74 protein-coding genes and 2 tRNA genes are annotated in these 85,296 nt (G+C 65.8%); 39 read left to right on the plus strand and 37 right to left on the minus strand.

The window, feature by feature from the left end; all coding sequences use genetic code 11:
* Positions 1-26: 26 nt before the first annotated feature.
* The 4 genes from ACSBQT_RS12660 to ACSBQT_RS12675 form a co-directional block, all read right to left on the minus strand.
* Positions 27-1,526 (minus strand): amino acid permease, encoded by a 1,500-nt coding sequence (locus ACSBQT_RS12660; RefSeq protein ID WP_435001874.1) that lies wholly within the window; start codon positions 1,524-1,526, stop codon positions 27-29.
* A gap of 169 nt (positions 1,527-1,695) precedes the next feature.
* Positions 1,696-2,583, minus strand: a complete 888-nt coding sequence (locus ACSBQT_RS12665; protein WP_435001875.1) for an SDR family NAD(P)-dependent oxidoreductase — start codon at positions 2,581-2,583, stop codon at positions 1,696-1,698.
* 214 nt (positions 2,584-2,797) lie between these two features.
* Entirely contained in the window at positions 2,798-4,126 is a 1,329-nt protein-coding gene (locus tag ACSBQT_RS12670; RefSeq protein ID WP_435001876.1) for a DUF4032 domain-containing protein, read from the minus strand.
* Positions 4,127-4,129: 3 nt separating this feature from the next.
* Complete coding sequence (locus ACSBQT_RS12675) at positions 4,130-4,837, minus strand: ABC transporter ATP-binding protein (RefSeq protein ID WP_376907192.1); 708 nt, start codon at positions 4,835-4,837, stop codon at positions 4,130-4,132.
* A gap of 227 nt (positions 4,838-5,064) precedes the next feature.
* On the opposite strand from ACSBQT_RS12675, the gene ACSBQT_RS12680 reads away from it, so the two are divergent.
* Together ACSBQT_RS12680 and ACSBQT_RS12685 are read left to right on the plus strand one after the other, a co-directional pair.
* Positions 5,065-6,117 (plus strand): LacI family DNA-binding transcriptional regulator, encoded by a 1,053-nt coding sequence (locus ACSBQT_RS12680; RefSeq protein ID WP_410708755.1) that lies wholly within the window; start codon positions 5,065-5,067, stop codon positions 6,115-6,117.
* Positions 6,114-7,205, plus strand: a complete 1,092-nt coding sequence (locus tag ACSBQT_RS12685; protein ID WP_435001877.1) for a substrate-binding domain-containing protein — start codon at positions 6,114-6,116, stop codon at positions 7,203-7,205. The genes ACSBQT_RS12680 and ACSBQT_RS12685 overlap by 4 nt, the downstream gene beginning before the upstream one ends.
* Before the next feature lie 143 nt (positions 7,206-7,348).
* Here ACSBQT_RS12685 and ACSBQT_RS12690 read toward each other — a convergent pair whose 3' ends face one another.
* Positions 7,349-8,305, minus strand: coding sequence for a trehalose-phosphatase (locus ACSBQT_RS12690; RefSeq protein ID WP_435001878.1), 957 nt, complete (start codon positions 8,303-8,305; stop codon positions 7,349-7,351).
* Positions 8,306-8,315: 10 nt separating this feature from the next.
* Positions 8,316-9,905, minus strand: coding sequence for an alpha,alpha-trehalose-phosphate synthase (UDP-forming) (locus ACSBQT_RS12695; RefSeq protein ID WP_435001879.1), 1,590 nt, complete (start codon positions 9,903-9,905; stop codon positions 8,316-8,318).
* A 66-nt stretch (positions 9,906-9,971) separates the two neighbouring features.
* Here ACSBQT_RS12695 and ACSBQT_RS12700 point away from each other — a divergent pair, with 66 nt between their 5' ends.
* The 3 genes from ACSBQT_RS12700 (at position 9,972) to ACSBQT_RS12710 (ending at position 13,421) form a co-directional block, all read left to right on the plus strand.
* A complete protein-coding gene (locus tag ACSBQT_RS12700; protein ID WP_435001880.1) occupies positions 9,972-11,978 on the plus strand; it encodes a serine/threonine-protein kinase in 2,007 nt (668 codons plus the stop codon).
* 361 nt (positions 11,979-12,339) lie between these two features.
* Positions 12,340-13,200, plus strand: coding sequence for a DsbA family protein (locus ACSBQT_RS12705; protein WP_435001881.1), 861 nt, complete (start codon positions 12,340-12,342; stop codon positions 13,198-13,200).
* A gap of 145 nt (positions 13,201-13,345) precedes the next feature.
* Positions 13,346-13,421, plus strand: a tRNA-Thr gene (locus ACSBQT_RS12710).
* A gap of 365 nt (positions 13,422-13,786) precedes the next feature.
* On the opposite strand, the gene ACSBQT_RS12715 is transcribed toward ACSBQT_RS12710, so the two are convergent.
* Positions 13,787-15,799, minus strand: a complete 2,013-nt coding sequence (locus ACSBQT_RS12715) for an ABC1 kinase family protein (protein WP_410708749.1) — start codon at positions 15,797-15,799, stop codon at positions 13,787-13,789.
* A 131-nt stretch (positions 15,800-15,930) separates the two neighbouring features.
* On the minus strand, positions 15,931-17,280 hold the full coding sequence (locus ACSBQT_RS12720) for an MFS transporter (RefSeq protein ID WP_410708747.1): 1,350 nt from the start codon (positions 17,278-17,280) through the stop codon (positions 15,931-15,933).
* 161 nt (positions 17,281-17,441) lie between these two features.
* Between ACSBQT_RS12720 and ACSBQT_RS12725 the strand changes: the two genes are divergently transcribed.
* Positions 17,442-18,644, plus strand: coding sequence for a low temperature requirement protein A (locus ACSBQT_RS12725; RefSeq protein ID WP_435001882.1), 1,203 nt, complete (start codon positions 17,442-17,444; stop codon positions 18,642-18,644).
* Positions 18,645-18,649: 5 nt separating this feature from the next.
* Here the strand turns inward: ACSBQT_RS12725 and ACSBQT_RS12730 are convergent, their stop codons facing one another.
* Together ACSBQT_RS12730 and ACSBQT_RS12735 are read right to left on the minus strand one after the other, a co-directional pair.
* Entirely contained in the window at positions 18,650-18,949 is a 300-nt protein-coding gene (locus ACSBQT_RS12730) for a hypothetical protein (RefSeq protein WP_410708746.1), read from the minus strand.
* On the minus strand, positions 18,946-19,581 hold the full coding sequence (locus tag ACSBQT_RS12735) for an ArsR/SmtB family transcription factor (RefSeq protein ID WP_435001883.1): 636 nt from the start codon (positions 19,579-19,581) through the stop codon (positions 18,946-18,948). Before ACSBQT_RS12735 ends, ACSBQT_RS12730 begins: the two co-directional genes overlap by 4 nt.
* Positions 19,582-19,772: 191 nt before the next feature.
* On the opposite strand from ACSBQT_RS12735, the gene ACSBQT_RS12740 reads away from it, so the two are divergent.
* The 3 genes from ACSBQT_RS12740 to ACSBQT_RS12750 are packed head-to-tail and all read left to right on the plus strand — an operon-like array spanning position 19,773 to position 22,158.
* Complete coding sequence (locus ACSBQT_RS12740) at positions 19,773-20,897, plus strand: M4 family metallopeptidase (protein ID WP_435001884.1); 1,125 nt, start codon at positions 19,773-19,775, stop codon at positions 20,895-20,897.
* Entirely contained in the window at positions 20,894-21,220 is a 327-nt protein-coding gene (locus ACSBQT_RS12745; RefSeq protein ID WP_435001885.1) for a protealysin inhibitor emfourin, read from the plus strand. The genes ACSBQT_RS12740 and ACSBQT_RS12745 overlap by 4 nt, the downstream gene beginning before the upstream one ends.
* Positions 21,221-21,237: 17 nt before the next feature.
* The gene (locus ACSBQT_RS12750; protein ID WP_435001886.1) at positions 21,238-22,158 is read left to right on the plus strand and encodes a tryptophan 2,3-dioxygenase; all 921 of its coding nucleotides are present in this window, start codon (positions 21,238-21,240) and stop codon (positions 22,156-22,158) included.
* 9 nt (positions 22,159-22,167) lie between these two features.
* Here ACSBQT_RS12750 and ACSBQT_RS12755 read toward each other — a convergent pair whose 3' ends face one another.
* Positions 22,168-22,932: an alpha/beta hydrolase gene (locus ACSBQT_RS12755; protein ID WP_435001887.1), complete on the minus strand. Its 765-nt coding sequence runs from the start codon at positions 22,930-22,932 to the stop codon at positions 22,168-22,170.
* On the minus strand, positions 22,929-23,873 hold the full coding sequence (locus tag ACSBQT_RS12760; protein WP_410708739.1) for an SGNH/GDSL hydrolase family protein: 945 nt from the start codon (positions 23,871-23,873) through the stop codon (positions 22,929-22,931). The genes ACSBQT_RS12755 and ACSBQT_RS12760 overlap by 4 nt, the downstream gene beginning before the upstream one ends.
* Before the next feature lie 289 nt (positions 23,874-24,162).
* Here ACSBQT_RS12760 and ACSBQT_RS12765 point away from each other — a divergent pair, with 289 nt between their 5' ends.
* Positions 24,163-25,443, plus strand: a complete 1,281-nt coding sequence (locus tag ACSBQT_RS12765) for an amidohydrolase (protein WP_435001888.1) — start codon at positions 24,163-24,165, stop codon at positions 25,441-25,443.
* A complete protein-coding gene (locus tag ACSBQT_RS12770) occupies positions 25,440-27,347 on the plus strand; it encodes a threonine/serine ThrE exporter family protein (protein WP_410708737.1) in 1,908 nt (635 codons plus the stop codon). The genes ACSBQT_RS12765 and ACSBQT_RS12770 overlap by 4 nt, the downstream gene beginning before the upstream one ends.
* Before the next feature lie 24 nt (positions 27,348-27,371).
* Here ACSBQT_RS12770 and ACSBQT_RS12775 read toward each other — a convergent pair whose 3' ends face one another.
* On the minus strand, positions 27,372-28,073 hold the full coding sequence (locus tag ACSBQT_RS12775) for a uracil-DNA glycosylase (RefSeq protein ID WP_410708735.1): 702 nt from the start codon (positions 28,071-28,073) through the stop codon (positions 27,372-27,374).
* Positions 28,074-28,256: 183 nt separating this feature from the next.
* On the opposite strand from ACSBQT_RS12775, the gene ACSBQT_RS12780 reads away from it, so the two are divergent.
* From ACSBQT_RS12780 to ACSBQT_RS12805, 6 genes are all read left to right on the plus strand, one after another.
* Positions 28,257-29,723 carry an aldehyde dehydrogenase family protein gene (locus ACSBQT_RS12780; protein WP_173151393.1) on the plus strand — a complete coding sequence of 489 codons (1,467 nt, stop codon included), beginning with the start codon at positions 28,257-28,259 and terminating at the stop codon, positions 29,721-29,723.
* Between the two features lie 298 nt (positions 29,724-30,021).
* Complete coding sequence (locus ACSBQT_RS12785; protein ID WP_025780444.1) at positions 30,022-30,288, plus strand: DUF3263 domain-containing protein; 267 nt, start codon at positions 30,022-30,024, stop codon at positions 30,286-30,288.
* A 2-nt stretch (positions 30,289-30,290) separates the two neighbouring features.
* Positions 30,291-30,854 (plus strand): LytR C-terminal domain-containing protein, encoded by a 564-nt coding sequence (locus ACSBQT_RS12790; RefSeq protein ID WP_181270737.1) that lies wholly within the window; start codon positions 30,291-30,293, stop codon positions 30,852-30,854.
* Between the two features lie 449 nt (positions 30,855-31,303).
* Positions 31,304-31,507 (plus strand): cold-shock protein, encoded by a 204-nt coding sequence (locus ACSBQT_RS12795; protein WP_025780447.1) that lies wholly within the window; start codon positions 31,304-31,306, stop codon positions 31,505-31,507.
* Positions 31,508-32,290: 783 nt separating this feature from the next.
* Positions 32,291-33,934 (plus strand): chaperonin GroEL, encoded by a 1,644-nt coding sequence (gene groL / locus ACSBQT_RS12800; protein ID WP_039208485.1) that lies wholly within the window; start codon positions 32,291-32,293, stop codon positions 33,932-33,934.
* Between the two features lie 202 nt (positions 33,935-34,136).
* The gene (locus ACSBQT_RS12805; protein ID WP_410708733.1) at positions 34,137-34,520 is read left to right on the plus strand and encodes a hypothetical protein; all 384 of its coding nucleotides are present in this window, start codon (positions 34,137-34,139) and stop codon (positions 34,518-34,520) included.
* A gap of 76 nt (positions 34,521-34,596) precedes the next feature.
* Here the strand turns inward: ACSBQT_RS12805 and ACSBQT_RS12810 are convergent, their stop codons facing one another.
* Positions 34,597-35,364, minus strand: a complete 768-nt coding sequence (locus ACSBQT_RS12810) for a DUF1707 SHOCT-like domain-containing protein (protein ID WP_410708731.1) — start codon at positions 35,362-35,364, stop codon at positions 34,597-34,599.
* Between the two features lie 76 nt (positions 35,365-35,440).
* Here ACSBQT_RS12810 and ACSBQT_RS12815 point away from each other — a divergent pair, with 76 nt between their 5' ends.
* The 3 genes from ACSBQT_RS12815 (at position 35,441) to ACSBQT_RS12825 (ending at position 37,487) form a co-directional block, all read left to right on the plus strand.
* Complete coding sequence (locus ACSBQT_RS12815; protein WP_410708730.1) at positions 35,441-36,190, plus strand: sulfite exporter TauE/SafE family protein; 750 nt, start codon at positions 35,441-35,443, stop codon at positions 36,188-36,190.
* Between the two features lie 248 nt (positions 36,191-36,438).
* Positions 36,439-37,269, plus strand: a complete 831-nt coding sequence (locus ACSBQT_RS12820; RefSeq protein WP_410708729.1) for a hypothetical protein — start codon at positions 36,439-36,441, stop codon at positions 37,267-37,269.
* Entirely contained in the window at positions 37,269-37,487 is a 219-nt protein-coding gene (locus ACSBQT_RS12825) for an RNA-binding S4 domain-containing protein (RefSeq protein WP_264799629.1), read from the plus strand. Before ACSBQT_RS12820 ends, ACSBQT_RS12825 begins: the two co-directional genes overlap by 1 nt.
* A 112-nt stretch (positions 37,488-37,599) precedes the next feature.
* Here ACSBQT_RS12825 and pspAB read toward each other — a convergent pair whose 3' ends face one another.
* From pspAB to ACSBQT_RS12875, 10 genes are all read right to left on the minus strand, one after another.
* Positions 37,600-38,199: a PspA-associated protein PspAB gene (gene pspAB, locus ACSBQT_RS12830; protein ID WP_410708728.1), complete on the minus strand. Its 600-nt coding sequence runs from the start codon at positions 38,197-38,199 to the stop codon at positions 37,600-37,602.
* Positions 38,200-38,246: 47 nt separating this feature from the next.
* Positions 38,247-39,158: a zinc metalloprotease HtpX gene (gene htpX / locus ACSBQT_RS12835; RefSeq protein WP_410708727.1), complete on the minus strand. Its 912-nt coding sequence runs from the start codon at positions 39,156-39,158 to the stop codon at positions 38,247-38,249.
* A gap of 79 nt (positions 39,159-39,237) precedes the next feature.
* Complete coding sequence (gene pspAA / locus ACSBQT_RS12840; RefSeq protein WP_139468159.1) at positions 39,238-39,522, minus strand: PspA-associated protein PspAA; 285 nt, start codon at positions 39,520-39,522, stop codon at positions 39,238-39,240.
* Positions 39,519-40,268 (minus strand): PspA/IM30 family protein, encoded by a 750-nt coding sequence (locus tag ACSBQT_RS12845; RefSeq protein WP_039208503.1) that lies wholly within the window; start codon positions 40,266-40,268, stop codon positions 39,519-39,521. The genes pspAA and ACSBQT_RS12845 overlap by 4 nt, the downstream gene beginning before the upstream one ends.
* A 214-nt stretch (positions 40,269-40,482) precedes the next feature.
* Positions 40,483-40,770 carry a WXG100 family type VII secretion target gene (locus ACSBQT_RS12850; RefSeq protein WP_035321190.1) on the minus strand — a complete coding sequence of 96 codons (288 nt, stop codon included), beginning with the start codon at positions 40,768-40,770 and terminating at the stop codon, positions 40,483-40,485.
* Between the two features lie 228 nt (positions 40,771-40,998).
* Complete coding sequence (locus tag ACSBQT_RS12855; protein ID WP_435001889.1) at positions 40,999-43,029, minus strand: trypsin-like peptidase domain-containing protein; 2,031 nt, start codon at positions 43,027-43,029, stop codon at positions 40,999-41,001.
* Positions 43,026-45,104, minus strand: coding sequence for a sensor histidine kinase (locus ACSBQT_RS12860; RefSeq protein ID WP_410708725.1), 2,079 nt, complete (start codon positions 45,102-45,104; stop codon positions 43,026-43,028). Before ACSBQT_RS12860 ends, ACSBQT_RS12855 begins: the two co-directional genes overlap by 4 nt.
* A gap of 30 nt (positions 45,105-45,134) precedes the next feature.
* On the minus strand, positions 45,135-45,893 hold the full coding sequence (locus ACSBQT_RS12865) for a response regulator transcription factor (RefSeq protein WP_101543636.1): 759 nt from the start codon (positions 45,891-45,893) through the stop codon (positions 45,135-45,137).
* A gap of 234 nt (positions 45,894-46,127) precedes the next feature.
* Positions 46,128-46,913: a hypothetical protein gene (locus ACSBQT_RS12870; RefSeq protein ID WP_410708724.1), complete on the minus strand. Its 786-nt coding sequence runs from the start codon at positions 46,911-46,913 to the stop codon at positions 46,128-46,130.
* Positions 46,914-46,928: 15 nt separating this feature from the next.
* Positions 46,929-47,528: a CGNR zinc finger domain-containing protein gene (locus ACSBQT_RS12875; RefSeq protein WP_410708723.1), complete on the minus strand. Its 600-nt coding sequence runs from the start codon at positions 47,526-47,528 to the stop codon at positions 46,929-46,931.
* Positions 47,529-47,788: 260 nt separating this feature from the next.
* Between ACSBQT_RS12875 and ACSBQT_RS12880 the strand changes: the two genes are divergently transcribed.
* Complete coding sequence (locus ACSBQT_RS12880) at positions 47,789-48,751, plus strand: EamA family transporter (RefSeq protein WP_262778116.1); 963 nt, start codon at positions 47,789-47,791, stop codon at positions 48,749-48,751.
* A 74-nt stretch (positions 48,752-48,825) separates the two neighbouring features.
* Here ACSBQT_RS12880 and ACSBQT_RS12885 read toward each other — a convergent pair whose 3' ends face one another.
* Together ACSBQT_RS12885 and ACSBQT_RS12890 are read right to left on the minus strand one after the other, a co-directional pair.
* Complete coding sequence (locus ACSBQT_RS12885; protein WP_137211323.1) at positions 48,826-50,460, minus strand: DNA repair helicase XPB; 1,635 nt, start codon at positions 50,458-50,460, stop codon at positions 48,826-48,828.
* Between the two features lie 136 nt (positions 50,461-50,596).
* Complete coding sequence (locus ACSBQT_RS12890) at positions 50,597-52,678, minus strand: helicase-associated domain-containing protein (protein ID WP_435001890.1); 2,082 nt, start codon at positions 52,676-52,678, stop codon at positions 50,597-50,599.
* 73 nt (positions 52,679-52,751) lie between these two features.
* On the opposite strand from ACSBQT_RS12890, the gene ACSBQT_RS12895 reads away from it, so the two are divergent.
* From ACSBQT_RS12895 to ACSBQT_RS12915, 5 genes are all read left to right on the plus strand, one after another.
* The gene (locus tag ACSBQT_RS12895) at positions 52,752-52,982 is read left to right on the plus strand and encodes a hypothetical protein (RefSeq protein ID WP_410708721.1); all 231 of its coding nucleotides are present in this window, start codon (positions 52,752-52,754) and stop codon (positions 52,980-52,982) included.
* Positions 52,983-53,375: 393 nt separating this feature from the next.
* On the plus strand, positions 53,376-53,756 hold the full coding sequence (locus ACSBQT_RS12900) for a cold-shock protein (RefSeq protein ID WP_167199047.1): 381 nt from the start codon (positions 53,376-53,378) through the stop codon (positions 53,754-53,756).
* A complete protein-coding gene (locus tag ACSBQT_RS12905; RefSeq protein ID WP_410708720.1) occupies positions 53,756-54,715 on the plus strand; it encodes a DUF3027 domain-containing protein in 960 nt (319 codons plus the stop codon). The genes ACSBQT_RS12900 and ACSBQT_RS12905 overlap by 1 nt, the downstream gene beginning before the upstream one ends.
* Before the next feature lie 8 nt (positions 54,716-54,723).
* Complete coding sequence (locus tag ACSBQT_RS12910; RefSeq protein ID WP_410708718.1) at positions 54,724-56,001, plus strand: MFS transporter; 1,278 nt, start codon at positions 54,724-54,726, stop codon at positions 55,999-56,001.
* A 111-nt stretch (positions 56,002-56,112) separates the two neighbouring features.
* Positions 56,113-56,610, plus strand: coding sequence for a DUF456 domain-containing protein (locus ACSBQT_RS12915; protein WP_410708716.1), 498 nt, complete (start codon positions 56,113-56,115; stop codon positions 56,608-56,610).
* A 215-nt stretch (positions 56,611-56,825) separates the two neighbouring features.
* Here the strand turns inward: ACSBQT_RS12915 and ACSBQT_RS12920 are convergent, their stop codons facing one another.
* The 3 genes from ACSBQT_RS12920 to serC form a co-directional block, all read right to left on the minus strand.
* The gene (locus ACSBQT_RS12920) at positions 56,826-58,091 is read right to left on the minus strand and encodes an MFS transporter (protein WP_410708715.1); all 1,266 of its coding nucleotides are present in this window, start codon (positions 58,089-58,091) and stop codon (positions 56,826-56,828) included.
* Positions 58,092-58,218: 127 nt separating this feature from the next.
* Positions 58,219-59,385, minus strand: a complete 1,167-nt coding sequence (locus tag ACSBQT_RS12925; protein ID WP_410708714.1) for an NAD(P)/FAD-dependent oxidoreductase — start codon at positions 59,383-59,385, stop codon at positions 58,219-58,221.
* 219 nt (positions 59,386-59,604) lie between these two features.
* On the minus strand, positions 59,605-60,786 hold the full coding sequence (serC, locus tag ACSBQT_RS12930; protein ID WP_410708713.1) for a phosphoserine transaminase: 1,182 nt from the start codon (positions 60,784-60,786) through the stop codon (positions 59,605-59,607).
* A 146-nt stretch (positions 60,787-60,932) separates the two neighbouring features.
* On the opposite strand from serC, the gene pdxH reads away from it, so the two are divergent.
* From pdxH to ACSBQT_RS12960, 6 genes are all read left to right on the plus strand, one after another.
* Positions 60,933-61,604 carry a pyridoxamine 5'-phosphate oxidase gene (gene pdxH / locus ACSBQT_RS12935; RefSeq protein ID WP_410708712.1) on the plus strand — a complete coding sequence of 224 codons (672 nt, stop codon included), beginning with the start codon at positions 60,933-60,935 and terminating at the stop codon, positions 61,602-61,604.
* Between the two features lie 124 nt (positions 61,605-61,728).
* Positions 61,729-63,201 (plus strand): aldehyde dehydrogenase family protein, encoded by a 1,473-nt coding sequence (locus tag ACSBQT_RS12940; RefSeq protein WP_410708711.1) that lies wholly within the window; start codon positions 61,729-61,731, stop codon positions 63,199-63,201.
* Between the two features lie 263 nt (positions 63,202-63,464).
* Positions 63,465-64,151, plus strand: a complete 687-nt coding sequence (locus tag ACSBQT_RS12945; RefSeq protein ID WP_139908932.1) for a metal-dependent transcriptional regulator — start codon at positions 63,465-63,467, stop codon at positions 64,149-64,151.
* Positions 64,152-64,610: 459 nt separating this feature from the next.
* Complete coding sequence (locus ACSBQT_RS12950; RefSeq protein WP_410708710.1) at positions 64,611-65,438, plus strand: C40 family peptidase; 828 nt, start codon at positions 64,611-64,613, stop codon at positions 65,436-65,438.
* Positions 65,439-65,917: 479 nt separating this feature from the next.
* Positions 65,918-66,418 carry an HNH endonuclease gene (locus tag ACSBQT_RS12955; RefSeq protein WP_139468172.1) on the plus strand — a complete coding sequence of 167 codons (501 nt, stop codon included), beginning with the start codon at positions 65,918-65,920 and terminating at the stop codon, positions 66,416-66,418.
* 167 nt (positions 66,419-66,585) lie between these two features.
* Positions 66,586-67,650, plus strand: a complete 1,065-nt coding sequence (locus ACSBQT_RS12960) for a universal stress protein (protein ID WP_410708709.1) — start codon at positions 66,586-66,588, stop codon at positions 67,648-67,650.
* Between the two features lie 158 nt (positions 67,651-67,808).
* On the opposite strand, the gene ACSBQT_RS12965 is transcribed toward ACSBQT_RS12960, so the two are convergent.
* A tRNA-Arg gene (locus ACSBQT_RS12965) sits at positions 67,809-67,884 on the minus strand.
* A 107-nt stretch (positions 67,885-67,991) separates the two neighbouring features.
* Between ACSBQT_RS12965 and ACSBQT_RS12970 the strand changes: the two genes are divergently transcribed.
* Entirely contained in the window at positions 67,992-73,004 is a 5,013-nt protein-coding gene (locus ACSBQT_RS12970; RefSeq protein ID WP_435001891.1) for a DUF4011 domain-containing protein, read from the plus strand.
* Positions 72,997-73,275 carry a hypothetical protein gene (locus ACSBQT_RS12975; RefSeq protein ID WP_410708707.1) on the plus strand — a complete coding sequence of 93 codons (279 nt, stop codon included), beginning with the start codon at positions 72,997-72,999 and terminating at the stop codon, positions 73,273-73,275. The genes ACSBQT_RS12970 and ACSBQT_RS12975 overlap by 8 nt, the downstream gene beginning before the upstream one ends.
* A 74-nt stretch (positions 73,276-73,349) precedes the next feature.
* Here ACSBQT_RS12975 and mscL read toward each other — a convergent pair whose 3' ends face one another.
* The 4 genes from mscL to ACSBQT_RS12995 form a co-directional block, all read right to left on the minus strand.
* A complete protein-coding gene (gene mscL / locus ACSBQT_RS12980) occupies positions 73,350-73,811 on the minus strand; it encodes a large conductance mechanosensitive channel protein MscL (protein ID WP_062862383.1) in 462 nt (153 codons plus the stop codon).
* Between the two features lie 228 nt (positions 73,812-74,039).
* The gene (locus tag ACSBQT_RS12985) at positions 74,040-74,669 is read right to left on the minus strand and encodes an SAF domain-containing protein (RefSeq protein WP_410708706.1); all 630 of its coding nucleotides are present in this window, start codon (positions 74,667-74,669) and stop codon (positions 74,040-74,042) included.
* 198 nt (positions 74,670-74,867) lie between these two features.
* Positions 74,868-75,185 (minus strand): FmdB family zinc ribbon protein, encoded by a 318-nt coding sequence (locus ACSBQT_RS12990; RefSeq protein ID WP_410709912.1) that lies wholly within the window; start codon positions 75,183-75,185, stop codon positions 74,868-74,870.
* Between the two features lie 123 nt (positions 75,186-75,308).
* Positions 75,309-76,148, minus strand: a complete 840-nt coding sequence (locus ACSBQT_RS12995) for a 5-formyltetrahydrofolate cyclo-ligase (protein ID WP_410708705.1) — start codon at positions 76,146-76,148, stop codon at positions 75,309-75,311.
* A gap of 45 nt (positions 76,149-76,193) precedes the next feature.
* On the opposite strand from ACSBQT_RS12995, the gene galU reads away from it, so the two are divergent.
* The 3 genes from galU (at position 76,194) to ACSBQT_RS13010 (ending at position 80,076) form a co-directional block, all read left to right on the plus strand.
* Positions 76,194-77,096 carry a UTP--glucose-1-phosphate uridylyltransferase GalU gene (gene galU, locus ACSBQT_RS13000; protein ID WP_410708704.1) on the plus strand — a complete coding sequence of 301 codons (903 nt, stop codon included), beginning with the start codon at positions 76,194-76,196 and terminating at the stop codon, positions 77,094-77,096.
* 83 nt (positions 77,097-77,179) lie between these two features.
* Complete coding sequence (locus ACSBQT_RS13005) at positions 77,180-77,776, plus strand: GNAT family N-acetyltransferase (RefSeq protein WP_139468299.1); 597 nt, start codon at positions 77,180-77,182, stop codon at positions 77,774-77,776.
* 116 nt (positions 77,777-77,892) lie between these two features.
* Positions 77,893-80,076 carry a hypothetical protein gene (locus tag ACSBQT_RS13010; protein ID WP_410708703.1) on the plus strand — a complete coding sequence of 728 codons (2,184 nt, stop codon included), beginning with the start codon at positions 77,893-77,895 and terminating at the stop codon, positions 80,074-80,076.
* Between the two features lie 188 nt (positions 80,077-80,264).
* Here ACSBQT_RS13010 and ACSBQT_RS13015 read toward each other — a convergent pair whose 3' ends face one another.
* Complete coding sequence (locus ACSBQT_RS13015) at positions 80,265-80,744, minus strand: putative immunity protein (protein ID WP_410708702.1); 480 nt, start codon at positions 80,742-80,744, stop codon at positions 80,265-80,267.
* Positions 80,745-81,029: 285 nt separating this feature from the next.
* On the opposite strand from ACSBQT_RS13015, the gene shiA reads away from it, so the two are divergent.
* A complete protein-coding gene (gene shiA, locus ACSBQT_RS13020; protein WP_435001892.1) occupies positions 81,030-82,355 on the plus strand; it encodes a shikimate transporter in 1,326 nt (441 codons plus the stop codon).
* A 135-nt stretch (positions 82,356-82,490) separates the two neighbouring features.
* Here shiA and ACSBQT_RS13025 read toward each other — a convergent pair whose 3' ends face one another.
* Positions 82,491-82,817 carry a GNAT family N-acetyltransferase gene (locus ACSBQT_RS13025; protein WP_410708700.1) on the minus strand — a complete coding sequence of 109 codons (327 nt, stop codon included), beginning with the start codon at positions 82,815-82,817 and terminating at the stop codon, positions 82,491-82,493.
* A 165-nt stretch (positions 82,818-82,982) separates the two neighbouring features.
* Here ACSBQT_RS13025 and ACSBQT_RS13030 point away from each other — a divergent pair, with 165 nt between their 5' ends.
* The gene (locus ACSBQT_RS13030; RefSeq protein ID WP_435001893.1) at positions 82,983-83,570 is read left to right on the plus strand and encodes a GNAT family N-acetyltransferase; all 588 of its coding nucleotides are present in this window, start codon (positions 82,983-82,985) and stop codon (positions 83,568-83,570) included.
* 165 nt (positions 83,571-83,735) lie between these two features.
* Here ACSBQT_RS13030 and ACSBQT_RS13035 read toward each other — a convergent pair whose 3' ends face one another.
* Positions 83,736-85,109 (minus strand): SLC13 family permease, encoded by a 1,374-nt coding sequence (locus ACSBQT_RS13035; protein WP_410708698.1) that lies wholly within the window; start codon positions 85,107-85,109, stop codon positions 83,736-83,738.
* Positions 85,110-85,296: the final 187 nt, after the last annotated feature.

The raw sequence follows: 85,296 nt of genomic DNA on the forward strand, positions 1-85,296 counted from the left end.
GTTGCTGGGCCGCCGTCAGGTAGTAATTAGAGGGTGGTGCGGTACGTTGCCTCGTCCATGGCCCCGACCGTCGAGTGGCGGCGGCTGTAGGTGAAGTAGACGATCGCGCCGACGGCCATCCACGCTCCGAAGACGATCCATGTCCGCCCGCCGAGGTTGACCATGAGGAACGCACACGCCACGGCACCCAGCGCGGGCACGACCGGCCCGAACGGAACCTTGAATGAGCGCTCGAGGTCCGGGCGTTTGAACCGCAGGTAGATGACGGCGATGTTGACGAGGCAGAACGCGAACAGGGTGCCGATGCTCGTGGCGTCGGCGAGTTCGCCGAGCGGAATGAACGCCGCCGTGATGGCCACGAGGCCGCCGACGATGAGAGTGCCGACCAACGGAGTGCCGGTGCGCTGGGAGACGCGGCCGAAGATCTTCGGCACCATTCCGTCCCTGGCCATCGTCAGCAGGATCCGCGACTGACCGTAGAGCACGGTGATGACGACGGAGAAGATCGCGAGCACCGCGGCCACCGCGAAAAGCAGCACCGCGATATTCGACCCGGTGATCTCCTCGACGATCTGGACCAGCGGGGCGTGAGCGCCGTCGAACCACTGCCACTGCCGTGCACCGATCGCTGCGACGGCGACGAGGACATACATCGAGGTGACGATGAGCATCGAGAAGATGATCGCCCGCGGCAGATCCCGGCGCGGATTCTTCGCTTCCTCACCGGCCGTGGACGCGGCATCGAAGCCGATATAGGAGAAGAACACGCTGGATGCGGCCGCAGTGACACCGGCGGCACCCATCGGCAGCATCGGCGCGAAGTTGCCGGCCTTGAACGCGGTGAACGCGACGATGGCGAAGAAGACGAGGATGCCGATCTTGACGAACACGAGAATCGTGTTGACGACACCGGATTCGCGGGCGCCGCGCATGAGCAGCACGGTCGCCAAGGCCACGACGATGAGGGCAGAGACATTAATGACGCCGCCGGGATAGTCCGCCACTCCGGGCCCCGCGGTCAGCGATGCGGGCAGCTCGAGGCCGAAGACGCGCAGGGTCTCGTTGACGTAGTCGGCGGCGCCGACGGCGACCGCCGCGACCGAGACCGCGTATTCGAGAACGAGACACCAGCCGCAGACCCACGCGACGCCCTCACCCAGGGTGGCGTAGGAATACGAGTAGCTCGACCCGGACACCGGCACCATTCCGGCCATCTCGGCGTAGCTGACCGCCGACAGCAGCGCGGTGATTCCGGCGAGAACGAAGGCAAGCCACACGGCGGGGCCGGCCACCGGCACCGCCTCGCCGAGGATGACGAGGATTCCCGTGCCCAAGGTGGCACCGACGCTGATCATCGTCAGCTGGAAGACACCGAAGGTCCGCCGCAGTCCACCCTGCTGCGCGGACTGCGCATCGGTGTGGGCCTCGGCGGTCATGGCGCTGATCGACTTGCGTCGCCCCAGCTGCCGCAGCACTCCTGTGGGAGTGTGCGCCGGAGGGGTGGGCGGAGTGTGCGAAACGGTCATCTGAATATTCTTGCATACTCATGAATATTGTCTCGCCGGGCCTCCGCGTGATCACTGGCAAGACAAACCCGCAGCGTCGCCTATCTCACACGTCTTCGGCGGCGATCCGTCGCCACGGTCGCGATGTCAGGGATGACGAGCCGCTCCAGCCGCCAGGAAGCCGCCGCGCTCACACGTCGGGGGTGAACCGGCCGTCCTGGGCCATCCAGCCGCCGTCGACGAGCTGCGAGTGCCCGGTGACATAGCTCGAGGCGTCCGAGGCGAGGAACAGAACGGGACCGGCGATCTCGTGCAGGCGACCCCAGCGGCCCAGGGCGGTCTTGTCCGCATACGCGTCCCACCATTTCCCGTCGGCCTTGATCTGCTGGGTCAGGGGAGTGTCGAAGGGGCCGGGCAGGATCGCATTGACCCGCACGCCCCTGCCCCCGAGCTCGCTGGCCATCGTCTTCGTCAGCTGTACGACACCGGCTTTCGCGGCCGCATAGATTCCCTGGCCGGGTTCGATGGCCAGCGCCCGGAACGACGCGTAGGTGACGATCGATCCGCGACCGCGCTCACCCATCTCACGGCCGAAGCCGCGCATCAACCGGTACGTGCCCTTGAGGTTGATATCGATGACCCGATCGAATTCGTCATCGGTGGTGTCGACGAGGCGTTTGCGTACGTTCGCTCCCGGTGTGATGACGAGGATCTCGGCGTCGGCCCAGGCGTCCACGAGGGCATCGACGGAGGCCGTGTCCGTGATGTCGACGGCGACGGCCGTGGCATTTCCGTCCGTTCCCGACGCGGCCGATCCGTCCGCAGCCGTTCCCTGTGCCGATGAGTGGGCGGCCGACCCGCTGCCGCGAGCGGAGATGAGGGCGGCGGTCTCCTCGGCGCCGGTGAGGTTGAGGTCGGCGACGACGACGTGCGCCCCCGCATCGGCGAGCCCGATCGCGCTGGCCTGCCCCAGCCCGGAGCCGGCCCCGACGACGACGGCCGTGCGCCCGCTGAGGTCGAACAGGGACGGGATCGACGGGTTGTTCTCGTTCGTGGGCATCGGCTCGTTCGTCGACATCGGGAATCCTTCCGGGCGGGGTTCGGTTCCGGAGCGACACCGGTGTCGCTCCGTGGACTTCAAAGGTATGCCCGCCGAGGCGGCCCCGCCGTCCCCGTTTCACCTTGTGGAACATCGGCTGAGGTCAGGGCTCCCGCCGGAGGCGGCTGCCCGATGCGCCAACCCGATGCGAACAGGGGATATCTGTGAGGTCAGGGCCGCCTCGGGGAGGGTGTCAGAATTTTTTGCTGTCGACGTAGCGGATCTCGTCGGGGAGGTTCGCCAGGTAGTCGACGATGAAGTAGGCGATGGCCTCCATCGTGGGGATGTCGCGCTGGCGGGCGCGCGCCATGGTGCGGCGGTGCTCGGCGAATTCGTAGAAGATCTGCCCGGGTTCGAGCTTGCGGGTGAGGTTCTCCGGGATCGCCTGGATGAGGGGTTTGTACACCTCGTCGAGCCAGCGGCGGGCGGCTTGGGATTCGTCGAGTTCGTCGAATTCGGCGATCTCGGGAGCCGAGCGGAACGAATCGAGGTCGTTGAGCATCGCTCGGGCCTGGTTCTCGTTCGCGCCGATCCCGGTCAGGCGCAGCAGACGCCGTGAGTGGTGGTTGGGCTCGACGACCTTCGGGGACACAAGGAGGCTGATGCCGTCGATATCGGTCGTCACGGTCAGTTCGCCGAGATCGAAGCCCAGGTCGTTGAGGCGACGGATGCGTTCGTCGATGCGCCAGCGTTCGTTGACGCTGAATTCCTCGACCCGGGTCAGCTCCGCCCACAGCGCGTTGTACGACTCGCAGAGCCGCTCACCGGCCGCCAGCGGATCAGTCTCGGGGGCGACGAGGCCCGCGGCCTGCAGATCGAGGAAGTCTCCGGCGATGTTCATCCGCGCGATCCGCAGGTCCATATTCCGCTGCCCGTCGGAGAGCTGGTCGTGCAGCTCGCCGGTCTCGGCGTCGACGACGTAGGCGGCGTAGGCATCGGCATCGCGGCGGAAGAGCGTGTTCGACAGGGACACGTCTCCCCAGTAGAAGCCGACGAGGTGGAGGCGGACGAGCAGAACGGCCAGAGCGTCGACGAGGCGGCCGCCGGTGTCCTCGGCCAGGTCCCGGGAGAACAGTGCGCGGTAGGGCAGAGAGAACTCGAGATAGGCGGTGATGAGAGCGCCCTTGAGTGGCTGACCCGATGCGGTCCTGCGACCTCCGACGACGGCGCGGGCCTCGACGAGGGGGACGTCGAGGTTGCCGAGCGCGCCGAGGATGTCGAACTCACGCGTGGCCTGCGCGTCGTCGGTTTCCTTGATCGCGAGCACTTCGTCTCCGATCTCGACATAGCGCACGACGTGGCGGGAGATTCCGCGGGGCAGACCGCCGAGGAGCGTCTCCGGCCACTCGGCCAGGGGCAGGTGCCAGGGGAGTTTGGCCAGGGCCGCATGATCGGCGTTGCGGACAGTGTGGATCTCCGGTGTGGGAACGGCCGCGCCGACCGGCGTGGCAGCGCCATTCGGCTTCGTCGCCGACGGTGAAGCCTGTGCTGACGGGTCCGGCGGAGGCAGGGTTCCCGACACGGCTCAGGAGTCCGTGTCGGAGACCGAGGCCACGAGCGCCTCGGCGAGGTCGGGTGTCTCCACGCCGATGAGCCGTCCGTGATCGAGGAAGGCGATCCGGTCGCCGAGGACCTTCGCATCCTCGAGGTCGGAGGTGGCGTAGATCGTCGTCAGTCCGAATTCCTGCTGCAGCTGCTTGATGAGCGCAAGTGTCTCAGCCTGCTGCTCGGGGACGAGATTGACCACGGGCTCGTCCATGATGAGCACCTTGGGCCGGCGCACCACGGCACGCGCCAGGGCCACGGTCTGGCGCTGCAGCTGGGTGAGGTCGCCGGGAACCGAATCGAGGATGTCGCTCAGCCCGATCTTGTCCATCACGGATTCGACGCGTTCGGTGATCTCGTCGGCGGGCAGGCCGTCGACGCGCAGCGCGAAGCCGAGATTGTCGCGCACACTCATATGCGGGTAGAGCGCGTAGCTCTCCAGCGCCAGGGTGACATCGCGGTCGTTGACGGCGGCGTGGGTGATGTCCGCGCCGTCGATGAGGATCGTTCCGGACTTCGGGGTCTCCAGTCCGTGGAGCATCCGCAGGATCGTCGACTTGCCCGAGGCAGTGGGGCCGTAGAGGACGAGGAACTCACCGTCATCGACGAAGAGATTGAAAGGGTGAACGGATTCGGACGTCGTGTTCTCGTAGACATGACTGAGGCCATTCAACGACACCGTTGACATAAGTCCTCCTAAAACTTCTGAATAACTCCGTGAGCAGCTGGTCGTCGGTGACCCGGCAGGGATGCTCAGTCACTCTCATCCTAAGGGGTGGATGGTTGGGGTGCTCTGTGAATTCGACAAAGCGTAGAGTGATTCTCAGCACGATGGCTGTGCGCCGACGCATACCGCGGCGTCCACCCCGCCGGATGCGCCGACGCAGACCACGGCGCGAAAGTAGACTGACTCGTATGAAGGTCACGTTGGACGAGGTCGCCGCCCGGGCCGGAGTCTCCCTGGCCACGGTCTCCCGGGTGCTCGGTCGCCGCGGTGCCGTCGCCGAATCGACACGGGCGAAGGTGCTGGAGGCGATGAGCGAGCTCGGCTATTCGCGCTCGACCCTGCTCCATGATGCGCCGAGGCGGCTCGTGGCCGTCAGCGCTCCCGGCAATCCCGAACATTGGCAGGTCCAGGTCTGCACCCGCGTGGCCAAGGCCCTGCAGGATCATGATCTCCTCGTCACCCGCCCGCTCGTCGAGACCGACCCGGAACCGCTGCAGACCGCGATCGACGCGGGCGCCGTGGCCCTGGTGACCACGACGATGACGAGTCTGAATACGGAGATCCCCTGCATCCGCGTCGCCGAACAGTCCGCCACCGAGGAGGCCGACAGGCCCGGGATGGACGTTTCGGTGGCGGGGTCGACCGGGACAGGATCGGTTGGGCCGGGATCGGCCGGGCCCGGCAACGCCGATGTCATCGCCGCGCGCCTCGACCTCGGCGGTGGGATGACCACGGCCTTCGAGCATCTGCGGGCGATCGGCCACCGGAGGATCGGGCTGATCTGCAATGACAGCGGTGAGCTGGCCGTCCAGCTGATCCGCCGCTTCCTCGCCGAGCATCCGGCCCGGAACTTGGGTCTCGACATCGAGGACTGGATCTCACGGGTGCCGAAGTCGTTCTCCGGTGGGTCGCGTGCGGTGCTCGAGCTCAAGGACGCGACCTGCACGGCGGTGATCGTGCAGTCCGCGCTGCAGCTGCACGGTGCTCTCCACGGTCTGCGGAATCGGCATCTGCAGGTGCCGCGGGACATGTCGGTCGTCGGGTTCGGCGATTCCCCGACGATGAAGTTCACGGGCCCGCCGGCCACGGTGCTCGGCCTCGACGTCGAAGGGCTGTCGAATGCCCTCATCGATGCGACGTTGCAGACCCTGCGGATCTCGACGACGGGTCTGCCGTCGGTTCCTCCGGTGTTCCGTCCTCGACTCGTCGCCCGGACCTCGACGACGGCGGCTCGCCGATGAGCGAACACCTGCCCGAGCACCGGCACGTCCGTCTCGCCGAGATCGCCGGCACCGCAGGAGTCTCGAAAGCCACCGCCTCACGAGCCCTGCGTGATCCCGAATCGGTGTCGGCCGCCTCGTTGGCGAAGGTGCGGCAGGCGCTGGCGATCCTCGGCGCTGCCGGGCAGGCCCCATACGTCGAATCCGGGGCACGGGAAAGATCAGGTGCCGGGGGAGGACCCGGTGCAGGCGCCGCCTCGTCGCTCATCGCGCTCATCAAACCCGCGGTGTCAGCGGGCAACGTCGACCCGTATTCGCGGCTGGTGGAGATCCTGACGAACCGGATGTACGGACTCGGCATCGCCGTCGTCCACATCGAGGCCATCGCCGAACGCAATGAGGCCCTCCTCGAGACGATCCTCGGCAGCGAACACGGCGGGCCCACGATCTCTGGAGCCATCGTCGTCGGCGGCGGTGCCGCCGGTGTGCTTGCGGGGATGCTCGCCGAACGCGGGCTGCCGCTCATCCGCATTTCGAATGCCCGCCACGACGACGGGATCTCGCGCATCTACCTCGACGCGACCGGCGGAATCGAGACCGCCGTGGCCCACCTCGTCCACCTCGGCCACAAGCGCATCGGACTCGCCGTGCTGCGCGATTCGGCTGCCCCGGCCCGCATCGCCGGCTTCCGCAGATCGATGGCAGGAATCCTCCACATTCCCGCCACCCGTGATCAGGCCCCCGTCGTCGAGGCTGCCGGCGGAGCCATGGCCGGAGTCGCTGCCGCCGAGGAGCTGCTCGATCTGCGCTGCACCGCCGTCATCGCCTGCGCCCCGTCCCTGTCCTTCGGCATGCTCGAGGCCGCCCAGCGGCTGCGACTCGACGTGCCCAGGGACCTGTCCCTGCTCACGGTCGGCGACGTCCCCGACGCCGATGTCGTCCAACCGCCCCTGTCGCAGGTCGTCTACGATTGGGCGACCGTGGCGCAGTCGGCGATCGACGAGATCCGCGCGATGATCGCCGCCGGTGACGTGCGCGTACATGTCGACTACACGGTTGACCCTGACCTCGTCCTCCGGGCCAGCGCTGTGCCCCCGCAGCGCCGCTGATCTCGGGTTTCGATCACATTCATTCTCGCCGAGGCGGTCCTGCCGTGACGTGGATCCGACCGGTGAGTCGGATCGACCGGAGTGCGCAGAGGCGGTCCGATGCCGGTCGCGAACCGGATCATCTTCGGCGAGGCGGCTCGACCTCAGCCGTGGACTGTGCGGAGGAATTCCGCGCGTTCGGCAACGAGGCGGCCGAGCAGTTCGGCCACGGCCGCAGGATCGGCGATCCGCCATGAAGCGCGAGTCGGGGCGGACCCGACCTTGACGGTGAGACCAGCGTTCAGAGCGCGGGAGTCCGTGAGTTCGTCAATGGCCGCGAAGGCGTCCTCATCGGTGACATCGTCGCCGAGGTAGCCCATTGCCGTCGGTTCGCCGGCACGGGCGAGCAGCCGGATGCCATCGCCTTTCGTCGCCTGTTTCACCGCGAGTTCGGTGATGTCGTGGCCTTCGATGACACGGATGTCCGGGAACTCCGCGACCACCTCGGTGGCGTGTTCATGCAGGGCAGCGGCGGCCTCGGGAGCGATTCCGCGAGTGTGGACCGTCCGCGAATAGGGCTTGCGCTCGATGAGGAAATCCGAGGGGCCGTCGGCATCGCCCGAGTCGACCGCGCCCATCGCCGCGGCCGAACCCATCGTCGCGGCCGAACCGGGGTGTTCATCAGCGCCCGGAAGAGTGTGCTCGAACGCGTCGAGGTGAGTGTCGATGGCGGCGAGCATCTCCGCCTCGGCCGGAGTGAGTTCGGGGGACCGGAGCAGGCTGGAGGTGCCCTTACGAGCAGCGTCGCTGCCGAGCTCGGCCTCAGCTCCGTGCGAACCGATCAGCCACGCCGAGTCCGGCGCCTCGGACAGGCGTCGCAGGGTGGCGATATCGCGTCCGGACACCAGCGCCACCCGAGTGCGCGGCAGACCGGCAAGCCCCGCGATGGCCGAGGCCGATTCGGGGACCATCTGGGACGTGGACGGATCGTCCTGAAGAGGTGCGAGCACCCCATCGAAATCCAGGGCCAGCAGCAACGAATCGGCGGTGGCGAGATCGCGCAGGGCCACCTCGGCGGGGGCGGAGGGGGCAGGACTGAGCACGGTCGGCTTCGATGTCACTGTTCTTCTCCTAGCGGGCGGTGGAGATATCGTCTGTCCACTCGGCATCATCGGGTCTGTCGGCGCGATCTGATGGGGCCGCCGGCACATCCGGCGGCGGTGCGGTCCGGTTCTTCTGCACCACGGGCCGTTCGGGGACGATGACCTCGGGATTGTCCTTGATGTGCTCGAGTTCGGCAAGGAAGTTCTTCGACCACCGGCTCACGGTGTCCGTGGCGACCCTCTTGCGCATCTGCTTCATCCGGCGGGTGCGAGTCCTCTCGTCCATCTGCACGGCTTCGAGGATGCCCGCCTTGAGGTCGGCGATGTCGTGGGGATTGACCATCACCGCGCCCTTGAGCTGTTCGGCGGCCCCGGTGAATTCGGAGAGCACGAGGGCTCCGTCGTCTCGCCTTCGGCACGCCACATATTCCTTGGCGACGAGGTTCATCCCATCACGCAGAGCGGTCACAAGCATGACATCGGCGGCGAGGAAGAACGCCGTCATCTCATCGCGCGGATAGGAATGGTGGAGGTACCGGACGGGAATCGATCCGACATCGACCTGCTCACCGTTGATCCGCCCGACGGCCAGCTCGACGTCGTGACGGATGATCTTGTACTGCTCGAGCCGCTCCCGCGACGGGGTCGCGATCTGAATGAGCACGACATCCTCGACACCGAGTCGGCCCTCGGCGAGCAGCTCCCCGAACGCCTTGAGCCGGTGGCGGATGCCCTTCGTATAGTCCATCCGATCGACGCCGAGCATGACCACCCGAGGATTGCCGACCTCCTCGCGGATCTGCTTCGCCCGCTCGATGATCTTCGGATCGCGAGCGAGCTCCTCGAGATAAGGGGTGTCGATCGAGATCGGGAACGATTCGGCGCGGACGAGGTGGGCCGGGAGGAAGTCACCCGGCGGGACCGAGACGGTCGACCCCTTCGTCGCATATCCCAGACGCCCGCGGACGGCACGGCGGAAGTTCGCTGCGTCCGCTGGCCGTTGGAACCCGATGAGATCGGCGCCGAGGAGCCCGCGGAGGATCTCGTCGCGCCACGGCAGCTGAGCGAAGAGCTCGTAAGGCGGGAAAGGAATGTGGTTGAAGAACCCGATCGCGAGGTCAGGACGCAGACGTCGGACCATCTGCGGAACCAACTGGAGCTGATAATCGTGAACCCACACGGTCGCGGACTGCGCAGCCACCTCGGCGACCTTGGCCGCGAAGCGCTCATTGACCCGAACATACGCATCCCACCAGGTGCGGTGGTACTCGGGAGGGACGATGACATCGTGATAGAGCGGCCACAGTGTGGCGTTGGAAAACCCTTCGTAGTACCTGAGGACATCCTCACTTGTCAGAGTCACCGGAGTCAGGTGCATGCCGTCGATGGTGAAGGGTTCGAAATCCTCGTCGGCGACGCCCGTCCACCCGATCCAGGCACCCTCCTGGGCCTTCATCACGGGAGCCACCGCAGTGACCAAACCCCCAGGTGAGGTGCGCCATCCGCGATTCGCGTCGTCGGGATCGCGGTCGACGGGCAGGCGGTTTGCCACGACGACGAAATCGCTGTCGCCGTAGGGGATCTCGGTGCTGGGCTCGGCAGAGTCGACGGTGCTCATCTGCGCCTCCTTCCTGTGTCGGTCCTTGGAATGAACTGTACTCGCTCGACTAGGCTTGGCCAGGTGATGGATCAGGAACTGGGAGGCTACCGCCTCATCGAGGAGCTCGGCTCGGGCGGCATGGGTGTCGTCTACCTCGGTGTCGACGGCGGAAACAACCCGGTCGCGGTCAAGGTCCTCCATCCGCATATCGCCAATGACGAGACCGCCAGGAAGCGTCTCGCCCGCGAAACCCGCACCCTGCGCCGGATCCGCCATCCCCGCATCGCCGAGGTGCTCGACGCCGAACTCGATTCCGCGCAGCCGTTCATCATCACCGAATTCGTCGACGGGCAGACCCTGTCCGATGACGTCCGCGACAACGGCCCCTTCGCCGAGGATGAGCTCGTCCACTTCGGCCACGCCCTCCTCGATGCTCTCAACGCCGTCCACGACGCCGGAGTCATCCACCGCGACCTCAAACCCGCCAACGTGATGATCATGGACGGCGAGCCGATGGTCATCGACTTCGGCATCGCCCAGGTCGCCGACGAAGTGCGCGTGACCGCCACCGGGCTGGTCATGGGCACCCCCGGCTATCTCTCCCCGGAGATCGCCGACGGCAAGACCTCGAGTGAGAAGACCGACTGGTGGGGATGGGCCGCGACCATGGCGTTCGCCGCCACCGGCCGCAACCCCTATGGCTCCGGACCCTTGGAAGCCGTGCTCGGTCGTGTGGCCATGGGCAAATTCGACCTCGACGGGGCGCCGAAGAACTTCGCTCCGCTCATCTCCGCCTGCCTCAATCCGAAACCAGAACGTCGTCCGTCGGGGCAGATGATCCTCGACGCCCTCGTCGACATCGAGTCCGGGCGGATGCCGCAGCTCGGTTCCGGTCCCAGCGGCGGGGCCGGCTCGGGTGGTCCGCAGCGGACATCGAGCGGAACCGCAGTCATGCCCGCCGTCGACGACGGCGGCAGCGGTCACGGCGGTGGCGGTTCAGGTCACGGTGGTGCCGGAGCCGCTGGGGCAGCGCTCGGGGGTGCGGCTTTGGGCGCGGGCACGGGGTACCCGGGAGCCGGCCCTTCCGGCAGCGGGCAGCCGCAGTACCCCGGGTCCAGCCGACCGACCAATCATGCCGGGTCCGGTCATGGTGTCGGGCCCAGCCAGGGATCGGGCTACGGTCCCGGGCAGATGCACGGACAGCCCCCGCAACAGGCGACCGCACCACCGATCAACAACCCCAACGGCGGCATCCATGCGGGCCCGGGATCGCCGATGGCCGGTGCCGACCTCGGGCGTTCTGGCTTCGTCCAACCCGGTCACGGACAGAACCTCGTCGGACCGGGTGGTCCCGGCGGACAACATGGCCAGGTTGCCCAGGGACAGTGGGGCGACCAGTCCGGTCCCGGCGGCCAGCACATGGGCCCCGGCGGCCAGCCGCTGCAGCAGGGCGGCCAGCAGATGCAGCCCGGCGGTCAGCCGTGGACGCCGATGGGATACCGACGAGTGCAGTCGGGCGGCTGGGTCGTCTTCGGACTCGTCGCCTTGGCCGTCGCCGTCATGCCGCTCGGCCCGCTGGTCATCAGCGTCGTCGCGCTGATCTGGTCCGTGCTTGCCCGCACCGGCACACGTCTGGATCGGAAGGTCCAGCGGTACCGGTTCGACCGCGGAACCGATTCAGGCGGATTCTTCCGGGCGCTCGCCTCGGCGCCGGGGGCCGTGCTGGCCTCGATCCTGACATCGGTGGCCTCGCTCATCCTGCCGGCGATCGCGGCCGCCGCCGCGCTCGTGCTCACCCGGCTCGACATCGCCGGGATCGTGCCCAGCGGGTCGTCCGAACAATGGTCTGTGTGGGCGGCCGGCGCCGCAGGTTCGCTCGTGCTGTGGATCGGGCCGGGAGCCTCGAGCCTGCGATTCGGCTCACGTCTGCTCGTCTCGGGAGCCACTCGCAATCAGCTCGGGCGCCTCATCGCCTTGGCGGTGATCGCGCTGCTCGTCATCCTCGCCGTCATGGTCATCCAGTCGGGGGCGGCCATGTCCTGGTGGCCGCTGACGATCAACCCCTTCGACTACCTGCCCGGACCGGTGTGAGCAGGTCGGACTGACTGTTCGGTGTGGTGCGGGTCGGTTGGCCGGGCGTGGGCGGGTTGGTCCGGCGCGGGCGGGAAAGTGGGAGTTCGCCTGGGCGATCGTGCGCCTGGGCACATGGGCACATGGGCACATGGGCACATGGGCACCTGTTCAACTGCGCGACCGTGCGACCGTGCGATTCGATCCGTACTGATAGCCGGAAGAGCCCGAGGTAGTTGAACGTTGTAGTTGAACCTTGAATGTTTCTGGGAGTCGGCGAAGCACCTGTTTCGGTACAGTGGTGCCGTCGGGTCGCGGAAGCCGTCCCGCACCGTTCGGGCCACAGGCCGCACTGATGTCAGACGATCCAACGTGAGGAACAATGGCGAAGAACAACTCCGCGGACGACAAGCGGAACCGCGCACGCGAGAACGCCCGCCAGATCGCGGCGAATCAGGCGAAGAAGGAGAAGACGGCGAAGACGATCCTGTACACCGGGATCGCAGTGGTCGTCGTCGCCGTGCTCGCCGTGGTCGGTGTGCTCGTATTCCAGCAGAGCAAACCCGCTGTCAGTCCCGCGAACTATGTCTCCGACGGAATCACCGTGGGCAAGGACAACACGCTCGTGCAGCCGCTGAAAATGCCGGAAGGTGAGGAATCGGATCTGCCGGCTCCGACCGAGGAGGGTGCGAAGAAGGGCGCCGCCACGGTCACCGTCTACCTCGACTTCCAGTGCCCCGGCTGCAAGGCCTTCGAGGAAGGCAATGCAGACATGCTGCGCAAGCTCGCCAACGAGGGGTCGATCGTCGTCAACTACAAGCCGGTGTCGTTCCTCGACCGCATGTCCAGCGGCAATGAGTACTCCACCCGCGCCGCCAACCTCGCCGCCTGTGTCGTCGACAGCCAGCCCGAGGTCGCCATGGACCTGTTCGACGCACTCTACGCTCAGCAGCCGGAGGAAGGCACCGAGGGCCGCACCGATGAGGAGCTGCTCAAGGTGGCCGAGGACGCCGGCGTCGACACCTCGAAGAAGCTCAAGGCCGATCCCGAGCAGACCGTGAAGTCCTGCGTCACGGACCGCACCTTCGACAAGTTCGTCGAACAGTCGAGCCAGACCGCTCTGGACGACGGTGTCGAAGCCACCCCGTGGGTGCTCATCAACGGCAAGCACACCGACAAGACCAGCGACTCGCAGGCCCTGGCCACCGAGATCCTCAAGGCCACCGGAGAGTTCAAGGGCTGATCGCCTGATTCCTCCCGGCCATCGCCGTGTGAGTAGGCCGGATCCCGCCGAGGTGGGGTCCGGCTTTCTCCATGCACCGCAGTTTTGTGGCCGGGGCCGGCCATGGACTACTATCGTGTAGGCGCGCACGCTCGGTGCGCACCACGCCTCCTTAGCTCAGTTGGTAGAGCACCGCTCTTGTAAAGCGAAGGTCGTCAGTTCGAGTCTGACAGGGGGCTCCACTCGGGAAAGCCCTGCGCATCGCTGGAAACAGTGAGCGCGGGGCTTTTTCTGTGCGCGGATAGCCGATGGCGACGGGCCCAGGGGTTATTGGCCGTGCTCGTTCAAGCACAAGCTACTCGTTCAAGCGCAGGCATCTCTCGTTCAAGGCGAGGCGCGGCTATCGATGCGTACACGGCGCGAAAAGTGCGCTCAGCCTTGAACGAGGCAGCGGAGCCGAAATGGCCGAGCGCTGCGGGCAAGCGGCGGAAGCGAGTGCTGCGGACTAACGGCGGACGAGTGGCCGAAGCGAGCGGTGCGGACGAGTGGCGGAAGCGAGCCGCCGGGCGACTGGCTGGCTTCGGCCATTGCGCCGTCGGGCGACCGGCTAGGCCTGGCCGTCGCGTCGGAACACGAGCATGAGGGAGCGCATGCTCAGCACGAAACCGCCGAAGAGCAGCACGAAGCCGAAGAACGAGTACAGGTGGATGTCCTTCGTCAGCAGCGGACCCTCATCGCTGGTGATGAGCATGATCGCTCCCACCACGGCGGCCCCGGCGAGGACGGCCACGATGAGCTGTTGGAACAGACTGGTGAGGAAGCTGCGGTCGGACGGGTTCTCGAGCACGCGCATGTTCATCGAGAACCGACCGTGCTCGAGATCCTCGGTGATCTTGTTGATCCGGCGCGGCATGCGGTCGATCATCGGCATCAGCTGCAGGGCCCGACGCTGCAGCTCATCGGTGATCTTCGTGCCCTTGAGCTTCGACCTCACGAGCCTGTTGCCCTCCCGCCGGGACACGGCGACGACATCGAAGTTCGGATCGATCGTCAACAGCGCACCCTCCACGGAGGCCATCGCCCGGAATGCGGCGCTGATCGGCGCCGGCACGGAGAATCGGTGCGCGAGCACGAGATTGAACAGATCATCGAAGAGCTTCTGCCCCTGTGCCGCGCGGGTGCCGCCGCCGTAGCGCAGCAGGAGTTCGCCGACGGCCCGTTCGACCTCCCGATCGTCGAGTCCGTCGGGACGCCCGAGGAGTTCGATGAGGGCGTCGGTGGCCCCGGCGCTGTCGTTCTGGTCGATCGAGTAGAGCATGAGTCCCAGCGAAGTCTGTGTGCCCGGATCGAGTCGGCCGACCGCACCGAAGTCGAGCAGCCCCAGCTTCCCCTCGGGAGTGATGAAGATGTTGCCGGCATGCAGATCGGCGTGGAAGATCCCGTCCCCGATGATCTGCTCGAGCGTGGCACCCAACAGTGTGGTGGCCAGCCGGGACCGTTCGGCGTCGCTGAGCCCGGTCAGCAGTGCCCCCGCTCGTGAGACCGGCTGTCCGGGCAGCCGATCCATGACCAGCAGGCGTTCGCCGCTGAGGCCCGGGTAGCCGTGCGGAACGGTGACGTCGAACTTCCCCGACCGTTTGAGAGAGGCCTCGATGCTGGCCATATTGTCCAGCTCGATCCGATAGTCGAGCTCCTCCTCGAGTGTGTTCGCGAATCCCGCGGCCAGCGACTGCACACCCAGATCCCTGCCCCAGGTCGTGGTCTTGTTCAGCCAACCCGCCAACCGCAGGATGATGTCGAGATCCTGAGTGACCTGATTGAGCGCCTTCGGCCGCTGCACCTTGACGATGACTTCCGTGCCGTCGAGCAGGGTCGCCTCATGGACCTGCGCCACCGAGGCGGCCGCCAGAGGCGTGGAGCCGATCCGTGCGAACACCTCTCCGATCGGTCGACCGAGCCGCTCGGCGATGGCCGGTTCGATGACCGACCAGGGCTCGGGTGTGACCTGGGTCTGGAGGGTTTCGAGCTCACGGACGAACACCGGCGGGAGGATGTCTCTGCGGGTCGAGAGCATCTGTCCGAGCTTGACGAAGGTCACCCCCGCCTCGGCGAGGGATTCCTTGAGCGCTCGTGCGGTCTTGACGTCGCGACCCGGCGAATCCCCTCCGAAGCCGCGCAGCTGGGAGCCGAGCCCGTGCCGCACGGCGATGGACACGACCTGGGCATAGCGGCGGCCGCGGCGACGGCGGGACTTCCACCCGAAGAACAGCGACTGCGGGCTCGGCAGGGATCCGGTCGGAAAGGCCGCTTCGAGCATGACGAGGGCACCGACGCCCAGGGCGAAGATCCACCCGAGGGCGAGCACCATGAACAGCACCGCCACTCCGGGGGAGACGTCGAGACCGTCGACGTTCTGCCCGGTACCGGCGCGGTAGAGATACTGGACGGTCACGGCCACGACGGCGCTCATGACGAGACCGACGGCGAGCGTGCGCGGCCAGCCGGTGGGAACGCCGACGACGCGACGGACCACGGTGGCGGCGAACCACGACTGGAGGAAGAGGAAGACGAGCGCAGCCAGGCTCACCAGCACATATCCGCCGACGTCCAGTGCTTCCATCGATGACTCTCCTGATCCTGTTCGGACTCCCAGCCGTGGGCCGGCCGCTTCTGGCCTTCAGCGTCGGGCTCGAGCGTCGGGCCGTCAGCCGAACATCGTCGAATCGGTCATCTCCAACCTAGTCCGTCGAGTCAGTCCGTGCGCGGCGGATCGAGGAGCCTCCGCCTTCCGGGCAGACCGACCTCACGGGCCCAGATGAGGATCCACACCGCACCGAGGAAGGCGAGCAGTCCCGGGAAGAGCACGCCGAACCGCAGGGTGGTCACGGTGATGATGAGCGACAGCAGCGTCGGCCCGCCGAGTTTGCCGCCGTTGTTGAAGATCGCCCAGATGCCGAGGAACCGCGGCCGCCCGACCGCGGGGGAGAGGTCCGCGCCGATCGTCATGTTCACTCCCGCGCCGAGGCCGTTGCCGAAGGCCATGACCGCGGCGGCGATGACCATCCCGGCAAGATCCGGTTTCGCGACCATGATGACGAACCCGGTGCCGAAGATGGACAGGCACGCGACGAGGGTCGCGACCCGACCGAGGTGATCCTTGATGTACGCGCCGAGGAACATGACGATGAGTTCGAGTCCGGCGCCGAAGGCGATGATGAGCGAGATCGAGGACTTGTGCAGACCGATCTCGACGCCCCACAGCTGGACGACGACCGGTTGGGCGGCGCGAGCCGCCGCCAGTGCGATGATCGTGACGCCGGTGAGGATGACCGATTTCCACCGCACGTCCAGCGGCGGCCGGCGATCCTTCTTCTTCCCCCGCCGAGGAGGGACGACGTCACCATGTGCCGGATCGTTCGCCGCGGCGGGGTCGGTCGCCTCGGTGGGATTCGGAATATCGGTGGGGGAGGGAACGTCATCGTCCGCGCGTGAGGTCGGGGCCGCCTCGGCGCGGTGGGGATGGTCGTCGAAACCGGGGATCTGCGCGATCGGCAGGGTCATGATCGCGATCGCGGCGACGGCGGTGAGGCCTGAGAAGACGAACACGGACCAGATCGGGAAGACGAGCATGAGGCCGGCGCCGATCATCGGTCCGACGAGGTTGCCGACCCGCTGCGTGCCGCCGAGCGCGGTCATCGCCTTGGCGAGGTCGGCCGGTGGCATCACCTCGGCGACGACGGCCTGCCGGGCCAGGCTCCACACATCGGAGACCGGGCCGAAGACCATGAGCGCGAGCGTGTAGATGAGCAGCGAGTACGGCGAATCCCAGATGAAGGCGGCGACGATGGAGCCGAGAACGATGATCGCCGCAATCGTGGCCACGAACATCGCACGAAAATCGCCGAGGCGGTCGATGAGGATCCCCGCCGGCACCGTGGCCGTAAGCGACACGGCCCCCATGATGCCGACGATGGCGGCGGCGAACGCCTGTGTCGACCCCAGCGAGAGCGCCCCGAGCACGAGGATCGGCATGATCGCACCCAGGCCGACGGCGAAGAGGGCGAACGGCACGAGGACCGGCCACAGGATGGGTTTGAGCACATGGCAAGTCTAGTTGGGGTGTGCGTGAGGTGGTCGCGGAGTCCGAGGTGAGAGCGGCCGTGGGTATGCGGATCACCGGGCGGGCCAGCGCGGCGGAATAGCGGAGACGGTTGGGCGGCCATAGAATGTCCGAGCACTCAGTCCGACCGTTGAGGATCCGCATGACCGCACAGAACTCAGCCGAACCTCGACTCCGCCTCAGCCCGATGCGTCCGCGCGACCCGGGCGAAGAGGGTCGGGCCGCTAGCACACTCGAACTCTTCTTCGACCTCGTCTTCGTCATCGCCGTTTCGATCGCGTCCTCACATCTGCATGACACGATCACGGCCGGCCGCCTCGGTGACGGGGTGGTGAGCTATCTGCTCGTGTTCTTCGGGATCTGGTGGGCGTGGATGAACTTCACGTGGTTCGCGACCTCGTTCGACACCGATGACTGGCTCTACCGCGTGCTCACGATCGTGCAGATGGGCGGGGTGCTCATCCTCGCCGCCGGCATCGGGCCGGTCTTCGAGGACCGCGACTTCCGGCTGCTCATCGCCGGCTACGTCCTCATGCGCATCATCATGATCTCGCAATGGCTGCGCGCCTCCCGCGGCGCCGGTCGGGCGCGATGGACGACGATCGTGTATGCGGCAGGGATCGGCATCGTCCAGGTTCTCTGGGTGGCATGGCTGGGCATCGATGATCCCGTGTCCAGTGCTGTGGGCGTCGGTGTGCTCATCCTCGCCGAGGTGGCGGTGCCCGTCATCGCGGAAACGCGCGGCACGACGCCGTGGCACCCCGACCACATCACCGAACGCTACGGCTGCTTCACGATCATCGTCCTCGGTGAGAGCCTTCTGGCCTCGGCGAACACGATCTTCGAGGCCCTCGGCGAAGTCGAGGACATCGTTCCGCTCGTCTCCCTCGGCGTCCTGTGCCTGACCGTCACCGCCTCGATGTGGTGGATCTACTTCTGGCCGCCGCATCACCGCGCGATCGGCAGCCTCGGTGGATCGCTCAAGTACGGCTACGGGCACTATTTCATCTTCGCTGCGGCAGGGGCGTTCTCTGCCGGAGTCGGAGTCGAAGCCGATTCGCAGCTCGGCGCCAGCGCCCTCGACCGAGGGCTGGCGACATTCACGGTCTCGGTGCCGATCGCCGTGTTCGTCCTCGGGGTGTGGGTGCTCGCGATCCGCGCCAACGCCAACGGAGTCGTCAACACCGTCGTTCCGGCCTGCGCTCTGCTCGTCCTTCTCGACCCGATCATCCCGGTCCCGACGTTCCTCACGACGTTCTTCATGGTCATCATCGTCATCACCCTCGTCGTGTTCCCTCCACTGGACGAGAACGGCAAGTCCGCCGCCGAGGCGGTCGTCCGGTGAGTGCGTCAGAACGGCAGACCGTGATAGCGGTCGATGTGCCTCTGCTTGGCGTGGTCGACCCGACGTGACATCTCCGCGGAGTCGACCTGCACGTGCAGGGCCCGGACGCGGCGACGCTCAATGAGCCACAGCGCCAGGCGCAGGACCAGACCCTCGAGGCCGGATGCCCTGGCGCGGGTGTCCTCGCCGCTGTCGACGACGAGCTCCCGGGTCACGGTGACCGTGCGTTCGACGATGCGGCGCTGATGAGATGCCCCGCCGAAATCGGCGAGAGGTGGGCGGATGGGTGCGGTGAGAGTGCTCATGATGGGGTTTCCTCTCCATCGGTCAGGGGGAAGGCGTTGAACTGGATCTGCACCGGGCGGGAGCCCGGATCATTGCGGCCGCGGTACTTGTTGATGAAGGTCATAGTGGTCCTTTCGAACTCGGCGGCGATCTCAGCGAGTTGTTCCTTCGTCAGGCGCAGATTGCTCGTCTCGCTGACCGAGGCTGCGATCCACGACTTCGGCATCCGCTGGCCGTCATAGGCGGCATCGATGAAGTGTTCGAAGTTGCGCTGCGCATTGCGCACGAACTCTCGGTTGACATAGGAGGAAGCCGTCCGTGCCGACGGGTCGAGTTCGCGCTCAGGGCCCGGCACCTTCATGGCCCCGGGGATCCTCTCCCACCACTTCTCTCGCCCGCTCCGTCCGCCCTCGACCTCGCGGATGAGCTGGTGCCGAGCGAGCTGACGCAGGTGGTAGCTCGTTGCCCCGGATGATTCGCCGAGGCGCTTGGCCAGGCCTGTCGCCGTCTGCGGACCCTGCGTGGACAGGGCATCGTAGATCGCCATCCGCAGGGGATGGGCCAGCCCCTTGAGGGCCGAGGTGCTGATCTCACGGACGCCATCGGGATGGGTGATCTCGTGAGTGGCGTCGCGTCCGGTGTCCTCGCTCATAGTGCAAAGATACGCTTGCAAAGAAGTCTTTGCAATACTTTCTTTGGATTATGTTCAGGCCATCGGCTGAGGCCTCGACGCGGCCAGGTCGATCGGGCTGAACGTCGGAGCCCGGCGCAGATGTGCCGGAGTCCGCCGCGAATGCGCCGGGTTCCCTATCGGTTCGTCTCTGAAAGTGGCACGCTGGAGTCATGGTTTCTCAGAGCGTCGTCCCATTTCACAGTGTCGTTCCGCCCTACCTTCTCGATGCGATCGCCGAGCGCGGCACCGAGCGATTTCCGAAGGCCGCGGCCGCCGCGGCCAGCTGCCGGATGTCCGACGAGAGCTGTCGGAACCTGCGCTTGGCCGGACTGCGCTATACCCCTCCGGCCGATCTCGGCAGAGACGAATCCGCGCTCGCCCCACCCGCTCCGGCGGGCCTGCAGCGCCTCGTCCACGATGCGCAGAACACCGAGGTGCTGCCCGGCGAACTCGTCCGCTCCGAGGGCGAAGAGCCCGTCGACGATGAGCCGGTCAACGAAGCCTATGACGGGCTCGGTGCTTCGTATTCGCTGTTCTCCGAGGTGTTCGGGCGCGATTCGCTCGATGGTGCGGGAATGCCGCTCATGGCCAGCGTCCACTATGGCAAGGACTACGACAACGCCTTCTTCGACGGCCGCCTCATGGTCTTCGGCGACGGCGACGACGAAGTGTTCACCGGGTTCACCGGTTCGCTGTCGATCATCGGCCACGAGCTCTCCCACGGTGTCATCAGCCACACCGCCGACCTCGAGTACTTCGGCCAACCGGGAGCGCTCAACGAGCACTGCGCCGATGTCTTCGGCGCCCTGACCCAGCAGCACGACGCGGGACAGAATGCTGAGGACGCCGACTGGCTCATCGGTGCCGGAATCTTCACCCCCGAGGTGACCGGCCGTGCTCTGCGCTCCATGATCGAACCCGGCACGGCCTATGACGACGACGTCCTCGGCAAGGATCCCCAGCCGGCGCATATGGACGATTTCGTCACCACCGATTCCGACAACGGCGGGGTCCACCTCAACTCCGGGATCCCGAACCGGGCCTTCGCGCTCGCTGCCACCGCCGTGGGCGGCCCGGCCTGGGAAAGCGTCGGACAGGTCTGGTACTCCGTCCTCACAGGAACTGAGATCACGCAGCGCACCGAATTCGCGGAGTTCGCAGAACTCACCATCGCCGAGGCGGCCGACCAGTTCGGAGCCGGATCCGACGTTCACGATGCGATCGTGTCCGGGTGGGAGACCGTGGGCATCTCCCACGCGGGTTCGGCCCGCGGAAACCAGGGGAGCAGCTGGTGAACGAGAAGCCGGCCGAGGGGTTCGGGCACCTGCTCGTCGAACGCTCGGGCGGGATCGGCGGGATGCTGCTCGTCTGGGACGTCGACATCGACGCAAGCACCCGGCGTGATGACCTGGGCCCGCGCATCGCCGAACTTCCCTGGTCGAACAGCAGCCAGAGTGCCGATGCGCCGCATACGACGGGGGCCGACCGTTTCGCCTACCTCATCGAGAGCCGGTACGGGCGAGTCCGCTTCGGTGAGTCGCAGATGCCGCCGGAATGGAAGCAGCTCGTCGACGATGTGCGGGAAGTCGCCGAACCACAGAGGCGGCAACCCGGCTGACCCCTATGCTGGAGGTCATGACCGATACCAACCATGACCCGGGCAGCGACGCTCGGACGACGGCCGAGAAGAACGAACGCGACCTCGAAGCCGGGGTCCACACCGACCTCAGGGAGTCGATGACCTACGGGTCGTACCTCGACCTCGACCGGCTCCTGAACGCCCAACACCCCGTCAGCAGCCCCGAGCACCACGACGAGCTGCTCTTCATCATCCAGCACCAGACCACGGAGCTGTGGTTCCGGCTCGTCATCCACGAACTCCTCGACGCCCGGCGACTCATCGCCGCCGATGAGCTGCAGACCGCGCTCAAGCGCATCGCCCGGGTCAAACACATCCAGAAGACCCTGACCGAGCAGTGGTCTGTCCTCGCCACTCTGACGCCGAGCGAATATGTCGGGTTCCGCGACCAGCTCGGCCGTGCCTCCGGTTTCCAGTCCTGGCAGTACCGGGCCGTGGAGTTCCTGCTCGGCAACAAGAATCGGGCCATGCTCCCGGTCTTCGACGGTGAGCCCGAGGCGCGTGCGGCCCTGGAGCAGTATCTGGAGGAACCGAGCATCTACGACGAGTTCCTCGCCTGCCTGGCCCGGCGCGGTCTTCCGGTGCCGCAGCGGCTCCTCGACCGAGACAAATCGGTCGCCCACACCTTCGACGAGGAACTGTGCGATGTCTTCCGCATCATCTACGAGAACCCGCAGAAGTACTGGCAGGAATACGAGAGCTGCGAAGAGCTCGTCGACCTCGAGGAGAACTTCCAGATCTGGCGCTACCGGCACATGCGCACTGTGCTGCGGATCATCGGCATGAAACGCGGAACGGGTGGTTCGAGCGGCGTCGGATTCCTGCAGAAGGCGCTCGATCTCACGTTCTTCCCCGAGCTCTTCGACATCCGCACCGGCATCGAGAACGGACCCGGCATCAGCCCCGACGGGATCTGAGCAGCACCTTCAGCCGAGAAGCAGGCTCTTCACCTGCGGGAAGAACGGGGAGTCGGGGTCGATGACATCGGCATGGTTCGCCCCCGGCAGCTCGGTCAGGGCCGCGGGGAAGACACGAGAGAATTCGACGTCGACGGTGGCATCGGCGTCCCCGTGGATCGAATGCACGTCGACGCGTGCCGGGATGAGGGCCGCCCGTGACCTGGGATCGTGGCGCAGGTAGGCTTCCATATCGACTTCCGGCCGCACACCCATATAGTCGAGGACTGCCCCATCGCCGAGGTTGCCCTCGACCTCCCGCAGCAGATCGGTCACCGGTGCCAGAGGACGCAGACGGATCCGGGGTCCCTCCGCGGGCAGATGCGAGGCCCAGGCGAGGACGAGGCAGCCACCGGCCGAATGGCCCGACACGACCAGATTCTCCCGCGCCCGCTCGCTCACACCCCACCGCGGCAGTTCGGCGCACACCGACTCGATGGCCGCGGTGACATCGTCGAGCAGGAGCGGCTGACCGCCGAGTCTGCGGTACTCGACGGAGGCGACGAGCACTCCGGACTCGGCCAGCGCCCGAGCCAATGGTCGGGCATGGGACAGATCGGTGCGGGGTCGGAAGTAGCCTCCGTGAACGAAGATGACCGTCGCCGAGGCGGTCGCCGGGTCACCATAGACCTCGACGAACTGCTCGGGGGCCTCCCCGTAGGCGTGCCGGAACGCCGGAGCCAGGTCGGTCCCGGCGGCAGAGAGTCCGGGGATGCGCACGGATTCGACGCTCATCCTTCGGAACCCCGAGGTGCGTTCACCCCACCAGCGTCGGCGTCGCCTGCGCGGGTTTCGCCCGAGCCGGTCCGGCCGGCAGTGCCCGCTTCGTCGGTGGCGTCGGCCTCGCCGTTCTCCCGGGCACGGTCGACCTCACGCGAGCGTTCGACGAGGTCACGGACGCGGGTGAGCTCCGACAGCTTCGGGTCGAGGGTGTCACCGGAGGACTGCCCGCGCAGTCGGCGACCGACCCACGGGGCCAGGTACTCACGGGCCCACCGCGACTCCTCGCTCATCACTTCTCGGATCGCCCGCGTCGGACGTGCCGGAACTCCGAAGCCCTTGGCCGGCAGTGAGCGGCCGCTCTCAAGCGTGGCCAGAGCCTGCTCGGCGACGAGGTGGTGACCCTTCGTCGACAGGTGGATGCGGTCATCGGCCCACATCTCCGCGGCGTAGAGCGACCGCAGCCCCCACAGGTCGACCATATGGCAGCCGTGCCGCTGCGCGATCGACCACAGATGGGCGTTGTAGATTCCCACGCGCGGACGCACCGCACGGATGAGCGGGGTGCTGAACTCGGTATCGAAGCCATTGCACATGAGCACCTCGATGCCGGCCTCACGCATCGCGATCACGGCGCGTTCGAACTTCGCGGCCAGGGCATCGATATCGGCCTTCGGACGCAGGCAGTCATTGCCTCCGGCGCACAGGCTCACGAGGTCCGGCTTCATCTCGAGGACCTGCGGCACCTGGTCATCGACGATGCGGTCGAGCAGACGCCCCCGGATGGCCAGATTGGCATAGGACAGGTCCGGACTGCCCACCGACGACTCGGTGAGCATGAGAGCGAGCCGGTCGGTCCAGCCGCGGTACCGGTCCTCGACCCTGGGGTCGGGATCCATCAGACCCTCACTGAACGAGTCTCCGATTGCGACGTATGAGGTGATCGGCTCAAGCATCAGGGATCCTTCTCTCTTCGTGCGACTCATCCAGACTATACGCCGGGCCCGACTCGGCCTACCCCGCGGTAGCCCCCATTACTACCTGACGGCGGCCCAGCAACCTCGCGCCAGGTTGCTGGGCCGCCGTCAGGTAGCAATTGGGGAGGGAAGAAGGTGAGAACGCGCCCCGTCGGAAGCCTCCCGCCAACGCGGCGAACGGCCCCGAGGTCACCCCGCCGAAACCTTGGGTGGCGTACACTCGACACCGCAGCCAGACGTCGTCGCCGACCCCCTCGCTAGGAGCAGAATGTATCGGTCAGTCCCGGTCCCCGCAGCCACAGATTTCGTCATCGCGAACGCGCGGATCGTGCCCGTGGCCGATGCGTCCGGGAACCGTGCCGAGGCGATCGAATCCGGCACGCTGACGGTCAGGGACGGCCGTATCACCGAGGTGGCCCCCGGCTCCGTGGACACCTCATCCCTCCCCGCGGACACCGAGGTCATCGACGCCGGCGGACGCTGGGTCCTGCCCGGTTTCATCGAAGCCCACGGCCACCTCGGCGTGCATGAGGACGGTGAAGGCTGGTCCGGTGACGATACGAACGAGATGACCGATCCCAACGGGGCGGGCCTGCGCGCGCTCGACAGTATCGACCCCACCGATCTCGGATTCAAGGATGCGCTGCGTGGGGGTGTCACCTCGGCGCTTATCAAACCCGGTTCCGGCAATCCCATCGGCGGTCGCACCGCCTTCCTCAAGACCTGGGGTCGGATCGTCGATGAAATGCTCGTGACGCAGGATCTGTCCGTGAAGTCCGCACTCGGCGAGAACCCGAAACGCGTGTACGGGGAGAAGAAGGTCACCCCATCGACGAGGATGGGCACCGTCAAGATCATCCGCGACGCCTTCGTCGAAGCGCGGAACTACCAGGCCAACCGTGCGCAAGCCGAAGCCGACGGCACCCCGTTCGACCGCGACCTGGTCAAGGAGACCCTGGCCGACGTCCTCGACGGCAAGCTCGCCTGGGACCAGCACTGCCACCGTGCCGACGATATCGCCACCGCCATCCGCCTGTCCGAGGAATTCGGCTACCGCCTCGTCATCAACCACGGGACCGAGGGCCACAAGATCGCCGACTTCATCGCCGCCAAGGGCATCGACGTCATCCTCGGACCCCTGATGACCTCCCGGTCGAAGGTCGAACTGCGCGACCGCACCCTGGCCACCGCGGCCTCCCTCGCCGAGGCGGGAGTGCGCATCGCTCTGACCACCGACCATCCGGTCATCCCGATCAACTTCCTCATCCACGAAGCCTCGCTGGCCGTGAAGGAAGGCCTCGACCCGATCGTCGCGATCGAAGCGCTGACGATCAATCCGGCCGCGATTTTCGGCCTCGAGGACCGCCTCGGCTCCTTGGCCGTGGGCCGTGACGCCGATATCGTCATCTGGTCCGGCGATCCGCTCGATCTGAACTCCCGCGCCGAGACCGTCTTCGTCTCCGGCCGGCGCGTCTTCGACTACGACGCCGCCTCAGGAACCGCGCACATCGCCGACCCGCTCGGCCCGACACTCATCAGCGAGCCGTGAGCGACAGAGAACTCGAGGACGCCACCACCACCGAGGTTCGGGTCGAGGACCCGACTGAACCGGGCCCTGTCCGCGGTTCGTCCCCGGCCCCGGTCTCCGGCGGCAATCCGGAGGCCGGATCTCAGGCCCTGCGCGAGCTGCTCGAGCGCACCCGACTGCAGCGACTTGCCGAACTGCGGGACTCCTCACCGGAGCCCCAACCCGAGGACATCGCCAAGGCCGCGGCGGCGAAGGCGGCGAAGTCCGAGCGCAGCGGCGGGCGGTCGAAGTCCCGCACCGACCACCTCGGTGCGTCTCAGCGCATCGCCCAGAAGGTTGCTCGGCGCACCGTGGGCAAACTCGTCTCCGGTACGACGGAGAACACGCAGCCGGTGCCGATCGTCACCGCGCTCAAGGGCACCCCGTACCAGGCACCCGTGCAGGCGAATGAGCCGAGCGAAGACGAAGCCCGGATGATCCTCGACCTCGCCGCCGATATCGCGGCGATGATGATGCGCGCCGGTGCCGGCACCAGCGATGTCGAGGTCTCCGTCATCGCCGCGTGCACCGCCTGCGGTCTGGCCACCGTCGAGGTCGATCTGACCTCGAACACCCTCGTCGTGCACTATTCGACCTCGGACGGACGTCTGCTGACGGTGATGCGGGTCAACCGCGGTGAGTCCACGCATTTCGCGAAGCTCGCTTCGGTGCACAAGCTCGTCACCGACCTCGTCGACGGGCGTCTGGAATTCCACGAGGCACGCAGTCGTCTCGACGCGATACGCACGCAGCGGCGGCCGTTCCCCGAATGGTTCACCACCGGTGCCTGGGGCTTCATGGTCGGTGCCCTCGTCCTGCTGCTCGGGGGAGGCCCGATCGCGATTCCCCTGGGCATCACGATGGCCATCGTCGTGTTCCAGTTCGGCAAGCTGCTCGGTCGCACCCACCTGCCGTCGTTCTTCACCACGGCGCTGCAGGCCGCCTCGGCGACGCTCATCGCCACCATCGCCGGCGACGTGGGCATCATCGCCTCACCGCAGTACCTCGTGGCTGCCGGAATCGTTCTGCTGCTGCCGACGCAGTCGCTCTATTCGGCGGTTCAGGATGCGCTGACGAACTTCCCGCTGACCGCGGCCGGGCGCGTGGTCGGGGTGTTCATGACTCTGGCCGGCATCGTCTCCGGCATCGCTCTGGGAATCGTGTGCGGTCAGGCCATCGGGCTCAGTCATATCGAAGTGCTCGTGCCGAAGACGAGCCCGCATGTGGTCACGGCGATCCTGTCGATGGTGGCAGCGGCCGTGGTGGCGATGTCGGGTGCGGTGGCGATGTCGGCCAGGCGCCGGTTCATCCTGCCGGCGGCGCTCGTCGGCCTCGCTTCGCACATCACGATGATGTCGCTGACACTGTTGGACGTCGACAATGTGCTTGCCAGCCTGCTGGCGGCCACCGTCACCGGATTTCTGTCGCGGCCGCTGGCGCTGCGGCTGGGAGCGCCGGCGATCGTGCTCATGATCCCCGGCATCTACACCCTGCTGCAGGGACTGTCGATCTTCACCGCCGTCTATCAGATCGCGTCGGAGTCGGAGAACGTCTCCTTCGCCGTGGGTCTGTCCTCGCTGTTCACCGCGATCCTGGCGAATGCGGCGCTCGCAGTCGGCGCTGTGCTCGGCAGCTATCTGGCGCTGCCGCTGAAGAACCTCAAGAGCCGGAGCTCGGCCGAGGAGAAGGTCGAAGAGGTGCGCAGCGGCGAGACCTCGACCTCTGTCATCGACTCGGTGCAGCCCGGTGGCGCGAAGACCCAGTCGAGTGGATCCGGGGGAGCGAAGGCTCAATCGGGCGAGTCCGGAGGCGCGAAGACGCAGTCGAGTGGGCCCGGAGGAGCGGGGGCCTCGGACGAGGCCGACACCGGTCCGATTCAGATCTGATCCGGGCTCACCATCAATTTGGACTCAGACCTGATCCGGCAGAGCCCAATCGATCGGGTCGATGCCCTTCTGGGCGAGCAACTCATTCGTGCGCGAGAACGGTCGCGAGCCGAAGAACCCCCGCCGTGCCGACAGAGGTGAAGGATGCGCGGATTCGATGATGGCCACCTCGGCGTTCCCTGATGTCAGCAGGGGAGCGAGGTTCCGGGCATCGCGGCCCCAGAGGATCGCAACAAGCGGCTGATCGCGTTCGATCAGCGCGGTGATTGCCCGTTCCGTGATCTCCTCCCATCCTTTGCCGCGGTGGGAGGCGGGTTCGCCGGGGGAGACGGTGAGGGCGCGGTTGAGCAGCATGACTCCCTGGCGTGACCAGGCGCGCAGGTCCCCGTGCGCGGCCGGCGGAATCCCGAGGTCGGACTCGAGTTCCTTGTAGATGTTGCCCAGCGACCGCGGCAGGGGACGGACATCGGGGTCGACGGCGAATGACAGGCCGATGGCGTGGCCGGGCGTCGGATAGGGGTCCTGGCCGACGATGAGGACCTTGACCTCGGACAGCGGTTCGGCGAAGGCGCGGAAGACGAAGTCCCCGGAGGGCAGGTAGGCGCGGCCGGCGGCGATCTCGTCGCGGAGGAAGTCGCCCATCGAATGGATGCGCTCCTCCACTCCGGCCAGGGCGTTCGCCCAGTCGGGGGACATGATCTCGGTCATCGGAGGCGTCGACGTCATGGGCACGAGTGTAGCGATGCACTATGGTCGGCGCCGCCTCGGCGAGGGTGGGAATCGACCTGCGCGCACGTGCACGGAGCGCAGAGCGGGTGTGCGCGATCGCCTACCGAACCGGTGTATTGCCGTTCGGCGCTACGCGTTATGCTCAGCCTAAGGAGTTCATCGTTGAACGAAAGGACCGAAATGTCGGAATTCCCAGAGGCCAAGAACTGGAAGATGCTCATCGGCGGTCAGTGGGTCGACGCCGCTGACGGCGACACCACCGATGTCATCACCCCGATCGACCGCAACGTCGTCATCGCCAAGGTGCCCAACGGCAAAGAGGCCGACGCCGACCGCGCCGTCAAAGCCGCACGGAAGGCCTTCCCCGAGTGGGCGGCCCTTCCGTTCAAAGAACGCCAGAAGAAGCTTCTGGCCTGTGCCGATGCGCTCGAAGCCGCTTCGGAGGAGCTCGCCCAGCTGACCGCTCTCGACACCGGCAACGCGATCCGCACCCAGGCTCGCCCGGAGACGATCATCCTGGCCGACCTGTTCCGCTACATGGGCGGCGTCGCCGGCGAAGTCAAGGGCAACACCCTGCCCGCCGGAGACAAGCAGCTCCAGTACACCAAGCGCGTGCCCCTGGGTGTCGTCGCCGGCATCCTGCCGTGGAACTCGCCGCTGATGATCGCCGCCTTCAAGACCCCCGCCGCGATCGCCGCCGGCAACACGATCGTCCTCAAATGCGCCGAGGATGCACCGCTGACCATCCTCAAGATGGCCGAGATCATCGCCGACATCCTCCCTGCCGGTGTGCTCAACGTTGTCACCGGCAAGGGCTCGGTCATCGGTGAGGCCCTCAACGTCCACCCCGACGTCGACAAGGTCTCATTCACCGGATCGACGAGCGTCGGCCGTCACGTCGCCGAGCTGGCCGGTGGTCGACTCGCACATTCGTCGATGGAGCTCGGCGGCAAGTCCCCGAACATCATCTTCCCGGACTCGAACGACGACGACACCCTCGAGCAGGTGCTGCTGTCCACCCGCTTCGCCCGCCAGGGCCAGTCGTGCACCATGGGCTCGCGCCTGTTCCTCCACGAAGACATCTACGACGATTTCCTGTCCAAGCTCGTCGACGCGGTGTCGAAGATGAAGGTCGGCGACCCCCGCGATGAATCCACCGACATCGGCTGCATCATCAACCAGAAGCAGTACGACCAGGTCGCCAGCTACATCGAGATGGGCAAGGCGATGGACGGCGTCGAGATCGCCTATGACGGCTCCGATTCGCTGGAAGTCGGCGAACCCGGCTTCTACCACGCGCCCGTGATCTTCTCGAAGGCGAAGAACGACTGGCAGACCAGCCGCGAAGAGATCTTCGGCCCCGTCCTCTCCGTCATCCCGTGGAAGGACATCGACGAGGTCATCGATATGGCCAACGACTCCGACTTCGGTCTCGCGGCCTTCGTCTTCACCAAGGATGTGGACGCAGCCCTGACCATGGCCAACCGCATCGAGTCCGGCTGGGTCCAGGTCAATCAGGGCGGCGGCCAGCTGGCCGGTCAGTCCTACGGCGGCATGAAGACCTCGGGCTTCGGCCGCGAGGCATCGCTGGAAGGGATGCTCGAGGGATTCACCCAGATCAAGCAGGTCAACATCCGCATCCGCTGATCCTTTTCCCCGCCGAGGCGGGTCTGCCCTCGCGGTCGAACGCGGGGTCGACCCGATCCTGGCGATCGGGTCACCCGGTCCGCCGAGGCGGCCCCGCCTCGGCGAAGGTCGTTCCCTTCACCCCGTCGTCATGGTCACCGATCCGGTGCCGTGCGGCGGGGTGGTGCGGTTAGTTGGGGACTGACTTGGGCCGTTCGGGGACCGACCTCCCATCCGCGGCGGCGCGCCGGAAATTTCAGTACCGCCGATCGGGCGATAATATAGAAGCACAGACACCTCTCGAAGGAGCACAACCTCTATGCCGCCGAACGACGACACCTCAGAACTGAGCGAGCTCGAGGTGGCCGTTTTGGAGTTCGAGCGGCGGTGGTGGAAATACGGAGGCGCCAAGGACCACGCGATCCGTGAGCGCTTCGATATGTCAGCCACCAGCTACTTCCAGATACTCAACTCGCTTCTCGACAACCCTGCAGCTCTGGCCAGCGACCCCATGCTGGTCAAGCGCCTTCGCCGAATCCGCAGCACGCGGCAGAGCGAACGCGCCCAAGCCCGCGTCTCGAGGTAGACATGACCGACGAATTCGACGAGATCGAGCCCGGACGGCGCAGCGGTGCCCATCGACAGGAGTCCGCGGCGTCGTCGAACATCGGTGCCATCTCGCTGGTCATCATCCTCGCCCTGGTCGCCGTGCTGCTGGTCGTGGCCGCCATCAACATCATCTTCTCCTCGATGGGCAATCCCGAGTCGAAGATCGCCGACCCTCCGGCCTCCGAATCGGCGTCGGCCGAACCCTCGCCGAGTGAGAGCGAGGTCAGCGTCGCAGACGACTCGATCACCGTCGACGTCCTCAACGGCTCCGGCGTCTCCGGTGCTGCGAAGAAGTTCTCCGAGGCGGTCGAGGAGAAGGGCTGGAAACTCGGGCAGGTCGGCAACTATTCGACGAACCTCACTGATTCGACCGTGTACTACAACGGCGAAGAGAACGCGTCCCAGGCCAAGCTCGTCGCCAAGTCGCTGGGAGTCTCTGCCACGGAGGCCTCGTCCGACTTCGAAGCCGACGTCACCGTCGTCATCTGTTCGGACATCGCCGATCGCGGACCCGAGTCCAGCGAAGGCGGGGACTCGGAGTGATCCTATGCGGTTCGGCGGCGCGGCAGCGCAGCTGAGTCGGCGGGATCGGTTCGGGCTCGGCCGCTTCGGTCGTAAGGGCATGAGTCGGCGGGACTCCTCGGTTGCGGTCGGGTCGTGACCGTGCGGGCCGCCTCGGCGAATTTCTGACCGAACGGTCTGATTTCATTCGCCGCGATCCCTGCTGTGAACTGGGCAGAAACCCTTAGATAACGAATCTATAACAGTGCTGAACCACTCTAGGCGGGATGCGTGCCTGCGGTAGAGTTGCAACAGCTAGGCAAGCACAGCACCTTGTGTTCTATTCGTGCTTCACCGAGATTATTCTCTAGAGGTCAATGAGAGAAGTCGCGGGGTCAGTTGAGTTTTACTAGCTTCCGTATCTCGGGTGGGGTCATCTGATCGCGGCTGCGATGCGGGATTTCAATGGCACTGCACTGTATGGAGAAGTAATGGCACAAGGTACCGTCAAGTGGTTCAACGCTGAAAAGGGCTATGGATTCATCACCCTCGAAGGCGACAACCAGGACGTGTTCGTTCACTGGAGCGCAATCCAGATGGACGGCTACCGCTCTCTCGAAGAGGGCCAGCAGGTTCAGTTCGAAGTTGGAGAAGGACAAAAGGGTCCTCAGGCGGAGTCCGTCACCCTCCTCTGAGACTGGCTGCTGTCAGCACAGTTTTCTGATCCGCTGCGGCGGGGCGTCGGAACGGCTTTCGGGCCGACCGGCACCAATCGCACGGGGGAAGCGCCGAGCAGGCAACTGCTCGGCGCTTTTCAGTGCCAGCGCGAGGGAGTGGCTGCTGGCGGGGTGCCTGCGGGGGGAGAGCCGGCGGGCGGGGGTGCCTGTGGAGGTAGTGCCTGCGGGGGGGAGAGCCGGCGGGGCCCTCGGCGCCTCGTGTCCATTTGATGCCTGCGACTTGCTGGATCAATCGACGTAATTGACCACCTTGTTTCGTATTGCTCACGTTCCTCGGTGTGTTTTTCAGAGTAGACAGTACCGAAAGCCTGGAGTGCGGACGGGGAGGCCTCTGGAGTCGACCTGCGGGCCGCGGTCGGAGCCTATTCGCAGGCTCGGGGCACCAGCGGCGGGCAGGATCTGAGGCCCGCGCCACCGCCGCCTGCGCCACTTGCACCGCCGCCTGCGCCACCTGCGCCAAGCGTTTCGCGCTGGGCCGAACTGCCCTCCCCGACTCCTTCGCGCGCCGCCAGCTCGCGGATCCGAACTGTCCTCGCCCATCTTGGCGGGCGACAAATATTTGCACTCGCATGGGGAGAGTGCTAAATCTAGTACTGGTGAAAACCGATGGGTTCCCACCAGTCGTCTCGAGAGCGTGGTCCATATGTGGAATGGAACATGCGGACACACTCTCTGCCGTCGCGGGCGTTGATGACTGCTCTGGATTCCCACTCCACTCCATCAGGGAGGATCTAAGCCACTATGGCAAAGATGATTGCATTCGACGAAGAAGCTCGTCGAGGACTCGAAGCTGGCCTCAACCAGCTTGCGGACGCGGTCAAGGTGACCCTTGGACCCCGCGGTCGCAATGTCGTGCTCGAAAAGCAGTGGGGCGCACCGACCATCACCAACGATGGCGTCTCCATTGCCAAGGAGATCGAACTCGAGGACCCCTACGAGAAGATCGGCGCCGAACTCGTCAAGGAAGTCGCCAAGAAGACTGACGACGTCGCAGGTGACGGAACCACCACCGCTACCGTGCTCGCACAGGCCCTCGTCCGCGAGGGCCTGCGCAACGTGGCAGCCGGTGCTGATCCGCTCAGCCTCAAGCGCGGCATCGAGAAGGCCGTTGAGGCCGTCACGAACGTGCTGCTGAACAACGCCATCGACATCGAGACCAAGGAACAGATCGCCGCCACCGCTGGCATCTCCGCCGGAGATCCTGCAATCGGCGAACTGATCGCCGAGGCCATCGACAAGGTCGGCAAGGAAGGCGTCGTCACCGTCGAGGAGTCCAACACCTTCGGACTCGAGCTCGAACTGACCGAGGGTATGCGCTTCGACAAGGGCTACATCTCCGGTTACTTCGTCACCGACACCGATCGCCAGGAAGCTGTCCTTGAGGATCCCTACATCCTCATCGTCAACTCCAAGATCTCGAACGTGAAGGATCTGCTGCCCGTCCTCGAGAAGGTTCAGCAGTCCAACAAGCCGCTGTTCATCATCGCCGAAGACGTCGAGGGCGAAGCCCTGGCCGTCCTGGTGCTGAACAAGCTCAAGGGCACCTTCAAGTCCGTGGCCGTCAAGGCTCCGGGCTTCGGTGACCGTCGCAAGGCTCAGCTCGCCGACATCGCCATCCTCACCGGTGGCCAGGTCGTGTCCGAGGAAGTCGGGCTCAAGCTCGACAGCGTGACCACCGATCTGCTGGGCACCGCCCGCAAGGTCGTCATCACCAAGGACGAGACCACCATCGTCGAGGGCGCCGGAGACGCCGAGGAGATCGCCGGACGGGTCGCTCAGATCCGCGCCGAGATCGAGAACTCAGACTCCGACTACGACCGTGAGAAGCTGCAGGAACGTCTGGCCAAGCTGGCCGGCGGTGTTGCAGTCATCAAGGCCGGAGCCGCCACCGAGGTTGAGCTCAAGGAAACCAAGCACCGCATCGAAGACGCCGTGCGCAACGCCAAGGCTGCTGTGGAAGAGGGAATCGTCGCCGGTGGCGGCGTCTCGCTCATCCAGGCTGGCAAGGCCGCATTCGCCGACCTCGCACTCGAGGGAGACGAGGCCACCGGTGCCAACATCGTCAAGGTTGCCATCGAAGCCCCGCTGAAGCAGATCGCCACGAACGCCGGCCTCGAAGCCGGTGTGGTCGCCGACAAGGTCGCCAACCTCGAAGCCGGATTCGGTCTCAACGCCGCAACCGGTGAGTACGAGGACCTGCTGGCCGCCGGCATCAACGACCCGGTCAAGGTGACCCGCTCTGCTCTGCAGAACGCCGCCTCGATCGCCGGTCTGTTCCTCACCACCGAGTCGGTCGTCGCCGACAAGCCCGAGAAGGCCGCCGCAGGTGCAGACGCAGCTGCCGGTATGGACGGAATGGGTGGAATGGGCGGCATGGGCTTCTGATAGCCACCGCTTGTTCGATCGGCCGTGCCGGTGCCCGCAGGGGTGCCGGCACGGCCGTTCTCGTGCTGCGACTCCCGGATCCCGGCCCGATGGTCAGATCGTTCACGCGGACGTGTCCGCTCGTCGTGAGTCGGCGACCACCATCGCCGAGGCGGCCCGCCGACCCGTTGTTCCGCAGCCTCGCCCCGCATAGGCTGGACCCATGACCTTCACCGGAACCGATTCCTGCGGAAACAGTCCGAAGAACGTCTTCGTCGCGACGTTCGAGGAGAATCTCTTCAACGGCGACAGAGAAGCACTCAACGAGGTGATCGCCGACGACTGCGTGCTGCAGATCGTCCACGCCTCTGACGTTGAAACCCACACGGGTATGGACGCCGTCGTCGAGGCGCTGTTGAAGTTGTCCGGCCAGTCTCACGAGGTCGGTCACCTCGAAGCTGCGGTCACCCACGGCAAGGCCGCGGCCGCATGGGGATACTGGCAGGCCGAGGCCGACGGCGACGACCTGCGGCACTTTTCGCACACGATGTGGTTCACCACGCACAAAGCTCAGGACTTCGGGCAGATGAGAATCTTCCAGGTCTGAGCCAGATCGGGACCTGTCAGATCCGGATCTTCCAAGCCTGAGCCAGAACAGGGTCCGCTGGACCTGAGCTGTGCCCTCAGTCCCAGGGGTTATCGCGGTTGTAGCGGCGATGCGACCGGTGCCGGTCCCGCTCTTCCCGGCGTGAGATCTGTCCGGGAGAGTACGGCGGATGGGACGGATGCGGCGGTTGCAGGCCTGTGCCGAAGTCGGCTTCATAGTCCCGCTCGGGGGCTTCGCCCTCTTCGAGCTGTCGCTTGGCCTCAGCATCCCCGAGCTGGGCCCGAGCTCTGCGGGTGAGCTCCTTCTTCCGATTGCGGATGATCTCGTCCTTACGTGCGATGTGCCCTAAACCGCCGAGCAGCGAGGGAATGATGACGAAGATCGGCCAGAAGAAGATGAACCCTCCAGATGCGATCGATGAGATCGCCCAGATCGCCAGCACGATCCCGACTGGCCCGGCGACTGCACCCAGCAGTGACCGGCGCACCCGGTCCCGGTAGTACTTCTGCGCCGCGGCATCGATCTGCTCCGGCGTGATCGGCACTCGCTCTGCCTCGAGGCGAGCCAGGGCCTGCGCGCGACCTGCGTCGTCGAGCCTGCCAGGTTCGACCTCGGCCGGATCGGCGAGGACGAGATCCTCGATCAGCGCTGGTACTTCACCGAGCGTCTTGATCTTCGCAGCCGCCTCGGTGCGTTCATCGAACTCCTCAACGTCGAGCTGACCGAGGGCATAACCCTCCGAGAGGACATCACTGACGACCGCGCGATCGGCATCAGAGGCCCGGACCTGCCCATACGATCGGGGATCTGCGCTGAACCGCGACCAGAGGGGACTGGCGTTCATGGTGAATACTCTAACCCCGCGGTCAGCGGTGAGACTGAGGATCAGCCGGGAATCGGGCTGGACTAGACTCGATCGAGTGGAACCCGTCGTCGTGCTCATCCTCTTCGCCGTGTTCCTCGGCGCATTGTCCCAACGCGTCACCGGGATGGGATTCGGCTTGGTCAGCGGCCCTTTCCTCGTTCTCCTCCTCGACCCGTTCAGCGGCGTCATCCTCGTCAACATCTGCGGAATCGTCGCCTCATTCTCCGTCTTCGTCCGCACCTTCGCCGAAGTGGAATGGCCGCCCTTCCGACACCTTGCCTTGGGAGCGGTGATCGGCACCATCCCCGGCGCACTGCTGTCGTCATCGCTGCCCACCCCACTGCTGCAGATCCTCATCGGCGCACTCATCGTCGTCTCCCTCATCAGTTCGCTGACCTTGGGGAAGCTGGGGCGGACGATTCCCGCGAACGGCGGCACACGGCTGACGGCCGGGCTCTTCTCCGGGGCGATGTCCGCCGCGGCAGGAGCCGGGGGACCGGCGGTGAGCGCCTACGCAGTGCTGACGAACTGGGAACAACGGTCGTTCGCGGCCACCCTGCAGCCGTTCCTCGTCGTCGGGACCGCCTCGGCGGTGGTGATGAAGGTGATCATCGACGGAGGGACCTGGCCGCATCTGGAACTCGGAGTCTGGATCGGACTCGGACTCGTCCTTGTGGCGGGCCTCGCCGGAGGAGATTGGCTCTCCCGACATATCGACGTGAGCGCAGCGCGGATCGGGATGCTGGTCCTCGCATTCGGGGGCGGGATCGCGGCCTTGGTCAAAGGTCTTGTGGCCCTCGTCTGAGGCGGTGGCGCTCGTCTGAAGAGGTGGCGCATAGGCCGTCTGAGACGGTGGTACGCGGGGCGATGACCGGTGCCGTCTGACCTGCGCACACCGGTGTCGCATGATCTCGTGCAGCGGTCTTCCACCGCCTGGGTCTGAGCCGTCGTCGACGGTCAGGGACTGAGCGGATGTGGGGCACAGGCTCAGACGTCTGTCAGTTTCATCGGGCATACTGTTCGAGGACAAAGCTAGCCTGGGAGGCATGGATCGTGACTGAAGTATTTCTGTTGCTGCTCGTAGTTCTCGGGGCCGTTTTCTTCATCGGTCACCGCAAGGAGAAGAAGCGGCAGCGGGAATTGCACGCCGCTGAACTTCAGCAGGTGAAGAAGACTGCTGAAGAGGACGTCACCGCATTCGGTGAGGAAGTCGCCGAACTCGACGTCATCACCGCGGGCGTCGACCTCGACACGGGCGGAGCGCAGGACTACAAGCAGGCGCTCGACTCGTACGACGTCGCGAAGGAGACGCTCGAGAAGGTCTCCGAACCCACTGACATCCGCCACGTCACCGAGGCGCTCGAAGACGGCCGCTACGCCGCCAAGTGCGTTCGCGCCCGGGTCGAAGGCAAACCCCTGCCGGTGCGTCGTCCGCCCTGCTTCTTCAACCCGCAGCACGGTCCCTCGGTCGAAGACATCGACTGGGCCCCGGCCGGCGGCCAGCTGCGCCCCGTGCCCGTGTGCGCCGCCGACGCCGAACGCGTCGCCGTCGGAGCCGACCCGCTGGTGCGCAAGGTCGTCACCGGTGACGGTCACACCCGTCGCGCTTACTGGGAGGCCGGACCGGCCTACGCCGAATACAACCGCGGCTACTTCAACTCCTACGCCGGCTCCGGCCTGCTGCCCGGCGTCCTCATGGGCGCCATGATGTTCGGCGGCATGGGCGGCGGCTGGGACGGCGCATACGGCGGCGATATGGGCGACGCCGGCGGAGACATGGGTGACGCTGGTGGCGACATGGGCGGCGGTGACGGCGGTGGCTTCTTCGGAGGCGACGGCGGTGACGGCGGCGGTCTGTTCGACGGATTCGGAGACATGTTCTGATGGACACGATCGAGATCCGCGGCGATTCGATCAGACTCGGCCAGCTGCTCAAACTCCACGGAATCGCCGAACACGGTGCCATGGCCAAGGACATGATCGCCGACGGTGAGGTCAGCGTCAACGGTGAGGTCGAGACCCGCCGCGGTGCCACGATCCGTCCCGGCGACCGCATCGAAGCTCTCGGCGAAGTCATCGAGGTGGCTGCCGAGGAAGGCTGACAGTTTGCAGATATGAGAGGAGGGCGTCCCCGCGGGGACGCCCTCCATCTGTCTGTTCGGATTGAAACGCTGTCTGTTCAGACTGAACTACTGTCTGTTCGACTTGAGCTCCCTACTGCAATTCAGGAGCTCCCGGGGTGTCGTTCATGCCCGGGGCATCCCACAGAGCCGACCAGTTCGACGTGTCCTCTTCGAACGGCAACTCGTTGGAGAGGATGCCCTTGACCTGGATCTCCAGGGGATTGTCCCGCTGCTTCGGGCCCAATTGCACGAACGGATAGAAGGTTCCGCGCTTGTACTGGTAGACCAACGCCATCCGACGCCCGTCGGGGTGGACGAAGTATACGGTGGTGCACAGCAGCATCGTGTCGAAGCCCTGGTTGACCAGCGCCGAGTTCACGGCGTGGATGTTCGTGACGAGGTTGACCACCTCGGCGTTCTCATCGGCAACGACCTGCCACGTGAATCCGAAGCCGTCGTTCTCCTGCCTCACCGAGGCGGCCGGGTCGGAGCCGATGAGGGCGACGCTTTCGGACTCAGCGGTTTGGAACGCGGCTCCCTCGACCTGACGGAAGGCGACGGCTCCGACGCCGGTGGGGGTGAAGCCGGTTGCGGCCTGCAGCGTCAGTGCCGCCGGCGGCAGGGCGAAGAGGTCGTCGAGGTTGGCCCGTTTCGGTTTGGACCGACCGAGCAGTGCGTCGAAGAATCCCATGGAGCTCCTATTTCGGTGGTGCGCAGTTCAAAGGGTGCGGTGGGTGCTCACTCGGGGCGGGAGAGCTGGGCGGAGATCTGGGCCAGCTGCTCCAGTCGCTTCTCGAGTGAGGGGTGAGTGGAGAAGAGCTGGCCGAAGGCGGCCTTTCCGCTGATGGCGGGGATGAGGGCGAGGTGGTTCGCCGAGGCGGACGACCGCAGATCCTTCTCCGGAATCTTGGACATGTCTCCGCTGAGCTTCGTCAGCGCCGACGCCAGGGTGGACGGTGCACCGGTGAGGATGGCTGCTGCGCGGTCGGCGGCCAACTCGCGATACCGGGAGAGGGCGCGGATGAGGACGAACGAGAGCCCGTAGACGACGGCTCCGACGAGGATGAAGAGCAGCTGGATCGGAATGCCGTTGTTATTGTTGTTCGACCGTCCGAAGCTCATGTAGTAGCCGGCGCGCATCATCAGTGCGGCGACGACTCCCGTGACGCCGGCAACGGTCATCACCGTGACATCGCGGTGGGCGACGTGTGAGAGCTCGTGAGCGAGCACGACCTCGACCTCATCACGGTCGAGCTTCTCGAGCAGACCACGGGTCACGCACACCACCGAGCGCTCAGGGGAGCGGCCGGTGGCGAAGGCATTGGGGATCGGAGAGTTCGAGACGGCCACGCGGGGCTTCGTCGAATCGGCCAGCTGGCAGAGTCGGTCGACGATCGTATGCAGCTCCGGAGCCTCCTCGGGGGAGACCTCCCGTCCGCCCATGGCACGCATGGCGATCTTGTCGGAGAAGTACCACTGGAAGAAGAACGCGCCAGCGCTGATGAGGACGGCGATGATGACGCCGCCGACGCTCTGGCCGATGATCATCCAGATCGCGAGGATGAGCACGACATAGATGAGGCCGTTGAGGAAGATCGTCCATCCCATCCGCATGGTCAGTCCGTTGTCTTTGACGAAGCGATTCTTCACCGGGATTCCTCTCTGGCAGTGGCAGAACCGGCCCACTGTCGAAGACAATGGGCCGGGTGCATTTCGGTGCTCTGTGGTTTCAGGCCGGGTCCGGGATGAAGCCCTCGCCGGTGAGCAGTTCGGCGATCTCGGCCAAGGTGGCGTCGACGAAGGGGATGACGACATCGGAGGATCCGAGGTAGTCATCGGCGACGGGCTGCCCGTTTGCCGTGACGTAGTCGTGGAGGGCACTCAGCGCGGTGCGGGCGGCTTCCTCGTTGCCGGCGTTGACGGCATCTTCGACCTGGTTGTCGTACTTCTGGAGCAGATCCTGGTCGACGTTCTTGACGTCGAACTGGCCTTCGCCCATGATGCGGATGATCATTGCTGATCCTCACCTTCGAGCGACTTCTGGTCCTGCTTCTCGGACCCGGCAGGCAGGGACTCACGCATCCGCTGGAGTTCCATCTCGACGTCGTTCTCGCTGGAGAGGGAGTCGAGCTGGGCGGTGATATCGTCCTTCTGGGTTCCCGTGACGTCGTCGAGGGCACCTGAAGCGAGGAGCTCATCGACGGCACCGGCCCGCGCCTGCAGCGATGCGGTTTTGTCTTCGGCGCGCTGGACGGCGAGCCCGACGTCACCGAGCTCTTCCGAGATGCCCGAGAACGCCTCGCCGATCTTGGTCTGTGCGTCGGCAGCGTTGTACGTGGCCTTCAGCGTCTCCTTCTTCGTGCGGAAGGCGTCGACCTTGGCCTGCAGGCGCTGCGAGGCAAGAGTGAGCTTCTGCTCCTCACCCTGGAGTCCTTCGTGCTGGGTCTGCAGGTCGGTGATCTGCTGGGTCAGCCCGGACTTGCGGGTCAGGGCCTCGCGAGCGAGGTCTTCGCGACCGATCTGCATGGCCTTCTCGGCCTGACCGGAGAGCTTGTTCTGCTGCTGTTCGAGCTGGTTGATCTGCAGCTCGAGGCGCTTGCGGCTGGTGGCGACATCGGCAACACCACGACGGACCTTCTGCAGCAGCTCCAGCTGCTTCTGGTACGAATAATCAAGGGTTTCGTTGGGGTTTTCGGCCTTGTCCAGAGCTTTGTTGGCCTTGGCACCGAAGATCGTCGCGATCCGTTGGAAGATACTCATCCGTAGTCGACTCCTGCATTGGTTTGACCCGACGCTGCCAACCCGATCCACTCCGGTCCGGAGATTCTTGGCCAACACCGCCGCGAACTATCGCTCTCAAGTCTACTGAGAAAGGCTGATAGTTTGCCAGACGCCGACTATAAGAACGAACAGATCCCGGCCGCGGTATCTCGGGGATGAGCGGCAGAGGTCCCGGCGATCGAATCCGATCGGATCAGGGGGCGAAGAGGCGCGAGTTCGCCGCCTCGACTTCGGAGTACTGCCGGGCCGCCGTGTGGAGTGCTCCGTGGACGGAGTTGAGCGATTCCATGAGCTGCTTCTGCGCACGCTCCCATTGGTTGACCACGGCTTGGAAATTCTGGGCCGCACTGCCGCGCCAGCATTCCTGGAGGGCGAGCAGATTGCGCATCATCGTGTCGGATTCGGACACGAGATTGCGGGAGGTGTTCGCGGCGGCTGTGGCAGCGGATTGGACGCGTTCGGCGTCAACTTCGAAACTCATCATCACTCCTCTTGGTCAGAGACGTTCCGCCGCGGTCGGGCGAGACGACATCAGTGTCGGCTGACGCGACAGAGGAGGGGAAGAGCAGAAACCGAGGGTGTGGACAGCGTTCTGCTGTCCACACCCTCCAGGTGGCTGAGTCAGGTCCGGATCCCCAAGAGCGGACGCTTGAGTGGTGGACGATCGGGCGGCTGACCGCTGAGCCAGCGAACCGCCTCGGCGACTTGCCTACTGCAGCACGAGCGTGACGTCGAGCTTCTGTTCCTTCCCGCCGCGGACCACGGTGACCTCGACCGGAGTGTTCACCGGCTGGGCGCGGACGAGGGCGCGCAATGCGATGGCGTTGTTCACCTTGGTTCCGGCCACCTCGACGATGTCGTCTCCGTCCTTGATTCCGGCCTTGGCCGCGGGGGATCCGCTTGCCACGGACTGCACCTTGGCGCTGCCTCGGCTGATCCCACCGCTGTTGATGTGCCCGTCGGTGAGAGTGATGCCGAGGAACGGGTGCTGGGCCTTGCCGGAGGAGATGAGCTGGTCGGCGATCATCACGGCCTGGTTCGCGGGGATCGCGAATCCGATGCCGATCGATCCGGACTGACCTCCCTCGCCCTGGCTCAGCGATGCGGCCGCCGAGTTCACCCCGATGAACTGGCCATCACCATTGACCAGCGGTCCGCCCGAGTTGCCGGGGTTGATCGCCGCATCGGTCTGGATGGCGTTCGTGATCGTCATCTCCTTCTCCTGCGAGGAGGCATCCTCGCCGATGTTCTCCGTCGACACCGGACGGTCGAGCGCGGAGACGATGCCGGTGGTCACGGTGTTGGCCAGACCGAGCGGATTGCCCAGGGCCATCACGGGATCGCCCACGGTCAGCTTCTTCGAATCGCCGATGACCAGAGGTTTCACCCCGTCGGGCACCTGTTCGAGCTTGATGACGGCGATATCGGTCGAGGGATCGCGGCCGACGATCTTCGCCTCCGTCGTCTCGCCGTTCTTCATGGTCACGGCGATCTCGCCGTCGGGGGTGTCCGCCGGTGCGACGACGTGGTTGTTCGTGATGACGTGGCCCTGATCGTCGTACAGCGCACCCGAGCCGAGCCCCTGGACCTGGCCCCGAGTGCCGACCTGGATCGACATCACACTGTCCGAGGTCTTCTCTGCGACCTGCGTCCAATCGGGGGTCTCGATCGTCTCCTCGGCGACCTTGCGCGGTTCGTCCTGCTGCAGCGCCGAGAGCGCATAGTTCCCTCCGAACGCGAGAGCCCCACCGAGGAGCGCGGCCACCAGGCCGATCGCGATCGTCGCACCCCAGCCGGGTCCCTTCTTCTCTCGCCGAGGCGGCTGCTGAGCTCCGTACGGACCGAACCCGTCCGGCCCGACCGGACCACCGGGTCCGTTGGGATCTCCCGGTCCACCGGGCCCGGGCTGGGAACCGACGGCTGAGAATTCCGAGGAATAGGGGCCCGAGCCATGTGCGGCCGAATAGGCGTTGGAGCCGGTGGGCTGGCCGGGAGCGTTGTGCTGGTTCGGAGCGACCTGCTGACCAGAACCAGGCTGTTGGCCCGGAGCGTTCGGGTACCCGGGACCTTGCGGGTTCTGGGGATCGTTCGGGTTGCCGGGAGCGCCCGGGTAGCCGGCGGAACCTGTCTGCTGAGAGTTCGCCCCGGCGTGATAGGACCCAGCGCCGGCAGCCGCTGCTCCGGCTCCTGCCGCAGAGCCAGCTCCTGCTGCGGCTCCGGTTCCGACAGCAGTCGAGCCGGTGCTGTTCTGTCCGGCGTTGTTCTGGCCCTGATACGACTGCGGCTGATTGCCGAAATCGCCCTGGGCACTCTGGTGCCCTGGATAGCCCGGCTGACCGCCCTGCCGTTGGCTGCCCGGCTGGCCCGGCTGTCCGTCGTGCCGTTCGCCGGCATATCCGCCCTGCTGCCCACCGGGGTGGTAGGGGGACGACTGCTGGGAGGGGGAGCCGCCTCGGTGAGGGGATCCGTCCACAGGGTTCTGCGCCTGAGTCGACGGAACGTCGGGGCGTCGCTCGGGCGGTGCGACCGGTGGACTGACGCGTGCAGGGCCGTTGGGCTGGGACGGGAAGGTGCGCGGAACCTCGGCTCCGGACCCGCGGTAGCCACCGGCCGATGGGCTGCGACGTCCCCCGGCGGCGGAACCGCTGCCCTGATTCCGCGACGGACGCGGTGTCTGTTCATCCGATCGGGAGCTGCGGGACACCTCATCCGGATTCTGAGGGTCGGTGTTCTCGTTCATCGCTCATCCTTTCGCGTGTCCGCAGTGGTATCGCCGTTGTCGGAGATGGGCAGGTCGATGCGGAACGTCGCACCGCCGCCCGGAGTTTCGTGGACGGAGATCGCACCATGGTGGTTCTCCACGATCGCCTTGACGATCGACAGCCCGAGTCCGGATCCGCCGGTGTCCCTGGTCCGGGACACGTCAAGGCGGTAGAAGCGCTCGAAGATGCGCGGAACCACCTCGGGGTCGATTCCCTCGCCGTGGTCCCTGACCTCGAAGCGGACCCTGCCGTTGGGGAATCCTCGCAGTGACTCATCGACCGTGATCGATCCGGCCGCCGTGACATCGGGGACGATGTTCGCCGGCTCGGGAGCCTTGGACTGAGGCCCGGATTGGGACTCGGCTGATGATGCGGACTGCGCCGCAGTCCGGGAATCGGCCGCTGCACCATTCTGCGGTCCGGAATTCTGAGAACCGGAGGGCTGCGCCGACTGCGATCCGGACGGTGTCCTGAGCTGCCCGTTGTGCTGCCCCTCTCCCTGCTCCGCATTCGGGGCGGGACTCTCGGACCCGACCTGACGGTCGGGCTTGGCCGGGGACTGAGCGGCGGTTCGGGGGTTCGGCTGGGTGTCGGCTTGGTCGTGTCCGGCAGAGTCGCCTCGGCGGAAGATGCGGACCCCGCCGGTGACGAACCCGCGTTCACGGGGTTTGTCCTTCGCCCCGTTCTTCGCACCATTGCGACCGTTCTGACCGCGGGCGCCGCCCTCACGGATCTCGCCGGTGTCAGCGGAATCGGGGTCGACGGACTCGGGGAGACCGACGACGCCGACGGCGAATTCGATCGCCGCGTGATCGGGGGTGTGTCGCACGGCGTTGCCGGCAAGGTTGACGATGACCTGGCGGATCTTCGATTCGGATCCGCGGATCATCGGCACGGGTTGGGCATCCTCACCGTCGAGTCCGATGAAGCTGATATCGCGGTCCGGGGCCTGTGCCGCGGCATCGGCGGCGGCATCGCGGACGACCGTGTGCAGATCGACCGGACCGATCTCGGCGGCACGCTGCTCGTCGAGCCTGGCCAGGACGACGAGATCGTCGACGAGGACGCCCATGCGCTTGGCCTCGGACTCCATCCGCTCCATCGCATTGGCCACGTCCTCGGACTTCGTGATCGCACCCTGACGGTACAGCTCCGCATACCCGCGGATCGTGACCAGAGGCGTGCGCAGCTCGTGCGAGGCGTCGGAGACGAACTGGCGGATGCGCTTCTCCGAGCGGGTCTGCCCGTCGAACGAGTCCTCGATGCGTCCGAGCATCGTATTCAGCGCCGCCGACAGCCGCCCGAGCTCGGTGTTGCGCGGATAGCTGGGCACACGTTGGGACAGGTCGCCGGCGGCGATGCGGGAGGCGGTCTTCTCGATATCGCGCAGCGGCCGGAACGTGTTGTTGATCGCCCAATAGCCGACTCCGGCGACCATCGCCAGGGCCAACAGGCCGATGCCGATCATCGTGTTCCGGGCCCGCTCGTTGATGTTGTCGACCTCGCGGTCGAAAGGCACCGCGATGGACACGAGCACGTCGGTGTTCTTCACCTTCATCGCTCGCGCTCGCCACTGCGAGCTCGTTCCGGCGACAGTGAAGGGCTCGCCGCCGCGGGAATAGACTTCCTTCTCATTGATCTTCGGCAGGATCGGATGGTTCTGCGGCTCCGGGGCGACGGGGTCGCGGATCGGATCCCCGTCCGTGTTGTAGAACTGCACATAGAATCCACCCGGCAGGAGGCTCTTGAGCTGATCCCAAGAATTCGAATCGATCGTCGTCGACGACGGCGCATCCTCGGCGTCGTCGTCCCCGGACTGGAGTTCGGCCTTCTGGAACACATCTTGGTAGGCCTGCTTCGCCAGGGTCTCGGAGGCGCTGATGAGTCGTTCATCGGTGCGCTGGACGAGGCTGTCGCGCAGGTTCTCCAACACCCAAGCGCTCGTCCCCGTGAGGACGAGCAGCATGAGCAGCATCATGATGGCCAGCAGCTTGGTGGTCAGAGACCATTCTTCCCAGAAGCCGGGACGGGAGGGACGGGATTCTATTGCCACGTATGTAATCTATCGTCCTTGCATGGACGACTACTTGGATTCCGGTGTGCGCAGCATGTAGCCGACCCCGCGCTTGGTCTGGATCATCGGTGTCCACTCCATCTCGACGGGGTGGCCGGCGGCATCCGTCTCCGGGGTGACGTCGATCTTGCGGCGCAGGTAGGAGATATAGGACTCCACGATTCCGGTGTCTCCGCCGAAGTCGTATTCCCACACGTGGTCGAGGATCTGCGACTTCGACAGCACGCGGTTCGTATTCAGCATGAGGTAGCGCAGCAGCTTGAACTCGGTGGGGGAGAGGTCGATGAGGATGCCGGAGCGGCGGACCTCATGGGTGTCGTCATCGAGTTCGAGGTCGCCCGCCACGATGACGGCGTTCTCCTCGTCCTCGAGGTTGCGGGTGCGGCGGAGGACGGCGCGGATGCGGGCGACGACCTCTTCGAGGCTGAAGGGCTTCGTCACATAGTCGTCACCGCCGACGGTCAGGCCGGTGATCTTGTCCGAGGTGTCGTCACGGGCGGTGAGGAACACGACGGGGGCGTTCATCCCGATCTGGCGCAGACGGCGGGTGACGGTGAAGCCGTCCATGTCCGGGAGCATGACGTCGAGGACGAGGAGGTCGACCTCGGTCTGCTCGGCCAGGCGCAGCGCCTCGGCGCCGTTTGCGGCAGAGACGACGTCGAAACCGGCGAAGCGGAGACTGGTGGACAGGAGTTCGCGGATATTGGGCTCATCATCGACAACGAGCAGGGTGGCTTCGATGTCGGTGTCGTTCTGTGCTGTAGTCATGGCTCCAGTCTGAGTCCCATTTCTGGGAGTGGGCTGGAGGTCAGCTGAATGCGAATGTGACATGCATCACTGAAAAACTCTCAGGAAAGTCCTTTTGGGTCCTGGATCGGGTATTCGTTCTCAGGAACGAAAGCGTGATTTCAGTGAAAAATGTGGTCGCGGCCAGTTTGCGTTCAGAAATGATCGCCGAGGCGGGTGTGCTAAGGCGCGTTCAGCTGAGTATGGGTGTTCGGCTCAGTGCGGGCGCGGCGGGTGCGGTGGGCGCGGACCAGGAGGCATTGGGAAGACGGTGTCAGACCGAGATGTCGGATTCTCCCGGATCTCGCGCCGTGGACGGAGGTCGATGAGCTGCTGAGTGACGGCGAAGCGTTGAACTCTTTCAGGGCGAACGCGGTCGTAGACTACCTGGCCGCGTGTTCCGGGCATCGATGGGTCCTGCTGGACGAGATGGCGCGCCCAGCGGTCCCGGCCCTTGTCGTCGACGAAGTGAACCACGGTCAGGGTCGGGCCCCTCGACTGGGCCTGTGCCGAGTAGTCGATGACTCTTCCCTCTGCGAGGGCGACATTGGGGTGAGGCGGGCGGTCGAGGATCGGATAGCGGGCCCTGCGGAATGTGAGCAGTGAGACGGCGATGAGTCCGAGACCGGCGGCGATCGCAACCACCCACCAGATCGGAGCCGCGTCCGTCATGGCTGGAGCGAAGCCGAGGCCGAGCCCGCCGCCGGCTCCGAGCGCTGCCAATTGATACCGAAAGAATCGGGACAGGCTGCCGCCGGTGCGGAAGCGGCCGAGGGCTGCGAGCACGAGCAGGAAGCTGATGGCGGCAGAGACGAGGGCCACGATGACGGCGAGGGCGCTGAAGACGACTTTTTCGCTCAGCAGTCCTCCGGGGCCCGCGGGAAGGAACGACAGCACCGCAATGGCGAAGCCCGACGTCAGCGTGGCCGACATGGTGATGATGCCGGCAAGACCGGCGGCGAGCTTGCGTCCGGCGGTGATGTGCAAGGGCTGAAGTGACATGGGCGGCTCCTCGGGTCAGTGGTGGGAGTCGGCGTCGTGGTGGCGGGCACGGAAGGCCGCGACATGCGTGCGGGTGGCGCAGCTGCCGGTATCGCAGAAGCGCTTCGAGCGATTGCGGCTGAAGTCGGCGAGGTAGGCGCGGCAGTCCTCGGCGGCGCAGCGCCCGAGCCGGTCGAGATCGCCGGAGCGGATGAGATCGATGAGGACCAGAGCGACATCGGCGGCCACTCGGTCGGCCAGGCTGGCTTGAGCACCGGTCGCGTGCAGGTGCCAGTCCCAGTGGTCGTGTTTGACCAATTGCGGCACGGACCCCGAGTCGCTCAGTGTGAGATTGATCTCATCGACGACCGCGACCGCCCCTGCTTCGACCTCGTCATCCGTCTCGGCGTCGATGCTCGCATCCAAAGCTGCGGCGAATCTGCGGCGCAGCTCCAGGGTCTCGTCGACGTCGCTCTTGGTGGCGGTCAGAGGTCCTGAGAAGTCGTGCCGGGCCGCGAATTCGCGGAGTTTCGCGGTTGTCGTCAGCTCATCGCCGCCGCCCGTGATGTCGCCGGAGGTGTTGAGGAGGTCGACGAGCATCGTGAGGTTCGCGCGAATGTCGTAGATGAAAGCCATGGTAAATCACATTCTGCCACAGGACGTAAGGACCAAAATGCACTTGACCCATTTCAATTTCAGGGCCGATACTGAAATCGGCAGCCATCGGAGCGCCTCGGCGAGGGGAACCGGCAATCGTCGGGCCGCCTCGTCGAGGGGATGATCCGGCACCGCACCATCCACTCAGCGTCGCGCTGTCAACTCGACACCGCACCACCACCTCGGGGACGTCTGTCCTCGTACGCCACTCAACGTTTCACCACATCAGGAGGTCAGGAATGAATCGCACCGTCATCGCAGGGTTCCTGCTCACTCTTGCCTCCGCGTTCTTCTTCGCGGTGTCGGGGCCGATCGCGAAGACGATGTACGCGATCGGGTGGACGCCGGGCGCGGTGGTGCTCATCCGCTTGGCTGGCTCCGCGGTCCTGCTGCTCATCCCCACCCTTATCGCCCTGCGCGGACGCTGGGGCGAAGTGCTCACGCACTGGCGCACCGTCGTCACCTACGGCCTGGTCTCGATGGCCGGTGTCCAAGGGTTCTACTTCGTCGCCGTCGAACACCTCACCGTGGCCGTGGCGCTGCTGCTGGAGATGACCGCGCCGATGCTCATCGTCTTCTGGATCTGGGCACGGACGCGGACCCGGCCGGCGACCGTGACATTCATCGGGGTCGTCGTCTCCATGATCGGGCTCCTGCTCGTGCTCAACCTGCGCGGATCGTCGATCAGCATCTTCGGCGTGGTCATGGCCATGGCTGCCGCGGTCTGCCTGGCCAGCTACTTCCTCGTCTCTGCGAAGGACACGATCACGATCCCACCGGTCGCGCTGACCGGTCTGGGCATGGGGATCGGGGCGCTGGCGATGTCGGCCATCGTGCTCGCCGGCATCATGCCGTGGAACGCGGTGACGGCGGACGTCGACTTCGGCGGGGTGTCGATGTCGTGGGTCGTGCCGATGGCGATGATCGTCGTCTTCACGGTCGGCGCCTACATCACCGGGATCCTCGGTCTGCGCTATGTCGGGGCGACGGTCGGATCGTTCGTCAACCTCGTCGAGGTCCCGTTCTCGGTCATCGTCGCCTGGCTGGTGCTCTTCGAGATGCCCGCCCCGATCCAGCTCTTCGGCGGCGTGTTCATCCTCGGCGGCGTCGGCTTCATCAAGTGGGGCGAGTCCCGCCTGGCCCGCCGCGTCGCCCGCCGCGAGGTCGTCGCCAAGTCCGAACCCTCCCTCATCACTACCTAATTACTACCTGAGGGCGGCCCGGCAACCTGGCGCCAGGTTGCTGGGCCCCCGTCAGGTAGCAATTGAGGGGAGTGTCAGCGGACTTCGATGCTGTAGCTGTAGCCCTGCTCGGTGAGGAAGCGACGGCGCTGGGCGGCGAAGTGCTCATCGACGGTGTCGGCGGCGACGACCGTGTAGAACGTGGCCGAACCCTTGTCTTCCTTCGGACGCAGGATCCGTCCGAGGCGCTGAGCCTCCTCCTGCCGGGATCCGAAGGCTCCGGAGACCTGGATCGCCACCGAGGCGGCCGGCAGATCCACGGAGAAGTTCGCGACCTTCGAGACGACGAGCACCGGAATCTCCCCGGACCGGAACTCGCGGAAGAGCTCCTGGCGCACCGATTCAGGGGTCTGCCCTGTGAGCACGGGCGCACCGAGTTCGGCTCCGATCTCCTCGAGCTGGTCGAGGTACTGACCGATGACGAGGATCTGCGCATCCGGATGATCGGCGACGAGCTCGGAGACGATCGGCAGCTTCGCATCCGATGTCGCCGCCAACCGGTACCGGTCCTCACCGTCGGCGCGGGCATACGCGGTTCGGGTTCCGCCGTCGAGGCGGACGCGGACTTCATGGCAGGCCGCCGAAGCGATATAGCCGAGCCGTTCGAGTTCCTTCCACGGCACCTCGTACTGCTTGGGCCCGATGAGGGAGAACACCTCGTCCTCGCGTCCGTCCTCACGCACCAGCGTTGCGGTCAAGCCGAGGCGACGGCGAGCTTGCAGGCTTGCGGTCAGTCGGAAGATCGGTGCCGGCAGCAGGTGCACCTCGTCATAGATGACCAGGCCCCAGTCCTTGGCGTCGAGGAGCTCGAGGTGGAGGTACGAGCCCTTCCGCCGGGTGGTGAGCACCTGGTAGGTGGCGATGGTGATCGGACGGATCTCCTTCGTCGATCCCGAATATTCGCCGACCTCGTCCTCGGTCAGGGTGGTGCGGCGCAGGATCTCGTCCTTCCACTGCTTGGCCGAGACCGAGTTGGTCACGAGGATGAGCGTCGTCGTCTGCACCCGAGACATGGTGGCCACACCGACGACCGTCTTCCCCGCACCGCACGGCAGAACCACGACCCCGGACTCACCGGACAACGACTGGTCGATCGCCTGCTTCTGGTAGTCGCGCAGATGCCACTGACCGCCGTGGGCATCATCGGACAGGGAGATCTCGTGGGCTTCGCCGTCGACGTAGCCGGCGTGGTCGGAGACCGGGTGGCCCAGCTGCAGCAGGGCGTGTTTGAGTTCGCCGCGCTCGGAGGGGTGGACGAGGACGGATTCGGCGTCGATGCGTTTGCCGAATTTGCCGACGAGGTCGGGCTGGCCGACGAGCTCATCGAGCAGTCCCGTCTCCGTCGAGGTCAGGGTCAGACCGTGGATCGGATGGTCGATGAGGGTGAGCACACCGAATCGGTCCATGATGTCGACGATGTCGACGAGGAGCTCATGCGGGACGGGGTACTTCGCGAATTCGAGGAGCACGTCGACGACGGATTCGGCATCATGGCCGCTGGCGCGAGCGTTCCACAGCCCCAGCGGAGTGATCTCATAGGTGTGGATGTACTCCGGGGTCCGCGACAGCTGCGCGAACGGGGCGATCGCCACGGCCGCCTCAACGGCCAGGGGATGTCCCGATTCCAGCAGCACAGTCCGATCGGACTGCACGATCAACGGACCATTCATTCAATACTTCCCTTCCCGAAGTGTGATGACACCAGAGGACACAACACGTCCATCACCCCGATTGTTCCCGCTCTAAGCTACCCGACGGGGGCCCAGCAACCTCGCGCCAGGTAGCTGGGACGCCGTCAGGTAGCAATTAGGGGGAGGGGTCGACGGAGACGATGCGGGCGACGGACAGGGAGGCCTCGGCGCCGGTGGTCGTCACCACTCCGCGGACGCGGCCGGCGTTGAGGGTGGCTGGCAGCATCTCGATCGTCCGCTCCTTGCCGTGGGAATCCGCGATCCGAATGAGCACGCGTTGCTTCGCCTCCGCCGCTTCCCGCAGCCGATCCATATGTCCCAAGGGCTCGTCCGTGCTCACCTGTGCGGCCGCCGTCGGTGCCGACCGCAGGATCCGAACATATTCGCCGAGGTGGCCGTCGCTGACCCGCGGACGTCGCCTCACGCTGACCTCGGGTTCCGATTCGGTGAGCACCCGACGTTTGCGCACCGGCCGGGCCGCCGAATGCAGCAGAGCATGATGATCCCCGGCCTCGAGCAGGTGCATCGTCCGCTCCGGGCCCAGCTGAGCGATCGCCACGGTCGGAGCCAGACGTTCGAGACCGGCCGACATCATGGCCTGATCGGAGAGGATGACATCGAGGTCGACCGGATCGTCGACGATGAGTACCGCCCGGGCCCCTGCCACCCGCACTCGGCGCAGCTTCGAGGCCGTGTTCTGCACGAGGAATTCCAAGGTCGACGGCAGCTCTTCGGCAGTGATGCCCGCGAGCTCGGCCAAGGCCTCCTCCGGGGTGATCCCGGACTGCATGGTGTCTTCGATGGTCTCGCCGTCGATGCGATAGACGGTGCCCTGGCCGCGTGCTTCGACGACGGCATATTTGCGCAGAATATGGTGGACCCGCGGCTCGATCGGGCCGGTGGCCACCGCGGTGAGATCGGACTGGATGAGCACCGTGTCGACCTCGGCCCCGAGCCCCTCGGTGACCGTTGCGATGACATCGCCGGGCACTGTCAGGGCGTCGACGGACACACCCAACGGCAGGATCGAGGGGTCCTGCTTGGCATGCTCGGCCATCGCCCGATCCAGTCCGGCGGCCAGACGGAGTCCGAACCGGCTCGGACCGAAATGATCCGGCTCCTGCAGCGGAGTCGTCGCCAGCCCGAAACTCACACAGGTATGGAGAACGGCCTCGGTCATCGCGAAGTCGTGTGCCGGCAGCAGCGGATGCCGACGCAGCGCCTCGGCGTGGATCCACTCGGCCGACCGTGCCGAACCCAGACCGATGTCATGGAGGACAGAGAGCACGGCGAAGCGCAGCAGCGGCATCGCCGGCACCGACAGCCCATAGCCCTTGAACAGGGACTTCTTCGGAGCTGCGAGCACGGTGAGGCGTTCGTTCTCGCTCGCCCCCGCCGCCAGCTGCGTGACGTCGAGCAGATCGCGCAGCCACGCCCCGACCAGCGCCGCCCACAGTTCGGCGCGATCACCGGCGAGGGCGGAATCGGCATCGTCGGCGGCCGTCCACTGCGGATCGAGCGCATCGTCGAGGACTCCGATGAGGTGCAGCGATTTCGCCGCCTGCAGCAGGGTGATCGTCTGCTCGAGACTCAGTTCGAGGGTGCGGGCGAGTCGGGAGACGTCCCGTTTCGAGATGCCGCCGCTGGTCAGCCGGGAGATCGGGGAGGCGGCGAGCTCGTCGACGAGGCCGCGCAGGGATGAGATGACCTCGGCCACGGCGGCCTGTTCGCTGTTGTGGATGAGAGGCTGACCGATCGCGGCCGTGCTCGAATCGATCGATGAGGGGTCGATCTGCCAGGGATAGGCTCGGGCGGATTCGGCCGCCGAGGTGGGCAGCAGGGTGATGGCCTCGGACTGGATCCGCCAGATCCCGTCCCCACCGGCCGGCCATGCCAGGCCGAGGTCGCGCAGTCGGGGCAGGGCCGCCTCGGCGAGGGCGGGATCGATATGCGCATTGCCCGTGATCTTGATCTCCGGCGTCGTCCGGGCCGCCTTGGCCAAGGCGATGAAGACCTCGAGCGACTGCGCGTCGAGGGCTTCGATGCCACGGGAGACCCCGATGCGCGAGGACGCGGCCGCGGCCAGCGCCGCCATCGTCGGGGACTCGGGTTGGAGGAGGTCGCGACGGGTCCGGACGAAGGACTCGAAGTCGGCATCTGCACTGTGGGACAGCCACTGGCTGAAGGTCATTGACATCGCAGATCAGTCTATCGCGAGGGGTACAATGGAGGCGCAGAGAAGGATCAGAGATCGGACGGAAGGACGCGCATTGTCAGCCACTCGAGTCGACACGACCATCGTCGTCGCCGCGGTTGCCGCCGCAGCCATCGGGGCGCTCGGCCTCATCGGCGTCCTCGGCCAGGCCTGGATGGGACTCACGCCCAGTCCGCTGCTGACCTTCCTGCCCATGATCCTCGTGCCCATCGCCGTCATCCTCGCCTGCGTGGCCATGATCCGAGCCGCCCTCCGACGCAGACAGACCGGGGTGGGCCACCGCTGAAACCATCACTCATGCCTCGCCCCGCAGGTCCGGGTGCGGGCATGAGCCCCACCCGCACAGTGTGATCGAAGGGTGCGGATCCCCACCTCGCCGAGGCGGTCGACCACCCAGTCGTGTACGCACCCGTGATCTCCCGCCGCCGATAAGGCGCTCGCCGCCACCGTGCACGTGACCTTCACGGATCGGTGAGAGTCAGGGGACACAACGCCGATGCGATGCGCCCGGCCTAGTCTGACCGTCGGTGATGAGGGCGCACGAGCACAGCGATCACATGATCTGACCAGCTTCCCGGCTGCGGAATCCAACTCCACAGCCGACCGACACACGGCCCGCACCAGCGGGCACCGTGCGATCAGCCCGCATCAGCGGGTACGAACAGACAGAAAGGACATCATGCCCACCGGACGCGTGAAATGGTTCGATGCCGACAAGGGCTTCGGCTTCGTCATCGCCGAGGACGGCTCACAGGCCTTCCTCCATTCCTCCGTGCTGCCCGAAGGACTCGAAGTCACCAAGGGCACCCGACTCGAATACGATGTCGTCGATTCCCGCCGCGGAGCGCAGGTGCTCAAGGCCCGCCCCCTGAACACTCCGGCCAAGGTTGCCAAGGCCCGCCGACGTCCGGCCGTGGACATGGCAGTTATGGTTGAAGATGTCATCAAAGTATTGGATGACCTCAACAACGGACTGCAGCACGGCCGTTATCCGGACCCCACCCATGGGAACAAGGTCGCCAGCCTGCTGCGGGCGATTGCCGACGATTTGGAGTCCTGATGTCATCACTGTTCAGTGATTGGCTGGCCCGGCAGACCGCCGCGCCCGCCGAGAGCGACGCCGAACAGACCACCGAGGCAACCCCGGGCGTTGACGCGCCCGCCGCCGCGGGTGAAACGACCGCCGCTGCAAGTGCGGTCGCTGAGGATTCCGGCACGGCCGCCTCGGCGAAGGCATCGAAGACCGGTCGTGCGCGATCGGGCACGGAGAAGGTCGTCCTCGACACCCAGCTGGCCGCGGCGATCGATATCGCCCGCACCGCCATCACCGAGGTGGCCGGCACCGCCGTCGTCGGCGAACACCTGGGCACGGTGGCCGAGGCGACCCGCCTGGTCACCCACTACTTCGTGTGCACCGACCCGACCTACCGCGGTTGGCGGTGGGTGGCCGTGCTCGCCCGTGCCCCGCGCGCGAAGAAGGTCACGGTCTGCGAAACCGCGCTGCTGCCCGGTCCCGATGCTCTCGTCGCCCCCGAATGGGTGCCGTGGGAGGAACGTCTCGAACCCGGCGATATGGGCCCGCGGGATACCCTGCCGAAGCTCGACCGGGATCCGAACCTGCAGCCGGGCTTCCAGCAGACCGAGGACAATGCGGCGGACAACGTCGACCAGATCCAGAACTTCGAATTCGGTCTCGGTCGTGAACGCGTGCTCTCCTCCGACGGGCTGAGCGCGGCCGCGAGCCGGTGGTCGGAATCCGATGCCGGACCCGACAGCGAGTTCGCCTCTCGCGCGGCCGGACACTGCGGCAGCTGCGGCTACCTCATGCCGATCGCCGGATCGCTGCGTCAGAAGTTCGGGGTCTGCGCCAATGCGTGGTCGCCGTTCGACGGTCGCGTGGTCGGACTCGAATCCGGGTGCGGTGCGCATTCGGAGACCGATGTGAGACGGCCGAACAACGAGCCCGCTGAAGCCGTCGTCGACGACTACTCCGGCGAGCTCGAGTTCCAGGAGGGCTGAACCTCTCGATGTCCCAGATGTTCCGGTCACTGTCGGAGCCGAACTACCGGCACTGGTTCGCCGGTGCCCTGATCTCCAACACCGGGACATGGATGCAGCGCACGGCGCAGGACTGGATCGTCCTGACCATGCTCACGGACAACAACGCTTCGGCGTTGGGCCTGACCATGGCTCTGCAGCTGGGTCCGCAGCTGATCATGTTCCCGTTCGCGGGAAACCTCGTCGACCAGTTCGACAAACGGCGTCTGCTCATGGTCACTCAGGCGCTGCTGGGATTCATCGGACTCGTCCTCTTCGTCCTCACCATCACCGACGTCATCGTCCTCTGGCACGTCTACGTGCTTGCGTTCACGCTCGGGATGCTCACGACCCTGGACAATCCGGCCAGGCAGGCCTTCGTCTCCGAACTCGTCGGTGAGAAGCTGTTGCCGAACGCCGTCAGCCTCAACTCGGCGTCCTTCAACGGCGCCCGCATGATCGGACCCGCCGTGGCCGGTGTGCTCACCGCCGTCATCGGACCCGGTCCCGTCTTCCTCATCAGCGGACTCGGCTTCGCAGCGACGCTCACCGTGCTCCTCCGGCTCGACAAGTCGAAGCTGCATCCTTCCGGTCGACGCGGCAAGGGCGGAGTCCTCGGCGGACTGAAATATCTGCGCAGACGTCCGGACATCACGGTCGTGCTCGTCGTGCTGTTCGTCGTCGCGACCTTCGGATTCAACTTCAACATCTACACGGCGACGATGGCGAAGATCGAGTTCGGCAAGGACGCCAGCGGCTTCGGTCTGCTCAACTCCGTCATGGCCATCGGGTCCGTGACCGGGGCGCTCGCCTCGGCCAGGCGGGAGAAGCCCCGCCTGCGCTTCATCTTCGGCGCCGCCGGCGGATTCGGTATCGCCGTCGGCGTGGCATCGCTGATGCCCAACTACTATCTCTTCGCCGCCTCGCTGATGTTCGTCGGCTTCGCATCGCTGACGATGATGACCTCGGCCAACGCCTATGTGCAGACGACGACCGCGCCGAACTACCGCGGCCGAGTCATGGCCATCTACGCAGCCGTCGTCATGGGCGGCACCCCGATCGGGGCACCGCTGGCCGGCTGGGTCGCCGATGCCTTCGGGCCGCGGATGGCACTCGTCGTCGGAGCCGCCTCGGGGATCATCGCCTTCGCCGTGGGGCTGCTGTGGATGATCACGGCCAAGGACCTGCGCCTCCACCGGGACCCGAAGTCCCGGATCCGGCTGCACATGAGCTATCAGGGCCGGCCGCCCGGCGGCAGCGGACACTGACGGGTTCGAGCGGGATTCGGCACTCGGCGGGCCCGGAGGTTCGTGTCATAGAATTTCGATCGACCGCCTCGGCGAGGGATTCGAGGGTCGAGCGATGGAAACGGACGGACTGTGACAACTGACATCATCACCTCGGTGCTCGTCGGCCTGGCGATCCTCGTCGGCTGCCTGGGCATCATCGTGCCGGTGCTGCCCGGGTCGATCCTCATCGCCATTGCGGTGCTCATCTGGGCGATCATCATCGGCGGACCGAGCGCGTGGATCATCTTCGCTATCGTCGCCGTGTTCGTCGCGGCCGGGATGAGCGCCTCGCTCGTGCTCACCGGCCGCAAACTCAAGTCCATGCAGGTGCCGAACTCCTCGGTGCTGCTGGGCGGGGTGCTCGCCGTCATCGGCTTCTTCGTCATTCCGGTTCTCGGCCTGCCGATCGGCTTCGTCGCCGGCCTCTACCTCGCCGAGTATGCCCGCCTCAAGGACGGGAAGACGGCGTGGAACTCCAGCTGGGAATCGATCAAGGCGATCGGCCTCGGCGCTGCCATCGAGTTCATCCTCGCCATGCTCGCCGCCATCACCTTCGGCATCGGCGTGCTCATCCACTTCTTCGGGTAAGGGCCGGTCACGGTCAGCCCCGGGCCGGCGGATGGCATCCCGCACCGTTACTGTCACACCGCACTCAGAGTGGCTTCACCGCGGGTAAGGTCGGGACCCCTCACCGACAGCGGCAGAACACCGCGTTGCAACGGGGTGTTCTGCGGCTAAGGGTGTGGGATGCCTGAGGCGGACCGGTGAAGCGGCGCGAACCTGTTCCGCCAGGTATGCGATTCTCAGTCGCGGTCGAGTCGCGCAGCCCTAAATGGCGAAAACCACAGTCCGATTGCTGTGAGAGCGAAGATCGCGGCTGCGAGGACCAAGGCGAAATCGGTGCCGGTGGCAGCTGCGAGGAATCCGGCCAGCGGCGAGACTATGACGATGACGGCGCGGTTGATCGAACGCATCGTCGTGTTCGTCCGCGCCTGGAAACGGTCAGGAGTGATCGACTGTCGGTAGGCCATCTCATGTGAGTTGCTCAGCCCGATCCCGAAACCGTGCAGGAACATCCCGGTGAACAGGATGATCGCCGAGGCGACTGTGGACCGGCCGTTCCCCGCCTCGCCGTCCGCGGCGAGTTCGGCCGAGATGAGAACCAGCACTCCGATGGCCGAGCCCACGTGGGCGAGGATCACGGTCCGCCCGGATCCCACGCGACGCCCTACCGTCCCTGAGCTCAGCGCTCCGGCGATGCCGCCGAGTCCGCTTCCTCCCATGACGATGCCGAAAGCGACGGTGTTGAGCCCGACGTCGCTGAGGAAGTACACGGCAGTGACCGATGCCAGAACCGCCTGCCCGGCGAACCAGATGTGTGTCCACACAGCGAGGTCCCTCAGCGTTCGAGTCGTATACACCCACTTCAGGCCGGCTGCGATTTCGTGTCCGAGCCGCCGTTTCGGCGGTGGCGGCGACTGCGGCGGTAGCCTGGGTTCTTCGACGCGGAACAGTGCGACGACGATCGCGGAGAACAGAAAGGTCGAGACATTGACGAGAACGGCCAGAGGAGCGGAGATGACGGCGAGAAGCGCACCGCCGAGTGCGGGTCCGGCGGTCTCTGCTGCCGCGTTGGTGCCGTCGATTCGGGCGTGGGCGGGCTGCAGGCTGCTCCGGGTGACGAGGCGGGGCAGAAACGCCTGCGAAGCGCTGTCGTTGACCAGTGTCGCCGTTCCCAGAAGCGCGACGAGTAGGACGAGCACGCCAAGATCGAGCAGATCGGCGAACCACAGAGCGGGGATTGCACACAGCAGAATTGCTCGCACCAGGTCGGTTCCGATCATGACTGGTCTGCGTCGCACCCGGTCTATCAGTGCCCCGAGCACGAGACCGAACAGCAGGTAGGGCAACCACCGGGAGGCGTTCAGCCAGCCCAAACCGACAGTACCCGCGTGCAGATGGTCGACGACGATGACCTGCAGGGCGATCATGGTGATCCAGCTGCCGAAACCAGAGACGGTTTCGCCCGCCCAGAACCAGCGGAAGGCTCGGGGCAGCGCCGCAGTCATAACCTCAGGCTAGCAAACCGCGAAACCCACCCGACAAGCATCTGCGGCCGCGGAGACAGTCCTCAAGTCATTGAGCCAGCCCGCGGATCACAGCGCCGAACCGCAACGCTCAGTGTCAGACCGCAGCTCACAGCGCCAGGTGGGCGATCTCCGTTGCCTCTTCGCCGAGTATCAGCCTGGCCAGCCCGTCGCCGATGAGCGGACCCATCGTAAGTCCACCGGCTCCGAACCCCGAAGCCAGCCACAGTCCGTCCGCGCCCGGGACCGCTCCCGCGTAGGGCAGCGCCCCCTCCCGCGTCGACATGGGGCGTACGCCGATCCGGGCCTCGAGGACAGTCGCCTCGGCGAGGCCGGGGGCGATCCGCAGCGCGTCGTCGAGGACCTGTTTCGTGCCGGCGGCCGTTGCGCGGACGTCGAAGCCGACGCCGTCCTCCCTGGTGGCTCCCGCGACGATGCGGCCTCCGTCGAACGGGGTAATGTAGTGGTGGTCGAGCGGGTGAATCGTCGGCCACGGCGATGTGTTGACCCCGCGCAGCCCCAGATGGAGCAGCTGGCCACGCTGAAGAGTGATCCCCACCTGGTGACCGAGTCGGTCGAGGAGATCAGCACTCCGTGCCCCACCTGCGATGACGAGCGCGTCGAAGTCGTCCATCGCCGAGGTGGTGCGAACCGACCATGTTCCCCTGCTCGAAGTTCCCCTGCCCGATGCGGTGATGACCTGCGCGGAGTCAGCGACGAACTTGGCGCCATACTGCCGGGCCCCGGTGAGGATCGCATCTCGCAGAACCCGCCCGTCGACACGTCCGCCTCCGGTGATGAGGAGTCCAGTCATGTTCGGAGCGATCGGAGGGAAGAGCTCGGCCAGCTCCGCCGCATCGATGTCATGGATCTCGCCAGCGACGGATCTGGCGGCCGCCACACGCTCACGGATAGTCGCAGCCGCCTCGGCGAGAGTGTCCGGGTCATTGTTGACGACGAGGGCACCGGATCGGCGGTAGCCGAGGTCCGGGATGCCCAGCGCAGTCAACCGTTTGAGAAACTCCGGATAGAAGTTTCCGCCGGCTGCGTACGTCTCGTAGTAGGCGCCCGTGCTCGTCGACACCCACGGTGCGATGATGCCTGCGCTGGCCGCTGTAGCCTGCCCGGCCGTGGCATCGTCGACGATGGTGACGTCGACGCCGCGGTAAGCGAGGGCGAAAGCGGTGCTGGCCCCGGCGATGCCGCTGCCGATGACGCCGACGCGGGCACAGCTGTCGACGGTGCGTGCTCGTGCTTCGGTCGCGGTGCTGGTCACGGTGCGCCTCCCCGGGCAGATCCTTCACAACGGCGGTTGCCGCCGATCAGTCACGAGCCTACGCCCCGCAGCACGATCTTTTCGGAGTGGAGGTCCTCCGTCCCGCTGGCGGCATCCCGCACCATAAGCGCCGGAACATCCCGTAAACATCAGAACGCCCCGTTGCAACGGGGCGTTCTGGCATTACGTGGAGGAGTTGCGCGGACGGCGCGCTGCTCGTTATTTGAGGGCGTCGATGACGAAGTCGATGCAGTCAAGCAGTGCCCGCACATCGTCGGGGTCGACGGAGACGAAGGTCGCGATGCGCAGCTGATTGCGGCCCAGCTTGCGGTAGGGCTCGACGTCGACGACGCCATTGGCTCGCAGCACCTTGGCCACGGCCGCCGCGTCGACCGACTCATCGAAGTCGATGGTGGCCACGACCGATGAGCGGTCGGCCGGGTCGACCACATAGGGGTGGGCCGCCTCAGCGGAATCCGCCCAGTCGTAGACGAGTCCGGAGGACTCAGCGGTCCGTTCGGCCGCCCAGGACAGTCCGCCGTTGCCGTTGATCCACTCGATCTGCTCGGCGAGCAGCAGCAGGGTCACCACCGCCGGTGTGTTGTAGGTCTGGTCCTTGGCCGAGTTCTCGATCGCGGTGACCAGGTCGAGCGAGGTCGGGATCCAGCGTCCGGAGTCTTTGATCTCCTGCGCGCGGGCGATCGCGCGCGGCGACATGATCGCCACCCAGAGTCCGCCGTCGGAGCCCATGTTCTTCTGCGGGGCGAAGTAGTAGACGTCGGTCTCGGCGATGTCGACGGCCAGCCCGCCCGCTCCGGAGGTGGCGTCGATGACGACGAGAGCATCTTCGGCGATCCCGGTCGGACGTGCGATTCGGGTGGCGACGCCGGTCGAGGTCTCGTTGTGGGGCCAGGCGAAGACGTCGGCGGCGTTCTCGCCGGTGGCCGCCTCGGCGGGGGAGTCCACGAGACCGGCGGCAGCCAGGGCTTCGGGCGACGGGACCGCGGACGTGCCCGGCTCGGCGTTCAGGATGAGGGAGGACTTCAGGTGTGGGGCGGTGCCGGTGGCCTTTGCGAACTTCTGACCGAACTCGCCGAAGGTCGCGTGGGCGGCCCGTTCGCGGACGAGGCCGAATGCCGCGACGTCCCAGAACACGGTGGACCCGCCGTTGCCGAGCACCACTTCGTAGCCCTCGGGCAGGCTGAACAGCTCGGCCAGTCCGGAGCGGATGCGGCCGACGAGGTTCTTCACCGGCGCCTGGCGGTGGCTGGTGCCGAGCACCTCGGTCGCGGCCGAGGTCAGCGCCCCGATCTGGGCGGGGCGGATGCGGGCCGGGCCGGACCCGAAGCGTCCGTCGGCGGGCAGGAGGTTCTTCGGGATCTCAATATTCGTCGCAGTCACGTTCGACATTCTACGGCGGGCCCGCCCGGCGCCCGGGACCGGTCCGTCATGTGACGGACGTGCCGTCTCGACATTCCCAGTCTCGACCGCCCCGCCGAGGCGGGACCCGGCTGACTCGTATCCGTGCCGCGTCGTAGAGTGAAGGCATGAGTGAGCCCGTCGATCGTCTCCCGCAGACCCGGAAGTCCTATGACTCAGCCGTCTTCGAACACCCGGACGCCGCACCCCTGGATCTGCTGCGCCAGTGGTACGACGAGGCGGCCGACCATGTCCGCGAACCGAATGCGATGACGGTCTCGACGCTCGACGAGTGGGGCCCGAGCTCGCGCATCGTCCTGCTCAAAGGCCTCGACGAACGCGGACTCCTGTTCTTCACCGACTACGACTCCGCGAAGGGCCGGCAGCTGCAGGCCGACCCCCGCATCGCCGTGAACTTTCCCTGGCAGGACATGGAACGACAGGTCCGCATCCGCGGCCTCGCCGAGGTGGCCGCCCCCGAGGACTCGGACGCGTACTTCGCCGTGCGCCCCCGTGGATCGCAGATCGGGGCGACCGTGTCCAAGCAGTCCCAGCCGGTGACCAGCCGCGAGCAGATGCAGGCCGAATACGATGCCGCGACGGCCGAGCTCGAGGGCCAGGACGTGCCGCGGCCCGACCATTGGGGCGGATTCCGCGTGCGCGTCTTCGAGATCGAATTCTGGCAGGGCCAGCAGAACCGGTTCCACGACCGGTGGGTCTTCCGCCGTGCCGACGGCAGCCACGAAGCAGCTGACCTCGACGACTCCTCGGCCTGGGAGGTCGTCCGTCTCTACCCCTGAGGCTCAGCCCCAGGGCACTGGCTTTCCGTGTTGCAGAATGAATCGGAACACGGTGCCGGCCACCCAGCACAATGGTCACTACATGCGCACCGCAACCGGGCGCAGTCGATGCAAAGGAGCACCCATGACACCCCCAGCAGGCAGTACCCAGTACGGGCCCGACGCCGTCTTCGACAACCTCATCGGCGGCGCACGGGTGCCCAGTGAGGACCGGTCGACGAATACGAACCCGTCCGATCCTTCCGATGTGATCGGCCGCTTTGCCCGCGCGGATGCCGCCACGGTCGCCTCGGCGATCGATGCCGCGCGCGCTGCCGCCCCCGCCTGGGCGGACCTCGGCACACAGCAGCGATTCGCAATCCTCGACAAGGCCGGCAGCCTCATCGCCGAACGCGCCGACGAACTCGGCGATCTGCTCGCCCGGGAAGAGGGCAAACAGCTCGCCGAAGCCAAGGGCGAGGTGCTGCGCGCCTCCCAGATCTTCAAGTTCTTCGCCGGCGAGACCATCCGCAACACCGGTGAGGTCGTCGACTCGGTCCGCCCCGGGCTCATCGCCGAGATGACGCACGAGCCCATCGGCGTCATCGGCATCATCACCCCGTGGAACTTTCCCATCGCCATCCCGGCCTGGAAGATCGCCCCGGCCCTGGCCTTCGGCAATACGATCGTGTTCAAACCGGCCGAACTCGTCCCCGCCAGTGCGTACGCACTGGTCGATATCCTCGCCGAGGCGGGACTGCCCGATGGGGTCCTCAACCTCGTCATGGGGCCGGGTTCCGTGGTCGGGGACGCACTGACCACCTCGGCGAAGGTCGACGCCGTGACCTTCACCGGATCCGTCGCCGTCGGACGATCCGTCATCGCATCGGCCGCGGCACACCAGATCAGCGTGCAGTGCGAGATGGGCGGGAAGAACCCGCTCGTCGTGCTCGGCGACGCCGATCTCGAGGCGGCCGCCGAGGCCGCGATCAACGGAGCCTTCTTCTCCACCGGCCAGCGCTGCACCGCGTCCTCCCGCCTCATCGTCACTTCCGATGTCCACGACGAATTCGTCGGCCTGCTCAAGGAGAAGATGGCGTCCCTGACCGTCGGAGACGCCCGCGCCGAAGGCGTCGCCATCGGACCCGTGGTCTCCAAGACCCAGCTCGACCAGGACCTCGATTACATCGCCAAGGCCCGAGCCGAAGGCGGGGAGGTCACCGGCGGTGAGCTCATCGACTCGGACACGGACGGGTATTTCCTCGCTCCCGCGCTCGTCACGGGCACGAAGCCGGGCGACACGATCAACGTCGAAGAGGTCTTCGGTCCGGTCGCCTCGGTGATCGAGGTCGCCGACTACGACGAAGCGCTGGCCGTGGCCAACGACACCGAGTTCGGACTGTCCGCGGGCATCTTCACGACCTCCCTGAAATATTCGACCCACTTCAAGCGTTACGCCGATGCCGGAATGGTCATGGTCAATGCCCCGACGGCAGGAGTGGACTATCACGTGTCCTTCGGCGGACGGAAAGGGTCGAGCTATGGTCCCCGGGAACAGGCTCGGGCGGCACGCGAGTTCTTCACAGTGCACAAGACGTCCTACACGAATGCGGGCTGAGCAGACCGGTGCGAATTCCTCCCGAGCGGGCAGATGCACACCCCGGTCGAGCCGTCGGGTGGCGACCGAAGCCGCGTCCGGGACGGGGCGATTCCTCGACTCACGGGATTTGCTGAACGCACGATAGGATTGGGGCAGATCGCAACGGCCGCGAACGGGTTCGCCTGTGCGGGGCGGAGCAGGGTCGGAACGACCCGAAATGGTGACAACGCCTGAAACGTTCGAAACGACCTGAAGACGAAGAGTGGAGTGGCTGGTCAGAAGTGAACGACCTCATTGATACAACCGAGATGTACCTCAAATCGATCATCGAGCTCGAGGAACAGTCGATCGTGCCATTGCGTGCCCGCATCGCCGAGCGCCTGGATCACTCCGGCCCCACCGTGTCACAGACGGTGGCGCGGATGGAGCGCGACGGACTGCTGCACGTGGGCAACGACCGCCATCTCGAGCTCACTCCGGAGGGCCGACGGATCGCCACCGACGTCATGCGCAAGCACCGTCTGGCCGAGCGTCTCCTCTCCGATGTCGTCGGACTCGAATGGGAACTCGTCCACGACGAGGCCTGCCGCTGGGAGCACGTGATGAGCGAGCAGGTCGAGCGCAAGCTCGTAACGCTGCTCTCCGAAACTTCCACCGGGCCCTACGGCAACCCGATCCCCGGACTCGACGTCATCGGCGGCGAAGCCTCGAAGACCACCGACGTCATCGACCTCGCCACGGCAGTCGGCCGGGACGGCGCGAAGAAGCTGACCATCGCCTGGCTGGCCGAACCCCTGCAGGTCGATATCCATCTGCTTCAACAGTTCCAGGTCGCCGGCGTCCTGCCGGGCAGCGACGTCGAGATCTCACGCAACGGCGAATACATCACCGTGCAGGTGCCCGGAGCGCAGGACGTACTCGACCTGCCGGTCGAGACCGCCTCGCACGTCTTCGCCTACCGAAGCTGAGACGCCCAGAAGCCTCCGCCCGATAGCGACGAGACTGCGTCTCAGCAACGGGACGAGACGCAGTCTCGATAACGGCACGGCTGTGTCTCGATAACGACGAGACCGAGCAACGGTAACGAAAGAGTGGGTGCTCGAACCCCGATTCGTTACAAATCACTGTGATCTCTGACCCAGGGAGTGGATTCTCCACCCCTGGGTCACGTCGTATAACGAGAAAATGTTACGAATATTTCAAGCCATTTTGAGCCTCTGACCTGCGAGTTTATGGAAAACATCACGGTTTCCCTCCGGTGGTTGTGACAAAAACGTGACAATCAGTCACCGATTGGTTACAGTTGTGGAGGTCGTTCACGCAATGACGACTTCACAGCGAGATCCGAGCGCCACGCTCGCCGTGAGATACCAAGGACCGATAGTGGCGGTTGGCTGAGAGCAGCCAATAGGGACGAGAGGGAAAACGTGGCAACTAAGCAGCATGGCCGCCGCGCCGCCGATGCCAAGGTCAAGACTCCACTGACCGAACTCACTGAACTTCTGAACGCCAACTCGGGCGTCTTCGGCCGTCGTGCAGCAGTGGTCGCTGCCAGCGGTGGTCTGCTGACCGCCGCAGTGATGCCGGCCGCCGGCCAGGGAGCCGACGACCAGAGCAAGGTCTCCGCAGAAGCCGAGACCACCCAGAAGGTCGACTTCGAGAACCAGACCGTAACCATCGGCGACGACTCGAACAGCAAGAAGGACAAGAAGGACGACGAGAAGTCCGATTCCTTCGGTGTCGAGAGCAAGGCCATCACCGCTGAGGCTGCTCCGAAGCCCAAGCCCAAGCCGAAGCCCGCTGAAACCTCCTCCGCTGACTCCGATGAGCCGGCCGGAACCTCCGACGACACCGCCAACAGCGGATCGTCCGACTCGGGCGAGTCCGACTCCAAGGACTCGGGATCCATCGACGGATCCAAGGCCGAGCAGGTCCTCGCCTGGGCCCAGAAGGGCGTCGGAACCCCCTACGTCATGGGCGGAACCAGCCAGAGCGGCTGGGACTGCTCCGGCTACACCTCGTGGGTCTACAGCCACGTCGGCGTGAACCTGCCCCGCACCTCCGGTGCTCAGAAGGGTGCAGGACAGATCGTCTCGCAGTCCGAAGCCAAGCCCGGTGACCTCATCTGGCACCCCGGCCACGTCGGCATCTACGCCGGTGGCGGACAGATGTACGATGCCGGTTCGCCGAGCTCGGGAACCTCGAAGCGCAGCTACAGCTGGATGGGCAACGTCACCTTCATCCGCGTTCTCTGATTCTCTTTCCGAAAGCTCCCTGTACGACTCGACGGTCCTCGAGTTGTACAGGGAGCTTTCGTATGCCCGGAAACTTCGGGCGCCCGCTGTTCGGCCCTGCAAGCTCGCCGAGGCGACTCATCGGAGCAGTCCAGGTGCCCGTGCTCCCGCTCGCACCTACCAGATTCGGTGAACGGAAACCGAAGTTTCCGTGACGCGAGCCGTATGAATTGGGTCACGGGCGCGCGCGGCGTTACTCTGGAGAAGATTGAGTTCCATAAATGGTGGGCACCAAGTGGTGTCGACCGCTGATGCGAAGGAAAGCAGATGGGGCATAGTCGAATAATTCGAATAGCCGCTCCAGTCTCTGGTGCGGAGTACATATCTGTCTCCGTGCCCTCTTTCCCAGGCGTCGTGCCCATGAGCACGGCGCCTTTTGTGTTCCCTGGGGCCGGGGCAGCCGGTTTCGGCCCAGTAGAGAAGAAGATGAGGGGCGAGATATGAAGACTCTCGTGCTGAACGCCGGTTATGAACCGCTGTCGATCGTTCCGTTCACACGAGCCGTGGTGCTCGTGCTGACCGGAAAGGCGACAGTCCTGGCCGCAGAGGACATTCCGGTGAGATCCGAGCACATGAGTCTCGATCAGCCCTCCGTCATCCTGCTCACCCGCTATGTGCGCCCGCCCAGCAACCGCCGCGTCTCGCTCTCCCGTCGCGGAGTCCTGCGTCGGGACGGCCACCGCTGCGCCTACTGCTCGAAACCGGCGTACACCGTCGACCACGTCGTCCCACGGTCCCGCGGAGGAGCGAACACCTGGGAGAATCTCGTCGCGTGCTGCCGCGAATGCAACAATCGCAAGGGCAATCGCACTCTCAGTGAGATCGGATGGAAGCTCAGCTTCCTTCCGCAGGAGCCCCGCCTCGGTCAGCTGTGGATGCGTGGGATCGACAAACCCGTCGAGAAGTGGCGACCATTCCTCGAGTACTCCAGCGCCGCCTGACAGCAACTCCAGCGCCGCCTGAAAACGGGGCATCGTCCCAGATAGGGGACCGTGTTGTCCATATGTTGGCGCAATTCGGATAACGATGTGACATAGGTGAAGTTCTCACCGTCAATGTGCTCTAGGGTGGACGAAACAGAAGTTCGCTTCGACCCAAGGAGCTTGCGATGAGTGAGCAGGATCGCCCACAGAACCCCGACCCGGCCCCGGCCGGTGAGCCCGAAGCCGTCATCGTCGGAATCGACGGTTCGCCGCCGAGCCGCAACGCCCTGGCCTGGGCGATCCAGGAGGCTCGCTCCCTGAACCGTCCGATCCGCCTCGTCGGCGCCTACACGATCCCGAGCGTGGCCGCAGCCGCTATCGATGTGTCCTATGTGCCCATCGACGACAGCTCGATCCGTGCGGCGGTGACGAACACGCTCAAGGAGGCCGCCGCCGAGGTGAAAGCCGCCGGTGTTCCCGTCGAGGCGGTCATCGAGATCGGAGACGCCGCCGGTGTGCTCATCGACGAATCGAAGACCGGCTGCCTCACCGTTGTCGGCTCTCGCGGGCGCGGCGGCTTCGCCGGTCGTCTCCTCGGCACGGTCTCGAGCGCTCTGCCGGCGCACTCCGCGTGCCCGACGGTCGTCGTCCCCTCCTGCTGGGACAACCAGGCCGAGCGCCCCGCGCACCCGACCTCGTCCCGGCCGATCCGACAGGACGGAGTCGAGGTCGAAACCCACGACCCGAATGCCGAGTCGATCGAAGGTCTGCGCTTCGACGGGAAGGTCGTCGTCGGCGTCGACTCTCTCGGCGCCGAATCTCCGGCACTGTGGAAGGCGGCCCGGCTCGCTGTGCGCCGTGGCTCACCGCTGCACATCGTCGCCGTCATCACCACAACGGTCATCGGTCCCGAGTGGCTGCCGAGCACCGCCGACCTCGAACGCCTCGTCAACGAGGGCGCGGACAAGCTCGTCGTCGCCAAGCAGCGTCTGGCCGAGGAGTTCCCCGATCTCGACGTCACGTGGACGCTTTTCGACGGCCAGCCCGCCGAGGTGCTCGTCCGCGCCTCTGACACGGCTGAAGTGCTCGTCATCGGATCGCGTGGCCGCGGCGGATTCGCCGGCCTCCTGCTCGGTTCGACCTCGCAGTCGGTGCTGCCGTACTCGCAGTGCCCGACGATGGTCGTCCGCGTCGCCCGTGATCACGGTCGCCGCAAAACCAACGAGGCCCCGGCAGAGCCTGGCCTCTAGACCCCGCCCGAGTCCGAGAATCCCGATCACGAAGCTCGGGTCCGGGTCCTTCAGGCCGGAAGACAATCACCGAGGCGGCCGATCGATACAATCGGCCAACTCGGTGGTGGTGGGTCTGGGCGACATCGGCAAGTGGAACTTGTTCAGTCAGGTGGTTCTGGCGCCCCCGGGCAGATTCGAACTGCCGACACCCGCTTTAGGAGAGCGGTGCTCTATCCCCTGAGCTACGGGGGCCAGGTGGTCATCCTCAACCACGATCACCCAGTGTAGCGTAGAAGAAACCTCACTGTTCCACGGTGTGCCAGCACCTATTATGGACAGATTCTCGTTAGGGTCGAATTGTGTCGGATTCCGTTAGAGACGAACAGTTCCCAGAACTCGGAGATGTCTTCGCCGAGTGGAAGAAGCAGGCTGCCCATCTGGGCGGTCGCGACACCATGCTTCATTTCCGGGACTCGCGTGACGGCAGCATCGACCTCTCCGGCGCCCACCCCTCCGGCCTGGCACAGCTGCTGGCCGGTCGCGCCACCCGACTCTCCAGTCTCATCCGCGACCACGACATCCTCACGGATGCGCGCCGGCGTGCGAAATCCATCCGGTCGAAGGCAGAGCAGCTCGACAACGAACGCGGCATCCGCACCGCTCACCTGGCGCTCGGATTCGCTTCGTGGACGGAAAAGGACGCGAAGTTCAAGTTCAACGCCCCCGTCGTCATGCGCCACATCACGCTGGTGCCTCGCGGGTCCCGCGTCGAGGACTACGAGATCGTGCTCGACAACGAGATTACGATCAACCCTGCACTCGTCCAGCACCTGCGCGAGGAATACGACCTCGACGTGCCCGTCGACGAATGGGTCGACGCGACCGGCGGACCGCACGGGTTCGATCCGGGCCCGGCTCTCGACCGTCTGCGTGATCTGGGGCAGAACGTGCCCGGTCTGCGGATCAACCACCGCCTGATCATTTCGACGTTCGCGAACATCGCGAGCCCGTTCTCCACCGACTACCTGCCTACCCAGCACCCCGTTCTGCGGGCGCTGGCCGGCGACGAGGACGTGCGTGCCTCCCTCGGTGGGCCTTCGTATGTGCCGCAGCCGGGTGTCCTCCCGGACGAGAAGACCGCCGCGGCAGAGAAGGCCGAGGCCGAGCAGAAGCGAGCCGAAGCCAAGAGGGTCGCCGGTGTCGCTGCTGCCGCCGAATCAGAAGACAAGGACACCGAACCCGCAGGCGATGAAAGGTCAGCGCCTGAAGCGACCTCCGCGGACACAGCGAAGTCCGGAGCTGAGACGAAGACTGCGGAAACGGCAGAAGGCGACCCCGCCGAGGATGCCGCTGAGTCCGCCGATGAGTCGGCAACCGGCGGCGATGAGTCGGCAATTAGCGGCGACGAGGAGACCAGCGGCGACGAGGAGGCCGGTGAGAAGGCCGCGTCCGAGAAGCCTTCGTCAGAGACAGCTGCCGGTGCCGCTGATGCGGCGGACGCCGATGACGATGAGGACTACGGTCAGCCGACCGTGCCGATCACCGACGAACCACTGGATGCCGCGAAGCCGGTCACTGCCGCCGATTCCGCCGTCGACACGACCACCGACGACGAGAAGACGTCGACCGACGCCGAAGCCGTATCAGCGACCAAGTCTGAGAAGACAGCACCCGCGGCTGACGCCGACGGTGAGGACGTCGTACCCGCTGCGCTTCAGGAGCCGATCACCCCGCTTCCGGATCGGAAGCCGCAGGAAGAATTCCTCGTCATCGATGTCGACGGTGACCAGCAGGCCGTCGTCGACGCTGCCGTGTCCGGTCACTCCGTCGTCGTCGACACCCCACCCGGAACCGGTGCCACTCAGGTTGCCGTCGCCGTGGCCACCACACTGGCACACACCGGCAAGAGCGTGCTCTTCCTCGCGCAGACCTCCGATGCGCTCGACGATTTCTCCGCCCGCCTCGGCGAGGTCGGACTCTCCGACTTCGCGGTCGACACCCGCGCCGGTTCGGCAGATATCCGCAAACAGCTCATCGGTCTCATCGCCTCGGCAGAGAAGTCCGAACGCCCTGACCTCTCCCACCTGCTGACCGAACTCAACGAACAGCGGGCGACGCTGGCCGACCATGTCTCCTCCCTGCACCGCAGGCGCAAGCCGTGGGACGTCTCCGTCTACGAGACCATGCAGCACCTCGCGGAGCTGACCTCCGGTGATGACTCCCCGCAGACCCCGGTGCGCTTCGACGACGACATCCTCGGTGCCAGTGACGACCGCCGGAACATCTTGCGCGGCAAACTCGGTGAACTCGCCCGACTGGGTGCTTTCACCCTCGACGTCGAAGACACCGTCTGGTTCGGGGCCGACCTCAAATCCGTCGAAGAAGCCGAAGCCGCACGCACCGTGGCCGAACGCATCGGTCGGATGATCCCCGACCTCGTCGCAGCCACCGAACCGGTGCTGCAGAAGGCGAAACTCAACCCGCGCCGCAATGTCGACGACTGGTCCCGCGCCATCCGCGTGCTCCTGCGCGTGCGCAAGACGCTCGACAACTTCGCTCCCGACATCTACGATCACCGCCTCGACGACCTCATCGCCGCCACCGGCACACCCGAATACCGGGCCGATGTCGGCGTCGAGATGGGCATGATGCAGCGCCGTCGGCTGAAGAAGTCGGCCGCGGAATTCCTCCGCCCCGGCGCCGAGGTGACTGACCTCCACGAGGCCCTCATCGACGTCCGCGCCCAGCGGGTCATCCTCTCGGACCTCGCCGGACACGACGGCCGCCCGCAGATCCCGCGCGGCGTCCTCGAAGCCGACGAGATCCTCCAGAGCGTCGAAGCCGATATGGCTAAGCTCGCCCCGATCCTCGAGACGACCCCGGACGGCGGGGACCTCGGATCGATGCTCATCGAGGAACTCCAGGCACGCGCCGAAGCGATGGGCAGCGACTCGGAGAACCTCGCCGACCTGCCCGAACGCTCCCGCCTGCAGCGTGAGCTCGACGGCGAGGGCCTCGGCGACCTCATGGCCGATCTGCGCCGACGCAAGGTCGACGAGTCGCTCGTCGGCCCCGAATTCGACCTCGCCTACTGGGCCTCCGTGCTGCAGACCATGGCCGGTGAAGATCCCGCGATCGGCCGCCACGACGGTGCCGCTCTCCACCAGGTCGCCGAAGGCTTCCGCGAGAACGACCGTGCCTTCGTCGCCGCCGGCGCCTCCCGACTGCGCTTCAACCATGCGCAGGCATGGAAGCGCGGAATCGAATCCGATCCGATCGCCGCCGGAGTCATCAAACAGGAGCTGCTGTCGAAGCACACCTCGACGAAGCGGATCTCCACTCAGGCACCCGAACTGCTGACGACTCTGGCCCCGGTGTGGATGGGCAGCCCGTACACGGTGCCCGAACTCTTCTCCGCCCTGCCTCTCTTCGATGCGGTCGTCATCGCCGATGCCGGACGGCTCTCGGTCGCCGACGTCGTCCCCGGAATCACCCGAGCCCGTCAGGTCATCTCTCTCGGTGACTCCCGGCTGCTCGGACCTCGCCCGTTCTCGATCGCGGTCGATCGTTTCGGCATGGACGATGGGAAACATCCCCGCTCGGTGCAGGACCGCCTCGGCGAGTTCCTGCCGCGGATGCGGCTGTCGAACTCCTACCGACTGTCCCCGGTCGGACTCATCGACCTGGCCAACCGGCACTTCTACGATTCGACGATTTCGACGCTGCCGACCGCACACACCGGTGAAGGCAGCGGCCTCGAATTCTCCTATGTCGCCGACGGCAGAGGCCCCACGGACATCGGGACCGGTCGGGTCGAGAGTCCCGACGCCGAGGTCAAACGCGTCGTCGATCTGGTGCTCAAGCACGCGCGGAACCGGTCGCGGGAGTCGCTGGCCGTCGTCGCACTCACCCCGCATCATGCTCAGCGAGTGGCGGCGGCGATCTCGCGGGCGATGAAGGACCTGCCGTATGTGGCGGCGTTCTTCAACGACTCATCGAAGGAGCCGTTCGTCGTCACCGACGCCGAACGCGTCCAGGGCATGTCGCGCGATGCCGTGATCTTCACCCTCGGCTACGGCCGCACCGTCCACGGCCGCGTCATCCACGACTTCGGTCCGCTGTCAGGGCCGGACGGGCGTCGCATCCTCGCGGCCACGATGACGCGGGCCCGGAAGCGGCTGACCCTGGTCTCGAGCATCGAGGCCGAGGACTTCGATCGCAGCAAACTCAACGGGGGAGCGGTCATGCTCCCGCAGCTGCTCGAGGAGGTCGCGACCGGCGGCGTCCACCAGCCCGGACCGCACGGCGAGATCTACGATCCGCTGTTCAACGACATCGCCGACCGGCTGCTGCAGCTCGGCGTCGTTGCCCACGAGCACTACAACGGCATCGACCTGGCCGTGGCGAACTCCACCGAGGACGAGCACGGAATGATCATCGCCGTCGCCGGTGACGGACCCGAGTATGCGTCGATGCGCAGCCTGCGCCAGCGGGACCGGGTGCTGCCCGAACAGCTGAGCCGCCGAGGCTGGAAGTTCATGCGCGTTTGGTCGACCGATGCGTTCGTCGACCCGCAGTCCGAGACCGAGAAGATCTTCGAGGCCTGGCGCGCCACAGTGGAGACGATGAGCCCGCAGGCCGTGCTCAATGCGGCGCGTGCCGCCTCGGTGGTCGTCGGCCGCACCGGCAGCCGACCGAAGCTCGTGCCCGGTCTGCCGATGCACAAGTACTCCGCCGAAGGCCTCGATCAGATGATCGACTGGATCCAGTCGGATGCGGTCGTGCGCGGCGACGGTGAGATCAAGGATCTGCTGCGCACCGCCCTGGCGCAGAAGGGCAACTCGAGCCGCGGCGATTCCCAGCTGCAGGCCGCCGTGGACCGTTACCGCGAACGCCATGCGCAGGCGAAGAAGGTCACCGGCGCCGAGGTGTTCATCCCACGGTCGAACTCGACTGGACCCGTCGAAGAGGAGATCCTGCCGACCTTCGACACCGGCAAGATCCGTGCCGACGAGCTTCGGTCAGCCGGCCTCGTGCAGACCGCAAGCAATGACCAGGTCCCCGAGGCGGCCGACGAGTCCGTCCACGCCGATTCGGAAGGTGCTAAGTCCGACAGCGCTGGGGACGACGGTGCAGGTTCGCCCGCGAAGGCACCTGGACAGCATGATGCTGCAGCCGCCGTCAGCGCGGATGGGGACGAGTCCGCCGACGCGGGTTCCGCCGACGAGGTTTTGGTCGACGCTGACTCGGGCGAGGCGGATTCGGCCGGAGCAGAGTCGGTCGGTGCGGAGTCGGGTGAGTCGGTGTCGGCTGAATCCGGGACGGACGGGACAGCCTCGGCGAAGTCGGGGTCGAAGCACGACGATGCCTGACAGGCCCACCGGCGTCGAGGATCCTGATCGCGACAGCGAATCGGTCGGCAGCGACCGAGAATCGGTCGATTCCAGCGTCAGCGGGTCCGGCGGTGAGTCGGAGGAGCCAGCGCACGAGGACGGCGATACCGAAACTGATGAGCCTCGGAGGGCCCGCATCGAAGCGGCGAAACGTCGATATCGGGCGACTCTGCGCAATGAAGCCGACTCGGGTGGTGGCGGCTTCAGCGAGGACTACTACCGTTCGCAGAAGCCCCCGCACTGGTCATAGCGCCCAATAGGTTTCAGGCATGAAGAAGGCCCGCTCTCGGATGAGAGCGGGCCTTCTCTGCGATCGGCCGGTGATCAGTGCCGCGGAGGCTGATTCGGATCGATCGGACCGTCGGTGGCAGGACCCTCGGCGGGCCCGGCAGGCGAGGCAACCTGGTTGCGCAGGATCTCGCGGATGTCGCCGAGCAGATCCTCGGTGGTCGGAGGAACTTCTTCTTCGGGAGCTCCGCGCTTGCGCAGCTCGTTGAGCTTGTTCATCGGCACAATGATGATGAAGTAGACGATGGCGGCCACGATGAGGAAGTTGATGGCCGCAGTGATGACCGCACCGATATCAAGGGTGGCCTCGGGCACGCCTTCCTTGAGCGGGATCTGCAGTGCCGGTCCCTCAGCACCACCGACAGCGGCGATGAGCGGGTTGATGATCTTGTCGGAGAAGGCGGTGACGATGGCGGTGAATGCGCCGCCGATGATGACCGCTGTTGCGAGTTCGACGACATTCCCCTGGAGAATGAAGTCTCTGAATCCCTTAAGCATTAGAGAAACCCTTTCGGTGTGTGTTCACTGAAATGCTGTTATCGAATAGCTCAATTACGTTCCAATAGTACACATGGGTAACTCATTGTGAGCAGAAATGTTCTGCGAGTCTGATCATCGTATAGATGCTCCGGGTAACCGGTTTGCAGTGAAGAATGCGGGTCCGGTGGACGCGGACCGCTCGAGCACCGCAGATCAGCAGGGCGGACGGCTCGGCGATGACATGGTTCAGCGAGGGAGGATCGCAAAGCTGATCGGGAGTCCGGCGAACTCGGCGACACGCCCGGCATCATCGGCGGAGAGGATAACGGAAACAAGTTGTCCTGACTCCGCGGCTATTCCCTCGGGTTTGTCGACGAGGCGGGCGATCGTCACTTTCTCGACGACGACTTCTGATCCACCGTCGGGCAGGGACGAGAAGAGACGGATCTTCTGGCCCGGTTGGAGCAGTGCCCCCGAGGCATCATCGGCCAGACGGATCGGCATGAGCAGATCGCGGCTGCCCTTCGGCAGCGCCTGCTGATCGAGCACGATCGACGACGTCAGCGGTGACCCCTTCGACAATCCCGCCGAGGTGGCTCGCCCCTTCACCTCATCAACGGACTTGAACGCCTTGTCGGGGACGAGGTCGGAAGGGAACTGAGTGAGGGTGAGGTCCTGGGCCTTGAGTTCAGTTCCCGGTGCCAGGTCCGACTTGGCGACGACGATCGCCGTTCCTGCGCTGGTCGGTGTGAGCATCCAGACGGCGAGGGCGCAGGCACATGCGAGGCAGACGGCGGCGAGGATGCGCTGAGGTCGAATGCGAGACGGCCGTGACCAGCCAGAAGACGTGGACCGGATGCGGTTGAAGATGCCCATGCACCGAGCCTGCGGCGCTGCGCGGCCTGCGGCAAGGGCGCGGAACTCGCCTGTGGACAGTTCGTGGTGTCCACAGGCGATCGGTGTGTGAGTGACGAGAGCCGGTCCGTCGCGGCATCCGGGTAGCCAGCGGCCGAGGTGAATCACCTTGTAGGCGCTGGCTGGCGGTTGGGAAGGTGCGCCGGCGACCGGCGTCGCTCAGCTGGCGGCTGGGGTGCTCTCGGTCGAGGAGCTGCTCGATGACGAAGTCGATGAGCTGGAGGCTTCTTTCGACGACGAGCTCGAGGACTCTTTCGAGGAGGAGTCTGAACTCGAGGAGGTGACGGTGCTCGACTTGCTCGAGCGGGAGTCGGTGGCGTAGAAGCCAGATCCCTTGAAGCTGATGCCCACGGCACCGAAGACCTTCTTCAGACGGCCCTGGCATTCCGGGCAGACGGTGAGCGAGTCATCGCTGAAGTCCTGATGAATATCAAAGGCGTGACCACAGCTCTTGCAGGCGTAGGAGTAGACGGGCATTCGAGACCTTTCTTCGACGACAAGATTATAGTGCATCTCAGTTCCTCCCCGGAGCACCGGTCCGCGATATGCACAAGGTTATCCACATATCAACACGCGCGAGTGGGCGCTGATTCCTGACGATCAGGCTGTGAAGATGTGAGTTCCGTCGTCGGTGACGGCCTCCGGGATGCGCAGGTCCCAGTCCGCGGCGACGAGGCCCGGTAGTTCGAGTTCGTCGGCGAAACACACCCCGACAATGCGGGGACCCGAACCAGAAGCTGCCAAACCATTAGGTACCGAACCAGGAGGTACCGAACCATTGCGCCCCGAACCAGGGGACTCGGAAGCAGGAAGTCCCGATCCGAGAACGCCAGAATCGAGAGGCTCCGCCCCCTGCGGGCCGAAGGTCCTGTCGTAGAAGCCGCCCCCGTTTCCCAGCCGAGCACCATCAGTGCCGAAGCCCAGGGCAGGGACGAAGACGATGCCGAGGCCGATCGTGGGCGAGAGCAGTTGGGCGGCGGTGAGCAGCTCACCATCCCGGGCCGGTTCGCGGATTCCCCATCGGCCCTGCGGTCTCAGGCTGGCCATCGAATCAGTGACCTTGCCGAACACCAAAGGTTCGCCCACCTTGGTGACGACGGGAAGGTAGACGGTGCCGCCGGCTGCGAGAAACTGATCGAGCGCCGGGTCGAGGTCCGGCTCTCCGGGCAGCGCCGCATAGGCAAGAAGGGAACGAACCGGTGTTTCTCGGATGAGGTCCCACGCGGCGGCCGCCACGGTGCCCGCAGGCGTCACGGGACCCCCAGCCGACGCGGAGTCCGGGAGTGGAGCGGTAGTCGGGTCCGCCTCGGCGGGGATGGGCTGCGGAGATGCCGTCGTCACGGACGACGAAGAGGCCGGAACCGCCTCAGCGGGGGAGCGGTCCGCGCGAGCGGCGCGGATGCGGGACCGCAGCTGCGCCTTCGAAGTTTGTGAGTCCACGCATTTCAGACTAACCGCGGCGGGCGGATTCGTTAAGATGACTTCATGAGTGATGAAGCGCAGCGCACCGTTCGCAAGGCCGTGATCCCCGTCGCCGGTCTCGGAACTCGGTTCCTCCCCGCCACGAAAGCCACCCCCAAAGAGATGCTCCCCGTCGTCGACAAGCCGGCGATCCAGTACGTCATCGAGGAAGCCGTCGATGCTGGTCTGCAGGACGTTCTCATGATCACCGGCCGGAACAAGCGGCCGCTGGAGGACCATTTCGACCGGGTCGACGGGCTTGAGGCAGCGCTCGCGCAGAAAGGCGATGACAAGAAGCTCGCCGCGGTGCGCCATCCCTCCGAACTCGCCGATATCCACTATGTCCGCCAGGGCGACCCCAAGGGACTCGGCCATGCCGTGCTCAAGGGACGTCAGCATGTGGGCAACGAACCGTTCGCGGTCCTGCTCGGTGATGACCTCATCGATGAACGCAGCCCGATCTTGCCGAAGATGATCGAAGTCGCGGAGAAGACCGGAGGCAGCGTCGTCGCCCTCATGGAGGTCCCGCCCGAGGCGATCCACCTCTACGGCTGTGCCGCCGTTGAGTCCACTGCTGACGACGAGGTCGTCAAAGTCACCGACCTCGTCGAGAAGCCCGCCACCGAGGATGCTCCCTCGAATCTCGCCATCATCGGCCGCTACGTGCTGGCGCCGGAGATCTTCGACGTCCTCGAAACGACGAAGCCGGGACGCGGCAACGAAATCCAGCTCACCGATGCCCTGCAGGAGCTCGCCGGAGACGACGAGGGCCACGGCGTCTTCGGAGTCGTGTTCAAGGGCGCCCGTTATGACACGGGTGACAAGCTCGACTACCTCAAGGCCGTTGTGCAGATCGCGTGCGACCGAGAGGACCTCGGCGACGATCTCAAGGCGTGGCTGCGCGAGTTCGTGCCGAAGCTGGACTGAGTGCCGACACAGGACCGAGCCGAACGTCCTGGTTCAGCCCGTCCGGGCAGACCGACCTTGATCCCGAGAGCGAGGGCAGCCGCGTGTGGCCTGTCATCCTGACTGATCGACAGTCCGATATCGTGCTGCGACCGCTGCGCCGCCGCGACGAAGAGGCCTGGCGAGAGGTCCGCCGATTCAACCGCGACTGGCTGCGCCCGTGGGACGCGACTCTGCCTGCGCCGGGCCAGGAGCTGCCGGGGTTCCGCACGATGGTGCGGATGCAGGACAAACAGGCCAAACGCGGGCAGACCGTGCCGTTCGCCATCGAGGTCGACGGGAACTTCCGCGGTCAGATCACCGTATCGGGACTGAGCTGGGGTTCGATCCTGTCCGGGCAGATCGGCTACTGGATCGACTCGCGCGTGGCCGGGCGCGGAATCACCCCGGTCGCCGTGGCGATGGCCGCTGACCACTGCTTCTTCGCCCTCGGACTCCACCGCATCGAGATCAACATCCGCCCGGAGAACACCGCGAGCCTGCGTGTGGTCGAGAAGCTGGGCCTGCGTGATGAGGGGCTGCGCGAGAAGTACATGCACATCGATGGGCAGTGGTGCGACCACCGCACCTTTGCCCTCCTCGCCGAGGAGGTCCCGCAGGGTCTGCTGGCCGCATACCGGCACGGCACCGGCGGGTGGTAGGCGCGAATCGGGAACGTCCAGCCGCCACCTGGGAATTCGGTGAACTTCGCCCCAGTTTGACCGACACACCTCGCGCCTTCACGACTTCCCTGATGCCTGCAACTTAGGGTGGCATTGTGGACACCAGCATCATCGTCGTCATCGCCATCGTCGTGGTCTTCGCCGTTGCTGTGCCCGCAATGATCCGGAAGTCCGCGACGGATCTCTCGCGCGTCGAAATCGACACGGTTCCGGACAATGCGGCCGTCGTCTCCGCCGAGACAGCCATCCCCGGGCACGACCATTCGGAGCGCATCCAGGTATTCCACGACAAGCCTCGGAAGGTGCCGTCGGTGCCGACCCCGGACGTCTCACAGGAAGTCGAGGCCCCGAAGCTGAGTCTCTCGGCCTCCACCCCGGAGTTCGCCGTCATCGACGGTCACGCCGAAGCACACACCATCACCGAGGCTGCCGAGCACTCCCAGCTCAACGTCCTTCCCGTTGCGGTCGGTGAAACCTACTCCTCCCTGTCCGCCGACCATGCGGCAGTCGGTCGCGTCGTCGGTTCCAGCGTAGGCGTCGGCACTGACACAGGCGTTCGTGCAGGCGCTGCCGCTGACAATGTGCGACTGCTCCACCCTGCGGTCCATGCAGTCTTCAACGACGGCGGCCGCTCCGTCGGGCAGTCGGACAGACAGAGTCGTTCGCCGCAGGCTCATCCGCCGCATCCGACCAGTGCCGGCCACAAGGCGTCGACGAGCCGGACGGTTTCGGGCGGCGCCGGTCCAGCCCCTCAAGGCGGCGGACCACATGAAGGCCAGTCTCGGACGGGACGCGGCGGCCACCTCGGCGAGGGGATGGCCGGCACAGATGGACCGAACCGACAGATTTCCAATCCGACCATCGGAACCGATGAGGAACATGCGATGACCGAGCAAGCCACGACCCTGCGGGAGTCACTGAAGTCGCTGAACACCATGGTCAGGGGCTTCTCCCTGGTATTCCTCGCCTCGGTTCTCGGCATCCTTGTGTCGAGTGTGCTCGCGGCCTTCTCGGTCGTGCACATCGCCCTGGCAGGTGTCTTCCTCGGGCTCGCCGTCGTCACTCTCTTCCTCGTGCGCACGCTCAATCTGCGCAAGCGCGAGACGAAGAAGAAGCTGCGACGCCTGCAGGAGACCGCACGGTCGCGGACAGCGGCCCAGCCGAAGCATGCCACCGAGGCGGAGAGCGTCGCCAAGGTCGAGCGTGCCTCCGAGACGAAGCCGGCCGAACCGTCGACTGCCACGGCACGACCGACTGACTCCTCACGATCGAATGCCACGGCCAGGACGACGACAAATGCTCAGCCTGCAACTGGATCGCAGACGACAGCTCGAACGGGCGCGAAGTCCGCGAAGTCGCAGACCGTTCCGGTCAAGCAGCAGCCTCGCACGGCACCGGCATCGACCTCGAGCGGAACCGCTGCTCGGATCGCCGCGGCCGCGCAGGGCACGAGCGCGGCGGCGAAGGCCGCGCAGGCTCGCGCTGCGATGAACCGCTCCGCCGAGGCGAAGAAGTCCCGCGAAGAGGCCGACACCGGAGAGATCCCGCTCGTGCGCATCCGCAAGGAAGCCGCCGAGGGCCACACCACGCGCCAGGTCCTCCTCACCGGACCGATCCCGGTCGTGAAGGAGAACGCCGCCGCAGACGGTGACGCGACTTCCGCCGAGGCGGCCGCCGGCTCGGAGGCCGCCTCGACGTCGGGCAACGCCGCCACCGCGGCATCAACGTCGACGGCAGAGCCGAAGGCGGCATCGACGGATACCACGGTCGACCGCGAGAACGATTCCGAGGCCTCTTCGGCGACGACTGCAGAGAAGGCTCGGACCGAATCCACCAAGACCCCGGTCTCGCTCGGAGCCGACCTCCTCGCTGAGGCCGACACGGCCTCAGATGCGGCCGGTCGAAAGGAGGCGGATGCGGATGTGCACGCTGCACTTGATGCGGCGGCTCGCACGGTCGATGACCCGTTCATGCAGCGACTGAAATCGCGTGACGGCTGGTCGCCGACCCCGCTGCCGGTGCCCAGCTACGTCGATGCACCCGAAGCCGAGCATCCGGTGCCCTCGGCATCGGCGGCCGATGCCAGCTCGTACGAAACCGAGGCCCGCAGCCGTGAAGATATCGCGGCTCAGTTCGCCGAAGAGCTCGGCTACCGGCCGGAACTCAGCGACTCCGCCCGCGAGGAAGGACCCCTTGGCCATGGGCGCAAGGCGATCCGGACGACGAAGGCCGCCGACCTCGGTGCCGTCAACGACGTTCTCGCTCGCCGGCGCGCGTGAAGCCCCGAAGTCGCTGAAGCGAGGTCCGCACGGATTTCGCGATGCCGACGCAGAAGCCCCGCCAATCGACGGGGCTTCTGCGTGCCAGGGTTACGGTGTCCACGAGGGGTTGTCGCCGGCAGGCTGCTACACGACAGATAGCACCCGTGCTAAAGCGTGCTGTCTGCCCTGGAGGGTGCCGCCAGCGATCAGGCGCTGAAGACCGACCAGCAGATCGCATCGCGTCGTGCCTGATCGTCCAGCACGAGTTCGCGGACTTCATTCGGCAGCCGGTCGCGCTGCCAGTCGCGTTCGGCACGACCGGCCGCAAGGTTCTTCCCTGAAGCCCCTCGGGCCGCTTTGATGGCGTAGGCCGCCGCCCCGAGGTTGTGCTCGGCGACGTGTCCGACACAGGCCGCTTGCCCCGCCGCATAAGCGGCGAACCGGGCAGGCCCACGCAGAGGCCGTGCCGCACCCATGGCATGACCGCCGAGGGCGCGAGCCTCCATCATCGACATCTCACCGGCTGCCCACGCCCGGGCGGCGGCAACGGCGTCGCGAGGTCGATCGTCCTCGGGGCAGGCGGATTCGAAGACCGGCAGGACGTGTTCGGCGCAGTCAGCAGCCCACAGGGCGAGAAGGTGGTGTTCGGAATCGGTGAGGGAGCCGCCTCGGCGAATCGTGATCATCCGCGGATCTCGGACCTCCGGCAGGATCACAGGAACCGACCGAGAATCGACAGCGGTCGCGAGCGACGAAGCGAGCAGGCGTTCACAGTGGCCGATTGTAGTGGCCCTTCCGGACGGTGCCTGGCTTGAGCGCATCGGAAGCCGTGGACGGAGACTGACTGGCGGCGTGCGGTTTCCCTGGTGGACACGGTCGACTCAGCAGTCATCGGCCGTGCTAGATTGCTCAGCGTCGATCACGCGAGGGCGGCCGGCAGAGAGCCGAAGACGAGTTCAGGGGAGAAACCGATGGCCGATATCGAAGACCAGGTGAGAGCTGAACCTTACGTTGGACGGCGTGCACGCCGTGCGGCGGCCGGGTCGTTTATCGGCGCCGTCGTCGAATGGTATGACTTCCTGCTCTACGGGATCGTCGCAGCTCTGGTCTTCGGCGAACTCTTCTTCCCCGGCTACAGTGACCGAGCGGGCACGCTCGCGGCGTTCGCGACCTTCGGCGTCGGATTCATCTTCCGCCCGCTCGGCGGAATCATCTTCGGCCACTTCGGCGACCGTCTCGGGCGCAAGTCCATGCTCATCTGGACGATGACGATCATGGGCGTGGCCACCGCGCTCATCGGCTGTCTGCCGACCTACCAGGCGATCGGCTGGCTGGCACCGGCACTGCTCGTCCTGCTGCGCTGCATTCAGGGCGTGGCGGTCGGCGGAGAATGGGGAGGCGCCGCGCTCATGGCCGTCGAAAGCGCACCGCCGAAGCTGCGCGCCTTCTACTCCAGTGGGGTTCAGGTCGGCTACTCGGTCGGCCTGCTGCTGGCCACCGGACTCGTCGCCATCCTCAGCGGCGGACTGAGCTCCGAAGGCTTCCTGGTTTGGGGATGGCGGATCCCGTTCCTTGCCAGTGCCGGCCTCGTTCTGGTCGGGCTGTGGATCCGTGCCGGTGTCGCGGAATCCGAAGAATATGTGGAACGAGTGAAGAACGCGGACGAGGACAAAGTTGCCAAGCTGCCGATCCTCGAGGCCTTCAAACGATTCCCCGCACAGATCGCCCAGATCGTCGGACTGCGGTTCATCGAGCTTCTGACTATGTACATCGTCACCACCTTCGCGCTGTCGTATGCGACGGACGAACTCGGTCTCGACAGGCAGCTCATGCTCAACATCACGCTGCTCGTCGGCGGCCTGGGTATTGTCACGATTCCTGCCTTTGCTTACCTCTCTGATCGGTACGGACGTCTGCGCGTCTACCTCACCGGCGGAGTCGTCGGACTGCTCAGCGCGATCCCGTTCTTCCTCGCTCTGGAATCGGGAAGCACGATCGCCATCGTGATCTTCGCCGTGCTGCTGGTCAACATCGCCCACGACGCGGTCGTCAGCGTCCAGCAGCCGCTGTTCGCCGAGATGTTCAGCCCCGAGTTCCGTTACAGCGGAGCGGGCGTCGGCTACCAGCTGGCCAGCGCGCTGGCCGGCGGCTTCACTCCGTTCATCGCCACGTACCTCGTCGGAGTCGGCGACGGCAGCTGGTACCTCGTCGGTGCTTACCTCGCAGTGGGTTGCCTGATTTCGATCTCCGTCGCCGCCTACCTCGCGAAGAAGGGACGACGCACCGCCGGTGCCTGATCACCTCGGTGCGCCGAGGCGGTATGCCGCATCGAGGTGGTTGTGGCAGGAACGGTGTGGGGTGCGGCGGCCACTCGGTCATCGCGGCCGCGCGACCTCATCGCCGGGAGCGCACACCGCTCATGGGTCGGCCGCTCAGGCGACGAACTTGTCGAACTCGTCGTTCTTGGCCAGGAAACTCTGCACATAGGAGCACGTGGTCCGGAACTTCAGCCCCGCCTCGGCGCTGGTCTCCAGTGCATAGCGCACCAGCTTGGCCGCCAAGCCGCGACCGCCCCACTCGGGCGACACCTCGGTGTGGGTGAAGATGCGCACCGGACCGTCGGCGGTGTCATCGGCACTCGCCTCACGGTCGATGTAATCGGCGAGACCGATGACCTTGCCCGCGTGGGAGACGGTGAAGCGTTTGGCCGCAGCATCCTCGGCGATGGTGAAGGTCTCTCCCGAGATGTCGATGTCCATGGTCATTCCTCCCGAATGTCCGTGCCGGCGGCACTGCGCGATGGTCGTCGGCGATCGATCGACGATCGTCGCTGTCCTGACAATTGACACTATAGTTCTGCTTCTGAGGAAGCGACTAGCCTGGTCAGACGCAGCCGCACGGAAGATCTTGAAGGAGTCCCACCTATGACCGCACACCCCTCGGCGACCCTGGTCGACGCGCACCGCCGGAAGCTGGGTGCAGCCGGATTCGAGGTCACCGAACTGACGTCCGCCGACATCTCCGACTACGTCGAGCTCGTGTCCTCGGCCTACCGCGGCGAGGGATCGAAACAGGGCTGGACCACCGAGGCGGACCTGCTCGGGGGACAGCGGCTCGACGGTCCCATGGCTGAGGACATGCTCGCCGAGGCGGACTCCCAGATCCTGCTCGCCCGCGATGGGCAGGGGCGCGCCGTGGCCAGCGTCTATGTGCGCGAACCCGAGGACGGAGCCTCCTATCTCGGGGTGCTCGCTGTCTCTCCGCTGGGACAGGGCAAAGGGGTGGGGTCCTTGCTCATCGGCCTCGCAGAGGCGTGGGTGGTCGAACACTGGGGTGCAGCGTCGATGCGGATGAGCGTGATCAACAAGCGTGACGAACTCATCGCCTATTACGAGCGCCGCGGCTACGTGCGCACCGGCGAAATCGAGCCCTTCCCCTACGGCGACGAACGCTTCGGGCTGCCGAAGGTCGACGACCTCGAATTCGTGCTGCTGGCCAAACCCTTGAGCTGAGGGGCGGCCGAATCGAGGCTGCAGTCGGAAAACGGGCTGCAGTCGGAAAATAGGTCAGCATCGGACACTTCTGTTGGAGAAGAGTGTCCGATGCTGACCTATTCTTGGAGGCACTGGGAGCCGGCCCGGGGCACAGGCCCGAGAACCCCGCCCAAGAGCCCGGCCTCAGAACATCATGGCGGGCACGACGAGACCGCCGACGAGGGCGACCGGCCCGATGACGACCATCGACATGCCGAACTTCACGAGGATGCGGGTCAGGCGCGGCTTGTCCTCGACAGGGGCGGTTGCGACGACCGTGGCACCCAGCGTCGAGAACGGTGAGACGTCGACGACCGCCGAGCACACGCCCAGAGCCGCGATGAGTGCCCAACCGGGCACCCCGCCCGCTGCGATGAGAGGCAGAGCCAGCGGCACGAGCGCAGCGAGGATGCCCGTCGTCGACGCGAAGGCCGAGACCAGGCCGCCGACGATGCAGAGGACGAAAGCAGCGATGAGCGGCGAACCGATCGACTCGGCACCCTCACCGAGCAGGTCGACGGCTCCCATGTTCTGCAGCACGCCGACGAAGGTGATGATGCCGCCGACGAGGAGCACTGTCGGCCAGTCGATCTTCGGGATCGCGGCCTTGCCTGTCTTCGGATCGACCAGCGCGAGGATCGCTCCGAACATGAAGCACAGCAGGCCGATGTCCGGTTCCTGACCGAGCGCCGCGAGCACGACCACGCTGCCGATGAGGCCGACCATGAAGATCACGGTGAGGATCTGGACGAAGGTGAACGGCTTGGATTCTCCCGCCTCGTCGGTGGTGGAGGAATCGAAGAGAGCTTCGTCCTCATCGTCCTCACCGAAGGCGACACTTGACGCCGAGGCGGAGCCGCGGGAGATCTTCGACTGGGCACTTCCGGCCGAAGCGTGCTCGGCTGCTGCCACAGTCGTCTTCGAGAACAGCGACCGACCGTACATGAAGTACGCGACCACGAGCATGACGAGGTAGACGGCCACGGCGATGCCGAAGAGCAGGAACGGGGAGAGGTCGATTCCGGCATCATGGGCGGTCGAGTACGTGACGATTCCGTAGAGGCTGGTCGGGGCGAAGCCGCCGGCGCCGATGGCGAAGCAGATCGCCAGTCCCATGAGCGCGTAGTCGACGCCGTACTTGCGGGCGACCTGCATGCCCACCGGCATCATGACGAGGCCCGCCAACGGTGCGCCCATGGCCGCAATGCAGCCTGTGATGACGAAGAACACCGCGGGCAGCAGCACCGCCGAGGATCCGACGCGTTCGAGGGCCCAGTCGATGATCTTGTCGACGGTCCCGTTCTCTTGTGCGATCGCGAAGAAATAGGTGACCCCGGCCAGCAGGATCATGATGTCCAGGGGGAACTCGGCGATGATGTCGTCGACGGCCATATCGGTGAAGATGAGCCCGGTTCCGGCCGCGCCGACGAGCATGAGCACGCCGATCTGCACACCGCGGACAGCGCCGATGGCGAAGAGGGCGACGAATATGAGCAGAGCAATGATCTGAGTGAGCATGATGTCCTTGCGAAGGCTGAAGCGACACTGAGCATCGCTGGCTGATTCGCTGAGAGACTACCAGTGTTACCGGCGGGTACCGATGAGGCGTGTCCGAACCGCCGGAAAGTCCCGATAGTCGGAAAATCCTCCCCGAGGCAGCTTCAGAACTACCCGACGGCGGCCCAGCAACCTCGCGCGAGGTTGC

Source organism: Brevibacterium sp. H602 (assembly GCF_051172395.1).
Lineage (GTDB): Bacteria > Actinomycetota > Actinomycetes > Actinomycetales > Brevibacteriaceae > Brevibacterium.

Bases quoted from the DNA above. Each gene is read 5' to 3' on its own strand.
- ACSBQT_RS12695 (WP_435001879.1), bottom strand. From the start codon at position 9,905: ATGAGCACCGTCGACTCTGCCGAGCCCAGCACCGAGATCCCCTACGGC.
- ACSBQT_RS12975 (WP_410708707.1), top strand. From the start codon at position 72,997: ATGCCTGACAGGCCCACCGGCGTCGAGGATCCTGATCGCGACAGCGAA.
- mscL (WP_062862383.1), bottom strand. From the start codon at position 73,811: ATGCTTAAGGGATTCAGAGACTTCATTCTCCAGGGGAATGTCGTCGAA.
- ACSBQT_RS12810 (WP_410708731.1), bottom strand. From the start codon at position 35,364: ATGAACGCCAGTCCCCTCTGGTCGCGGTTCAGCGCAGATCCCCGATCG.
- ACSBQT_RS12885 (WP_137211323.1), bottom strand. From the start codon at position 50,460: ATGAATGGTCCGTTGATCGTGCAGTCCGATCGGACTGTGCTGCTGGAA.
- ACSBQT_RS12660 (WP_435001874.1), bottom strand. From the start codon at position 1,526: ATGACCGTTTCGCACACTCCGCCCACCCCTCCGGCGCACACTCCCACA.
- ACSBQT_RS12675 (WP_376907192.1), bottom strand. From the start codon at position 4,837: ATGTCAACGGTGTCGTTGAATGGCCTCAGTCATGTCTACGAGAACACG.
- ACSBQT_RS12765 (WP_435001888.1), top strand. From the start codon at position 24,163: ATGTATCGGTCAGTCCCGGTCCCCGCAGCCACAGATTTCGTCATCGCG.
- groL (WP_039208485.1), top strand. From the start codon at position 32,291: ATGGCAAAGATGATTGCATTCGACGAAGAAGCTCGTCGAGGACTCGAA.
- ACSBQT_RS12785 (WP_025780444.1), top strand. From the start codon at position 30,022: ATGCCGCCGAACGACGACACCTCAGAACTGAGCGAGCTCGAGGTGGCC.
- ACSBQT_RS12880 (WP_262778116.1), top strand. From the start codon at position 47,789: ATGAATCGCACCGTCATCGCAGGGTTCCTGCTCACTCTTGCCTCCGCG.
- ACSBQT_RS12890 (WP_435001890.1), bottom strand. From the start codon at position 52,678: ATGTCAATGACCTTCAGCCAGTGGCTGTCCCACAGTGCAGATGCCGAC.
- ACSBQT_RS12825 (WP_264799629.1), top strand. From the start codon at position 37,269: ATGGACACGATCGAGATCCGCGGCGATTCGATCAGACTCGGCCAGCTG.
- ACSBQT_RS12960 (WP_410708709.1), top strand. From the start codon at position 66,586: ATGAGTGAGCAGGATCGCCCACAGAACCCCGACCCGGCCCCGGCCGGT.
- ACSBQT_RS12775 (WP_410708735.1), bottom strand. From the start codon at position 28,073: ATGACGTCGACGCCTCCGATGACCGAGATCATGTCCCCCGACTGGGCG.
- ACSBQT_RS13035 (WP_410708698.1), bottom strand. From the start codon at position 85,109: ATGCTCACTCAGATCATTGCTCTGCTCATATTCGTCGCCCTCTTCGCC.
- ACSBQT_RS12805 (WP_410708733.1), top strand. From the start codon at position 34,137: ATGACCTTCACCGGAACCGATTCCTGCGGAAACAGTCCGAAGAACGTC.
- ACSBQT_RS12750 (WP_435001886.1), top strand. From the start codon at position 21,238: ATGACCGATACCAACCATGACCCGGGCAGCGACGCTCGGACGACGGCC.
- ACSBQT_RS13025 (WP_410708700.1), bottom strand. From the start codon at position 82,817: ATGGACATCGACATCTCGGGAGAGACCTTCACCATCGCCGAGGATGCT.
- pspAB (WP_410708728.1), bottom strand. From the start codon at position 38,199: ATGGGATTCTTCGACGCACTGCTCGGTCGGTCCAAACCGAAACGGGCC.
- ACSBQT_RS12940 (WP_410708711.1), top strand. From the start codon at position 61,729: ATGACACCCCCAGCAGGCAGTACCCAGTACGGGCCCGACGCCGTCTTC.
- ACSBQT_RS12850 (WP_035321190.1), bottom strand. From the start codon at position 40,770: ATGAGTTTCGAAGTTGACGCCGAACGCGTCCAATCCGCTGCCACAGCC.
- ACSBQT_RS12920 (WP_410708715.1), bottom strand. From the start codon at position 58,091: ATGACTGCGGCGCTGCCCCGAGCCTTCCGCTGGTTCTGGGCGGGCGAA.
- pdxH (WP_410708712.1), top strand. From the start codon at position 60,933: ATGAGTGAGCCCGTCGATCGTCTCCCGCAGACCCGGAAGTCCTATGAC.
- shiA (WP_435001892.1), top strand. From the start codon at position 81,030: ATGGCCGATATCGAAGACCAGGTGAGAGCTGAACCTTACGTTGGACGG.
- ACSBQT_RS12780 (WP_173151393.1), top strand. From the start codon at position 28,257: ATGTCGGAATTCCCAGAGGCCAAGAACTGGAAGATGCTCATCGGCGGT.
- ACSBQT_RS12875 (WP_410708723.1), bottom strand. From the start codon at position 47,528: ATGGCTTTCATCTACGACATTCGCGCGAACCTCACGATGCTCGTCGAC.
- ACSBQT_RS12740 (WP_435001884.1), top strand. From the start codon at position 19,773: ATGGTTTCTCAGAGCGTCGTCCCATTTCACAGTGTCGTTCCGCCCTAC.
- ACSBQT_RS12855 (WP_435001889.1), bottom strand. From the start codon at position 43,029: ATGAACGAGAACACCGACCCTCAGAATCCGGATGAGGTGTCCCGCAGC.
- ACSBQT_RS12795 (WP_025780447.1), top strand. From the start codon at position 31,304: ATGGCACAAGGTACCGTCAAGTGGTTCAACGCTGAAAAGGGCTATGGA.
- ACSBQT_RS12910 (WP_410708718.1), top strand. From the start codon at position 54,724: ATGTCCCAGATGTTCCGGTCACTGTCGGAGCCGAACTACCGGCACTGG.
- ACSBQT_RS12845 (WP_039208503.1), bottom strand. From the start codon at position 40,268: ATGAGTATCTTCCAACGGATCGCGACGATCTTCGGTGCCAAGGCCAAC.
- ACSBQT_RS12865 (WP_101543636.1), bottom strand. From the start codon at position 45,893: ATGACTACAGCACAGAACGACACCGACATCGAAGCCACCCTGCTCGTT.
- ACSBQT_RS12665 (WP_435001875.1), bottom strand. From the start codon at position 2,583: ATGTCGACGAACGAGCCGATGCCCACGAACGAGAACAACCCGTCGATC.
- ACSBQT_RS12985 (WP_410708706.1), bottom strand. From the start codon at position 74,669: ATGGGCATCTTCAACCGCATCCGGTCCACGTCTTCTGGCTGGTCACGG.
- ACSBQT_RS12905 (WP_410708720.1), top strand. From the start codon at position 53,756: ATGTCATCACTGTTCAGTGATTGGCTGGCCCGGCAGACCGCCGCGCCC.
- ACSBQT_RS12705 (WP_435001881.1), top strand. From the start codon at position 12,340: ATGGCGAAGAACAACTCCGCGGACGACAAGCGGAACCGCGCACGCGAG.
- ACSBQT_RS12685 (WP_435001877.1), top strand. From the start codon at position 6,114: ATGAGCGAACACCTGCCCGAGCACCGGCACGTCCGTCTCGCCGAGATC.
- ACSBQT_RS12680 (WP_410708755.1), top strand. From the start codon at position 5,065: ATGAAGGTCACGTTGGACGAGGTCGCCGCCCGGGCCGGAGTCTCCCTG.
- pspAA (WP_139468159.1), bottom strand. From the start codon at position 39,522: ATGATCATCCGCATCATGGGCGAAGGCCAGTTCGACGTCAAGAACGTC.
- ACSBQT_RS13015 (WP_410708702.1), bottom strand. From the start codon at position 80,744: ATGATCACGATTCGCCGAGGCGGCTCCCTCACCGATTCCGAACACCAC.
- ACSBQT_RS12755 (WP_435001887.1), bottom strand. From the start codon at position 22,932: ATGAGCGTCGAATCCGTGCGCATCCCCGGACTCTCTGCCGCCGGGACC.
- ACSBQT_RS12790 (WP_181270737.1), top strand. From the start codon at position 30,291: ATGACCGACGAATTCGACGAGATCGAGCCCGGACGGCGCAGCGGTGCC.
- ACSBQT_RS12900 (WP_167199047.1), top strand. From the start codon at position 53,376: ATGCCCACCGGACGCGTGAAATGGTTCGATGCCGACAAGGGCTTCGGC.
- ACSBQT_RS13030 (WP_435001893.1), top strand. From the start codon at position 82,983: ATGACCGCACACCCCTCGGCGACCCTGGTCGACGCGCACCGCCGGAAG.
- ACSBQT_RS12760 (WP_410708739.1), bottom strand. From the start codon at position 23,873: ATGCTTGAGCCGATCACCTCATACGTCGCAATCGGAGACTCGTTCAGT.
- ACSBQT_RS12715 (WP_410708749.1), bottom strand. From the start codon at position 15,799: ATGGAAGCACTGGACGTCGGCGGATATGTGCTGGTGAGCCTGGCTGCG.
- ACSBQT_RS12955 (WP_139468172.1), top strand. From the start codon at position 65,918: ATGAAGACTCTCGTGCTGAACGCCGGTTATGAACCGCTGTCGATCGTT.
- ACSBQT_RS12870 (WP_410708724.1), bottom strand. From the start codon at position 46,913: ATGTCACTTCAGCCCTTGCACATCACCGCCGGACGCAAGCTCGCCGCC.
- ACSBQT_RS12735 (WP_435001883.1), bottom strand. From the start codon at position 19,581: ATGAGCGAGGACACCGGACGCGACGCCACTCACGAGATCACCCATCCC.
- ACSBQT_RS12725 (WP_435001882.1), top strand. From the start codon at position 17,442: ATGACCGCACAGAACTCAGCCGAACCTCGACTCCGCCTCAGCCCGATG.
- ACSBQT_RS12730 (WP_410708746.1), bottom strand. From the start codon at position 18,949: ATGAGCACTCTCACCGCACCCATCCGCCCACCTCTCGCCGATTTCGGC.
- ACSBQT_RS12700 (WP_435001880.1), top strand. From the start codon at position 9,972: ATGGATCAGGAACTGGGAGGCTACCGCCTCATCGAGGAGCTCGGCTCG.
- ACSBQT_RS12990 (WP_410709912.1), bottom strand. From the start codon at position 75,185: ATGCCCGTCTACTCCTACGCCTGCAAGAGCTGTGGTCACGCCTTTGAT.
- galU (WP_410708704.1), top strand. From the start codon at position 76,194: ATGAGTGATGAAGCGCAGCGCACCGTTCGCAAGGCCGTGATCCCCGTC.